The sequence below is a fragment of the Flavobacterium longum genome (genome assembly GCF_965137575.1).
Lineage (GTDB): Bacteria > Bacteroidota > Bacteroidia > Flavobacteriales > Flavobacteriaceae > Flavobacterium > Flavobacterium longum.
On the sequence record NZ_CBCRZJ010000001.1, the window covers coordinates 115,344 to 230,686 of the forward strand.

General features: G+C 45.1%; 103 protein-coding genes and 1 pseudogene (2 of these 104 cut by a window edge). 51 read left to right on the forward strand and 53 right to left on the reverse strand.

Annotated elements, in window-relative coordinates:
• Positions 1 to 87, reverse strand: the beginning of a protein-coding gene (locus ACM9J1_RS00520) for an endonuclease (RefSeq protein WP_415579867.1). 990 nt of this gene lie to the left of the window's left edge; 87 of the gene's 1,077 nt are visible here — the first part of the coding sequence; its start codon is at positions 85 to 87; its stop codon lies off the left edge, out of view.
• Positions 88 to 135: 48 nt separating this feature from the next.
• On the reverse strand, positions 136 to 1,347 hold the full coding sequence (locus ACM9J1_RS00525; RefSeq protein WP_415579868.1) for an RsmB/NOP family class I SAM-dependent RNA methyltransferase: 1,212 nt from the start codon (positions 1,345 to 1,347) through the stop codon (positions 136 to 138).
• 120 nt (positions 1,348 to 1,467) lie between these two features.
• On the opposite strand from ACM9J1_RS00525, the gene ACM9J1_RS00530 reads away from it, so the two are divergent.
• A complete protein-coding gene (locus ACM9J1_RS00530; protein ID WP_415579869.1) occupies positions 1,468 to 2,640 on the forward strand; it encodes a poly(ethylene terephthalate) hydrolase family protein in 1,173 nt (390 codons plus the stop codon).
• Here ACM9J1_RS00530 and ACM9J1_RS00535 read toward each other — a convergent pair.
• Both ACM9J1_RS00535 and ACM9J1_RS00540 read right to left on the reverse strand, forming a co-directional pair.
• Positions 2,637 to 4,634: a KUP/HAK/KT family potassium transporter gene (locus ACM9J1_RS00535; RefSeq protein ID WP_415579870.1), complete on the reverse strand. Its 1,998-nt coding sequence runs from the start codon at positions 4,632 to 4,634 to the stop codon at positions 2,637 to 2,639. The two genes, ACM9J1_RS00530 and ACM9J1_RS00535, sit on opposite strands and share 4 nt — an antisense overlap.
• A 121-nt stretch (positions 4,635 to 4,755) precedes the next feature.
• Positions 4,756 to 5,955 (reverse strand): hypothetical protein, encoded by a 1,200-nt coding sequence (locus ACM9J1_RS00540; protein WP_415579871.1) that lies wholly within the window; start codon positions 5,953 to 5,955, stop codon positions 4,756 to 4,758.
• Between the two features lie 235 nt (positions 5,956 to 6,190).
• On the opposite strand from ACM9J1_RS00540, the gene ACM9J1_RS00545 reads away from it, so the two are divergent.
• Positions 6,191 to 7,123 (forward strand): sialidase family protein, encoded by a 933-nt coding sequence (locus tag ACM9J1_RS00545; RefSeq protein WP_415579872.1) that lies wholly within the window; start codon positions 6,191 to 6,193, stop codon positions 7,121 to 7,123.
• 44 nt (positions 7,124 to 7,167) lie between these two features.
• Here the strand turns inward: ACM9J1_RS00545 and ACM9J1_RS00550 are convergent, their stop codons facing one another.
• From ACM9J1_RS00550 to ACM9J1_RS00565, 4 genes are read right to left on the reverse strand one after another with little or no spacing between them, the layout of a single operon-like run.
• A complete protein-coding gene (locus tag ACM9J1_RS00550; protein WP_415579874.1) occupies positions 7,168 to 7,623 on the reverse strand; it encodes a sensor of ECF-type sigma factor in 456 nt (151 codons plus the stop codon).
• A gap of 2 nt (positions 7,624 to 7,625) precedes the next feature.
• Positions 7,626 to 8,027, reverse strand: coding sequence for a hypothetical protein (locus ACM9J1_RS00555; protein ID WP_415579875.1), 402 nt, complete (start codon positions 8,025 to 8,027; stop codon positions 7,626 to 7,628).
• A gap of 30 nt (positions 8,028 to 8,057) precedes the next feature.
• Positions 8,058 to 8,600, reverse strand: coding sequence for an RNA polymerase sigma factor (locus ACM9J1_RS00560; protein ID WP_415579876.1), 543 nt, complete (start codon positions 8,598 to 8,600; stop codon positions 8,058 to 8,060).
• A gap of 53 nt (positions 8,601 to 8,653) precedes the next feature.
• Entirely contained in the window at positions 8,654 to 9,745 is a 1,092-nt protein-coding gene (locus ACM9J1_RS00565; RefSeq protein WP_415579877.1) for a GyrI-like domain-containing protein, read from the reverse strand.
• Positions 9,746 to 9,960: 215 nt separating this feature from the next.
• On the opposite strand from ACM9J1_RS00565, the gene ACM9J1_RS00570 reads away from it, so the two are divergent.
• Positions 9,961 to 11,991, forward strand: coding sequence for a dipeptidyl-peptidase 3 family protein (locus ACM9J1_RS00570; RefSeq protein ID WP_415579878.1), 2,031 nt, complete (start codon positions 9,961 to 9,963; stop codon positions 11,989 to 11,991).
• 143 nt (positions 11,992 to 12,134) lie between these two features.
• A complete protein-coding gene (locus ACM9J1_RS00575; RefSeq protein WP_415579879.1) occupies positions 12,135 to 12,269 on the forward strand; it encodes a hypothetical protein in 135 nt (44 codons plus the stop codon).
• Here the strand turns inward: ACM9J1_RS00575 and ACM9J1_RS00580 are convergent, their stop codons facing one another.
• Positions 12,270 to 12,458, reverse strand: a complete 189-nt coding sequence (locus ACM9J1_RS00580; RefSeq protein ID WP_415579880.1) for a hypothetical protein — start codon at positions 12,456 to 12,458, stop codon at positions 12,270 to 12,272.
• Positions 12,459 to 12,536: 78 nt separating this feature from the next.
• On the opposite strand from ACM9J1_RS00580, the gene ACM9J1_RS00585 reads away from it, so the two are divergent.
• A complete protein-coding gene (locus ACM9J1_RS00585) occupies positions 12,537 to 12,920 on the forward strand; it encodes a pyrophosphohydrolase domain-containing protein (RefSeq protein ID WP_415579882.1) in 384 nt (127 codons plus the stop codon).
• Between the two features lie 236 nt (positions 12,921 to 13,156).
• Here the strand turns inward: ACM9J1_RS00585 and ACM9J1_RS00590 are convergent, their stop codons facing one another.
• The gene (locus ACM9J1_RS00590) at positions 13,157 to 14,227 is read right to left on the reverse strand and encodes a branched-chain amino acid aminotransferase (RefSeq protein ID WP_415579884.1); all 1,071 of its coding nucleotides are present in this window, start codon (positions 14,225 to 14,227) and stop codon (positions 13,157 to 13,159) included.
• A gap of 278 nt (positions 14,228 to 14,505) precedes the next feature.
• Here ACM9J1_RS00590 and ACM9J1_RS00595 point away from each other — a divergent pair, with 278 nt between their 5' ends.
• The 5 genes from ACM9J1_RS00595 to ACM9J1_RS00615 all read left to right on the forward strand — a co-directional run bounded on the left by ACM9J1_RS00595 (position 14,506) and on the right by ACM9J1_RS00615 (position 16,925).
• Positions 14,506 to 15,096 (forward strand): DUF4920 domain-containing protein, encoded by a 591-nt coding sequence (locus tag ACM9J1_RS00595; protein ID WP_415579885.1) that lies wholly within the window; start codon positions 14,506 to 14,508, stop codon positions 15,094 to 15,096.
• Positions 15,096 to 15,560 carry a hypothetical protein gene (locus ACM9J1_RS00600; RefSeq protein ID WP_415579886.1) on the forward strand — a complete coding sequence of 155 codons (465 nt, stop codon included), beginning with the start codon at positions 15,096 to 15,098 and terminating at the stop codon, positions 15,558 to 15,560. The genes ACM9J1_RS00595 and ACM9J1_RS00600 overlap by 1 nt, the downstream gene beginning before the upstream one ends.
• Positions 15,557 to 16,243: a tRNA (5-methylaminomethyl-2-thiouridine)(34)-methyltransferase MnmC2 gene (gene mnmC2, locus ACM9J1_RS00605; protein ID WP_415579887.1), complete on the forward strand. Its 687-nt coding sequence runs from the start codon at positions 15,557 to 15,559 to the stop codon at positions 16,241 to 16,243. Before ACM9J1_RS00600 ends, mnmC2 begins: the two co-directional genes overlap by 4 nt.
• A gap of 65 nt (positions 16,244 to 16,308) precedes the next feature.
• On the forward strand, positions 16,309 to 16,506 hold the full coding sequence (locus ACM9J1_RS00610; RefSeq protein WP_415579888.1) for a hypothetical protein: 198 nt from the start codon (positions 16,309 to 16,311) through the stop codon (positions 16,504 to 16,506).
• Positions 16,507 to 16,730: 224 nt separating this feature from the next.
• Entirely contained in the window at positions 16,731 to 16,925 is a 195-nt protein-coding gene (locus ACM9J1_RS00615) for a hypothetical protein (protein WP_415579889.1), read from the forward strand.
• Between the two features lie 31 nt (positions 16,926 to 16,956).
• Here ACM9J1_RS00615 and ACM9J1_RS00620 read toward each other — a convergent pair whose 3' ends face one another.
• Positions 16,957 to 17,895, reverse strand: a complete 939-nt coding sequence (locus ACM9J1_RS00620) for a LysR substrate-binding domain-containing protein (RefSeq protein WP_415579890.1) — start codon at positions 17,893 to 17,895, stop codon at positions 16,957 to 16,959.
• Between the two features lie 129 nt (positions 17,896 to 18,024).
• Here ACM9J1_RS00620 and ACM9J1_RS00625 point away from each other — a divergent pair, with 129 nt between their 5' ends.
• The 4 genes from ACM9J1_RS00625 (at position 18,025) to can (ending at position 21,282) form a co-directional block, all read left to right on the forward strand.
• Positions 18,025 to 18,504, forward strand: a complete 480-nt coding sequence (locus ACM9J1_RS00625) for a Dps family protein (protein ID WP_415579891.1) — start codon at positions 18,025 to 18,027, stop codon at positions 18,502 to 18,504.
• Between the two features lie 117 nt (positions 18,505 to 18,621).
• Positions 18,622 to 18,900 (forward strand): hypothetical protein, encoded by a 279-nt coding sequence (locus ACM9J1_RS00630; RefSeq protein WP_415579893.1) that lies wholly within the window; start codon positions 18,622 to 18,624, stop codon positions 18,898 to 18,900.
• A 62-nt stretch (positions 18,901 to 18,962) separates the two neighbouring features.
• Positions 18,963 to 20,609: a SulP family inorganic anion transporter gene (locus tag ACM9J1_RS00635; protein ID WP_415579894.1), complete on the forward strand. Its 1,647-nt coding sequence runs from the start codon at positions 18,963 to 18,965 to the stop codon at positions 20,607 to 20,609.
• A gap of 31 nt (positions 20,610 to 20,640) precedes the next feature.
• The gene (can, locus tag ACM9J1_RS00640; protein WP_415579895.1) at positions 20,641 to 21,282 is read left to right on the forward strand and encodes a carbonate dehydratase; all 642 of its coding nucleotides are present in this window, start codon (positions 20,641 to 20,643) and stop codon (positions 21,280 to 21,282) included.
• 24 nt (positions 21,283 to 21,306) lie between these two features.
• Here the strand turns inward: can and ACM9J1_RS00645 are convergent, their stop codons facing one another.
• Together ACM9J1_RS00645 and ACM9J1_RS00650 are read right to left on the reverse strand one after the other, a co-directional pair.
• Complete coding sequence (locus ACM9J1_RS00645) at positions 21,307 to 22,503, reverse strand: LETM1-related biofilm-associated protein (protein WP_415579896.1); 1,197 nt, start codon at positions 22,501 to 22,503, stop codon at positions 21,307 to 21,309.
• 87 nt (positions 22,504 to 22,590) lie between these two features.
• Entirely contained in the window at positions 22,591 to 23,115 is a 525-nt protein-coding gene (locus ACM9J1_RS00650) for a superoxide dismutase family protein (RefSeq protein WP_415579897.1), read from the reverse strand.
• Positions 23,116 to 23,233: 118 nt separating this feature from the next.
• Here ACM9J1_RS00650 and ACM9J1_RS00655 point away from each other — a divergent pair, with 118 nt between their 5' ends.
• The 3 genes from ACM9J1_RS00655 to ACM9J1_RS00665 all read left to right on the forward strand — a co-directional run bounded on the left by ACM9J1_RS00655 (position 23,234) and on the right by ACM9J1_RS00665 (position 25,315).
• Positions 23,234 to 24,433, forward strand: a complete 1,200-nt coding sequence (locus ACM9J1_RS00655; protein WP_415579898.1) for an NAD(P)/FAD-dependent oxidoreductase — start codon at positions 23,234 to 23,236, stop codon at positions 24,431 to 24,433.
• 110 nt (positions 24,434 to 24,543) lie between these two features.
• A complete protein-coding gene (locus ACM9J1_RS00660; protein ID WP_415579899.1) occupies positions 24,544 to 25,125 on the forward strand; it encodes a DUF4142 domain-containing protein in 582 nt (193 codons plus the stop codon).
• Positions 25,126 to 25,153: 28 nt separating this feature from the next.
• Entirely contained in the window at positions 25,154 to 25,315 is a 162-nt protein-coding gene (locus tag ACM9J1_RS00665; RefSeq protein WP_415579901.1) for a lmo0937 family membrane protein, read from the forward strand.
• A gap of 124 nt (positions 25,316 to 25,439) precedes the next feature.
• Here the strand turns inward: ACM9J1_RS00665 and ACM9J1_RS00670 are convergent, their stop codons facing one another.
• The 7 genes from ACM9J1_RS00670 to ACM9J1_RS00700 all read right to left on the reverse strand — a co-directional run bounded on the left by ACM9J1_RS00670 (position 25,440) and on the right by ACM9J1_RS00700 (position 34,401).
• Positions 25,440 to 27,245 (reverse strand): acyl-CoA dehydrogenase family protein, encoded by a 1,806-nt coding sequence (locus tag ACM9J1_RS00670; protein ID WP_415579902.1) that lies wholly within the window; start codon positions 27,243 to 27,245, stop codon positions 25,440 to 25,442.
• A 51-nt stretch (positions 27,246 to 27,296) separates the two neighbouring features.
• Positions 27,297 to 27,647, reverse strand: coding sequence for a four helix bundle protein (locus tag ACM9J1_RS00675; protein WP_415579903.1), 351 nt, complete (start codon positions 27,645 to 27,647; stop codon positions 27,297 to 27,299).
• Between the two features lie 197 nt (positions 27,648 to 27,844).
• A complete protein-coding gene (locus tag ACM9J1_RS00680; protein ID WP_415579904.1) occupies positions 27,845 to 29,026 on the reverse strand; it encodes an acetyl-CoA C-acyltransferase in 1,182 nt (393 codons plus the stop codon).
• 110 nt (positions 29,027 to 29,136) lie between these two features.
• Positions 29,137 to 31,476, reverse strand: a complete 2,340-nt coding sequence (locus tag ACM9J1_RS00685; RefSeq protein ID WP_415580443.1) for a 3-hydroxyacyl-CoA dehydrogenase/enoyl-CoA hydratase family protein — start codon at positions 31,474 to 31,476, stop codon at positions 29,137 to 29,139.
• Between the two features lie 71 nt (positions 31,477 to 31,547).
• The gene (locus tag ACM9J1_RS00690; protein ID WP_415579905.1) at positions 31,548 to 31,988 is read right to left on the reverse strand and encodes a MarR family winged helix-turn-helix transcriptional regulator; all 441 of its coding nucleotides are present in this window, start codon (positions 31,986 to 31,988) and stop codon (positions 31,548 to 31,550) included.
• Positions 31,989 to 32,100: 112 nt separating this feature from the next.
• Positions 32,101 to 32,493, reverse strand: coding sequence for a hypothetical protein (locus ACM9J1_RS00695; protein ID WP_415579907.1), 393 nt, complete (start codon positions 32,491 to 32,493; stop codon positions 32,101 to 32,103).
• A 135-nt stretch (positions 32,494 to 32,628) separates the two neighbouring features.
• The gene (locus ACM9J1_RS00700; RefSeq protein ID WP_415579909.1) at positions 32,629 to 34,401 is read right to left on the reverse strand and encodes an AMP-dependent synthetase/ligase; all 1,773 of its coding nucleotides are present in this window, start codon (positions 34,399 to 34,401) and stop codon (positions 32,629 to 32,631) included.
• Positions 34,402 to 34,567: 166 nt separating this feature from the next.
• Here ACM9J1_RS00700 and ACM9J1_RS00705 point away from each other — a divergent pair, with 166 nt between their 5' ends.
• On the forward strand, positions 34,568 to 36,508 hold the full coding sequence (locus ACM9J1_RS00705; RefSeq protein ID WP_415579911.1) for an LTA synthase family protein: 1,941 nt from the start codon (positions 34,568 to 34,570) through the stop codon (positions 36,506 to 36,508).
• The gene (locus tag ACM9J1_RS00710) at positions 36,505 to 37,098 is read left to right on the forward strand and encodes a dual specificity protein phosphatase family protein (protein WP_415579912.1); all 594 of its coding nucleotides are present in this window, start codon (positions 36,505 to 36,507) and stop codon (positions 37,096 to 37,098) included. Before ACM9J1_RS00705 ends, ACM9J1_RS00710 begins: the two co-directional genes overlap by 4 nt.
• Here ACM9J1_RS00710 and ACM9J1_RS00715 read toward each other — a convergent pair whose 3' ends face one another.
• From ACM9J1_RS00715 to purL, 5 genes are all read right to left on the reverse strand, one after another.
• Positions 37,099 to 37,863, reverse strand: coding sequence for a DUF3667 domain-containing protein (locus ACM9J1_RS00715; protein ID WP_415579913.1), 765 nt, complete (start codon positions 37,861 to 37,863; stop codon positions 37,099 to 37,101).
• Between the two features lie 23 nt (positions 37,864 to 37,886).
• Complete coding sequence (locus ACM9J1_RS00720; protein ID WP_415579914.1) at positions 37,887 to 39,167, reverse strand: erythromycin esterase family protein; 1,281 nt, start codon at positions 39,165 to 39,167, stop codon at positions 37,887 to 37,889.
• Positions 39,164 to 39,655 (reverse strand): hypothetical protein, encoded by a 492-nt coding sequence (locus tag ACM9J1_RS00725; protein ID WP_415579916.1) that lies wholly within the window; start codon positions 39,653 to 39,655, stop codon positions 39,164 to 39,166. The genes ACM9J1_RS00720 and ACM9J1_RS00725 overlap by 4 nt, the downstream gene beginning before the upstream one ends.
• Before the next feature lie 99 nt (positions 39,656 to 39,754).
• Positions 39,755 to 40,015: a hypothetical protein gene (locus ACM9J1_RS00730; RefSeq protein WP_415579917.1), complete on the reverse strand. Its 261-nt coding sequence runs from the start codon at positions 40,013 to 40,015 to the stop codon at positions 39,755 to 39,757.
• Between the two features lie 17 nt (positions 40,016 to 40,032).
• The gene (gene purL, locus ACM9J1_RS00735) at positions 40,033 to 43,728 is read right to left on the reverse strand and encodes a phosphoribosylformylglycinamidine synthase (protein ID WP_415579918.1); all 3,696 of its coding nucleotides are present in this window, start codon (positions 43,726 to 43,728) and stop codon (positions 40,033 to 40,035) included.
• A 393-nt stretch (positions 43,729 to 44,121) separates the two neighbouring features.
• Here purL and ACM9J1_RS00740 point away from each other — a divergent pair, with 393 nt between their 5' ends.
• The 7 genes from ACM9J1_RS00740 (at position 44,122) to ACM9J1_RS00770 (ending at position 57,995) form a co-directional block, all read left to right on the forward strand.
• A complete protein-coding gene (locus tag ACM9J1_RS00740; RefSeq protein WP_415579919.1) occupies positions 44,122 to 45,435 on the forward strand; it encodes a TolC family protein in 1,314 nt (437 codons plus the stop codon).
• A gap of 2 nt (positions 45,436 to 45,437) precedes the next feature.
• A complete protein-coding gene (locus ACM9J1_RS00745) occupies positions 45,438 to 46,520 on the forward strand; it encodes an efflux RND transporter periplasmic adaptor subunit (RefSeq protein ID WP_415579920.1) in 1,083 nt (360 codons plus the stop codon).
• Between the two features lie 11 nt (positions 46,521 to 46,531).
• Positions 46,532 to 49,738, forward strand: coding sequence for an efflux RND transporter permease subunit (locus ACM9J1_RS00750; protein WP_415579921.1), 3,207 nt, complete (start codon positions 46,532 to 46,534; stop codon positions 49,736 to 49,738).
• Positions 49,735 to 50,046: a hypothetical protein gene (locus ACM9J1_RS00755; protein WP_415579922.1), complete on the forward strand. Its 312-nt coding sequence runs from the start codon at positions 49,735 to 49,737 to the stop codon at positions 50,044 to 50,046. Before ACM9J1_RS00750 ends, ACM9J1_RS00755 begins: the two co-directional genes overlap by 4 nt.
• A gap of 2 nt (positions 50,047 to 50,048) precedes the next feature.
• The gene (locus tag ACM9J1_RS00760) at positions 50,049 to 50,234 is read left to right on the forward strand and encodes a YgaP family membrane protein (protein WP_415579923.1); all 186 of its coding nucleotides are present in this window, start codon (positions 50,049 to 50,051) and stop codon (positions 50,232 to 50,234) included.
• Positions 50,235 to 50,326: 92 nt separating this feature from the next.
• Positions 50,327 to 51,325, forward strand: coding sequence for a tyrosine-type recombinase/integrase (locus tag ACM9J1_RS00765; protein ID WP_415579924.1), 999 nt, complete (start codon positions 50,327 to 50,329; stop codon positions 51,323 to 51,325).
• Positions 51,326 to 51,503: 178 nt separating this feature from the next.
• Positions 51,504 to 57,995: a T9SS type A sorting domain-containing protein gene (locus ACM9J1_RS00770; RefSeq protein ID WP_415579925.1), complete on the forward strand. Its 6,492-nt coding sequence runs from the start codon at positions 51,504 to 51,506 to the stop codon at positions 57,993 to 57,995.
• 134 nt (positions 57,996 to 58,129) lie between these two features.
• Here ACM9J1_RS00770 and ACM9J1_RS00775 read toward each other — a convergent pair whose 3' ends face one another.
• Both ACM9J1_RS00775 and ACM9J1_RS00780 read right to left on the reverse strand, forming a co-directional pair.
• Positions 58,130 to 58,756: an NADPH-dependent F420 reductase gene (locus ACM9J1_RS00775; RefSeq protein WP_415579926.1), complete on the reverse strand. Its 627-nt coding sequence runs from the start codon at positions 58,754 to 58,756 to the stop codon at positions 58,130 to 58,132.
• Positions 58,757 to 58,796: 40 nt separating this feature from the next.
• Positions 58,797 to 59,567: a type 1 glutamine amidotransferase domain-containing protein gene (locus tag ACM9J1_RS00780; protein WP_415579927.1), complete on the reverse strand. Its 771-nt coding sequence runs from the start codon at positions 59,565 to 59,567 to the stop codon at positions 58,797 to 58,799.
• A 93-nt stretch (positions 59,568 to 59,660) separates the two neighbouring features.
• Between ACM9J1_RS00780 and ACM9J1_RS00785 the strand changes: the two genes are divergently transcribed.
• On the forward strand, positions 59,661 to 60,002 hold the full coding sequence (locus ACM9J1_RS00785) for a winged helix-turn-helix transcriptional regulator (RefSeq protein ID WP_415579928.1): 342 nt from the start codon (positions 59,661 to 59,663) through the stop codon (positions 60,000 to 60,002).
• A 770-nt stretch (positions 60,003 to 60,772) separates the two neighbouring features.
• Positions 60,773 to 61,318: pseudogene (locus ACM9J1_RS00790) on the forward strand (type I restriction endonuclease); the annotation flags it as partial.
• A gap of 142 nt (positions 61,319 to 61,460) precedes the next feature.
• On the opposite strand, the gene ACM9J1_RS00795 reads toward ACM9J1_RS00790, so the two are convergent.
• The 5 genes from ACM9J1_RS00795 to ACM9J1_RS00815 all read right to left on the reverse strand — a co-directional run.
• On the reverse strand, positions 61,461 to 62,024 hold the full coding sequence (locus ACM9J1_RS00795) for a hypothetical protein (RefSeq protein WP_415579929.1): 564 nt from the start codon (positions 62,022 to 62,024) through the stop codon (positions 61,461 to 61,463).
• Positions 62,025 to 62,844: 820 nt separating this feature from the next.
• Entirely contained in the window at positions 62,845 to 63,246 is a 402-nt protein-coding gene (locus ACM9J1_RS00800; protein WP_415579930.1) for a VOC family protein, read from the reverse strand.
• Positions 63,247 to 63,305: 59 nt separating this feature from the next.
• On the reverse strand, positions 63,306 to 65,300 hold the full coding sequence (locus ACM9J1_RS00805) for a TonB-dependent receptor plug domain-containing protein (RefSeq protein ID WP_415579931.1): 1,995 nt from the start codon (positions 65,298 to 65,300) through the stop codon (positions 63,306 to 63,308).
• Positions 65,301 to 65,365: 65 nt separating this feature from the next.
• Positions 65,366 to 66,223 (reverse strand): hypothetical protein, encoded by an 858-nt coding sequence (locus tag ACM9J1_RS00810; RefSeq protein WP_415579932.1) that lies wholly within the window; start codon positions 66,221 to 66,223, stop codon positions 65,366 to 65,368.
• Between the two features lie 154 nt (positions 66,224 to 66,377).
• The coding region (locus tag ACM9J1_RS00815) for a hypothetical protein (RefSeq protein ID WP_415579933.1) at positions 66,378 to 66,725 on the reverse strand (348 nt) is incomplete at its 5' end.
• A 172-nt stretch (positions 66,726 to 66,897) separates the two neighbouring features.
• Here ACM9J1_RS00815 and ACM9J1_RS00820 point away from each other — a divergent pair.
• The 5 genes from ACM9J1_RS00820 (at position 66,898) to ACM9J1_RS00840 (ending at position 71,245) form a co-directional block, all read left to right on the forward strand.
• Positions 66,898 to 67,485 carry a Crp/Fnr family transcriptional regulator gene (locus ACM9J1_RS00820; protein ID WP_415579934.1) on the forward strand — a complete coding sequence of 196 codons (588 nt, stop codon included), beginning with the start codon at positions 66,898 to 66,900 and terminating at the stop codon, positions 67,483 to 67,485.
• Entirely contained in the window at positions 67,485 to 68,726 is a 1,242-nt protein-coding gene (locus tag ACM9J1_RS00825) for a hypothetical protein (protein WP_415579936.1), read from the forward strand. The genes ACM9J1_RS00820 and ACM9J1_RS00825 overlap by 1 nt, the downstream gene beginning before the upstream one ends.
• Positions 68,727 to 68,801: 75 nt before the next feature.
• Positions 68,802 to 69,356, forward strand: a complete 555-nt coding sequence (locus ACM9J1_RS00830; protein ID WP_415579937.1) for a fasciclin domain-containing protein — start codon at positions 68,802 to 68,804, stop codon at positions 69,354 to 69,356.
• A 146-nt stretch (positions 69,357 to 69,502) separates the two neighbouring features.
• The gene (locus tag ACM9J1_RS00835) at positions 69,503 to 69,919 is read left to right on the forward strand and encodes a c-type cytochrome (protein WP_415579938.1); all 417 of its coding nucleotides are present in this window, start codon (positions 69,503 to 69,505) and stop codon (positions 69,917 to 69,919) included.
• A 3-nt stretch (positions 69,920 to 69,922) separates the two neighbouring features.
• On the forward strand, positions 69,923 to 71,245 hold the full coding sequence (locus ACM9J1_RS00840) for a cbb3-type cytochrome c oxidase subunit I (protein ID WP_415579939.1): 1,323 nt from the start codon (positions 69,923 to 69,925) through the stop codon (positions 71,243 to 71,245).
• Here ACM9J1_RS00840 and ACM9J1_RS00845 read toward each other — a convergent pair.
• Genes ACM9J1_RS00845 through ric form a run of 4 tightly spaced genes read right to left on the reverse strand, consistent with a single transcriptional unit; the run spans position 71,210 to position 74,916 of the window.
• Entirely contained in the window at positions 71,210 to 71,896 is a 687-nt protein-coding gene (locus ACM9J1_RS00845) for an anaerobic ribonucleoside-triphosphate reductase activating protein (RefSeq protein WP_415579940.1), read from the reverse strand. The two genes, ACM9J1_RS00840 and ACM9J1_RS00845, sit on opposite strands and share 36 nt — an antisense overlap.
• Positions 71,890 to 72,054, reverse strand: a complete 165-nt coding sequence (gene nrdD, locus ACM9J1_RS00850; RefSeq protein WP_415579942.1) for an anaerobic ribonucleoside-triphosphate reductase — start codon at positions 72,052 to 72,054, stop codon at positions 71,890 to 71,892. Before nrdD ends, ACM9J1_RS00845 begins: the two co-directional genes overlap by 7 nt.
• On the reverse strand, positions 72,038 to 74,152 hold the full coding sequence (locus tag ACM9J1_RS00855; protein ID WP_415579944.1) for a ribonucleoside triphosphate reductase: 2,115 nt from the start codon (positions 74,150 to 74,152) through the stop codon (positions 72,038 to 72,040). The genes nrdD and ACM9J1_RS00855 overlap by 17 nt, the downstream gene beginning before the upstream one ends.
• An 11-nt stretch (positions 74,153 to 74,163) precedes the next feature.
• Positions 74,164 to 74,916 carry an iron-sulfur cluster repair di-iron protein gene (ric, locus tag ACM9J1_RS00860; protein ID WP_415579945.1) on the reverse strand — a complete coding sequence of 251 codons (753 nt, stop codon included), beginning with the start codon at positions 74,914 to 74,916 and terminating at the stop codon, positions 74,164 to 74,166.
• Positions 74,917 to 75,077: 161 nt separating this feature from the next.
• Here ric and nadA point away from each other — a divergent pair, with 161 nt between their 5' ends.
• On the forward strand, positions 75,078 to 76,007 hold the full coding sequence (gene nadA, locus ACM9J1_RS00865) for a quinolinate synthase NadA (protein WP_415579946.1): 930 nt from the start codon (positions 75,078 to 75,080) through the stop codon (positions 76,005 to 76,007).
• A gap of 2 nt (positions 76,008 to 76,009) precedes the next feature.
• Positions 76,010 to 77,527, forward strand: a complete 1,518-nt coding sequence (nadB, locus tag ACM9J1_RS00870; protein ID WP_415579947.1) for an L-aspartate oxidase — start codon at positions 76,010 to 76,012, stop codon at positions 77,525 to 77,527.
• 4 nt (positions 77,528 to 77,531) lie between these two features.
• On the opposite strand, the gene ACM9J1_RS00875 is transcribed toward nadB, so the two are convergent.
• The 13 genes from ACM9J1_RS00875 to ACM9J1_RS00935 all read right to left on the reverse strand — a co-directional run bounded on the left by ACM9J1_RS00875 (position 77,532) and on the right by ACM9J1_RS00935 (position 88,782).
• A complete protein-coding gene (locus tag ACM9J1_RS00875) occupies positions 77,532 to 77,975 on the reverse strand; it encodes a CopD family protein (protein WP_415579948.1) in 444 nt (147 codons plus the stop codon).
• Positions 77,972 to 78,346 (reverse strand): group III truncated hemoglobin, encoded by a 375-nt coding sequence (locus tag ACM9J1_RS00880; protein ID WP_415579949.1) that lies wholly within the window; start codon positions 78,344 to 78,346, stop codon positions 77,972 to 77,974. Before ACM9J1_RS00880 ends, ACM9J1_RS00875 begins: the two co-directional genes overlap by 4 nt.
• A gap of 2 nt (positions 78,347 to 78,348) precedes the next feature.
• Positions 78,349 to 79,116: an ABC transporter permease subunit gene (locus ACM9J1_RS00885; RefSeq protein ID WP_415579950.1), complete on the reverse strand. Its 768-nt coding sequence runs from the start codon at positions 79,114 to 79,116 to the stop codon at positions 78,349 to 78,351.
• Between the two features lie 4 nt (positions 79,117 to 79,120).
• Complete coding sequence (locus ACM9J1_RS00890) at positions 79,121 to 79,876, reverse strand: ABC transporter ATP-binding protein (RefSeq protein ID WP_415579951.1); 756 nt, start codon at positions 79,874 to 79,876, stop codon at positions 79,121 to 79,123.
• The gene (locus ACM9J1_RS00895) at positions 79,873 to 81,105 is read right to left on the reverse strand and encodes a nitrous oxide reductase family maturation protein NosD (protein ID WP_415579952.1); all 1,233 of its coding nucleotides are present in this window, start codon (positions 81,103 to 81,105) and stop codon (positions 79,873 to 79,875) included. The genes ACM9J1_RS00890 and ACM9J1_RS00895 overlap by 4 nt, the downstream gene beginning before the upstream one ends.
• Positions 81,106 to 81,531: a nitrous oxide reductase accessory protein NosL gene (locus tag ACM9J1_RS00900; protein WP_415579953.1), complete on the reverse strand. Its 426-nt coding sequence runs from the start codon at positions 81,529 to 81,531 to the stop codon at positions 81,106 to 81,108.
• 11 nt (positions 81,532 to 81,542) lie between these two features.
• Positions 81,543 to 82,130, reverse strand: coding sequence for a hypothetical protein (locus ACM9J1_RS00905; protein ID WP_415579954.1), 588 nt, complete (start codon positions 82,128 to 82,130; stop codon positions 81,543 to 81,545).
• 218 nt (positions 82,131 to 82,348) lie between these two features.
• A complete protein-coding gene (gene nosZ, locus ACM9J1_RS00910) occupies positions 82,349 to 84,325 on the reverse strand; it encodes a Sec-dependent nitrous-oxide reductase (RefSeq protein WP_415579955.1) in 1,977 nt (658 codons plus the stop codon).
• Positions 84,326 to 84,381: 56 nt separating this feature from the next.
• Complete coding sequence (locus tag ACM9J1_RS00915) at positions 84,382 to 84,858, reverse strand: c-type cytochrome (protein ID WP_415579956.1); 477 nt, start codon at positions 84,856 to 84,858, stop codon at positions 84,382 to 84,384.
• A gap of 383 nt (positions 84,859 to 85,241) precedes the next feature.
• The gene (locus ACM9J1_RS00920) at positions 85,242 to 85,859 is read right to left on the reverse strand and encodes an HD domain-containing protein (RefSeq protein ID WP_415579957.1); all 618 of its coding nucleotides are present in this window, start codon (positions 85,857 to 85,859) and stop codon (positions 85,242 to 85,244) included.
• Positions 85,853 to 86,122, reverse strand: coding sequence for an Arm DNA-binding domain-containing protein (locus ACM9J1_RS00925; protein ID WP_415579958.1), 270 nt, complete (start codon positions 86,120 to 86,122; stop codon positions 85,853 to 85,855). The genes ACM9J1_RS00920 and ACM9J1_RS00925 overlap by 7 nt, the downstream gene beginning before the upstream one ends.
• A gap of 470 nt (positions 86,123 to 86,592) precedes the next feature.
• A complete protein-coding gene (locus tag ACM9J1_RS00930) occupies positions 86,593 to 86,952 on the reverse strand; it encodes a hypothetical protein (RefSeq protein ID WP_415579959.1) in 360 nt (119 codons plus the stop codon).
• 618 nt (positions 86,953 to 87,570) lie between these two features.
• A complete protein-coding gene (locus tag ACM9J1_RS00935) occupies positions 87,571 to 88,782 on the reverse strand; it encodes a site-specific integrase (RefSeq protein ID WP_415579960.1) in 1,212 nt (403 codons plus the stop codon).
• A 386-nt stretch (positions 88,783 to 89,168) separates the two neighbouring features.
• Between ACM9J1_RS00935 and ACM9J1_RS00940 the strand changes: the two genes are divergently transcribed.
• From ACM9J1_RS00940 to ACM9J1_RS00985, 10 genes are all read left to right on the forward strand, one after another.
• Positions 89,169 to 90,380, forward strand: coding sequence for a phage integrase SAM-like domain-containing protein (locus ACM9J1_RS00940; RefSeq protein ID WP_415579961.1), 1,212 nt, complete (start codon positions 89,169 to 89,171; stop codon positions 90,378 to 90,380).
• A gap of 172 nt (positions 90,381 to 90,552) precedes the next feature.
• Positions 90,553 to 91,431, forward strand: coding sequence for a hypothetical protein (locus ACM9J1_RS00945; protein ID WP_415579962.1), 879 nt, complete (start codon positions 90,553 to 90,555; stop codon positions 91,429 to 91,431).
• A complete protein-coding gene (locus tag ACM9J1_RS00950) occupies positions 91,428 to 92,123 on the forward strand; it encodes a hypothetical protein (protein ID WP_415579963.1) in 696 nt (231 codons plus the stop codon). Before ACM9J1_RS00945 ends, ACM9J1_RS00950 begins: the two co-directional genes overlap by 4 nt.
• Positions 92,124 to 92,159: 36 nt before the next feature.
• Positions 92,160 to 92,951, forward strand: a complete 792-nt coding sequence (locus tag ACM9J1_RS00955; protein ID WP_415579964.1) for a hypothetical protein — start codon at positions 92,160 to 92,162, stop codon at positions 92,949 to 92,951.
• Between the two features lie 147 nt (positions 92,952 to 93,098).
• Entirely contained in the window at positions 93,099 to 95,717 is a 2,619-nt protein-coding gene (locus ACM9J1_RS00960) for an AAA family ATPase (RefSeq protein WP_415579966.1), read from the forward strand.
• 310 nt (positions 95,718 to 96,027) lie between these two features.
• Entirely contained in the window at positions 96,028 to 96,297 is a 270-nt protein-coding gene (locus ACM9J1_RS00965; protein WP_415579967.1) for a helix-turn-helix domain-containing protein, read from the forward strand.
• 10 nt (positions 96,298 to 96,307) lie between these two features.
• The gene (locus tag ACM9J1_RS00970; protein ID WP_415579968.1) at positions 96,308 to 97,774 is read left to right on the forward strand and encodes a type IV secretory system conjugative DNA transfer family protein; all 1,467 of its coding nucleotides are present in this window, start codon (positions 96,308 to 96,310) and stop codon (positions 97,772 to 97,774) included.
• Positions 97,775 to 97,790: 16 nt separating this feature from the next.
• Entirely contained in the window at positions 97,791 to 98,564 is a 774-nt protein-coding gene (locus tag ACM9J1_RS00975; protein WP_415579969.1) for a hypothetical protein, read from the forward strand.
• A 165-nt stretch (positions 98,565 to 98,729) separates the two neighbouring features.
• Complete coding sequence (mobF, locus tag ACM9J1_RS00980) at positions 98,730 to 101,435, forward strand: MobF family relaxase (protein ID WP_415579970.1); 2,706 nt, start codon at positions 98,730 to 98,732, stop codon at positions 101,433 to 101,435.
• Entirely contained in the window at positions 101,419 to 101,796 is a 378-nt protein-coding gene (locus ACM9J1_RS00985) for a hypothetical protein (protein WP_415579971.1), read from the forward strand. Before mobF ends, ACM9J1_RS00985 begins: the two co-directional genes overlap by 17 nt.
• Positions 101,797 to 101,798: 2 nt before the next feature.
• On the opposite strand, the gene ACM9J1_RS00990 is transcribed toward ACM9J1_RS00985, so the two are convergent.
• Positions 101,799 to 102,386 (reverse strand): DUF4145 domain-containing protein, encoded by a 588-nt coding sequence (locus ACM9J1_RS00990; RefSeq protein WP_415579972.1) that lies wholly within the window; start codon positions 102,384 to 102,386, stop codon positions 101,799 to 101,801.
• Between the two features lie 55 nt (positions 102,387 to 102,441).
• Positions 102,442 to 102,807, reverse strand: a complete 366-nt coding sequence (locus tag ACM9J1_RS00995; protein WP_415579973.1) for a helix-turn-helix domain-containing protein — start codon at positions 102,805 to 102,807, stop codon at positions 102,442 to 102,444.
• Between the two features lie 151 nt (positions 102,808 to 102,958).
• Between ACM9J1_RS00995 and ACM9J1_RS01000 the strand changes: the two genes are divergently transcribed.
• Positions 102,959 to 104,299 (forward strand): T9SS type A sorting domain-containing protein, encoded by a 1,341-nt coding sequence (locus ACM9J1_RS01000; RefSeq protein ID WP_415579975.1) that lies wholly within the window; start codon positions 102,959 to 102,961, stop codon positions 104,297 to 104,299.
• Between the two features lie 43 nt (positions 104,300 to 104,342).
• On the opposite strand, the gene ACM9J1_RS01005 is transcribed toward ACM9J1_RS01000, so the two are convergent.
• Positions 104,343 to 104,816 carry a hypothetical protein gene (locus tag ACM9J1_RS01005; RefSeq protein ID WP_415579976.1) on the reverse strand — a complete coding sequence of 158 codons (474 nt, stop codon included), beginning with the start codon at positions 104,814 to 104,816 and terminating at the stop codon, positions 104,343 to 104,345.
• A 213-nt stretch (positions 104,817 to 105,029) separates the two neighbouring features.
• A complete protein-coding gene (locus ACM9J1_RS01010; RefSeq protein WP_415579977.1) occupies positions 105,030 to 105,791 on the reverse strand; it encodes an XRE family transcriptional regulator in 762 nt (253 codons plus the stop codon).
• A 72-nt stretch (positions 105,792 to 105,863) separates the two neighbouring features.
• Between ACM9J1_RS01010 and dinB the strand changes: the two genes are divergently transcribed.
• The 5 genes from dinB to ACM9J1_RS01035 form a co-directional block, all read left to right on the forward strand.
• A complete protein-coding gene (gene dinB / locus ACM9J1_RS01015) occupies positions 105,864 to 107,018 on the forward strand; it encodes a DNA polymerase IV (protein ID WP_462916984.1) in 1,155 nt (384 codons plus the stop codon).
• A 1-nt stretch (position 107,019) separates the two neighbouring features.
• A complete protein-coding gene (locus tag ACM9J1_RS01020; RefSeq protein WP_415579979.1) occupies positions 107,020 to 110,076 on the forward strand; it encodes a DNA polymerase III subunit alpha in 3,057 nt (1,018 codons plus the stop codon).
• Between the two features lie 189 nt (positions 110,077 to 110,265).
• The gene (locus ACM9J1_RS01025; RefSeq protein ID WP_415579980.1) at positions 110,266 to 111,165 is read left to right on the forward strand and encodes a DNA-methyltransferase; all 900 of its coding nucleotides are present in this window, start codon (positions 110,266 to 110,268) and stop codon (positions 111,163 to 111,165) included.
• The gene (locus ACM9J1_RS01030; RefSeq protein WP_415579981.1) at positions 111,162 to 113,882 is read left to right on the forward strand and encodes an N-6 DNA methylase; all 2,721 of its coding nucleotides are present in this window, start codon (positions 111,162 to 111,164) and stop codon (positions 113,880 to 113,882) included. Before ACM9J1_RS01025 ends, ACM9J1_RS01030 begins: the two co-directional genes overlap by 4 nt.
• Before the next feature lie 329 nt (positions 113,883 to 114,211).
• A protein-coding gene (locus tag ACM9J1_RS01035) for a tyrosine-type recombinase/integrase (RefSeq protein WP_415579982.1) crosses the window boundary here: on the forward strand, positions 114,212 to 115,343 show its 5' portion. It continues 134 nt past the right edge of the window; only the first 1,132 of its 1,266 coding nucleotides appear in the window; the start codon lies at positions 114,212 to 114,214; its stop codon lies beyond the right edge, outside the window.

Genomic DNA, 115,343 nt, shown 5'->3' on the forward strand with positions numbered 1-115,343 from the left:
GTTGTAATACGGCGACGCTGGCGCGCCCGCTTGTCCGAAAACACCAGCCGCCGCAATCAGCGCGATAAAAGAGTAGATTTTTTTCATAGGGTTTTATTTTAACTCGCGATGCCGTCCTACCGGACACGTCCCGATTTATTTCCGTTCCATGAGCGCCATGTAAAATCCGTCGAAGCCGGACGTCGAGGCGAGTAGGGCCGAATCTTTGACAAAGGTAAAGTTTTTTCCTGTTTCGGTGGCGAGGAATTTTTTCACTTGCTCCTGATTTTCAGAAGGCAAGACCGAACACGTTGCGTACACGAGTTTTCCTCCGGGCTTGACCATTTTGGAATAATTCTCCAAGACTTCGGCTTGCACCTTTCGGATGTTTTCCACAAACTCAGGTTGCAGTTTCCACTTGGCGTCCGGATTTCGCTTGAGCACGCCCAACCCTGAACAAGGCGCATCGATCAAGACGCGGTCTGCCTTTTCATGGAGTTTCTTGATGACTTTGGTGGAATCGATGATGCGGTATTCGATGTTGAACGCGCCGTTTCTTTTTGCACGAAGTTTCAGTTGTTTCAACTTGCTTTCATACAAATCCATCGCAATGAGTTGGCCTTTGTTTTCCATAAGCGACGCCAGATGAAGCGTTTTCCCACCGGCGCCCGCACAGGCATCCACGACACGCATGCCCGGTTGTACGTCTAACAACGGCGCCACCAATTGCGAATTGGCATCCTGCACCTCGAACAATCCTTCTTTGAACGCGTCGGTCAAAAAAACGTTGGCGCGTTCCTTCAAGACCAGTGCGTCGGGTTGTTCCTTGAGGAATTCGGTTTCGATATCGAGATCCATCAAAATGGCGCGCAATTTTTCTTTGGTCGTCTTGAGCGTATTGACACGCAAAATGACTTTGGCCTGCTGGTTCTGCGCAGTGATTTCCTGCGCCCAGGTTTTTTCGCCGAGTTCGGCCACGCCCAATTCATCGATCCAATCGGGGATGGATTCCTTGATTTTCCGCGTCTTGGACAATTCGTCAAAACGGCCTTTGATTTTTCTCGCGGGCGTTCCGGCGAGTTGTGGCCAATCCGGAATGGTGTAGCCACGCAGGATGGCCCACGCCCCGAAAATCCGCCACATATTGTCGCGCGTAAACGGTTCCTTGACATCGGCGATTTCAGCATACAGCCTTTTCCAACGCACGATTTCGTAGATGGTTTCGGCTACGAATTTTCGGTCTGCGCTGCCCCAGCGTTTGTCGCGCTTGAGTGCGCGCGCCACGGCTTTGTCTGCATATTCGCCGTCGTTGAAGATGGCGAGTAAGGAATCTATCGTGGCATATACCAGATTTCGGTGTAGTCTCATGGTCAATTTTCTGGGTGCAAAAGTACCACTTTTTGGCGCGTGGGCAAGCGTTGAACAGAAGTTAATTTTTGTTGGAAATCAATAACTTGTGTTACATTTAGTAAGTAAAACCAAAACGTCATGCCAAAAAATACTTTTCAAGGTCTCCGCCGGTTACCGATGGTGTTCCTGCTTTTTTGTGTTCAATCAACCATCGCGCAACCGTTCGCCATCGGGCACCAATCGATCACTTTCAACGATTCGGCGCGCAATCGGAATATTGCCGTAGAGTTGTATTATCCGGCCGACGTCGCCGGTGACAATGTCGCTATAGCGTCAGGGACCGACCAATTCCCGGTCATCGCGTTCGGCCACGGCTTTGTGATGGGCGTTGACGCATACGATTATCTCAAGGATTTGATCGTGCCGGAGGGGTTCATTTTCGTCCTGCCGAAGACGGAAGGCGGCATTTTGCCCTCGCACCTCGAATTCGGGAAGGATTTGGCCTTTTGCATTGAGAAAATCAAAGCGCTTGGGCAGGATGGTTCGTCGTTCCTCAATGGCAGCGTCGCCGGAACGTCTGCGGTGATGGGCCACAGTATGGGCGGTGGCGCGGCTTTTTTGGCCGCTGGATTGAATAGCCAGATTACGGCGCTCGCAACTTTGGCACCGGCCGAAACCAGTCCGTCGGCTGTTGCGGCTGCCGGATCGCTTGCCATACCGTCATTGGTGTTTGCGGGCGCGAATGACTGCGTAACGCCGCCGCCAAATCACCAAATCCCGATGTACGATGCGTTGCAGAGCGCTTGTAAGACCTACATCAGCATCACCGGTGGCAGCCACTGCCAGATGGCCGATAACAATTTTCTGTGTTCGGTCGGGGAAGCGTCGTGTTCGCCTGACCCGGAAATTTCGAGGGAAACGCAACATGCCGTGATCGCCGGATACGTGCTCGATTGGCTCAAGCGGCAATTGTCGGCAGATTGTGAAGCGGGTGCGGCGTTCGATGCCCAAATTCTGATCGACCCGGCCATCACGTACCAGAAGAATTGTACACAATGCGCGCCGCTGGGTCTAACATCGGCGGAAAATGACATCCAGGTTTTTCCGAATCCGGTCAATGATGCATTGCAGGTTATCATCCCGCTAGGCAACAGCCTGTTGGTTTTGTATGATGCGCAAGGTAGGAAAGTGCTCGAACAGACCGTATCGAGCCAGACCGCCATAGACGTCAGCACGCTTTCACAAGGATGTTACTGGTATGTGCTGTCTGCGGATGCACTGGTCAAACGCGGGATGCTCGTCAAAAATTAATGTGGTGCCTGCTCTTTGTCCTTGCTGAAAACGCGTGTGAGAACAAGTTTTTCCGGCGGGTGGAATACCATCGGGAATTTTTCGATTTTCACCGAACTGCTGTCTAGGCCGAACGCTTTTTCCTCGGACAAGCTGAGCTTCTTGATCAGGAAGTACGTGTTCATGATGATTTTCTCGTCGAACCGCACGTCTGAATCATTCGATAGGAATTTCTCCGAAAGGACAAATTTAAAGTCGCCGATGATGTTGTTCTTGTTGAGCGATTCGTAGCGGCTTGTGATGTCAACTTCGCCGTGTTTCACCATGTCGCGCAACACTTCCTTGAACATCAAATTAATTTTCGTCGCTTCACGGAATCCGAGATTAAAGTCGATCCGGATGACATCGTCTTTCACGATTTCGGTTACTTTATAATCCATCCGGTAAGGCTCGTTGAGGATGTTCACGTGTACGAACCAATAGATGTCTGCGCGTTTCGGACGTTTTTGCAGGATGGAATACATTACTTTCTCCTCGATTTCATCCGTGCGGTTGGCGTTGGTCATGTACACCAGGTGTGTCGCATATTTAGGGATAGACAAGTCCACGCTGAGTTCAGCCAAGACTTTTTTGTAATGGTCGATTTTGACGATTTTCGTGTAATTCTTGGAAATTTTCTTGGCTTTCCACCAAGTCGCCATGAGTCCAATCAAACCTACGGCTATAAACAGCGTCACGTAACCGCCGTGGGCAAATTTGTCCAGGTTGGCCACCAGGAAACAGAATTCGATGGCGAGATATACCGTAATTACCGGGATCAGGATGTACAGTTTTACCCGTTTCATGATCATGTAATAATTGAGCAAAATCGTGGTCATGATCATGCACAGAATGATGGACAAGCCGTATGCCGCTTCCATGTTTCCGGATTCTTCGAAATGCAATACGACCATAATACATCCGGCCAATAACAACCAGTTGATGGATGGAATATAGAGTTGCCCTTTGAGTTCTGTTGGGTATTTGATTTTGACTTTCGGCCAAAAGTTCAGGCGCATCGCCTCGTTGATCAACGTAAAGGAGCCACTAATCAATGCTTGGGACGCGATTACAGCAGCCATTGTAGCGACGATGATGCCAATAGGTTGGAACCAATCGGCCATAATCAGGTAAAACGGGTTTCCGAAATCACCGCCCAATTCCTTAAGAGTTTGCCCTTCGTGATGGATCAACCACGCGCCTTGACCGAAATAGTTGAGTACCAACATCGCCTTTACGAAAATCCAGCTAATACGGATGTTTTTACGGCCGCAATGGCCCATGTCGGAATACAACGCTTCCGCTCCGGTCGTACAAAGGAAAACGAAACCGAGTACGTAGAAATGATCTGGATGTTCAGCCAGTAAAAGATAGGCATAGTAAGGGTTTATCGCCTTTAGCACTTCGGCGTGCGATACGATTTGAATGATGCCTAAAGTACCCAACATGACAAACCATATCAACATCATCGGAGCGAAAAATCGTCCCACTAACTTGGTCCCGAATTGCTGGATGGTGAAGAGCAACACCAAAATGGCGATGACAATATATTGGATGGTCTCGCCGGTAATCTGCGGGTAAATTGCCCGGATGCCTTCCACGGCAGAAGAGACCGAAATCGGCGGCGTGATGATACTGTCGGCCAGGAGCGCACTACCGCCAATGATGGCCGGGATGATAAGCCACTTGATTTTCGTTCGGCGCACCAATGCGTAAAGGGCGAAAATACCGCCTTCACCGTTGTTGTCGGCACTCAGTGTGAGGATGACGTATTTGATGGTTGTTTGCAAAGTAAGCGTCCAGAAGATGCAGGAAATCCCGCCCAGCGCGATGTTTGCATTTATGGGATGCTCGCCAATGATGGCTTTCATTACGTACAATGGAGAAGTACCGATGTCGCCGTAGATGATTCCTAGTGTTACCAGCAATCCGGCAAGGGTCAACTTATTGTGAAGTCCCTGATGTTGCGCACTCATAGAAAATCTTTCAAAAAGAGGACAAAGTTACATTAATATACAGACAATTGCCTTTTCAGCTCACTTTTTTGCAAAAAAAAAAGCACTGCCGTAGCAATGCTTTGTTTGTAAAGGTGTGTTTTTATCGTCTTCCGCTGCGGCCTTCATTACGACTCCCGCCTGAGGTTTCCCGCGTTGGCGTCGCTTGTCGTGGCGCGCTGGTGCGAGGGCTTTCGGCTCTCGGCGATTGAACCCTCGGTGCTTCTGCTCTTGGCGTTTGCGCTCGTGGCGAAGGTTCAACCCGTGGGCTTTCCGCTCTCGGTGTGGCCTGACGTGGCGCTTCAGCTCTCGGAGATTGCGTTCTCGGCGCCGACACTGCCCTTGGGGAATCCGTGCGAGGCGAAGCTTGTGTTTGCCTTGGCGTTGCGCTACGCGGACTGTCCATGGTTACGGTTGTGGGTTGCGCTTGTGTACGTGTTCCGGTTGTGGTTGAACGGACGTTTGCGGATGTGTTGCGCGTTCCGCCGCTTCTTGGGTTTTGTACCGTGGCGTTGCTACGTGTTCCGCCGGTGTTGCTTCTCACGTTGCCGTTGCTTCTCGGCGCACGGACGGCCTGCAATTCGTAATTGTTGCGGATATTGTCATTCCTTTCCCGGAACGAACGGCCAGGGTTCCGTACCTCGTATCCGTTGCCCCGGTAGCGCGGTGCCAGTGAATATGTCCTCGGACGCGGATTGTTGACATAGACATAATGGTTATGAACGTTGATGTGTGTATGGATGTGGTTGCGGTAACGGTAAATCGGGTAGGGCGCCCATCCGTAATAATAGGTAGGGTAATAGCCCCAGTACCACATCGACCAGTACGGGCGATAGCCCACAACCCAGAAATGATTGTAAATGATCGGACGGGTCACATATACGGGTTGGTAAACATAGTTGTCTCCGTACATATATACATCTCCAACCACCTGCACCTGTACGACATTGTTATTGTCGCGCTCGACTTCAATCGTGGCTACGTCTTGGAAAACATCTCTTTCAAGTACGGCCTGAACGATGATGATGTGTGCGTTCCCTTCGACCGATTCGATCACCCGAAGGTAATCGACCTGCCGGTCGCCATTGAGGTCGAGGTTAGAGATCTGTGTTTTCGGATCGTTGAGCCTGCGCTCAAAATCCTCAAGGTCTTTCGATTCGCCGAATATGGACGCCACTGCGCGAAGGTCTAGGTTGTCGCTGATGTCGTTGCTGGTTGCCGTAACGGTGGTGCGGTCTTGCGCAGAAACCCATCCGGCAAACAGGATGGCAAAGAACGTGGAGAATAGTTTTGTCGTTTTCATAATGTAAAATTTTGGTGACTGACCCGATTCGGCGAATCGCTCGCGGGCTCTTTTTCGTCGCACCCAATTACTGTGCCAATCGATTTTTACGTTAATTTTATCCGAGCCAATAAAGCCGAAGAGAACCATGAAACATTTCGCTATCATCATTTTAACGTGTTGTATTTCAGTAGTTCATGCGCAAGAAAAGTCGTTGTTCGCTAAAATTGACGTGGATACATTAATTTTTAGAAAAATGAGCATTCGGGCGTTGTATCATGAACCAAACAAGATTTGGTACGCGGCAGACAACGGCCGATTTGGGTTTGTTGATATCGCGGCCAACAACATTTACGAAAAGCGAATTACCTTCGACAGCCTCAAGCCGGAATTCAGGAGTATGGCCGGTACGAAGGATTTCGTCTATGTACTGAGCATCACCAATCCGGCGCTACTGTATCAAATCGACAAGAAGACCAATAAATCCAAGCTGGTATATTCCGAGCGGCATCCAAAAGTGTTCTACGACAGCATGAAATTCTGGAACGAAAAAGAAGGCATCGCACTCGGCGACCCGACCGATGACTGTTTTTCGGTGCTCATTACCCGCGATGGCGGCACCAATTGGCAGAAATTGCCATGCGATTCATTTCCGAAACTTTCCGATGGAGAAGCGGCATTCGCGGCCAGCAATACCAATATCGTCATACAAGGCGACACATGCTGGATGGTTTCCGGAGGCAAAAAAGCGCGCATCTTTTATTCGCCCGACAAAGGCCGCAATTGGCACGTTCACGATACGCCCATCACACAAGGCCATCAAATGAGCGGGATTTATACGGCAGACTTTTACGATGAAAACATCGGATATGTTGCCGGCGGAAATTACGATGAACCAGAAAATAACATCGGCAATAAAGCACTTACGATGGACGGCGGGAAGACTTGGCAACTCGTTTCGGACGACGCGGGTTTCGGATATGCTTCCTGCATTCAATATGTGCCGGGAAGCAACGGCAAAGAACTGGCCTGCGTGGGCGCGACGGGTTTGTGGTATTCAGCAGACGGCGGGATATCTTGGGAGAAATGGCGCGACGACAAATCACTGTATGTCATTGTCTTTGCCGACGAAAAAACCGCTTACGCGGCAGGTAAAGACAAGCTCATCCGGATCAGGTTCAAAAAATAATGGGAAGCGTACACTTCCCATCATTCCACTTAACTTAACTCAATTTATCGCCTCTTCTTTTCCCGGTATTGCTGTAGGAGTTTTCGGTTGAAATCTTCTTCGGCCTTCTTGAGCTTGATGATTTTTGAGGCCGGCAATATGCCCTTGAGCGAGGCAATGAACTTTTTACGCAATTGGTACAACTGTTCTTCGTTGTCTTCCATTTGTGCCAGTATGGCGTTGGCTTCCTTGTCTGTCAGTTTATCGACTTCGGCGTTGTCTCGCCGGTCGACATAGTCATTGATTTTTTGCTTTCGGAGGTCGCGTTGTTTTTCCTCGAAGGCATTGTAAACCGGCCAGAATTTCGCCGATTCTTCAGAAGTAAGGTTCAATTCGCTGGTGATGAACGCCACTTTCAGGGATTTGACCTGCTCCATTTTTTGCCGGAATTTTCCGGGTTGGGCATAAGTCGAAACGGAAATCGTTACAAGCAACAGGATAAAATATTTGAAATTTCTCATAGCTAATCAATTATATAATGTTCAATGGCTGCAGCCGGCAAGGTTTCTTCAATGGCCGCGTCTTCAAGTTGGTAGTCAATCTGTATTTTCTCGATGTCTTCTTTTTCAAGTAATTCCACCAGTTGTTCTTCGGGGATATTGGTGTAGGCGAAGTAACGCTCCAAGGCCGATTCATCCGGTTGATTTTTCGTAGAGGTCAACACACGGACGGCCGGAACGGAAAGCGAAATGGCCAGGACAGCCGCTGCGGCGTACCACCAATACGGTTTTGATTTCAGTTTGATTACTTTCGGCCGGGGTTGAAGCTGTTGCATCACCGACGATTCAAAACCCTCGAAATAATCATCCGGGGTTTTAAAGCCTGTCTTTATCTTGGGTTGTTGGTCTAGTTTAAAAGGTTTCATGGCCTTGAGACGGGTTTGGTTTTACAGGGTTTAATTTTTAGTCATATAAAGTTCGATTTTTTTTACGGCGTGATGGAAACTGGCCTTCAACGCGCCCACCGATGTGCCCAGTATTTCAGACATATCTTCGTATTTCATTTCCTCGAAATATTTCATCTTGAAGACCAATTGCTGTTTTTCAGGCAGCAAAGAAACGGCTTTTTGCAATTTTAGTTGGATTTCGTCGCCGTCAAACCAGGTATCGGTTTTGAGGTTGTCCACCAAACGCGCCTGTTGCTCAAGATTGGTGAATCCGCCGCGGCGGGATTTGCTTTTCAAGAACGTCAAGGCTTCATTGGTCGCAATCCGATACACCCAGGAAAACAATTTGCTTTCGCCCTTAAATCCTTCCAGATGCCGGAGTACTTTTACGAATGTGTTCTGCATGACGTCGTGCGCGTCGTCGTGGTCTATCACGATGTCACGGATCAGGTTGTAAATCGGCCGCTGGTAATCCCGAAGCAACTTGCTGAAAGCCGCATTCTGTGTCTTCGGATCGAGCAACTGTCTTATGAATTCCTGTTCGTCTTGCAAGGGAAAAATTTTCGGCCTTTGAACCGCCGCGTCAAAAAAGGTTTAAACCGGGTTTACAGATTAAACTCATCCGTAGCCGATGCCGGTACTTGAGCTGGAACTGGAGCGGCCGCGGCAGGTTTTGGGGCAACCGGTGCGGGCGCAGCACCAATCGGGACGTAAATCTCCGTCACGTATTTCGACGGGCCTTTCACGTCATCCTTGCCGGTGCGATACACTTCCATGTAATCGGCATCTGCTTCCGTGAGATTGTTGGCACCGATGTAGGCAAAGGTTTTGTCCCAGGCTTCTTTCAGATGCGAATAATCGCCGGTCAGGGTTGTCTTCACCGCGCGGAAGGCGGCAAATTTGCCTGCCACCACATCGCTTCCCGGCGAAGTGAATGCTTCTTCTCGCACCGGAATGCACACGGAGAACTTTGTCAGTCCTTTGTTGGTATCATAATATTCGTAGCGCACGAAAGGCTTTCCGGCCATCGGGATATTGTTCTTCTTGAAAAATCGTTGCATGGTGCCCATCATGATTTTGATGTTCTTGGGCAAATTGTCGATGGTACTGATGATGGTCTGGCCGAGGTAAAAATGCCCCGGTTTCTCCACGATGCCGTCCACTTTCACGGTAAAAGTGTTGATTTCGCGTTCGAGCGTTTTGTCGAGCCGGACGATGCTGTTCTCATACAACGCCGACATGATGCGGTTTGCGCCACCGCGTAGTGTTGCCTTGACTTTCGGCATGAAGCCCAGCCTGCCTTTTACGCGGAGCGTCACTTTGGTCTTTCCGGCAGAATCCTTAAACGTCCAATACATGTCTGCGGGCAGCCCGTTCCAGTCCAGTTGCTGTTTGATGCTGTCGTTTTCCTTTGTCGATAGGGTTTTTACACCGCCCTCGTTGTCGTTGCCTTCCCAGAAAAAATACGCGCCTTTGCCCACGGTGTTTGCAGAAAATTCGGCCTCCATTTCATCGTCGAATGCCGCCCATTGCGTCCAGTTCTTCAGGTCGTTCACGTAAGAGAAAGTCACAGGACGCGGCGTATTCACGAGCCTGGTCACGGTAACGTCGTAGTCGCCTTTCTGGGTAGCGATGAACACCGAAACGCCCACGGCCAGTAAAACAATCAACAGGAAGATGTATTTAAGGATTCGCATGCAGCATAGATTTACGGTAAAGTTAATAATAATTGATAATTGATAATTGATAATTGATAATTGATAATTGATAATTGATANTTGATAATTTGATACCGCTTGACAAATCAGTTGTAACAAATCTTACCAGTCGGCAACTCGTGGTTAATATTCGCCCACGCGCGGCTAAACCTTAAATTTTGTCTAGCTTTGTGTGGCGAACTAAAAACATCAATATGAAAATAAAAACCTTTGCCGCATGTTTCATGACCGCGGCTGCCCTGATTTCCTGCAAAAAGGAAGAGAACGAAAAGAAAACCGCCGATACGTCGGGCGCGCCCTTTGAGTACGTAGCCGAGCAATTTGCCGACATCAAAGTATTGCGATACCAGATTCCGGGCTGGGACAAACTCACGCTCAAGGAAAAGGAACTGGTGTATTACTTGACGCAGGCCGGAACCGCCGGCCGCGACATTTATTGGGACCAAAACTACAAGTATAACCTGAGCATCCGCAAGGCGCTGGAAAATATCTACCTGAATTACAAAGGCGATAAAAATGCCCAGGATTGGAAGCAATTCGAGACCTATCTGAAGCGCGTCTGGTTTTCCAACGGCATCCACCATCATTATTCGATGGACAAATTCAAACCCGAGTTTTCAAAAGATTATCTCAACCAATTGCTGAAAGAAACCAACACGACGCTTGCACCCGAAATCGTCGAAGTGTTGTTCAATGATGCCGATGCCAAGAAAGTCAATCTCGATCCTGCCAAAGGATTGGTGGCCGGTTCGGCCGTAAATTTCTACGACAAAGGCATTTCCGACGCCGAGGTGGAAGCGTTCTACAAATCGATGAAAAGCCCGAACCCGCACGAACCGTTGTCTTTCGGACTCAATTCAAAATTGGTGCGCGGCGCTGATGGGAAACTGACCGAAAAAATCTGGAGAAGCGGCGGCATGTACGGCCCGGCCATCGACAAGATCATCTATTGGCTCGAAAAGGCGAAAGGCGTAGCCGAGAATAAGAAACAGGCCGACGCGCTCGGTTTGCTCATCGAATACTACCGTACCGGCGATCTCAAGAAATGGGATGACTACAACATTGCATGGCTGAATGCCACAGAAGGCAACATCGACTACATCAGCGGTTTCGTGGAAGTTTATAACGATCCGTTCGGGATGCGCGGTTCGTATGAAGGTGTGGTCCAGATCAAAGACTTTGACATGTCGGCCAAGATGGAGAAAATCTCCCAGAATGCGCAATGGTTCGAAGACAATTCGCCGCTCATGCCGGAACACAAAAAGAAGAAAGTGACCGGTGTTTCCTATAAGACGGTCATCGTTGCAGGCGAGTCCGGAGATTCGTCACCGAGTACGCCTATCGGGGTAAACCTCCCGAATGCCGATTGGATCCGTTCTACACACGGTTCGAAATCCGTGTCGCTGGGCAACATCGTCGAGGCTTACAACAATGCCGGCGGCCAAGACCGTCTGAAGGAATTCGCGAATGACGCCGAGGAAATCGCGCTCGAAGAACAATATGGTGAATTCGCCGACAAACTGCACACGGCGTTGCACGAAGTCGTAGGCCACGCCTCGGGCCAAATCAACAAAGGCGTGGGCACACCGGCCGAAACCTTGAAAAGCTACGCGTCCACCATGGAAGAAGGCCGCGCCGATCTGGTTGGGCTTTATTACCTCTACAACCCTAAATTGCAGGAACTCGGCCTCACCGACAATTGGAAGAAAACCGGTATGGCGGCCTATGACGGCTACATCCGCAACGGTTTGATGCAGCAACTCATCCGTCTGGAACCGGGCAAGGACATCGAAGAAGCACACATGCGCAACCGCCAGTGGGTGAGTGCCTGGGTGTTCGAAAAAGGCAAGAAAGACAACGTCATCGAAAAAATCACGCGCAACGGCAAGACGTATTTCAACATCACCAACTACGAGAAATTGCATGAACTTTTCGGGCAATTGCTCCGTGAAACCCAACGCATCAAGTCCGAAGGTGATTACAAAGCCGCAAAAGCGCTCGTGGAAGGTTACGGTGTGAAAGTAGACCAGGCGTTGCACAAGGAAGTGCTCAAACGAAACGAGCAATTCAAGTCGGCACCGTATTCCGGGTTCATCAACCCGATGCTCGTCCCGAAAATGGAAGACGGCAAAATCATCGACATTGAAGTCGTACAACCGAAATCGTTCGCCGAGCAAATGTTGTATTACTCCAAGAATTTCGGTTTCCTGCCGGCTATGAACTAACGCGGTGTTATGTCATGCGGTTAAATAAAAGGCCGCGAATTCACGAGTGGCTAAAGTCAAATTCGTGAATTCGCGGTTTTTTTTTAACAAAAAAATCCAGGTTTCCGGTTTTCCCGTATAGCTTCTTTACCAATCTGCAAACCATGAACCGGAAGTTTAAAATCACGTACTACGCGCTTGTGACGTTGTTCACGGCCATCATCGCTTATCAAATCTATCGTCTGGCCGTACTTGTTTTCCCGAGCAAACCAGATACGTATATCGCGACTGATGAATAATCAGTGCTTCAAATAAGACTTCATCACGAACAGGAACGCGATGAACAACAAGAACACGATCAATACACGGTACGCGCCTTTGTAGTGCTGGCTGTGCAAGGTTTTGTCTTTCCGATAGACGAACACTGCGGCGATGACAAACGCAATGATGAAACACACCGCAAAAATAAGTTGTCCTTGTGTAAACATTTGTGGATATTTTTCCGGCAAAGTTAGCCAAACACTTCCAAAATCCGGCTATTTTGCAACATCATAAAATTTACCGTCATGAAAAAGCAACTCAACGCCGTCAAGGAATTCCACGCCGCGTTCGGCCTGTTGGTCAATGAAGATCCGCAAGGCTGCCTGGGCGAACAAATCAATACGCTCCGCTACAATCTGATGAAAGAGGAAAACGAGGAATACCTCGAAGCGGTCATGAACAACGACAAAGTCGAAATTGCCGATGCGCTCGGCGACATGCTCTACATCCTTTGCGGCACCATCATTTCGCACGGGTTGCAACACAAGATCGAGGAAGTTTTCGATGAAATCCAGCGCTCCAACATGAGCAAACTGGGTGAGGACGGCAAACCTATATACCGCGAAGACGGCAAGGTCATGAAAGGCCCGAACTATTTCAAGCCCGATTTCACAGCGATATTATCATAGCTTTTGATTGGGGCGCTGCCTCCGGCCCGGGCTGTCCACTCTATCTTTTGCTCGTGGCCTCGCAAAAGGATGCCGTTTCCATCCCTAGCGCATACGCGTCACCATGAGAAAAGAATCCACCACGAATACCCCGAATTCCCACGAATACGTAAAATCTCTACATAAAAAATCCCGGAGTTTCGTCCGGGATTTTTTATTTATTCACAATTCACAATTCACAATTCACAATTCATTGACTAACCTATTTTCACCGTCCAACCAAACGGGTCGTCTTCAAGCTTGTATTGGATGTTCGTAAGTTTCTCCTTCAGTTTCAAGGCAAATGAATCATCCTGAACCGGAAGTTCGTATGTCGTATCCTGATAACAAAACGCCCTGATGACGCTCACTACCGCGGCTGTTCCGGCGCCGAAGATTTCCTTGAGCGTGCCATCTTTCATGCCTTGGATCAGCTCTTCCACCAACACTGAACGCTCTTCCACGGCGATGCCCATGCTTTTCGCCAGTGCGATGATGCTTTTGCGCGTAACGCCGTCGAGGATGCGTTCGCTCACGGGCGCGGTCATCAATTTATCTCCAATACGGAAGAACACGTTCATCGTGCCGGCTTCCTCCAATTTGGTATGCGTGGCGTCGTCGGTCCAGATGATTTGCTGGAAACCTTGTTCATTGGCCAATTTCTGCGGATAAAACTGCGCCGAGTAATTCCCGGCGGCTTTCGCAGCCCCGATGCCGCCATTGGCTGCGCGGCTGTAGTGTTCGGCGATGATGACTTTCACTTCGCCTGAATAATACGCTTTGGCCGGCGACAAGATAATCATGAACCGGTATTGCGTAGATGGCGCGGCCACAACGCCCGTACCGAACGCAATCATGAACGGCCTGATGTAAAGCGAATTGCCCATGCCTTTCTTCACCCAGTCTTTTTCCAGCTTCAGGATTTCGTTCAATCCGCCAAGGAAAATATCTTCCGGGACTTCGGGCATGGCCATGCGTACCGCCGATTTGTTGAAGCGTTCCAGGTTTTGATCCGGACGGAACAGCCACACATCGTCGCTTTCATCCTTGTAAGCTTTCATGCCTTCAAAAATCGCCTGCCCGTAATGGAATACCTTGGCCGACGGATCGATCAAAAATGGTTCGTACGGTTTGATGAGCGGTTTTCCCCAAGCGCCATCCTTAAAATCGCAAACCAGCATATGATCGGTAAAGGTGTTTCCGAAAATAAGGTTGTCAAAATCAACGGAAGCGATCTTGGAATGCGGTGCTTTTACGATATCGATTTCGTGAATGGTCTTCAACGACATGTATTTTTAACTTTTACGGCGACGATAATGACGACTTAAACTACTGATTTACAGTTTAGCGAACACTAAAATCACCCGATTGATACTCGGTTTGTGTTTCGGCAAAAGTAAGTAAAAATCCAGTCGTAACAGGAGCCGGTCGGTTTTTTATTGCCCCGTTTCCCGACGGGCGCCGCGCCGTGTAGGGTTATCGCCATAAAACAACCGGAAAAAAGTGCGCATCGTCAAACCTTGTTGTTGCAAAATCAGTTATTTTTGCCAGCGTTAAACGATACAACATGAAAAAAATAATCACATTGGGTGTTGTCCTGCTTGCCATGGCCGCCTGCAAAAAAAATGACGCACCAACGGCGCCGGAGGCCGAAACCGCCAAAGATGCTGTCGCCAAGACCGATACCGTGGCCATGACCGTAAAAGAGGTCAAGGAATTTGTGGCCGAAGGCAATGTTGCACAAACCGAGCAAGTCAACGGGTATACTGTTTTCGGGCAAAAGTTCACGCCGAAAAACGTATTGACGTCAGACCAGATGATCAAGAAATACAAGTCGCTCAAGAAAGGCGATACGGTTGTGGTCCAATTCAAATCGAAAGTAAAAGAAGTCTGCAAGAAGAAAGGCTGTTGGATGTCGATGATCTTGCCCGGCGAAAAAGAGTCATTCGTCCGTTTCAAGGATTACGGATTTTTCGTCCCTAAGAATGGCGACGGATCAGAAGCCATCGTCCACGGCAAAGCTTATCTCGATGTCGTGTCGGTGTCTGAACTGAAGCACTACGCCAAAGACGGCGGGAAATCACAGGCCGAAATCGACAAAATCACCCAGCCTAAAATCACGTACGCATTCCTGGCCGACGGCGTGCTCATGAAATAATGGACAGGAAATTACTTTATATATTGACGGTTTGCGTGGTGCTTTCCTGCCAGAAGAAGGAAGAGAAAGAAGCCTGCGCGAAAGACGGAGATAAGGAATCCTGCGAACAACCTGCCGGGAGAAAGAAGTTCGACATGTACGAAATGTCGGAAATGTCGCTTCTCATGGAGCAAATGTACGTAGACAACCAACGGCTCAAAGAACGCATCAAGAAAGGCGATACGATCGGGAAATTTCCGGATCACTTCCTGAAGATACACAAAGCCGTCATGACCGACGACAAAGAGAACGATGCTTTCTTTAAGGAACAGGCCGCGAAATTCATCAAGGCGCAACAACTTATCTATTCCGATCCAAAGAATGCGAAACAACATTTCAACAATGGTGTCGATGCCTGCCTGAAATGCCATGAAGTGAAGTGCGGCGGCCCAATCCCGAGGATCAAGAAGTTGTACATCGAGTGAAACGCGAGATTATCCGTACCGAAGACGGTTCAACCACAATCAGGATTCCCGATTGGGATGAATGTTACCACTCTAAACACGGCGCCATCCAGGAAGCCTATCATGTATTCATCAAAAACGGCTTGTCTTTGTTCAAAGGCAGGCCGCTTTCTATTCTGGAGATCGGGTTCGGGACAGGCTTAAATGCTTTCATCACCGCGATAGAGTCTGTGCATCACGGTTCCGTTGATTACGTCGGCGTGGAAGCTTATCCCGTGTCGGCCGAAGAAATCAAGGCGATGAACTATGCACAGGCCATCGGTTCGGGTCGGTTTCAGGACTTATTCGACGCGATACACGAATCGGGCTGGGAAAAGCCCGTGGCGATATCTGGCCATTTTACGCTTACCAAAAGGCAACAATTCTTCCACGAAATTTCAGATGAGTCGCGGTTCGACCTGATTTACTTCGATGCGTTCGGCTACCGCGTCCAACCCGAATTGTGGACCGAAGACATTTTCGGGAGGATGTTTCGCGCCTTAAAAGACGAAGGAGTGCTCGTGACCTATGCGGCGCGCGGCGTGGTAAAACGCAACTTGCAGACCGTAGGGTTCCGTGTGGAGAAATGCCCAGGGCCGCCGGGCAAACGCGAGATGATGCGGGGTTTTAAAGAACATTTTAACGGTTCGCCCGAGGTTAATTAACACACCTACATCGTTTGCGGAATTTATTTTTTTCTACATTTGGGTAACCAATCTAAAGGTCATTTATGAAAAGAACCATGTTTGACTACACAAAAACGATCTTGGAAAGAGTGAGTTTTGACCCGATGCTGTTCTGCAAAGAATTAGAGAAGGCACTTAAGATGTTGTTGCCCTATGAAGTGGAACAACTAACCGACTGGCTGTTGGGTTACACGAAAGAAAAACCCGAACTCAGACAATGTCTAGTATTAATCAACAAGTAAAACTAAAAGGAGCTTAAACGGCTCCTTTTTTTTTTGGGGACGATTTTGCGTCGACCTACACTATTATTGTAAGATTAATAATACATATTTAACATAAAATTGCTTTTAATCGTATATTTTATGCATTTCGTCGATAAAAAATTTGGTTTTTTGGTTTTGTTTAACTTATTTTACTCCTGCGTTCTTACCATAAATAAAAAGATTAACCCCTAAATCTTAATGCTATGCCCAGAATGATCTACGATTACACCAAATCGGTGCTGGAAAGGGTGAGTTTTGACCCGAACCTTTTCCGGAAAGAACTTAGGAAAGCACTCAAGGCGTTACTGCCTTACGAATTGGAACAGCTCAAAAAGTGGCTGGACTATTTCACGAACAACCGACCAGATTTAAAAGCCTGCGTCTCAGTGCTTGACTAAAAAACAAAGGAGCCAATTGCGGCTCCTTTTTTTATTTCTTTTGGTTCGGGCTCACGATCGCCACATTCTGGAACACTACCGCGCCGCGAATCACCCCGGCAATCGTACTTCGCAACGCCTCGATGATGTGCATCTTGAGTTCGCTTTTCGGGAAAATCAGGCTGACTTCCCGCGAGGGTTTCGGATCCTGGAAATGCCGCAGTTTCTGTTGGTCTTTTTCTTTCAGATCGAGCGTATGCAAATAGGGCAGTAGTGTCGTGCCCAAGCCTTCGTCGGCCAACTTGATCAGTGTTTCGAAACTGCCGCTTTCAATCTGGAACTTGCTGTTCTTAGGCGTGCTGATGTTGCAAAGGTTGAGCACACTGTCGCGGAAACAGTGACCGTCACGCAACAGCAGGATTTCGTCCGGGTTCAGGTCGTCCACCAAAATCTCCTTTTTGTTGAAGTTGCTGTGATTCTCCGGCACATATGCCACGAACGGCTCGTAATACAAAACAATCTCCTTGATTTTTTCTTCGTCCAGCGGCGTGGCGGCAATCGCGGCATCCAGGTGTCCGTTATTGAGCCGCGTGATGATTTCCTGCGTGTTCAATTCCTCGATGAGCAAACGCACTTTCGGGTATTTCCTGGTGAAGTTGGTCAGGAACATCGGCAGGAGCGTTGGCATGACCGTCGGGATGATGCCCAGACGGAATTCGCCACCGATGAACCCTTTTTCCTGATCGACGATGTCTTTGATGCGGCCCGCTTCGTTGACGATGCTTTTGGCCTGCGCCACTATTTTATGGCCGATATCGGTAAGTTGGATCGGTTTCTTGCTTCGGTCGAAAATCAAAATGCCCAATTCCTCTTCTACTTTCTGGATTTGCATGCTCAGCGTGGGTTGTGTAACGAACGATTTTTCGGCGGCCAGCGTGAAATTGCGGTATTCGGCCACGGCCAGTACGTATTGGAGTTGGGTAATGGTCATCTTGTTTTGGGTTAAGGTGCGACAATAGTCTGACGCGGTGTAAAATTATGAAAACAATAGGTTTTTATTATTGTGATTTCGAACCAAAAATGTTAAATTTATACATCACGAGAATCAAACAGCCATTACATGAAAACCAATAAGTTAGGGCTTCCGGTGAAAGAATCGGAAGCGATCGTCAAGGAACTGAACGTGCTTCTGTCTAATTATCAGGTGTTTTACCAGAATTTGCGTGGCCTGCATTGGAACATCCGCGGCAAGCGTTTCTTCAACCTTCATGTGAAGTTTGAGGAAATGTACAACGATGCCCAGCTCAAGATTGACATGATTGCCGAACGTGTGCTTACCATCGGTGGCGTTCCGATGCATACCTTCGAAGACTACATCAAGAACAACAAACTCGCCGTGGGGAAGAACATCTCGAAAGATGAGGAAGCCGTCAACCTGATTGCCGATTCATTGGCGAATCTGCTCAAGATCGAGCGTAAAATCCTAGATGCTAGCGCTAATATCAACGATGAAGGCACCAACAGCATGATGAGCGATTTCATTAAGGAACAGGAAAAGGAAATCTGGATGATGAACGCCTACCTCGACGAAAGTTTGTGATTATCGAATAGCGCTACAAGCCAAGGCTACAACACCTTGGCTTTTTCGGTGTTAAATTTTTTTTAAAATGATTGCGGACAGATGTTAAAGTCTCGTCTAAAACGATATTTTAGCCGAATGAAACTGGCTTCGAAACTTGTCTTGCTGTTGTTCGTGCTTTTCATTGCGACGCCTACCATCGTGAGCGTCATTGAAAAGACCACAGACACGTCTTATTTCTTCAGTATGTCTGAGGAAGAGCAGACGCACAAGGAAGTCAAAGCCGACGTCAAGGAACAACACTATCATTTTACGGACTGGCCCGTGAAGCGTTCCAGCATCATCGTGTTCGAAAACTTATCGAAACACGACAACGTATCGGGTACCATTTTCATCCCGCCTCCAGAATTGGTTTAATATTCCGGTTTTTTCTTACTCACTGCTTGCGGTGAAAATCGTTGTATTAAATCAAATCTAAAATGACAAAAAAAATTAATCTTTTTGCCAACCTCAAGTCTGATTTTGCCTCGGGTTTGGTGGTTTTTCTTGTGGCACTTCCGCTGTGTCTCGGCATCGCGATGGCGTCTGGCGCGCCGTTGTTTTCCGGCATCATCGCCGGTGTTGTGGGCGGCATCGTGGTAGGCTTTCTCAGCACGTCGCACCTGAGTGTATCGGGTCCGGCGGCTGGGCTTACGGCTATTGTGCTCACGGCCATAAACGACCTGGGCGCATTCAACATTTTCCTGCTGGCGGTGTTTCTTGCCGGCGTCCTGCAATTGGTCCTTGGCTTTATTAGGGCTGGGAGCATTTCTAACTATTTCCCGACGAATGTCATCGAAGGTATGTTGGCCGGTATCGGCATCATCATCATCCTCAAACAATTGCCGCACGCCGTTGGGTATGACCGCGATTATGAAGGCGATGAAGCATTTTTGCAGGAATCGGGCAACACCATTTCCAATTTGTTTGATGCCGTCAATTATATGCACGCGGGCTCTATCCTGATTGCATTGGTGTCTTTGGCGATATTGATTGCCTGGGACAAAGTGCCGTTGCTGAAAAAACTCAAGATCGTTCCGGGCGCGTTGGTGGCCGTAATATTGGGCGTCGTCCTCAACGAAATCTTCATCAGAAACGGCAGCAGTCTGGCCATCGGCGGCACGCACTTGGTGACTTTGCCGGTTCCGGAATCACTGGCCGAAATGCAAGACATCATCCTGACGCCGGATTTCAACGCGTTTCTCAACCCGAAGGTCTGGGTTACTGCTGTGACGATTGCCGTGGTGGCGTCCATTGAAACCTTGCTCTGTATCGAAGCTGCCGACCGTATGGATGTGCAAAAGCGCTACACCAATACGAATATGGAACTCAAAGCGCAAGGCGTGGGCAACATGCTGAGTTCGTTGATTGGCGGTTTGCCGATGACTTCCGTTGTAGTGCGTACGTCTGCCAACGCGAATGCCGGCGCCAAATCTAAGATGTCGACCATTATTCACGGCGTGTTGCTGTTGATCTGCGTGGTTTCGATTCCAGCTGTCCTCAACAAAATTCCTTTGGCTACGTTGGCCGCGGTGCTTTTGATGGTCGGTTACAAACTGGCAAAGCCATCCACGTTCATCCATTTCTTCAAGAAAGGAAAATACCAGTTCGTACCGTTCATCGCAACGTTATTGGCTGTGGTATTTACTGATTTGCTGAAAGGTGTCGCCTTGGGCATCGCCATCAGCATCATCTTCGTTTTGAAGGGCAACCTCAAGCGAGCCTACAATTTCCGGAAGGAAGAATATGAAGATGGTGATGAAATCCACATCGATCTGGCGCAGGAAGTTTCGTTCCTGAACAAAGCGGCCATAAAAGAAACCTTGGCGAGCATTCCGGAGAATTCACGCGTGGTGATCAATGCGCACGATACCGTTTACATTGCCCACGACATCCTGGACTTGATCCGGGAATTCAAGACCACGCGCGCCATCGATGAGAACATCAAAGTCAAGCTAAAAGGTTTCAAGGAAGCCTATCACCTAGAGAATACCGATGAGATTCCGAACCATGTCACATTTTCGCACAAACAAGGCAAATCGGGGAAGAAGCCGGCAGATGAGTTTACAGAAGAAACAAAAAATTAATCACTAAATTTAAACACAAAACCATAAAGATATGAGTACCGACTTTTATAAACAGATACTGGAGAACAACAAGGAATGGGTAGAGCGCACGCTCGAGAAAGATCCAGAATATTTCAAAGACTTGGCGAAAGGCCAGCAGCCGCCGTTGTTGTGGATCGGTTGTTCAGACAGCCGCGTACCGGCCAACGAAATCATCGGGGCCAAACCGGGTGAAGTATTCGTACACCGGAACATCGCCAACATGGTCATCCATTCAGATATGAACATGCTCAGCGTGCTCGATTACGCAGTGAATGTCCTGAAAGTAAAACACGTCATCGTTTGCGGCCACTACGGCTGCGGCGGTGTGAAAGCGGCCATGGGCAACGCATCCATCGGGATTATCGACAACTGGATCAGGCACATCAAGGACATTTACAGATTGCACCACTCGTATCTGGATTCCATCATGGACGAAACGGAGCGTTTCAATAAGTTCGTGGAATTGAACGTCAAGGAACAGGTATTCGATCTGGCCAAAACGTCCATCGTGCAAGGCGCTTGGAAAGCCGGCCAACAACTCACGCTGCATGGCTGGGTGTACGGTTTGAACTCGGGTTATGTGACTGATCTGGACGTCAACTTGAGTTCAGAAAAAGATTTGAACTTGGTAGACCAACTGGCATTAGATTAGTCAAGCCGCCTTCGGGCGGTTTTTTTATTCCTCCAGATTTTCGTTGAATGCTGAAGGAAGCATTTTCGGGATGAATTTAATCAAGATCGGCAACAAAAGCGTGCCGCCGGGCAAGAGGAAAATCGTCATGGCCGGGATGCTTTTACAGATGTCCAGCAATTGGGTTTTTACTTTTTTCTTTTCCTTGTCGTCCAGGTCGCGCTGTGTGGATTGCGCCAAAAGCACCATCAACTCCTTGCTTTGTGAGATTTCCTTGACCAGCCGGTTGCGGTTTCGTGTAATGAGCGTGACAACACTCTGCGTGATATGGTCATAGAAATTCTTGACCGGATTCGGGTTGCTGAAATAGGCGATTTCCTTGCGATGTTGATCGATGAATGCACGGACTTCGGCCATGCTTTCGGTAACCAGCGTTTCGGGTACGTGTAAGCTTTCGCCCAATTTGTGCATGAAGAACGCTTCCTCATTTTCGACTTTTCCATCGGTCCAAAGCGTCATGCTGGCCAAATCGATGACGTAATATTTTTCAAGATCGTCCTGAAAAGCATCCAGTTTAAACATTTCGGTATGCTTGAGGTTGCCTTTCGAAAGTTTGTTGTAGCGCACGGAAGCTTCCAATAGTTTGATCAGCAGGTCGTCGTGTGGCGAAATGACTGTTTTAGCCTTCAAAGCATACGAAACCACGCCGAGAATGGCTTCTTCCAATGTCTTGAGGTATTTGTCGCCGATGTTGTGATGCTTCAGATAATGCTGAAAAGCCAACACGTCCATAAACAGCAGCGCGTTGGTCACGAAGTGCGAGAAGTTCTTGCTGACGATGTCGTGGTTGGTCTGCACGCGGTCATCGATCATGCTTTCCAAGGTTTGCGACGCCGGTGCCTTTGCAAAAACCTTCTTGAAGAAATTTAGTCCGCCTGGGTGCATCGCATTGTAGAATGCGACCGTTTTCACGACGAATTTTGCCGGTTGATCTTCGCCTGTGGTGGCACAATAAATCCCGTAAAGGCTGTTGAGCAGCGCGACTTTGGACCATTCGTCCGGCAACCAACCTTCGGTGGCCACTTTGTGTGGCGTATCGAGCGAGATGACATGGCCGTATACAAAACCGGTCTTGCGGGTATTTCGGTAGAAATCAATCGCAGAAATGACATTCGCACCCGAAGCAGCTTGCCGTTCGAGAAAGAACTTGTCAATCCAACCGTGTGCGGACGGGTTTATCATGCCGCAAAGCTACGGAGAAAATAAAATGAAAATCCAAACACGGCCGTTTAAAACCGTATTTGGATGCTATGGAAAAGTAAGATGGGTTTATTTGATGATGCCCGCGCAGGCTTGTCGTCCGCCGGCGTTCCCGGTAGGCTGCGTGGTGAAATCGTCCGCTTTTTCATGGACAATCAAACCTTTCCCGAGAATATCTTTTGTTTCATCACCACACCCGATACACCATTCTTCGGTGGTCATGCTCAGTTTCGCGTTGCCCGAAGGATCTGCTGTTACGTTTCCGATGTCGCCTTTATGGTAGTCGCCTTCGCCCCATTTGCCGTGTTTCTTGAAGGTCGGGTTCCAGTGCCCGCCTGCCGACGAGCCATCGGCAGACGAACAATCCGCTTTTTCATGGATGTGTATGGCATGTACGCCGGGTTTCAATCCTGACAATTTCACGTCTAAAGTAACGCGGCCGTTGTGTTCTGAAAATGTGGCCGTACCGGAAACCGTGCTGCCACTTTTGGGTTCGAGGTCAACCTTTACGGTATTTTTGGCGGCGTCGGTCTTGTTGCATTTGCATCCTATGGCGAATGCGATTACAGCAACCGAGAGCAGTATTTTCTTCATGATCGGAATTTATTTTTGGTTTTCTCAAAGTTAGCGATGCTGCCGGGAACATTAGCGAAATAAACGTTAAAACTAAATTTTACACAAGCGCCGCGACGTAACTTTAAGAAAAAAAGACATGAAATTACGCGCCGGTTATCCGTTTTGGCTCATCAAGGATGGGCTTCCCTTTTCTTACCCGAAGTTGCAACAAGACATCGAAACCGAAGTAGTGATCGTGGGCGGCGGCATTTCCGGCGCGCTCATGCGCTACTATTTAGTGGAAGCCGGGATTGACTGCATTGTGGTCGACGGCAGGACGGTTGGGCTCGGCAGTACCTGCGCCAGCACGGCGTTGCTTCAGTACGAAATCGACACGCCGCTTGTTGATCTTACCAAAATCTATGGCCGCGAAAAGGCGGAACGCGCGTACCATCTGTGCAATGAAGCCATCGAAAAACTCGGGAAAATTGCGAAAAAAATTAAGTTTAACGAATTTAAGATGCGCGACAGTGTGTATTTCGCCGCCTACAAAAAAGACGTGCGGTTCCTGAAAGAGGAATTCGAAGCCAGAAAGGCTGCCGGATTCGACGTCGAATTCCTCGACGGGCCAACCGTCGCGCAGCATTACGGTTTTTCATCCCCGGCGGCCATCCTGTCGCACCACGGCGCTGAAACCAATGCCTATAGTTTTACACATGCGCTGTTGCGCTACAGGAAAAAGCAATGGCCCGATGTGTTCGACCGTACCAAAATCGTTAGTACGAAGCGCCACAAAGATGGCGTTGCGCTTCAGACCGAAGAAGGCCATAGCATAAAGGCGCATCATGTCGTTTACGCGACGGGTTACGAAGTTACCGAAATGCTTGACAAATCCATCGTCAAATTGCTGTCCACGTATGCCATCGTCAGCGAACAGTTCAACCAACCCGATTATTGGAAAAATCGGGCCTTGTTGTGGAATACCGCCGATCCGTACCTGTATTTGCGTACCACCGCGGACGGCCGCATACTTATTGGTGGCCGCGACGAGGATTTCTTCGACCCGAACCGCCGCGACAAACTCATCCCAACCAAAGCGAAACAACTCGAAAAGGATTTCCTGAAATTGTTCCCGCACGTGGCGTTTAAGACAGAGTTCAGTTGGGCGGGCACATTTGGCAGCACCAAGGATGGACTGCCTTACATCGGCGCCTACAAAAAACTGCCACATAGTTATTTTGCGCTCGGCTTCGGCGGAAATGGCATCACGTTCAGCCAAATTGCAGGAGAAATCATCACCGACTTACTACAGGGTAAACCCAACAAAGACGCCGGATTGTTCGCCTTTAATCGTTAACGGGCGGTGAACCTACTTCAAAAAATCGTATAACATATCGGGCGAATTCTGTAACGGAAGCCACGGCCGTCGTGGGTAATTTTGGAAAATAAACCATAAAAACCCACGACATGAAAAAGATTGAAATCGTCATACGAAGCCTTTTCTTGGCATCTGCAATCGTGTTTTTCGCGGCTTGCAAAGACAACAAAGAGACGGACACTAAAGAAATCGCAACTGAGCAAAATGAAGAGAAGTTCGACGAGAACGACAGCAAGGAAGATGATTCTGAGTTTTTAGTTGCCGCCGCAGAAACCGATTTGATGGAAATCGAAATCGGGAAACTCGCGCAATCCAAAGGCACGGCGCAGGGCGTGAAAGACTTCGGTAAGATGCTCGTGGACGAACACACCAAGTCAGCGGCAGACACCAAACCTTTCGCCGACAAACTCAACGTGAGCCTGCCTTTGTCCATCACCGAGAAAGGCCAGGAGCGATATAACGAGCTAAGCAAAGAAGCCAAAGGCAAGGATTTCGACCGCAAGTTCGCCGACATGATGGTGAAGGGGCATGAAGATGCACTGGAAAAAATGAAAAAAGCCGCGGACGATGCCAATGATCCAGATGTCCGCGCATGGGCCGCCGGAATGGTTCCGACCTTGGCGGCGCACCTCGAACAGGCCAAAATCCTCCACGATCAAATAAACCAATAATCAAATACTAACTAAAACCTTTTAAACCATGGGAAATTTATTGTACACCATAGCGGTAATCCTCATTATCATTTGGGCCATCGGGTTTTTCGCGTTCCCGACCACCGGCAGTTTGATCCACATTTTGTTGGTCATCGCGATTGTCGTAGTGCTCTTGCGGATTATCCAAGGTAAGAAACCTATCGAATAACGCGTCCAGATTAATGGATCAGTTATGGGCCGTTGTGGGAAATCTGCAGCGGCTTTTTTTATGGGAAAAGCCCGCTCTATTTAAGAAACGGGCTTTTCGTAGGGATTAACTTAACTACTTAACTTCAGAAACAATAGTGGTTTTCTTCCACCAGTTTGCTGGCGATGGTCTCGCGCAATTCGACGACGTTCGGCATATTGGTGTATTTCGTGTATCGGCGCAATCCCATGAGCAACATGCGTTGTTCGTCGCCGGTAGCGAATGACGCAATGCCTTCCTTGCCCTTAGCGATGACCACGTCCGTGGCGTTGTACAAATAGAGTTGCGCCATGGCGATTTGCTCCTTGATCTGGTCTGCGCCTTTTGTTTTTGCCATTTTCTCCGTGCGCAAAATCGCAGATTCCGCCAGATAAATCTCAATCATCATGTCGGCGGCGGCCATGAGCAATTGCTGGTGTGATTCCAGGTCCGGGCCGTATTTCTGGACGGCTGACCCGGCCACCATCAAGAATGCTTTCTTCAATTTGCCGATGAGCTCTTTTTCCTCTGCGAACAATTCGCTGTAATCTGGGATTTCAAAATCCGGGATGCCCATCAATTCCTCGGCGACCTTCATGGCCGGTCCCAGCAAATCCACGTGGCCTTTCATCGCTTTCTTCACGAGCATGCCCACGCACAGCATACGGTTGATTTCGTTCGTGCCTTCGTAAATCCGGGCAATCCGGGCATCGCGCCAAGCGCTTTCCATCGGCGTGTCTTCGGAAAAGCCCATGCCGCCCAAGATCTGGATGCCTTCGTCCGAACAATTCTGGATGTCTTCGGACACGGCCACTTTCAAGATGGAACACTCGATGGCAAATTCCTCCACACCTTTCAGCTCCGCTTCCTGATGGCTTGCGCCCTCGGCTTCACGGGCTTTAATGCGGTCTTCGATACTTTTCGCAGCACGGTAGCACGCACTTTCACCAGCGTACGCACTCGTGGCCATTTCGGCCAATTTCGCACGGATAGCGCCAAAGGACGAAATAGGAACATTAAACTGGAAACGTTCATTCGCATATTTCACGGCACCTGATGTAACGCGTCGCTGGGCGTCCAAACACGCACCAGCCAATTTGATTCGGCCTACATTGAGCGCATTCATCGCAATCTTAAACCCTTCGCCACGTCCGGCCAGCATATTTTCGACGGGCACTTTCGTGTCGGAGAAGAAAACCTGTCGGGTAGAAGAGGCGCGGATGCCCAGTTTGTGTTCTTCCTCGTTCATCGAAATGCCGTTGCTGGGGTCGTTCTCGACAATGAATCCGGTGATGTTCTTGTCGTCTTCAATCCTGGCGAAAACGATGAACAACGAACAGAATCCGGCGTTGGAAATCCACATTTTTTGCCCGGTAATCTTGTAATGCGTACCGTCCTCAGACAAAACGGCTTTTGTTTTTCCTGAATTCGCATCAGATCCGGCACCCGGTTCGGTTAAACAATATGCGCCAAACCATTCACCTGAAGCCAGTTTTGGGACGTATTTTTTCTTTTGTTCCTCGGTGCCGTACAACGTGATGGGCATCGTACCGATTCCGGTGTGCGCACCAAACGCAGTGGAGAAAGAACCCGTAGCGCCCGAAATGTAATCGCAAACCAGCATCGTGTCAACGAATCCCATTCCAAGCCCGCCGTAGGCTTCGGGAACGGCAACGCCCAACAATCCTAATTCACCGACTTTGCGCATGCAGGCTTCGGTAAACGCATAATCTTTGTTTTCAAACCGGTCTTTGTTTGGCCAGATTTCCTTGTCCACGAATTCACGGACAGTGTCACGCATCATGATTTGCTCCTCGGAGAAATCCTCGGGCGTGAATACGTCTTCGCATTTGGTCTCCTTGACGAGGAATTGCCCGCCGCGGGTAATGTCTTTTTCTGTGATTGTTTCCATAATTTTTTTTTGAAGAAAGAGGAAAGACCGCTACGCTGAAGGAAGAAAGACTTAATTCAGTTTACCGATTAATCCAGCGATCATTTTTTGAAGTTCTATTATCTTGTTTTCTAGTTCCGTTGTTTTTTCGATTGAAACATATTTATGCATTTGTGCAATTAGAAGTTGCGTTTGTAGTTCAAAAGAAGAACCAAGGCTGATATTTAAATAATGAGCAAAATGCTTATTGGTTCTGTTTGACCCTTCTGCAATGTTCGAAGGAATTGAAATCGAAGCACGATTCATTTGGCTACCTAGACCATACATCTCTTTTTTTGGAAAGTTCATGCAGATACGATGTATATCAGAAGTGATTTCCATTGATAGTGTCCAAATTTTCAGATTCTTGAAATTGTGATTCATGGCGTATAATTATTTTGAGTGGTGTATATTTTTCTTCTTTCGGCGCAGCGTTCTTTCCTGTTTCAGTGAAACGGTCTTTCTTCTTTCAGCATAGCGTTCTTTCCTCTTTCAGTGAAACGGTCTTTCTTCTTTCAGCGTAGCGGTCTTTCTTCTTTCAGTGAAACGGTCTTTTCTCTTTCAGCGCAGCGTTCTTTCTTTTACAATAACTCATAAATCCCCGCCGCGCCCTGTCCGGTTCCGACGCACATGGTGACCATGCCGTATTTGTTGCCGCGACGTTTCATTTCGTCGAACAATTGAACCGATAGTTTTGCGCCAGTGCAACCCAGCGGATGACCGAGTGCGATGGCGCCGCCGTTCACGTTGACGATGTCCGGATTGATTCCTAATTCTCGGACAACAGCCAATGATTGCGAAGCAAAAGCTTCGTTGAGTTCGATCAATTCGATTTGATTGAGTTGCATTCCGGCTTGCTTCAAGGCTTTCGGGATGGCTTTCACCGGGCCAATACCCATAATGCGCGGTTCCACTCCGGCGGATGCGAAGTTCACCAGTCGCGCAATAGGAGTGAGGTTAAGCTCTTTCACCATTTCTTCGCTCATGATCATCACGAACGCGGCACCGTCGCTCATTTGCGATGAGTTTCCGGCCGTTACGCTTCCGTCGGCGGCAAAAACAGGTTTCAGTTTCGCGAGTGCCTCAACAGTCGTATCGGCGCGCGGGCCTTCGTCTTTGCTCACCGTATAGGATTTCGTGGCTTTTTTACCGTTCTCGTCCAAGAAGGTTTGCTCGACCGTGATTGGAACAATCTGCGAATCGAATTTCCCTTCGGCCTGTGCTTTCAAGGCTTTTTGGTGCGAATTGAAGGCAAACGCATCCTGATCTTCGCGCGATACGTTGAATTGCTTGGCGACGGCTTCGGCGGTCAATCCCATGCCCCAATAGTAATCTTCGTGGCCTTCTTTTGCCACGCCGTAATCGGGCGTTGGCTTGTAGCCGCCCATCGGGATGAAACTCATGCTCTCGGCACCGCCTGCGATGATGCAATCGGCCATTCCCGCTTGAATCCGCGCTGTTGCCATTCCGATCGTTTCCAATCCGGAAGCGCAATAGCGGTTAACCGTTACGCCCGGAACGTCGGTTACTTTCAATCCCATTAATGAGATCAATCGGCCCACATTCAAACCTTGTTCGGCTTCCGGCATGGCGTTTCCAACCATGACGTCGTCAATGCGCGTCTTGTCGAAATCGGGCAATTGTGCCATCAAATATTGGATGGTTTCTGCGGCCAGTTCGTCCGGCCTTTTGAATCGGAACACGCCACGCGGCGCTTTGCCTACGGCGGTGCGGAATCCTTTTACGATATATGCTGTTTTCATAATTTATTTTTTTATTTTGGAAGAAAGACCGCTTCGCTGGGAGCCGCGCTGAAAGAGGAAAGACCGCTTCGCTGCAAGGCTAAATTTCTACTCTTTCTTCTTTCTTCTCTCTAATTTCTCAACGGTTTTCCTTTGGTCAACATAAACTGGATGCGTTCCAGCGTTTTCCTTTCGGTGCAAAGCGATAAAAAGGCTTCGCGCTCGATATCCAAAAGGTATTGTTCGGTGACCAATGTTGGTTCGGAAAGATCGCCGCCGGCCATGACGTAGGCCAATTTGTTTGCGATTTTCTTGTCGTGGTCGGAAATGAATTTTCCGGCTTCCATCGAGTCTGTTCCAACGAGGAACATGCCGAGCGCTTGTTTTCCGAGCACTTTCACGTCTTTCCGCCGCACAGGTTGCGTGTAACCGGCTTCGGCCATAATCAAGGCGTGTTTCTTGGCTTCCGCGATTTGCCTGTCGCGGTTCACGACGATGACATCTTTTTGTTGCAAAATGCCCAAATCGTAGGCTTCATGAGCTGAAGTCGATACTTTCGCCATCGCCACGGTAAGGAAATATTCCTGCAGGACATTTAATTCAACATCGTTTTTATGGAATTGATCGGCCGCCCGCAAAGCCATTTCCTTGGAACCGCCGCCGCCCGGAATGACGCCAACGCCGAATTCGACCAGCCCGATATATGTTTCCGCCGCAGCAACTATTTTATCGGCGTGCAAACTCATTTCGCAACCGCCGCCAAGTGTCATGCCGTGTGGCGCCACGACGACCGGAACCGCCGAATACCGGCAGCGCATCATCGTGTCCTGGAAGAGTTTGATGGCCATGTTGAGTTCATCGTATTCTTGCTCCACGGCCATCATGAAAATCATCCCGATGTTGGCACCCACGGAAAAGTTCGCACCCTGGTTGCCAATGACCAATCCGTTGTATTCTTTTTCGGCCAGGTCGATGGCTTTGTTGATGCCTTGCAAAACGCCGCCGCCGATGGTGTTCATCTTTGAGCGGAATTCGAGGTTCAGGATGCCGTCGCCCAAATGCTGGATGACCGCGTCTGAATTGCTCCAGATTTTCTTGCTCTCGCGGATGTTGTCGAGTATGACGAATGCGTCCTGTCCGGGTTTTTTCACGGCCGATTTCGACGCGATGTCATAGAAGTATGTTGCGCCGTCCTTTACCGAATAAAAGTTGTTTCCCGACGCGATCATGTCGTCTATCCAAGACGCATAACTGAGGTTTTCGGACTTGATGAGTTCGATGCCTTTTGCAACGCCCACGGCATCCCATATTTCGAATGGCCCGTTTTCCCAGCCGAAGCCCGCTTTCATGGCATCGTCGATCTTGTAGAGTTCGTCGGAGATTTCTGGGATTCGGTTCGATACGTAAGCAAACATGCCCGCGAGGTTGCGGCGGTAGAATTCGCCGGCTTTGTCCTTGCCCGTGATCAAAACCTTGAAGCGGTCTATGGGTTTGTCTATGGTTTTGGTGAGTTCAAGCGTTGCGAAAGACGCTTTCTTGCCCGGACGATATTGCATCGTGTCAAGGTCGAGCGTCAGGATTTCCTTTCCTTCTTTCTTGTAGAAGCCGGAACCGGTTTTAGAGCCGAGCCATTTGTTTTCGGTCATTTGCCCGATGTAGTCCGGCAATTTGAACAGTTCGCGCATTTCGTCCTGCGGCACGTTTTCGTACAAACCGTTGGCGACATGAACCAGCGTGTCAAGGCCAACAACGTCAACCGTACGGAACGTAGCCGATTTTGGGCGGCCAATTACCGGGCCGGTGAGTTTGTCGACTTCTTCCACCGTCAACCCCATTTCCTTTACGAGATGGAACAACGCCTGGATGCCGTAAACCCCGATCCGGTTGCCGATGAATGCAGGCGTATCCTTGGCAACGACGGACGTTTTGCCGAGGTATTTCTCGCCGTAATGGGTCAGGAAATCCAACACTTCCGGTGATGTTTTCGGGCCTGGGATGATTTCAAATAACTTGAGGTAACGCGCCGGGTTGAAGAAATGCGTGCCGCAGAAATGCTGTTGGAAATCTTCGCTGCGGCCATCGCTCATGAAATGGATCGGAATGCCCGATGTGTTGGAGGTAACCAGCGTGCCCGGTTTCCGGAATTGCTCGATCTGGGCAAAAACCTGTTGTTTGATGTCGAGCCTTTCCACGACGACTTCGATGATCCAATCCACGCTGTTGATTTTTGCCATGTCGTCGGTGGTGTTTCCGGTCGTGATGCGGCTGGCGAATTTCTGGTGGTAAATAGGCGAGGGCTTTGATTTGAGCGCGTTGGCCAAATGGTCATTGGCGATGCGGTTTCGGACGGCTTTGTGTTCTAAAGTCAGTCCTTTTTTCTGTTCGGCTTCTGTCAACTCACGTGGCAGGATGTCGAGCAGCAAAACTTCCACACCGACGTTGGCGAAATGGCACGCAATGCCCGAACCCATGATTCCGGATCCGATGACGGCCACTTTCTTGATGATTCTTTTATTGTTCACGGTCAATGTTTTTTGTTCGTTTATTTCTCTGGAAATATTTTCTTTTCTGAGATGAGTTCGCTGATGGTTTCTGTGACTTCCATAAAATGCCGGATTTTTTCCTCTGAGAGGTTGGCCTTGATGATGTCGTTGAATTTCAGGACGGTTTCGCGCGATAAATCCCGTTTCTCTTTCCCGAAGTCGGTCAGGTAAATCAGTACGCCGCGTCCGTCGTTCGGGTTGGGCCGACGCGCTATCAATCCTTTGTCTTCCATGGATTTCAACGTGCGCGTCAAGCTGGTGGCTTCCATGCCCATTTTCGGCCCGAGCATGGTCGATGGCGTTCCTTCGTCTCGGTCAATGCTCAACAAAGCGAAGCCCGTGGCCATCGTGGCGCCGTATTTCGACGCTTCTTCGTTATACATCCGCGAAACCGCCTGCCAGGTAGCGCGCAGGGCATAATCGATGGTTTTGTCTTTCATGGTTTGTCCGGAAAGTTCAAATATAATAAAAAATACTATGCATGCATAATAAATTGTAAAAAAATGAAAAACTCCCATATTTCAGGGAGTTCGTTCTAGGGAAAGTACTAAATTATGCTTCGGATGTCTTGGAAAGCTTGCCGTTTACCGCGCCAACCACGCCGCCAACAAGCGCGCCGATGATGACACAAATGATAAGATCGACCCCGAATTGTTGCCAGTTCGGCTCGGCTTCCATGCCTCGCATGAAGAAGTTGCTCATCAGGCCTGTAAGGATACCAATCCCGACGCCCGCACGCGCGCCTTTGGCGAAACTGGTAATGCCCGCCAGACCAACGAGGATGTACGACATCAGGAAACCGAAGCTGAAACAGCCTCCGGTAATCATGGCCATGTTGGGCTCGCCGCCGCCGAAGAAGTCATAGAAAACGATTCCGTACAATACCCAACCCAATAAAAAGTCGGTAATGCCGCCGGCGATACCGGCCAATACGAAGTTCTTCATGTTCATAGTTTTCGTTTTTAATTGGTTATCGATATAAAATTAGCAAAACGACACGCTGCATTAAACAGTTGTTAAATCGGTTGCTAACATATTTATAAACAATTAATTGCAAAAAAAATCCCCCGGATTGGAGGATTACTGGCCATAAATTTTTCGGTATAGGTCGTCGTATTTTTCGCGGACGATTTTGCGCTTGAGTTTCATCGTCGGGGTCAGGTGGCCGGAATCTACAGACCAGACTTCGGGCGTCAATTCGAAGCGCTTGATCTTTTCCCAGTTGCCGAATTTCTCGTTTAGCTGGTCAATTTCGGCTTCGATGCGTTCGATTATTTTCGGGTTCGATGCGATGTCCGCATTGCTTTCGCCAAGGTTGACGTCATGCAACTTCGCCCATTCGCGGCAGAACTGGAAATTGGGCTGGATGAGCGCGGCAGGCATTTTCTCGCCATCGCCGATCACCATGATCTGCTCGATGAACCGTGATTGTTTCATGGCGTTTTCGAGCAATTGCGGGGCAATGTATTTGCCGCCGGAAGTCTTGAACATTTCCTTTTTGCGATCGGTGATCTTCAGGAAACCGTCTGTGTCAAATTCGCCGATATCGCCCGTATGGAAATAGCCGTCCTGTATGGCTTCGGCCGTTTTCTCCGGGTCTTTGTAATAGCCCATCATGACGTTCGGTCCTTTGCACAGGATTTCGCCGTCCGGGGCAATTTTTACTTCAACTTCATCGATGACCTTGCCGACCGTCCCCAACCTGAAACCGTTGTTGCGCATATCGTTCACGGCGATGACCGGCGAGGTTTCGGTAAGCCCGTAGCCTTCCACAACCGGGATTCCGGCGGCCGCGAAAATGCGTGTCAATCTGGGCTGTAAAGCGGCGCTGCCCGATACCAGCAGGTCAAGATGCCCGCCCAGACCTTCTTTCCATTTGCTGAAAATAAGTTTGCGTGCGATGCCGAGTTGCAGGTCAAACCAAAGCCCGTTATTTTCGTTGGGTTTGTATCGGAAACCGAGGTCAATCGCCCAAAAAAACAGTTTTTTCTTGATGCCCGTAAGCGCCGAACCTTTGGCGTAAATACTTTCATACACTTTCTCCAACAGCCGTGGCACTACGGTCATGACGTTGGGTTTGGCTTCCTTGACGTTTTCGGATATTTTCTCGATGGATTCGGCGAAGTAAATCGATACACCGTAATATTGGTACAGGTACGCGACCATGCGCTCGAAGATGTGGCAAATCGGGAGGAAACTCAAGGCGCGCGTTTTCCCCGCGTTGAATGGGATTTTCTTTTCGCTGCCCAATACGTTCGAGACGATGTTGTGGTGCGAGAGCATGACGCCTTTTGGCCGTCCGGTCGTACCCGAGGTGTAGATGATCGTGGCCAATTCTTCGGGCCTGACGTCGTTTTTACGCGCTTCGACCTCGGCTTGGTTGCTTTCGTCCTGGCCCAATTCCACCAGTTCCCGCCAATTCTTGCAGCCTTCGATGTCATTGAAACTGTAAATCTCTATTAAGTTCGGGAGTTTGTTGCGGATGGAACTTATCTTCCTGAGCAAGTCGGCATCGGAAACAAAACAATAAATGGCGCCGGAATGGTTCAAGATGTACTCGTAGTCTTCTTCGGAAATCGTTGGGTAAATGGGTACGTTCTGTGCGCCGGTTTGCAAAATCCCGACGTCCATGATGTGCCATTCGGTGCGGTTGTTCGATGAAATCACGGCAATCTTGTCATTTTTCTTCACGCCCATCCGCAACAGCGCCCGCGAAATGGCATTGGCGCGCGCGACGTATTGCTGGGTCGAAGTCGGAATCCATTCCCCGGCGTACTTCGTGACAAGCGCATCGGGCTTCGGGTAGTGTTCCAATTGGTGATAAGCAAAATCGAATAATCTGGTGATGGCCATCGGGACAATTTTCCCGCAAAATAGCATTTTAATTGGTAATTGACAATTGATAGTCGATAATTGGTGCCAGACCCGAGCGCGCCAGTGCGGCTTTTCCGTTGCGCCAAAAGTTAAACGTGTATAAACCAACCGACTTTATCCTTAAATTTGCCGCACAACGCCCATTATGCCGATCCAGAGACTGAAGAAAATCCCGAGATTGCAAGAATACAAGCTGCTGTTCGTGCGCATCGGTTTGGCGTATGTGTTCTATTTCTTGGCGCGCGCGCTGTTTTATCTGTACAACAGGGATTTGATCGAAGTGAATTCATTATTTGAATTCCTCAAATTGGCTTGGCATGGGCTGGCGTTTGACACGACGGCGATTTTATACATCAATTCGCTGTTCATCATTTTGTCTTTGTTGCCGCTGTACATAAACACGCGAAAAGGTTTCCAGACATTTTTGCTCTGGCTGTATTTCGTCACGAACCTCTTGGCGTACGCGACCAATTTCATCGATTTCATCTACTACCGTTTCAACTTCGGGCGTTCCACGATTGCGGCTTCGGAGTCCATCGCCCATGAAGAGAACAAATGGTTGTTGTTGGGCAATTTCATCGTCGGGTATTGGCATGTGTTCTTGTTGTTCTTCGGACTTGCGTATTTGTGGGTTTACCTCTACAAAAAGCGTTCGCTGAAAGTCGAGAAAGTCACCAACCACGTCAAATACTGGACGACTTCCGTGTTTGCATTCGTCGTCATCGTCGTGATGGCTGTCGGCGGCATCCGCGGCGATTTCAAGAAAAGTACGCGCCCGATCAATCTGGTGGATGCCAACCGTTTCGTCAATCACATTTCGCAGGCCGATGTCGTGCTCAACACGCCGTTTGCCATCATCCGCACGATCAACATGCGCAGCATCAAGAAATTGAATTACGTTACGCCGGAAGTCATTGCGCGAGAGGTGAAACCCATCAAACAGTATAGCAACAATTCGCCTACCAAGCCGAACATCGTCATCTTCATCTTGGAGAGCTATGGCAGGGAATACATCTCGAGTTTCAATAAGAACAAGAACATTCCGGGTTACAAAGGATATTCACCGTTCGTGGATTCGCTGGCGCAGCACAGTTTGATTTTTACCAATGCCTACGCCAACGGGTACAAATCCATCCATGGCATGTCGTCGGTCATCGCCGGGATTCCGTCATTCAAGGACGCGTTCACTTCGACGCCATACGCCAAACAGGACATTCAGTCGCTGGTGTCGGTGCTCAAGGGCGAAGGTTATACGACGTCGTTCTACCACGGCGCCCCGAACGGTTCAATGGGTTTCCTGGGCTTCGGGAATATTCTGGGCTACGACCATTATTACGGCAAGACCGAATACAACAACGACGCGGATTTTGACGGCGTCTGGGGCATTTGGGACGAACCGTTCTTCCAGTATTTCAACCGGAATCTAAGTAAGGAAAAGCAGCCGTTCTTCGCAACGCTGTTCTCGGTGTCGTCGCACGAGCCGTACAAAGTGCCCGAAAAGTATAAGGATAAGTTCCCGAAGGGCGACGTCAACATCCACCAGCCGATTGGCTACACCGATTATGCCTTGCGCCGTTTCTTCGATGAAGCCAAAAAGCAGCCTTGGTTCAACAACACGATTTTCGTTTTGGTGGCCGACCACGGCAACACGATTTTCTACGACGAATACAAGAAGATCTTCAACAAGAATACGGTGCCCATCTTATTCTATTCGCCTTCCGGAAGATACATCGGCGTAAACGACGATTGGGCGCAGCAGATCGACATTTATCCGACGTTGCTCGACATGATCGGGTACGAGAAGCCTTTCCGGAGCTGGGGCAGGAGTTTGATTGGGGAAAAAGACGTGAAGCCTTTCGTGATGCGGTATTCGGCCAATATGTATCAATTCATGGGCGGTCACTATATTTGTACATTCGATGGCAATAAAGTCACCGGATTTTACGACAAGGATGACAAGGGCATGACCAAGAACTTGATTGGGCAACGAAATGCTGAAATGGATAGCCTGGAACTCAGGATGAAGGCGTTTTTACAGGATTACATGGAACGCATCATCGACAAAAAACTAAACCCACAACAATGAAAAAGAAAATCATCATCGCCGTTGCCATCATTGCCGTTGCGGCCGGCGCCTACAAGATTTATGACGTGTATTTCAATTACCGTTTCATGACGATCACCGAAGGGAAAGTCTACAAATCGGGCGTGATTCCGCCGGAGAAGATCGAGGATTATGTCGAAAAATACAAGATCAAGTCCATCGTAGATCTGCGCGGTCCGGTCACGCAGGATAAGATCAACAATCCTGAAAGCTGGACCGAGATCAACGCCGAGAAAGAAGCGACGTCTCAAATTCCGGGATTGAACTACTACAACATCCCGTCTGAGCAAGTCCCGAAAAAACACAACCTGGACAAATTCTACAAAGTCATCGACAACCCGGACAATTACCCGATCTTGATCCATTGTTACCACGGCATCGGTAGGGCACAGATGTATTCAGCCATTTACCGCATCGAAAAAGAAGGCTTCAGCAACGAAGATGCGCGCGGCAAGGCGGCTTTCCCGGTCATCTTCAGTTCTTTTGACGACGGCACGCCGAAGGGCGAATTCCTGAAGTCTTACGTGTCGCGGAAAGATTCGGTAGCCCTCGGGAAGACGTCCGCTGAATAATTACAAGCTGAAACTTACCGCCGTGTCTTTGGTGACGAGGTAGAAAATACCCATCAGCAACAACATCATTTCCACGAAAATCACCAGCAGGAATAACGCCAGGCGCCACATCGTGCCCAGGAAAGTGTGGTATTTGATGGCAGCATTGCCATACGTCCAGGCCGGATAAATGAACAGCGCAAAAAATGAAAGGACTTCCATCCAGCCTATAAATAACGATACTTTGCTGCCCAATTCGTTCAGGAAGTTGAAGAAAACGAAGAACAACCCGACCAGCAACATGCCCAGCAGGTTGATGCCGCTCAGGATGAAATGCTCGGCGAGGTTGAGTTTCATTTTCGGGAACATCAGCCACGCATCGATGGCGACAATCGGGACGATGCCCAAAAGCAACACCTTCATGTATCGGGTGAAAAAGTCGGTCACCTCGACGTTGTTTTCATTGTAGGACAACCGCTCCGGATGGATATAGTCGTACACATGCACCAACACAATGTGCAACCCGATGACCAGCAAACACAAATAGAAAATGTTGTAATACCTGATGCGTTTCCCGCCGATGTAATCCAGCGCCGCGCGCCCCGGACGGACCAAAGTTTCCTTTACGGTGAACAGAATGCCGCGGTCCATGTGCCACATGCCATGCAACAAATCGTGTAAAAGGAAGTGTTTGATCGTGATGCGGTGCGTATCAGTCTTCTGGCCGCAGTTGGCGCAGAATTTCCCGTTTACAGTCGCGTTGCAATTCAGGCAGTTGTGTTCCACTGAAATTCGTTTTCGCTAAAATACTAAAGTTTGGGTTTGGGCCAGTACGTCATCGGCGAAATGGTGTCCACGAAAATCAGCCCGTCATACGCCTTGGTGTAACGTCGGGAAAGGAACCACAATTTCTCAGGGTCGAAACCCGGGCCGCCCAAAAACAACTGCCTGTTTTTCTTGCCGAAGAAGTTGCCCGGTGCATTTTTGGCCCCGGCCATGTCCAGGAAATAAATATCGGGTGTCGCGGCCATCATCGTCGCCGCGAACGTATTTTCATAGGGCGCGTCCATCGTGCGGTAGGTTGCGGCCTTGACTTTCCCGTTTTCGAAGAGGTAGCCTTTGAGTTCGCCTTTCCCGAAATCGAAACCCACGCTGTAATAGGCGTCGCGGTATTTGTCTTTCAGGTAGGATCCGGTGCTTTTTGCGCCGCGGCTGTAGTCGTCATTGATGATGTGTTCGTTGTGCGCCCAGATGAAAGCCTTTTCGCCGGACGTTTCCTTTTCTAGGATGTCGACGACGTTTTCATACATGTTTTGATCGCGCACGCCGCCGTAAGGTGTTTCCAGGTACGCGATGAATTGCGAAAGGTAACGCAAACCGCGCTGCATGTCCTTGTATTCCGGATTGCCCGACGCCTTGCGTTTGACTACGTCTTCCCGGATAATGGCAGACACTTGGTCGATGGCCAGCAACTTGTCTTTCGACCAGCCTTTGGGCACTTTGGTTCCGAGTGCTGTGGCAGAACATTCCGCGACGATGGCCAGCAGTTTTCCATCGACTTCCATTTGATTAACCTTTAAGTATTGTTCCAGTCGTGCGGCGATGTCTTGTCCGAACTGGTTTTCCATACCGTAAAAACGGATTTGCTTTTCGACGGGCTTTCCCGCATTGTAGTCGCGCATCCATTGCAACAGCGCCGACACTTCTTTGCAGCGCCAAATGCCTTGCCCGAAGTTTTCCAGTACGGATTGCGCATCGCCTGCGCCGCCCGTGATGAAGGCATTGACACCGCGTTCGGCTTGGTAGCTTTCTTCCATGATAAAAACCTTCACGCCGTGATATAGTACGAGGTATTTGAAGAATTTAGCCTTGAGGTCGAAGAATTCCTTGCCGTGGTGCGATGCTTCGCCGAAACCGAAGATGCGCGCGTTCTTGAAACCGTCCGGCGCGTTTTGGCTGAACAGGGTCAACTCCGAATCGGGATTCGCGTCTTCTATCACGACGGCATGCCCATCGATCCAAGACACGATTTCTTGCTGCTGCGCCGAACCAATCGAAAAAACAAACAGTAAAAAAAGCAGTTTCCTCACGGCTTGCGCTCGGCCTCGCCGCCGTAGGTTTTGGAACGTTCGCCCTGGATGAACATTTTCTGCGAATTGAAATGGATGGTGAAACTGACGGGTTTCCAGACCAATCCTTCCGCGTCGTCCAAATCTGACGCAGACGTGTATTGGAACCAAAGCGTGTAGGCCGCATTGTCAAACCCTTTCTTGAAAATCGGCGTACCGGCTTCGTCACATTCGATGCCCCAAACCATCGCGCGTTTGGGTTGTTCGTGCAACTGGTAAAAGCCGTTGCCGCCGCCGTTGAGTTCCACGGTTGGTTCTTCGCCCTTGAAATAGTACGTGCCCGTAATAGGATAATTGATGTTCGTGGTGATGTAATGCACGCCGTCTTTGGCTTCGATGCGGCTTACTTGCGCTAGGCCAATCGATGTAAACAAACACAAAACGAAAAGGAATTTTACGTGACGCACGCGGTTGGAATTTTTCTGTCGGTTTTGGATTTTCGGTGTCATGGCATCGGTGTTTAGCGCTAAAATTAGCAACAATCGAAAACCGCTTGCCGGGTAGAATCTATTAGTTATAAACAGAGTTTTTAAAAATTGGCGCCCGTGTCAGGGAATGTTCCGGGATTTGAGTTCCTTTTCGATTTCGGCCTCGAGGGTTTTTTCGTGTTTGGAATTCCGGACCAACAAATAGCCGATAGCCAATGGAAAAAAGGTGAATAATCCAAAGCCGTTGTTGGCCGCGCTGTACACAAAAATACCGACGGTAAAGCCAACAATCACGGCATTCACCAGCTTGCCGTTTTTGATCGCCTTCCGCTTCCGCAGTAGTTCGGCGTCAGTCAACCTGCGCAGTTCATTTTCAAGCATTAGACATTCACTGATAATTACTGACTATTAATTGCTTCCAACCATTTCCGCGCATTCACGAACGCTTCCAGCCACGGCGAGACTTCGTCTTTCCGTCCGTCCGGGTAATGCGCCCAGTTCCATTGGAAGGTCGAGCGCTCAATATGCGGCATCGTCACCAAATGGCGCCCGGTCTTGTCGCACATCATGGCGATGTCGAAATGCGAACCGTTCGGATTGGCCGGATAACCTTCGTAGGCGTACTTGGCCACGACGTGGTAACGGTCTTCGGAATAGGGCAAATCGAATCGGCCTTCACCGTGCGAAATCCAGACGCCCAACGTCGTTCCGGCCAATGATGAGAGCATCACGGAATTGTTCTCCTGCACTTTCACCAATGTAAATCCGCTTTCGTGCTTGTGCGACGTATTGTGTTTCATCTTGCCGTGAACCTCGTGCTCGGGGTTGATGAGTTCCAGTTCCATGAACAATTGGCAGCCGTTGCAGATACCCACAGACAAAGTGTCTTCACGCTTGATAAAGTTTTCCAGCGCCGTTTTCGCTTTTTCGTTGTACAAGAATGCGCCGGCCCAGCCTTTCGCGGAACCCAGTACATCCGAATTCGAGAACCCGCCGACGGCACCAATGAATTGGATGTCTTCGAGTGTTTCACGACCTGAAATCAAATCTGTCATGTGGACATCTTTCACATCGAAGCCTGCCAGATACATCGCATTGGCCATTTCGCGTTCCGAGTTCGATCCTTTTTCCCGGATGATGGCGGCTTTTGGGCGCGGCTTGCCGGTATCGATGGCGGGTTTCTTTCCGTCGAAATGCGCCGGGAATGTATATTTAAGCGGTTGGTTTTTGTAGTTGTCGAAGCGTTGACGGGCATTTTTCTCGCCAGATTGTTTGCGGTCGAGCAGGTAAGAAGTCTTGAACCAAACGTCGCGGAGTGCCGCCACATCCAGCCGCCAGTAGGAACCGCCGATGGTGAGCACCGCTTTTTTCGACACCGTGCCGATTTTGAAATATTCTATGTTTTGTTGGGCGAGGGCAAATTCAACGGCCGTATCGTCTTTCGCCTGGAACACGATACCCGCATTTTCGGCGAACAACACTTCGGCGATGCCTTGGTTTTCGAACAAGGCGTCCAAATCGAGGTCGGCGCCCAGATACGTATCGGCGAAACACATTTCCAGTAAGGTCGTGATTAGTCCGCCGCTGCCGATGTCGTGTCCGGCCAGGATTTGCCCGTCTAAGATGAGTTGTTGTACGGCATTGAAGGCTTTCTTGACGAATGCCGCGTCCTGAATGGTTGGCGCGTCGCTGCCGACTTTGTTGTACACCTGCGCGAAGGACGAACCGCCCAGTTTGTGTTTGTCTTGTGAGAAGTTGATGTAGTAGATGGAGCCACCGTCTTTTTTCAGCACCGGTTCTACCACTTTATTGATGTCGGTACAATGGGCCGCCGCCGAAATGATGACCGTTCCCGGCGCAATCACGTCGCCGTCCGGATATTTCTGTTTCATGGAAAGCGAATCCTTGCCCGTTGGGATGTTAATCCCGAGTGCAATCGCAAAATCCGAACAGCCTTGCACGGCCTGGTACAAGCGCGCGTCTTCGCCTTCGTTCTTGCACGGCCACATCCAGTTTGCCGACAATGACACGCCCGACAAGCCATTTTTGACCGGCGCCCAAATGATGTTGGTAAGCGCTTCGGCGATGGCATTGCGGCTACCAGCGACCGGATCAATCAATGCGGCCACCGGCGCGTGCCCGATGGATGTCGCGATGCCTTCTTTCCCGACGAAATCCAGCGCCATCACGCCCACGTTATTGAGCGGCAATTGCAACGGCCCGACGCATTGCTGTTTGGCCACGCGGCCGCCTACACAACGGTCAACCTTATTGGTCAGCCAATCTTTACAGGCCACGGCTTCCAGTTGCAGCACTTTTTCCAGCGCCGGGAATACGGTAAATCCGTTTTCGTCGGTATCGATGGACGTATGGTAATCAATGTTCTGGTAGTTCCTTTCAATGGTCTTGTCGGCCATGATGGTCTTGGGCGAACTGCCGAACATATCGGCCAATTCCAGATCCATCGGCTTTTCACCTATGGTTTTCGAGGCGAATGTAAATCGTCCGCTGCCGGTAACGTCGCCTACGGTGTACATCGGCGAACGTTCACGCTCGGCAATCTGCTTCAGGATGTCGAGGTCGTTTTCTCCGATGACCAAGCCCATGCGTTCCTGCGATTCGTTCCCGATGATTTCCTTTGCCGAAAGCGTCGGGTCGCCCACCGGAAGTTGATCGAGATCAATGGTACCGCCGGTTTCCTCGACAAGTTCTGACAAACAATTCAAATGCCCGCCTGCGCCGTGATCATGGATGGACACGATCGGGTTGTGATCTGATTCCACCAAGCCGCGAATGGCGTTGGCCGCACGTTTCTGCATTTCGGGGTTCGAACGTTGGATGGCGTTGAGTTCGATGCCCGAGGAGAAAGCGCCCGTATCTGCCGACGAAACCGCCGCGCCGCCCATGCCGATGCGGTAATTCTCGCCGCCCAGAATCACAATCTTATCGCCGGTCTTTGGGTGTTGCTTGATGGCTTGATCGGCTTTTCCGTACCCGATGCCGCCGGCCAGCATGATCACTTTGTCGTAACCGAGTTTGCGGTTTTGTTCTTCGTGTTCAAAGGTCAGCAACGATCCGGTAATGAGTGGTTGGCCGAATTTGTTCCCGAAATCAGAAGCACCGTTCGAGGCTTTGATCAAGATGTCCAGCGGTGTTTGGTATAACCATTTGCGTTCGGGCATGCCTTTTTCCCAATCGCGCCCCGGTTCTAGCCGCGAATACGCCGTCATGTAAACGGCCGTTCCCGCCAGAGGCAGCGAACCTTGTCCGCCGGCCAGCCTGTCGCGGATTTCCCCTCCCGAACCTGTGGCCGCGCCGTTGAACGGTTCAACCGTAGTCGGGAAATTATGGGTTTCGGCCTTCAATGAAATCACCGAGTCAAATTCTTTGGTATCGTAAAAATCAGGCTGGTGTGCACTTTTCGGGGCGAATTGTTGCACGCGCGGGCCTTTGATGAATGCGACGTTGTCTTTATAAGCCGATATGATATCGCCAGGGTTTTCGGCCGAAGTCTTCTTGATAAGCTTGAATAGGGAAGAAGGCATTTCTTTTCCGTCGATGACAAACGTGCCGTTGAAGATTTTGTGGCGGCAGTGTTCGGAATTGACCTGCGAAAACCCGAATACTTCAGAATCGGTGAGTTTGCGTCCGATTTTTTTAGACAAATCATTCAAGTATTGCACTTCGTCGGCACTGAGCGCCAAACCTTCTTTTTCATTGTAGGCGGCGATGTCATCAATTTCCAATACCGGTTCTGGCTTGATGTTGATGGTGTAAATATCTTGATCCAAGCCTTGGTATTTCTGGAATAACATCGGGTCGAAATCATTGAAATTTTCATCGACTTTGTGGAATTCCTCAATCCGGATAATGCCGTGGATGCCCATGTTCTGGGTAATTTCTACGGCGTTGGTGCTCCAAGGCGTAACCATCGCGGCGCGTGGGCCAACAAAAAAATCCGGCAGTGCGGATTTCTCTATCTTTTGTGTGTCGCCAAAAAGCCAATTGAGTTTTGAAACGGTGTCGTCCGAAAGCCCGTTTTGCATCTGTACGGCAAATACGGTATGGCTTTCGTTCCCGAAGAAATGAATCATTGTACTGTAAGTTGTGTTGTTGCGCAAATTTAGGCTTTAAAAACGGCTTTTGCAACGCGCCACAAAATAGTTTTTGAAATGATTTCAACATTTCCGATCCTGTGTGACATCGGTCACCGACGGTCAAGGAACGACGCGTTAATTTTACAGTAGTTTTAAGCTTTGTTGGTGATGAACTATATTTTTTTCGGCATCGTTTTATTGCATCTGGTCGTGGGTTTCGGATGGCTGGTCTACAAGTTGGAAGGCCCGAAGAAGCCAGACGACGACCAGCAGCCACAATCCTGAACCTGCCTCAAAATGCCCGCCCTATAGGGCATTTTTCTTTGTGTAACAATTGTTACAGACCAGCGTGTTTCGCCGCTTTAATTTTGCCCATCATTAGTTAATCGTATGAGACACAAACTTCAAAAAATCTTCCTGATCGCGATGGCACTGCCCGCAACGGTCTTTGGCCAGGACACCATCCCGATTTCGCGTAATGAATTGTTGCAGAAAGCGGCCGATGCCAACCTGCAACTCAAGATCGCCAACGCCGACATCAATGCCGCGCGCGCAGACTACCGCCAGAGCAATGCGATTTTCCTGCCGTCCATTTCGGCTTCGGCAACGGCAATGGCTACGACCAATCCGCTGATGGCGTTCGGGTCAAAATTGAACCAAGAAGTTCTGACCGCGTCCGATTTTAACCCGGCGCTGTTGAACGATCCGGACCGGACACAGAATTTCGCGACCCGCGTAGAAGTGCAACAACCATTGATCAATATGGACGGTTTTTACGGTAGGCAGGCAGCGAAAGCCAAAATGCAGGCGTATGGATTCCAGGCCGAGCGTACCAAAGCCTACCTTGAGTTGGAATTGGCAAAGGCATACATGCAATTGCAATTGGCTTATAAGGCCGTTGCGGTGATCGAGAAAGCGGCAGCCACGACAAACGCCAACCTGAAACTCGTCGAGAATTATTACAAACAAGGCATCTTGCAGAAGACCGACCTGCTGTCTATGCAACTCCGCATGAACGAAGTCAACAACCAAAAGCAATACGCCTTGAGCAACGTGCAAAACGCGTCAGATTATCTGGCTTTCCTGCTCAATCAGGACAATGCTGGCAAGGTTTATAAACCGGTCGATAAGTTGGAAGCCGAGAACGGCGGAACTACTGTGGTGGTGACTTTGCCCGACGGCCGCGCCGATTTGCAGGCGATCGACCAAACCGTAGCGGCGTACAGGAAAATGTACCAATCGGCCAATATGAAATTTCTGCCCAGGCTCAATGCGTTCGGGACGTATGAGTTGTACGACCGAAACCTCTTCGGTACGTCGGCCAGCGGTTACACCATTGGGGCGCAATTGTCCTGGGCGTTGTTCGACGGGTTTGGTTCGGTCGGGAAAATGCAACGCGCCAAGGCCGACTATCAAAAGTCGGAAATCGAGCGCGACCAATACAAGGCACAAAGCCAATTGGAACTCAACAAGACCAACCGGCAACTCACCGATGCGGCCAATAATGTAAATCTCGCCCGGCTGGCGCTGGACCAATCAAAAGAGGCGTACCGCATCAGGAGCAACCGTTTCGGGCAAGGGCTTGAAAAAACCACCGACCTGTTGCAGGCCGAAACCCAACAATCACAAAAAGAGCTCGAATTGTCACAGGCCATTTTCGAATATAATTCCACGGCCGCCTATCTTCATTTTTTAACCCAATGATCATGAGAAAAATATATATTCTTTTTACCGTTGCCGCTTTGATGACATCGTTTTCGTGTGGCAAAAGCGAAACCGAAACCAAAGACAACAGCCCTGTTATTTCGGTGAAACTCGGCGGCGAAAGCCATTCGGCTACCGGAAGTTTCGTCACGGCCAGCGGCAAGATCGAAGCCGAGAACAGCGCCAATGTCTCGACCCGCATGATGGGCTACATCACCAAAATTCACGTAAAGACTGGGCAGAAAGTCTCGGCAGGACAACTGCTGGTGAGCATCAACAACACCGACCTGCAGGCCAAGAAGGCGCAAGTGGACGCTGGCATCCAGCAGGCGACCGCCGCGTATAACAGCGCCAAGAAAGATCATGACCGTTTCGTGGCGTTGTTTGCCCAACAGAGCGCGTCGCAGAAAGAACTCGACGACATGACCGCGCGTTTCGAAATGGCAAAAGCTGCACTGGAAAGCGCACGCCAGATGCGCAACGAAGTGCAGGCGCAATTCAGTTATGCAAACCTCACCGCACCGTTTTCGGGCACCGTAACCGGCACATTCCTCAAGGAAGGCGACATGGCCACACCGGGCACGCCGATCGTGAGTGTCGAAGGCGCGTCCCGGTTGCAGGTGACGGCCATGGTTGCGGAGCATAACATCAACGCGATTAAAATGGGTATGCTGGTAAAAGTGCTGGTGAAATCAAGCGGCCGGACCCTTGGCGGGAACGTTTCCGAAGTGAGCGCATCGGCCAAGAATACGGGTGGGCAATACCTGGTGAAAATCAATCTCGATAAACCCGACGCACAGGTGTTGGCGGGCATGTTCGTGAATGTGCAATTTGCGGTGTCGTCTGCCAAGGAAACGGTTGCTGGAGAGAAAGTGCTGGTGCCTGAAGGCGTGTTGGTGAAACAAGGACAACTCACTGGGATTTACACCGTAGGCCACGGCAATACAGCGATCCTGCGTTGGGTCCGCACCGGAAAAATGTTCGGCGACCAGGTAGAAATCCTCTCCGGACTTTCAGCGGGCGAACCGTATATCGCGTCGGCCGAAGGCAAGTTGTACAACGGTGCTAAAATCAGTATCCAATAACATCCCGTATCATGAAAGAAGGCATTTCAGGAAAAATAGCGGGCTTGTTCATCCATTCGAAACTCACCGTTTTATTGATGGTGGCGCTGATGATCATTGGCGTTTATAGTTCGTTTCTGATCCCGCGCGAGGAAGAACCGCAAATCAATGTGCCGATGGCCGACATCATGGTGGGCTATCCGGGCGCGAGCCCTGCCGAAGTGGAAAGCCGCGTGGTGAAACCACTCGAGAAAATCATTTCAAACATCAAAGGCGTCGAACATGTGCATGCCATGGCCATGAACGGCAAGGCGATGCTGATTGTACAATTCTACGTGGGGCAGGATGTGGAACGCTCGTATGTGAAATTGTACGACGAACTGGCCAAACACGAAGATTTGTTCCCGCAAGGCGTGTACAAGCCGATGGTGAAAACCCGTACCATCGATGATGTCCCGATGCTCGGCCTGACGCTGTGGAGCGACAAGATGGACGATTACCAACTCAGGCAATTGGCCGAAGAAGTCACCTCGGAAATAGAGAAAGTAAAAGACGTGGCCATTACCCGCGAAATCGGAGGCCGTACCAGACAGCTCAAAGCGATCCTCGACAAGGACAAAATGGCCGAGAACGGCATAGACCCGTTGGGCGTCATGCAAATGATCCAGGCCAACAACGGCAGTTCGCAGTCGGGCGCCATAGTGAATAACGACAAGGAATATTTGCTGACGACGGGCCAATTCCTGACCTCGGCGGAAGATGTGGAAAACCTCGTCGTGGGCGCCAATGCCAACCTGCCGGTATACCTCAGGCAAGTCGCTACCGTGACCGATGGCCCGGCCACCGCCGGCAGTTACGTCTCGTTCGGGTACGGAAAATCCCATGCGGCGTTTGCGAAGAATCCGTCGGAATATCCGGCCGTCACCATTTCAATCGGCAAGGTTAAAGGCGCCGACGCGATGAAAATCTCCGAGAAAATCCTCGGGCGCATCGATCATTTAAAGAAAACCCTGATCCCGGATGACGTGCATGTTGAAGTATCGAGAAACTATGGCGAAACCGCATCGGATAAAGTAGGCGAGTTGTTGCTGCATTTGGGCATCGCCATCATCGCCGTCACGCTTCTGGTCATGCTGGCCATGGGCTGGCGCGGCGGGCTTGTTGTGTTCTTCTCGGTGCCGTTGACTTTCGCCCTGACCCTTTTTGCCTATTATTTGTTGGGCTACACGCTCAACAGGATTACCCTTTTTGCCCTGGTGTTCGTGGTGGGCATCGTCGTGGACGACAGCATCATCATCGCCGAGAACATGCACCGCCATTTCAAGATGAAGCGTTTGCCGTTCAAACAAGCCGCGATTTACGCCATCAACGAAGTCGGAAACCCCACGATCCTTGCGACGTTCACCGTGATTGCGGCCATTCTGCCGATGGCATTCGTGTCGGGGATGATGGGGCCGTACATGAGCCCGATGCCGATCGGCGCATCCATCGCCATGATCCTGTCATTATTCGTGGCACTTACCGTAACGCCTTATCTGGGTTTCCGCTTCCTGCAGGAGAAAGAAAGTAGACAGGAGAAAGAATCGCGTGGATTGGAAACCGGTTGGATATATAAAATGTATAACAAGTTCGAGCGGCCGTTGCTGGAAAGCAGCTTCAAGCGTCGGACGCTGGTAGGCGTAACGGTGTTGTTGCTCATCGGGTCTGTGCTGACGTTCTTTACCAAGACCGTGGCCGTGAAAATGCTTCCGTTTGACAACAAGAACGAAATCCAGGTTGTGGTTGACATGCCCGAAGGCACTACGCTGGAGCGAACGGCGGCGGTCACCAAGGAAATCGCGCAATATCTGTCGACAAGGCCGGAAGTGGTGAATTACCAGAACTACATCGGGACGTCGGCGCCGATCACTTTTAACGGACTGGTGCGCCATTACGACATGCGCGGCGGCAGCAATATGGCCGATATCCAGGTGAATTTGCTGCACAAGGAAGACCGCATTCCGCAAAGCCATGACATCGCCAAGATGATGCGTCCGGAAATCCAGAAAATCGCCAGACGCTACGGCGCGAATGTGAAAGTGGTGGAAGTGCCGCCCGGACCGCCGGTGTTGTCAACGCTCGTTGCCGAAGTCTATGGCCCGGATTACGACCAACAGATTGCCGTGGCGCGTCAGGTGAAACACATCCTGGAAACCACGCCCGATGTGGTGGATACGGACTGGATGGTCGAAGACCAACAAACGGAGTACAAACTGGAAGTGGATCGCGAAAAAGCCATGCTTAACGGCATTGCGCCACAGCAGGTCGTGGGCAACCTCACGTATCTGCTCAAGGAATATCCAGTGTCTAACCTCTACGACGCGCGCGCCGCAGACAATGTGGGCATCGTTTTGTCGCTTGATGACAAAGACAAGACCGATTTGGACGATGTGCTCTCCCTGAAGATCAAGGGCAGCCGCGGGCAAATGGTACCGGCGTCGGACCTGGTGACGGTCAAGAAAGATTCGTTGCAGAAATCAATTTACCGCAAAGACCAGAAACGCGTCGTGTATGTGCTGGCCGATATGGCCGGTGCGCTGGAAAGCCCGGTGTATGCGATTCTGGGCATGGATGAAAAACTCGCAAAACTCAAGCTTCCGAAAGGCTACAAGGTCAATGAATTGTACATGGACCAACCGTCGGACGAAAGCGATTTCACCGTGAAATGGGATGGCGAATGGCAGATTACCTTAGAAGTGTTCCGCGATTTGGGCGTGGCGTTCCTGGTCGTGATCGTCATCATCTACATGCTCATCGTGGGCTGGTTCCAGAATTTCAAGACGCCGATGGTGATGATGATCGCCATTCCGCTGTCGCTCATCGGGATTGTGCTCGGGCATTGGCTGTTGGGCGCCTTCTTCACTGCGACGTCATTCATCGGAATGATTGCGCTGGCGGGCGTCATGGTGCGCAACTCGGTGTTGCTCATCGACTTCATCGAAATCAGGCTGAATGACGGCATCCCGATCAAACAGGCCATCATCGAGGCCGGTGCCGTACGTACCACACCGATCTTGCTCACGACCGGCGCTGTGGTCATTGGCGCGTCCATCATCCTGTTCGACCCGATTTTCCAAGGACTGGCCATTTCGCTGGTGTTTGGCTCGATCGTATCGACTGTATTGACGCTGCTCGTCGTGCCGATCATCTATTACGTTTCGGAAAGAAAGAAGTGGGAAAACAAAAACAACGCATCATGAAACTCCTTATCATCACAGCCATCATCGCATTTGGCGAAGACATCAAAAAAATACTTGACCGGGCTGCGGTCAGGAACTTTTCCTTCCGGGAAGTGACAGGCTACAGCGATACGTCGGCGCAGACGTATGCAGACAATTGGTTCGCCTCGGAGGTCAACGAAACCGAATCCGTATTGTACTACGCATTCACGCAACCGGAACATGCGGACGCCGTGGTCCGGCTGGCGTCGGCATTTAACCGAGACAGCGGGCAGTCGCACATCCATGTGGCGGTCCTGAACATCGAAAATTCAAATCTAAATCCCTGACCATGTTGAACCGAATCATCCGCGCGATTGCCGGAACTTTTATCTTGATTAGTGTGCTGTTGGCCATTTATGTCAACCAGAACTGGCTGTGGTTTACCGCATTCGTTGGCGCGAACCTATTGCAATCGTCCTTTACGAAATGGTGTTTAATGGAAGATATCCTGAGGAAATTTGGGGTGAAGGACTGACTTCGGGAAACCTATTTGCGGTCGTCCGAGTGTCCGGGACAAATTGTTTGGATTTGATGTAAGCATATTGCAAATCAATAATCCGATATACCATGAGCCACAACGTTATCGATCGGGCACGTGATTCCGTACAAGGTTTCGCCCGGTTCCACGACCTGATTACCCAGAAATTATCCATTGCCGGACGAAGTGAAAGCGCACACCAAGCCTATGGCCGACAACTGGCCCAGATGGCGCTGCATTTCGGGAAAGTCCCGACTGAAATTTCGATTGAAGATGTTGACAGCTATCTCTATTTTGTCAAGCAAAAATACCCGATGCCGTCGGAGGCGTATTTTAAACACACGGTCTATAGCCTGCGGTTTGCCTACCGGATTTTCGGATTGCGAGACCGTTATGTCTGCATGCCGAGCATACCGAAATCGGGCAAGCTTCCAACGGTATTGAGCAAGGAAGAAGTCAAGCGGTTGCTGGATGCATCGCACAACATTCGGTACAAGGTGCTGATTCTTTTATTGTATGGTTGTGGCTTGCGGTCTTTCGAGGCGAGAAACCTCAAACGCAGCGACTTGGATTTCGACAGAAAAATGATCCATGTGCGTGGCGGAAAATGCAGGAAAGACCGTTACGTACCCATGAGTACGTTGCATATCGCCCCGTTGAAACAGTTGTTGAAAAGCACGCCCAGGTCGACATTTCTCTTTTATGGTTTCGACCATAATTTCAAGGCTAATTTCGAGAAAGGTTACTCCAAGCGCAGCATCCATTGGGCGGTCCGGCGGGTGGCGACACTTGCGGGCATCGAAAAACACGTCAGTCCGCACACGCTTCGCCACACTTTTGCGACACACCTGCTGGAAGACGGCCTGGACATCGTCAGCATCAAGAACCTCTTAGGCCATGTCAAGATTGAGACAACGCTTATTTACCTCCATATTGCACGTACCAGCCAAGGCGTGGGCTATAGTCCGCTGGACACCCTTTTCGGCTTACGTGAGACGCTATTCAAACCCGGGTTGTGCCCGTATTATATGAATAGTTTGAAAACAAGTGAAACTCCAGATACTTCTGTTTCGCTCATTGAAATGTAGTGGTGTTGAAAAGTATTTGACTAAGAATCAATAAAATGACGGGTGTCAATACTGTTAAAATTATATTTTTTTTTAACTTACCGCCGCAAAGTAAAATATCTCATTTATGACTAATCCCTACACGCTGAGAAAGTTCGGCCTTTGCCTGGTTTTCGGACTTTTTTTATGTTTAAACGTTTTGGCGCAGCAGCGCGATTACACCATCCGGACCAGTGCCGGTGTATTTGAATTCAGCCCCTCGGCGAAACCCGAACTGAAGACATGGTCCGGGCCGTCATTCGGCGGAAAATACTTCAGGCTGATCCAGTTTTACGATCTGCCGTCGGACGACCAGAAGAAATCTTGGAGCGAGGCCGGTTTGAAACTCGTAGATTACCTACCGCCGAACACGTATTTCGCGGTGGTGAACGATAACTTCAACCTGCAGCAGATTGGTGCCCAAATCAGGACCGTACTTCCGGTTGGGCGTGCCTTCAAGATGGAAACGCCATTGCAGACAGAAGGCATTCCCAGCTATTGCATAGTGGGCGACAAAGCGAAACTTACCCTGAGTTATTACCGGACACTTGACGGCGCGGCAGTGATTGCCGATCTGAAAAGCAAAGGCTACAACATTACGGCGCACCGGGATTATTCCGGGCAGGTTGATGCCGACATTCCGTTGCAAGATTTGGAAACCATCGTGGCCTTGCCTTACATCCAGTTCGTCGGCGCACAGCCCGAGCCGGTCCGGAACGAGAATTACAACTATACCAACACCACTGGTCGCGCCAACTATCTTAATTCAGGCTACAATGGCTTGAACTACACCGGTTCAGGCGTTGTCATCGCGATTGGGGAAGGTGACTTGGTGGCCAATCAAATCGACTTTAAAGGAAGGCTTTTTGAGGTTGGCTCCAGCGGAACGGCCGATCCCGAAAACCACAAAACCGGCGTGGCAGAAAATGCAGGCGGTGCCGGCGCCATTGACCCGACGCGCCAGAACAATGCCTGGGGCGCGACAATCCTGAGTGTCAGCGGCGGACCAAATTATTCTTCGCTGTATTCCAGCCACAATTTGCGCATCACCAACCACTCATACGGGTATTCCATCGCGCCGGGGTATGACTCTGAGGCGCGTAACCACGACTTGCGCATCGCGGCTTTACCGAACCATTTGGTGTCCTATTCAGCGGGAAATTCCGGGACGGACATCGGTTTTGCACCATACGCGTTCGCCGGATGGAGCAACATCACTGGGCAAGTCAAGCAAAACAAGAACATGGTGGCAATCGGAGCTCTGTCGCCCGATGATGTCATCACTGGCTTCAGTAGCCGCGGGCCAATGTACGACGGTCGTATTGCGCCGCAATTGGCCATTGAAGGTTCAGAAGGAACATCTTTCGCCTCGCCGAAATTCGTGGGCGACATGGCTATCCTGACGCAAGTCTATAAAGAAAAGAACGGCGGCACGGAACCCACATCGTCGCTGATGCGCGCCATCATGATGAATACCGCCGACGATCTTGGCAACGCAGGCCCGGACTTCGTGTATGGTTTCGGATGCCCAAACCTTCGCCGTTCGTACAACACCATCAATGAAGTAAGATATGTCACTTCGAGCGTCTCTAACGGCGGGACGAACAACCATACCGTGACCGTTCCGGCCGGGACAAAGCAAATCCGCGCCATGATCGTATGGCCGGACGTAGCGGCGGCGGTAAATGCCAGCACCGCAATCGTCAACAACTTGAATCTGGTGGCAAAAGATCCATCGAACGTGAGTTACAACCCGTGGGTATTGAACAGCGCAGCCAATGCAGCCACTTTGGACGATCCGGCCACGCGCGGGATAGACAACCTCAACACCATCGAACAGGTCACCGTGGACAACCCGCAGGCCGGCATCTGGACGCTTCAGGTGAGCGGTGCGAGTGTGCCGTCTGGGCCGCAGACGTATTATTTGGTTTATGAATTTTTACAGGATGAACTGACCATTACGTATCCGTTGGCCAATGACAAGCTCATCTCCGGCGATACCTATTACATCCGTTGGGACAGTTATGGCGGTTCGGATGCGTTCAACCTTTATTATGAGTTGAATGCATCGGGTACTTGGGTTCCGATTGCCACAAATTACGACGCCACGAAACGCGTCTATACTTGGGTAGCGCCGAATACCAATGGCATCAACAGCATCCGCTTCAGGGTAACACGCGGCGCGTTGACGTCCACGAGCGGGACAAACTTCATCGGAAATGTGCCGGACAACTTCCGGATTACAAAAGTCTGTAACGACGTCGTGACCTTGAAATGGTCTGCGGTACCAAACGCAACCGGTTACCAAGTCTACAAATTGGGTGCGATGTATATGGAACCGGTAACGACCAACATCACCTACAATGGCGCCAGCGCGGTGCTTACAGGACAAAGTACCACCGCTTCCGAATATTATGCGGTGGCTGCGCTTACCGGCGGCAATGAAGGCCAAAGAACTGGCGCTACAGAAAAAGTCGCCGGTGACTATGCCTGTGTGGGTCTGAATTGGACCGGTACCGTTTCGACCGATTGGTTCAACACGGGCAACTGGGCGAGTGGCGCCATCCCGACAGCGTCAGACAATGTCATCATCCCGTCTTCCGCACCAAACCAACCAAACATCGGCGCGGCGGGAGCGGTTTGCGGCAACATCAATATCGATTCAGGCGCAAGTCTCTCGATGAGTTCCGGCACCAATTACACCTTGTCGGTGGCAGGTGATTGGATCAACGATGGTACGTTTAACCGCGGAATCGGAACAGTATTATTCAATGGTGCAATCAGCTATCAGGAAATCGGCGGCGCTTCCACGACGGCGTTCAACCTGTTGACGATCAATAAATCTTTGGTGAACCACACCGTTGAGGCGACCGCTGTCATTACTTTGAACAACGTCACGACGCCATTGACGTTGACCTCCGGCACGTTTAAGTTGTCGGGCGCGTCTACCGTGACACTTTTTCCGGGCGGCGGCACCATTGGGACAAATGCCAGATTGTGGAACAACGGGGCGACCATCAATATGGGCAACGCCAACTATTTTTTGAATTCCGGAATCCTTAAAATTACCGCGGGAACGGTGAACGTAGGCAGCGGCGGCTCGGCGAACATGATTTATCTCAACGGCGGAACACTTGACATGCAAGGCGGAACGTTGAACATTACCGGCCGGTTTTCCTCCAATAGCGGAACTTCTTACGGCACCTATAGCCAAAGCGGCGGTGTCGTAAACGTGGCGACTTTTGCATCCACCTCAACTTCGCGCGGCGCATTCGATCTTGCCAGCGGCACCACGTTTAATCAAACCGGCGGCCGCCTCGTGATTTCAAGGGCAAGCAGCTACAGTTTGGACTATGTCAATATCTCCGCCACTCATTCTGTGTCGGGCGGCTCGATTGAAGCGGGCAATAGTTTTACGCCGGCAAACCAGACCATCAGGTTCGCTTCATCGGTACCTTACTATGATTTTGTCGTCAATACCAACAACAATCCGAAAGCACAAGCACAATCTGTTGCGATGACCATCAACAACAACGTAGCAGTTTTAGGCGGCACGTTCGATGCCAACGGACTGGATGTTACCGTGGGCGGCAACTGGATCAACAACGGTACGTTTACCCCGGGCGCGTCCACGGTGGCTTTCTCCGGCGGCACACCTCAGACTGTCTCGGGAAGTACCGGCACGACATTCAATAACCTCACCTTGAGTAATGCATCAGGACTCACGCTTTCCGGCGGGTCGAATATAAGCGTGAACGGAAACCTGATGCTCGCCAGCGGCATCCTTACAACCGGATCGAACAAAGTCATCATGGGTACATCGGCCACCGTCGCCAGGACTTCAGGACACGTTTTCGGGCAGTTCCAGAAGGCATTCTCAGGCGCCAAACTGACAGACACTTTTGAAGTCGGGGACGCGTCGGTCTATGCACCGGTCAGCGTTTCCTTTGGTGCCATAACTACAGGCGGTTCGGTGACAGTTGCCACGGTTTCCGGCGACCATCCGCAAATCGCGTCGTCGTCGCTTCAGGTGTCGAAAAGCGTCAACCGCAACTGGACTTTGTCCAACAATGGCGTGGCGTTTAACCAATATTCCGCGACGTTCCAGTACGATGCTGCCGATCTGGATGGCGCGGCCAATCCGCTCAATTTGGGCGCGGGCCTGTACGCTTCCGGATGGACGTACCCAACCGTTGGGACACGCACCGCGACATCGGCCAGTTTTACTGGAATCACGACATTCGGGGCGTTCCAGCTTGCCGAGAATTGCACCGACCAATTTGAAACCGAAACCATCACTTCCTGCGGGCCATATTTTTGGACAGCCAACGGGCAAACCTATTCGGCGTCGGGAAGTTATCAGCATGTGAGTGTATTGCCATCGGGTTGCAACCTGACGCAAACCCTCGAATTGACCATCCAGACCGCGCAGACGTTTTATGCAGACGCAGACAATGATGGTTTCGGTAACGCATCGGTAACCACATCGGCTTGTACGGCACCGACGGGTTATGTTGCAGACAATACGGACTGCGATGATGCAGACAACACCAAACACCAATCGTATCCTTTTTATACAGATGGCGACGGCGATGGTTTCGGCACCGGAACGTCTACATCGGTCTGCGCCGTGGACGCCAACACGCCGCCGACGGGTTATTCGGTGAACAATACCGACTGCGATGATGCAGACAACACCAAACACCAACCGTATCCGTTTTACACAGATGCGGACGGCGATGGTTTCGGCACCGGAACATCTACAGCGATTTGCGCCGTGGATGCCAACACGCCGCCAACGGGCTATTCGGTGAACAATACCGACTGCGATGATGCAGACAACACCAAACACCAATTGTATCCGTTTTACACAGATGCGGACGGCGATGGTTTCGGCACCGGAACATCTACATCGGTCTGCGCCGTGGATGCCAACACGCCGCCAACAGGCTATTCGGTGAACAATACCGATTGCGATGATGCAGACAACACCAAACACCAATCGTATCCATTTTACACAGATGCGGACGGCGATGGTTTCGGTACCGGAACATCTACAGCGATTTGCGCCGTGGATGCCAACACGCCACCAACGGGCTATTCGGTGAACAATACCGATTGTAACGACAGTGATGGCGTATTGACGCAGACTTATCCGTTCTACACAGACAATGACGATGACGGTTTCGGCGCGGGCGCAGCAGTAAACGTGTGCGCGGCCAATGCGTTGGCAACACCGGATGGTTATGCCGCCAACAACACCGATTGTAATGACGACGATGCCAATCTGTACCAACTGCTTTCGTACTATCTTGACGGAGACAACGACGGGTACGGTGCGGGTGTGGTGACGGATGCGTGCTCAGGTGCGAGTACGGTGCCGGCGGGCTATTCGGCCAACAATGCCGATTGTGACGACACCAAAGCTTCGGTGCATCCGGGCGCTACAGAAATCGGGTACAACCTTCTTGACGATGATTGCGACGGGCTGATTGACGAAGGCTTTGCGCCGAAAGTCACCGTCTTGCAAGGTGCGATGTGCAACGCGAACCTTCCTACGATTGACGCGCAAATTGTGGCCAACCTCGTGGCTGGTGCGCAAGGCTACCGCTGGCGGATCACGACCATGGCCGGCCCGAACTTAGGCCAAGTCCAATTCCTGGATACGGCGTTGCGCGTGATGCGGTTGACGCAACTCACCAATTATGCATTCGCCGCCCAATACAAAGTGGAAGTGGCGGTATATTTTGCGGGTTACCTGCAGCCGTTCACGTTGTCGAATTGTACCGTGACCACGCCATCGGCCACAACATCGCTCGCCTACTGCGCGCAACAGCTCACCAACCTTAATGCTCCGGTCTATGCGAACGCAGTACCGTTTGCGGCAGGTTATCGTTTCAGGGTTTCCGACCCGGTGAATCCGGGTAATTTCCAGGTGATTGACCGCAATGTCCGTGAATTCAGGATGAACCAGATTACGAATTTCGTGGTGCAATACGGCAAGACCTACAACGTGGAAATTGCGCTGAAAAACACCGACGGTAATTACTTGCCATACGGATCCATCTGTCAGGTCACGACACCGATTTTCCCGACAACTTCCCTGCAGGATTCGCAGTGCGACAATTATCTGGTGCCGAGTAATGCCACGCCAATCATGGCTATTTCCTATCCGGGTGCCATCGCGTATGTGTTCGAACTCAGCGGCAGCGGTTTGGCTTCGCCGGTGGAAGTCACCAAGAGTACGAGAACCTTTACGCTCAACGATTTTGCAGGGCAGTTGTTGCCGGGCGCCACGTACAACGTCAGGGTTCGACTGATTTTCAATTTCGCCGATCCGGTCGGGCCTTACGGTAAGATTTGTACGGTGACCACGCCGGGCACTTCGAGGGCTTCGGTTGCCGACGATGTATTTGCCGTGGTGGCGCACCCGAACCCGTTTGCAGACAGTGTCACCTTGGACATCACTTCTGCAGCGGCGCGGGACAGCTACGTAAAGGTCTACGATATGGCGGGCCGACTGCTCGAGACGCGCGTCGTCAGCCATCGCGAAAACAACATCACTTTGGGCGCGGCCTATCCGGCTGGCGTCTATGTGGTGACCGTTTCACAAGGCGATAGCAACCGCATCTTGCGCATCATCAAGAAGTAAGTATTTATTTTTGGATAGAAAGCCCCGGAATACGGGGCTTTTTTTATGGATGAAATCTAAGGGCATTACTTCAGCGTGCGGTAGTCAACAACAGCGCTCAAGTTCCCGTATTAATAAAGTGAAGCAAGACGGTCCTATCGCTCCAGCTTCGCCCAGACTAACCCCGGATGATGCTTGTCGCGGCGTACCATTTTGACCCAGAGCAAAGTCATGTGTTCCAGATGAAGTGCTTGGTCCAGCGCGCCGGTGTTGAGTGGTTCATACCCCAGATCGGTGACAAGCGAGGCCACGGTGTCTTTGGCAGCACGGTCGTTTCCGGCCATCATCATCACCGGTTTCACATTGTAACCCGGAAAAGTGCTGTCCGCGAAATTCTCGAAGCCATAGATTGTAAAGGCTTTCACGACCAGGGCATCCGGCGCCCATTCCTGCACTTTCTCACTCCCGGATATGGTGCTCATGAGGCCATGCGAAATGCCTGGACCTACTGGGTTGGTACAGTCCACCAAAATCTTACCGTTGAACCGCAGCGACTGCAGAAGCATTTCGTTGGCTTGAAATGGCGTGGCAAGGAATACTACTTCGGCGCGGTCAATGGCTTCCTGCAAAGGTTTGGCCTCGAAATTGGCGTTTTGCGACAATGCTTTTGAGACTGTTTCCGAAGGCCGATCGACGGCTACGATGATGTGGTGTCCTTTCTGTTGTAGTGCATGGGCAAGTGCAAAGCCTACTTGGCCGATGCCGATGAAGGCGAGTATCATACTTTTCTTAGTTAATGTTTCACGGTATTTTTTGAATTTATCACTCTCCCAAGGCTGCAATTACTGCGCGCGCCGTTTCCGCGCCGCTGAAATTCTGCTGGCCGGTGACAAGATTGCCATCCCGCACGGCAAAGCCCTTCCACATCCCCGCTTGGATGTAGTTCGCACCGATTTCCTTGAGCGCATCCTCGATACGCCACGGCATGATGTGCTGGCCTTGAGGCAACATCCCATATTCCCAAACGGCTTGGTCGGCAAAATCTTCTTCGACGTTTGCGAATCCGGTTACGGTTTTGTTTTTCACCAGATAATCGCCATTGGACAATTTGGCGTATTTCAGGATGGCGGCGCCGTGGCATAGCGCAGCAGCGACTTTTCCAGACTCGTAAAAGGCCACGAACTTTTCTTGAAGTTCAAGTGCATGTTCGAAACTGAACATCGGGGATTGCCCGCCGGCCACTACAATGGCGTCGAATTGGGCGACGTCGATCTCCGAAACCCTTCGAGTGTGTTCTACCAACGCGCGGAGGCTTGGCGTATGGATAAACCCTTGTGACACTAAGTCTGTGGCGGAGTATCCGCTCGAATCGTTAGGGTCGCTCATGGCGTCGGGCTCGCAGCGGCCACCATTGGGCGAGAAGATTTCAACTTCGTAACCTTTTTCGGTGAATTCGTAGTACGGATGAGTCAGTTCACTCCACCAAAAACCGACCGGCCACTGGGTCGTTGTAGATGTGGTGGCGTTGGCGATGACAATGGCAATGCGTTTTCTTTTTGCCGGGTTCACGGCGTTTGTATTTTTTAAGCTCATGGCAAATCATTTTAGTGTATCGCAAATCTACCAACGGATAGGTGGATTGGGATTGCCTGCCTATCTTTGTAAGTAACTAACAAAAGTGTAAGTATGCCAGATTTCATTAAAGACAACCATTTGTTCCACAACCCCGTTGAATTTGCCATGAGTAAGATTGGCGGGACTTACAAAATGCCTATACTTTGGCGTCTCAAAGACAAGTCGTGGCGCTTTACGGAGTTGCGAAAAAGCCTGCCGCACGCCTCAGACCGTATGTTGTCCAAAGCGCTCAAAGAACTCGCGGCAGATGGCTTTGTCGCCAAGGAGGTTTTTCCGGAAGTGCCGCCGCGCGCCGAATACACCATTACAGAACGCGGCCGGAAGTCTATACCTGTTATCGAAACACTACGCAGCTATGGGCTTGAATTGATGGAGGAGACCAAGATAAAATAGAGGGGACCAGACAGAACCCGAAGTGTTTGCTTTGTAGTTAAAATGAAATACGACAGGCTTGCTTTCGACGCGCCATTAAAAAATAAAAAAAACCGAAGCTTTCACTTCGGTTTTTCTCTGCGGAGGAAGAGGCTCCGGAACCTTTTAAATTTTCTCTTTAAATTCAGAGGTTTCCGTCATCGATTAATCGTGGGGTAACCGATAGGGTAACTTTGAATTTGATGTAAATTTAGAGAAAAAAATGGATTCAGCGCTCGTAAAGAATAATTGTTTACTATGTCACTTGGCGTCAATTTCTCCAAAAACGATAATGCAAAACTTGTAGTAATATACATTTTAGCTTCTCAAAGTATCGGTGTAACTCTTCTGATGGAGGCAATGTAACTAATTAGTATGCGTCGCCGCGACAACTTCTGACCTTTTATTACGCCCTCAAAACGCTGTCGAATACTTTTCCGCGTGATGTTTGCGGCGGTGTTGCCAAACTTACTCCCTAAAAAAAATAGGCAAATGCAATTTCTTATATGTGAAAAGGTAATATCGCTAAGAAAATGGTGTTCGTACAAATAACTTTACTCCAACAATTGAAAGTTCTATCGTCGCAACGTGATTTGTTTATGCTTAGGCATCAATTTTATTTCAACAAGCTTCATGTCGTGGCACTGAGACAGGCAAGAAATACAACATTTTTTTGGGAGTGAGACTGAAATGTTCATTAAATTCACAGCCTGTAGTCTAATAGTGAAGCGACATATAAACCTATTTTTGATATGAGCAAATCTTTTCTTTCTGAAAGAGATGTGTGCACGAAGTATATCACGCCCGCGTTAGAAAGGGCAGGGTGGGATAAAATGACTCAGCTCTTAGAAGAAGTAACGTTTACTGACGGGAAAATTTATGTTCGTGGTAAACTGGCCGCAAGAGGAGCAAGAAAAAGAGCGGACTATATTCTTTATTATAAACCCAATATTCCCATTGCTATTATTGAAGCAAAAGACAACAAACATTCAGTAAGAGCTGGAATCCAACAAGCATTGGAATATGCCAATATTCTGGACATCCCTTTTGTTTTTAGCAGCAACGGAGATGGCTTTATATTCCATGACAAAACTAGTAATTCTGAAAACATTGAAACTGAGTTAGATTTAAACAGTTTTCCTTCTCCTGACTTTTTATGGAGTAAGTTCAATAAATACAGGGGAATCGTAACAGAAGAATCTGAAAAAGTAGTTGGGCAAGACTATTACTTTGACGGAAGCGGAAGAAGCCCAAGATACTACCAACAAATTGCTGTGAACCGCTTGGCCCAGTCAGTACAACTAAGTTTGGAATGTCTTTCTAAATTATATTTTCAATTTATTTATATCTATCTATATATTCCGGAGATTTTAAAATCTATAATACACATTTTAAAATTTGATAGCTTCCTGATGGTGCTTAAAACTACGCAGATTAATTTCAGAGTAGTTTTTTTATATGGTCAACTTCCCAAGTTGATTTAAGCTTTTCCTCTTCGCTTGCAAAGGTTTTACGATCTATCTCAGTCCATTTAGTTTCTCCCCACTTCTTACTGTATAATATAATGGTTTGTGGATACTTGCTACTTTCGAAACCTTTTGAAATAGTTATATCGTCACTTTCTCCGTCATATACGGGAGTTAAGTAAGCCTTGTCAGTATAAAAACATAACTTATTATAGTCGTTTGTCATTTCATAATTTTCGGAAAGTTTTTCAGCTGCATGCTCATAGCCATAGTTTTTGCCATTTACTATATCAGCATATTCTTTATTTGCCCATTCAAGCCATTTTTTCCAACCGTCCTTATGGATCATATAAATCGTGGCATTGCCACATTCGTTCCCGTACTCTGAAGAAATATCACTATATGAGCTATCAAAACGCAAAATCCCGTTAGCTTCATCGATAAGTATAGTTCGAATCATGTTTTTTTTGCCTTCCAATTCGCATGGAGGTGTTGCTAGTGTGGTAAGGGCAGTAATTAATATAAATAGGATTTTCATAGTAAGTTATCTGCAAAAGACAGAAATGATTTATTAAGTTTTATAAATTCGTTATAGTTAGATACGTTTTTTTTTAGTTTGTTTACTGGATTTAAATAACTTACAGTCTATCAAAAAATAATTTGAAACTTCTACAACTTTAAGTCTCTTTTTAACTAGACAAAATATGAAATTTAGTTGTGGATAAGAAAGGGAAACTATAACAATTGGCTTCCAGATTCACTTGTGGGTTTGGAAGCGATTTTTTTTCAATAGGGAAACCAAAATTGAATAAATAAGGTGATAATAAACCGAATCCTTGCCGAGCGTGATTTTCAAAAACCTTTTTTATGTCCTATGAATGAGTGTTTTGGCGCGTTGGTTTTAATAAGCTATTAGAATAAGCGATAACTACTGAAGAAAAACATAGGTTTTAAGTAAGACAATGTTTGTTGCGCGGCATGATATGGGCGACGCGAAGTGCTCTTTTTTTTGGACAGGATCCATTTTTCGATACATTGTGCAGGTCAATAGTCAAAAAAGTTGCCCTAGTGCGACGCTCTACGTTCTCGTGATCGAGATTTGCGGGGCTGTTTCGCATACTGCGATATAGGTGCTGACAAAACATTATTAGAAACTACAATCGCCAATAGCGCCTATGATGCAACATTATGTAACACAACTTGGGGAAAAATTACTGGCACAAGTCACGCTAGTGTACGTGTTTTTGTTTAAAAACTGTGACAGTAATTTTTTAGGAGCGATGGGAAGGAGTGCAATTGAATTGTGAATAGTCATTGATTGCGCATTAAAGATGCGATTGCTGTTGGATGGATTCTGTCTATTTATCAATTATTTTTTTTGCAAAAGCTATGACGTGCCCATCTAAGTCGGCAAAATAGCATACTTGGTCACCCCAGTTTCTATCTTCAATTGGGCTGATTAGCCTTGCGCCACTTTTTTTAGCATTCTCAAATTCGAGTTCAATATTTTCGACATGGAAGTAGAGTTCACAGCGCGGTATTCCATTTCCGTTATCTGGATGCGGCAATTGGTCATCGATTATTTTTGCGATTCCATCGTTGGGCATTAAACCTAATTTGCAGTTTTCTGCTAATATAAATTCGGTCATTCCCGGAACGTTCAAGTCGGCAGTTTTTCTTAAAATGTTCTGGTAAAACGCAGTGCTTGATGTCTGGTCCTTTACGTATAGAATGGTTTCTATTAGTTGAATATGCTTCATTTCTCTTTGGTGTATTTTCAGTTTTTGCAGTCGTTAAATCTTGGCAAAATACGCTTTAATCAAAAATCTACCGATATATTCACAAAAAAGTTTCTTCCTGATCGCGGGAAATTATTCCAATCGGAGTAAGTTGAATAATAAGTATCTAGCATGTTTTCGACACCGCATTTTGTATGTATTTTACTTTTATTGAGGTTGAATTTATAGCCCATGTTCATATTGATAATCGCATAATCAGGGGTTTCATCTTCTCCGTAAATCGGGCTAAAATTAGTTTGTTTTGCGTTGCCTTGAAGGATTATCTCTGCGGAAATTTTTTCTTTTGTATAAAGTAATGATGTTGCATACCGCAGCGGACTAATAAATGGCAAGTTTACATTTTCATGGTCTTTCCCTTGGCTGTAAACACATTGTATATTCCATTTTAATAGTTTTGAAAATTGATATTCAGCAGTAAAACTTACATTAAAAATAGTAGCGTAATCGAGTACCGTGTAAATCTTTACTCCGTTTGCGCCAATGGTCATCGGAACGAGACTAGCATCAGGTTTCCCTATAATGTAATCTGCAATATGAAAATAGGAAGCTGCAATTTTCATATTCACTTTTTCTTTCATGAACCCTAAATAAGCATTTCCTTCGAATGACTTTTCATTTTTTAAATTGGGATTGCCGATGTTATCAAAATTTTCAAAACTGTTGAACAAATAAAACCCATAAGCTTCCGTAACCGATGGTGCTCTTTCGCCATAAGCGGCACCAAACCCGTAGGCTACACAGTGCTTTGCATAATTGTAATTGGAAGAAATGCTTTTTAAGAATCGGTTTTTTTGCGCCTTCATATTGGGATAAAAAATCTGCAAACTGTTCAATCCAAATTCGCTTTCAATTTTGTTAGTATGACTACCCATAGCAGCCGTAAATTTTAGGGATGAATGACAATTCAAACTGTATTGATCTTCTAAAAACACACCATTATAAAAAGTTCTTACGTCGGGCCAAGTCAGCATAAACATCAGATTTTCATCAGGGTTTTCAGGATACATCGTCATCTCAGCCAATGATTTATTATAGAATGAGTTTAGGTTTACTAAAAAATGATGGCTTCCTCTAATGGCTGTAATTTTTGAATAATAACCGTAGGTTTTACTCCAACCCGGCATATCCATATGCACTGGAACAAGGGGGCGTTTGGTGTCATCCATTTTGTGCATGATGGTGTTGAAATATGCTTTGGTTTCCCAATGGGTAATTATAGATTCTAGCGGAGCATATTCATACTTTAAGGAAGCAATAATCGCTTCAGCTATCGAAACATCCATCGGTAAAGCCGGATAGCCTACATCGGTGGCTTTGTCGTAAATTAATGAACCTTCAACGAGTTTGTTTTTTCCTAATTTAAAACCTGAAGTCGCTGAAAAGTTTCTTTTTTTGAATTGAGAAAACAACACTTCTTTGTTATTTCCGGCTTTATAATTTTCGGCATCGCGGTACATAAAATCGACATCAACATACACCAAACTATCGGCATAATTAATCGCTGAGCCCAGAATTTTTTGTTGGTTATTGGTTTCAAAACCAGTAGTGAAGTTGGTATTCCATTTTTGGGTTTTAAAATTAGTTCTGGTTCTTTTCAAATCTATTGAACCTCCAATAGTGCTACCATAACAAGCACCTTCTTGCCCCGAACTGATAGTGGCTTCGGATAGATTGGAAACTTCAACATACGAGGTAATCGGATCCATTTTATCGGTACAAGCACCAAAAATACGCATGCCATCAATCGTAATTAAAGTACGTTCGGTGGGCATCGAATTGATCAGCGGTTCCCAAGCATAAGCACCACGTTTAATCAAATCAACTTTTGTGGATTTTTGCAAATAGTCGTCAATAGACGTAAGTATTTTAGATTGTTTGCTCGCGAGTTGTGCTTTGTTTCCAATAACAATAACCTCTTGCATTTGTATGGGTTGCAGGCTGTCTTTTTTAGTTTCTTGTGCTAAGAGAAAAGAAGTCAGCAGCAGTAGTAACAAGGTAAAATGTTTTTTTTTCATGATCTATTCATTTAAAAAGGTCAAAAACCAAAATTGAATTTGACCTTTTTATACTTCCTCGGAATTTAAAATTCTATTTCAAAAAAGATACTGCTTTCTGTAACTGCATCAGCGATGGGTTCGCCTTTTACGATCGTTCCGTCGGGTTTTGCCAATTGCAGACTGATTTTCCAATAGCCTGTCATCGTCAAGGATAGTTTGCCATTGTATAAATCGCCTGATGTAGCTTGTATCGCGTTGACATTATTTGGTGAACTATGGTTTCCCATACTAGGCATTCTAGGATCAATTTTTACAGTGTAGCCGTCAACCACCGAAAATGTCATCATGTCAACCATTTTCCAAACGCCTACCACCATATCGTTGACCGCCACTTTGGGATGCTCGGGCGCAACATAAGCCACTAGATACTTTACACCATCCGAACCTGTAAAGGTGTTGACCTTTCTTTTGCTAGAAGCTGGAACATCAATGATTGAAGTCGCTGTATACGCCATACTATCAATAGTATAATCGATTTTTAAATCCCAATACTCGGTTGCATTTTGTGCCATTTGAAACATGATGTAACCTTCATACAAGGTTCCGTCGGCTGTGATTTTTTTTACTTCTGAATACGGACAAGAATGCGTCATCATGGCCATGTGCATTTTTGGCATCCAAGAAACTGTAGCGTTTTTTAGGTATTGATTGGTTGTTTTGTCTTTTATTCTTAATTTAATTTCATTATACCCTTGTTGCGTTGCGCCCATGTGCGAGAATAATTCGATGGTATGGGTATCGTTACTAATTTCTTTGAATTTGGTTAGGCCTTCTAGTTCATTAGCCGCTGGAGTTATCGCATTGTCATCATCATTAGAACATGAACTGAATGCTAAAGTCATGAATACAATGGCGAATATTTTGTTTAAATATGTTTTCATTTTTATTGATTAAAGTTTTTAGAAAGGTGTCTGAAAAGATTGCTTTTCAAAACGATTGGGATGTAGGAATCCTGTCAACTCTTTTTAAGAATTGAAAAATTGATTTAGGACTGAGAAAGAATGGCTTGCAAGAAATGTTCTTTGCCCAAATAGTTTAGGCTATTTTTGCAGGTGGATGAAAAACGGAGCAACTTACCGTGTGAAAGTATAAGTTGGCATAGTTGTCTCCAATAGTAGTTTTACTATGAAAAAAAAATTGTGTCGCAACTAATGTTATGAGGTCTTGAAAGAATAAAATCTCAACTTCTTGTTTCGAATTGTCTTTTTTGTTAGAATGAATTGGCTTTTCGCTTTCTGATGCTTTGGCTAATTCTTTCATCAAATGGCATTTCCCATTGCAATGTAATTTGGGCTTATCCTTATTGATACAAAGCACTTTAGTGATATAATTGTAGTTAGTAGCATATTCTATCACCGGAAAAACGGGCTTTAGCATTATGGCNAAAACTATTATGAGAATCACTTTTTTCATACGACAAATTTACAATCGAAAACAGGGCTTGTTTTATGATTTTGGTCATGGTTTTAGTAACTTTAGAAAAATTAATTTTGTAACCATAAGTACCAAGGTCTTTTAAACAAAGACTTTTCAGCTTAAAAACACTTCATTCACGATGCAAATAGATTTAGATTTACTCTTTTCTTGGGGAGCCATTGCTAAAGAATACAAGAAAAACGAAGTGATTTTTGTTGAAGACGATGCCGCCAATTTTTATTATCAAATTATCGATGGTTGTGTCAGAATGTTTAATTCTAATGATGATGGGAAAGAATTTACACAAGGCTATTTTGCCATGGGACAAAGTTTTGGGGAACCACCTTTATTTATAGATGAAAAATATCCTTCCACAGCAACAGCATTTCAAGATTCTAAAATCATCAAGCTCTCTAAAGATAAATTTTTAAAAATAATCGATGAATATCCGAGCATTCAAAAACAATTTCTGCAGCTCATGGCCAAGAGAATTCATGGGAAAGCCAAAACATCTAAAGACATCATCAACCAAAAACCCGAATTTAGGATTCTGGCTTTTTTAAATGCACACAAGAAAGGAGTTGGTGATTGCAAAGAATTGGTTCCATTCACCCGACAAGAAATTGCCAATTTTACTGGCTTGAGAGTCGAAACCGTGATCAGGGCATTTACCAAAATGAAAGCCACACACAAAATCGAAATTATTAATCATAAAATATATTTCTAATGCCTTTGAAAAGTAAGTTTTGGTTGCAATTTTCTTTAGTAAATTTATTGATAGTAGCTTTATTAGGACTTTTAATGCGCTACAAAATTGGTTTCGAATTTCCGTTCTTAGATCAAAAACACTTACAACATTCGCATTCGCATTTTGCCTTTACAGGTTGGATTAGCCATACTTTAATGGTCTTGATGATGCTGTTTTTAGAAAATAAAACAAAGCAAACCCCAAATACAATTTCGAATAAATACAACAAAATCCTAACCGCCAATTTGATCTGTGCTTACGGCATGTTGGTGTTCTTTATCATTCAGGGTTACGGGTTGTTTTCTATAATTTTTGCTACAGCCTCAATATTTGTAGCTTGTATTTTTACTTATTTTTATTTCCAAGATTTGCATCAAATAGCCAAGGATGATTTGTCTAAAAGCTGGTTTAAAGCCGCTTTGTTTTTTAATGTAATTTCTTCAGTGGGCACTTTTGCTTTGGCGTATATGATGGTGACTAAAAACATCCATCAAAACGAATATTTGGCTTCCATCTATTATTACTTGCATTTTCAATACAATGGATGGTTTTTCTTTGCTTGCATGGGATTGTTGTTTTCGATGTTACAACTCAAACCGTCTGACAACCCTTTTTATGAAAAGGTTTTCAAATTGTTTTTTATAGCGTGTTTTCCAGCGTATTTTTTATCAACGCTGTGGTGGGATTTACCCGTTTTTGTTTATGTGTTGAGTGTCATAGCCGCTGTTATTCAAGTGTATGCTTGGTTTAGATTTTTAGCCATCATCATCAAAATCAAACAGGAGTTTCTAGAAAATTTGCCTTACTTTTTAAAGTATATTTTGCATTTTGTAGGTTTTGCTGTGAGCCTTAAATTGCTCCTTCAATTGGGTTCAACGGTTCCAGCTTTAAGTCAGTTGGCTTTCGGATTCAGACCCATTGTCATTGCCTATTTGCACTTGGTTTTATTGGCTGTTATCTCTTTGTTTTTGCTATTTTATATTTACGCGAATCACTTGATACATTACAATAAACAAATAAAAATGGGCATCATCATTTTCTCGGTTGGGGTTTTATTGAATGAAGTTATTTTAGCCATTCAAGGCATCGCATCGTTTAGTTACACCGTGATTCCATTGGTAAATGAAATGCTTTTTGGCGCAGCCATAGTTTTGGTTTCAGGAATTGGAATCATGGCTATTTATGCTATAAAAAAAGTTAAAAAACAGCCCCTTTTATGATTGCACTCATAAAACATCTGTTTCATAATCAGGTACTTTGTATGTATAATTTGAAAGTATATAAAAGTATTTATTATGAAAAAATCAATTCAAACTTTGTTATTGGCAAGCTTATTTTTTGCCATGAGTTGCAAGCAAACTGATCAAGCCGCAACCGAATCAACAGCTGAAACTACAGCCGCAACCACTGGCGGACAAGAAAATGTTGTCGACGAAACTTCTGTTCCCAACATTGTGCAAACCGCCGTTGGAAGTAAAGACCACACCACTTTAGTAACCGCCGTTAAAGCAGCAGGTTTGGTTACTTCGTTAAGCAATGCCGGACCGTTTACAGTTTTTGCACCCACCAACGCTGCCTTCGACAAATTGCCAGCCGGTACCGTTGAAGGTTTATTAAAACCAGAGAAAAAAGGGGATTTGGAAAATATTTTAGGCTATCACACTTATGTCGGAACGCTCAAAACAGAGTACATGCAAGACGGACAAGAGTTTGATATGGTTTTTGGCGGTAAAGTAAAAATCACTAAAAAAGGCGATAAAACCTTTGTAAATGGCTCCGAAATAGTAGCATCTATACCAACAGGAAACGGGATTATTCACGTCATTGGCGATGTGCTACTTCCAAAATAAAGTTACTTATTAATTCAAATGTTGCTTTCCTATTTTTAAAGTTGAAAAGCGTGAATTGTCGTAATTCACGCTTTTTTGATATGATTAAAATCATAAGGGAAGAACCCAATAATGCTTCTCTTTGCCTATTGCTTTTTTAAACGATTATGAAACCATTCAAAAAGTACTTACTCCTTTTTTTGTTGCTGCTTTCGACTTTTTCTGTTTACAATTTTATGATATACACTTCAAAACCAGATTACGGCAATATTCATTTATCTGAAAAAGCCATCTGTGGTGAAAATCTGTGGCTAAAAAACAATTGCAATTCGTGCCATCAACTCTACGGACTTGGCGGTTATCTAGGTCCAGATTTGACGAATGTTTATGCTCATCGAAACGAAGATTATCTAAAAGCCATGCTTAACAGTGGTGTCAAAGCCATGCCGAAATTTAATTTTAATCCCACAGAAAAAGAAGCACTCGTTCAGTTTTTTAAGGAAGTCAATCAAACAGGGTTTTATCCCAATATTGAATCCGAATTAGAAACAGATGGTTGGGTTTCAATTAAAAGAAAAGAGTAGATTATGAAAGCCAATAAGTATCCTTTTTATTTTATTGCAGCAGGATTAATTTCATTGCTATTCGGACTGCTATGCGGGTTATTAGCCGGTTTTCAATATGTCATTCCTGATTTCATTAAAGAAATTTTACCTTTCAGTGCCATCCGACCTTTGCATACACTTTTTGTAGTATCTTGGATTATACTTTCAGCTATTGGTGGTATTTATTATTACATTAAACCTTCAGGTGACAAACTAATTGAAATCCATTTTGGGTTATTTATTGCCACTGGAATTGGAATCATTTTTTCTTACCTAACAAAAAATTTTGCAGGGAAAGAATATCTAGAATTTCCGAGTTATTATTATTTTCCAATTGTTTTGGGTTGGATTTTATTTGGAATCAATTATAGCAAAACAATGTTGCCAAGTTTCAAAAATTGGCCCGTTTATTATTGGATGTGGGGCACCGGAATTGTTTTTATGATTTATCATTTTACTGAAGCGCATTTGTGGATGTTGCCTTATTTCAGAGCAAATTTCATTCAAAATATTGCATTACAATGGAAATCTGGTGGTTCTTATGTAGGCTCGTGGAATATGCTGGTGTATGGAACAGCCCTTTTTGTAATGTCCAAAATTAGTGGTAATGCAAGTTATGCGGTTTCAAAAAAAGCATTTTTCTTTTATTTTCTGGGTTTAACCAATTTAATGTTCGGTTGGGCGCACCACATTTACATTGTTCCGACAGCAGCTTGGATGCGCTATTTGGCTTACGGAATCAGCATGACCGAATGGGTTATTCTGTTCTCCATCATAAATGATTGGAGGAAAAGTCTTTCCAAAGAAAAGAAATCCGAATTTTCACTTGCTTACCAATTGATGCTCTTGGCTGATTTTTGGGTCTTCTTAAACATTGTTTTGGCCTTGCTACTATCTATTCCAGCAATCAATTTATTTACACACGGAACGCACATTACCGTGGCACATTCGATGGGAACCACTATCGGAATCAACACTTTAATTCTTTTATCATCGATTGCTTATATTTTAGAAATAGCGCATCCATTTTCTAAGCAATCGCAACGAATAATTCGAATGGGAATCAAAATATTTCACATTTCGTTCCTGCTTTTTTGGATTACACTGCTTATTTTGGGACTAAAAAAAGCCTATTGGACTTATTTCAACAATACCCTCACATTTGGTAAATTTCAAGAATCCTTACATTGTATTTATGCCATATTCACGCTATTTGGGATTGGCGTTTTAGTAGGATTATATTTAATCGTCTTTGAATTTCTTAAAAAGCTACGATTCGTTTCTAAAAACAGTATTGAAGTATAGTGCTGGTAATAATGATGCTGCTTTTATTCTTGCAGAAGAAGGCAAATTTTCGAGCGTTTTGACATGGTTTCTGAAAAATTGGATGTAATAATTTCCGGTGTATTTTTTGGCATCAAGATAACCAACCATGGCATTTATTTCTTCGGTTGATATCAATTCAGAATGATATGTGGTTCTAACTTCAAATCTGATGTTGCTTTGTAAAAGAATATCCAAGGATTGTTCAAATTCTGCAAACAATTCAGATTGTGTGATTTGCTGAAATTTACTTTGAATCGCTTTAAAATCTAATGCCACATAATCGATTAGATTTTCTTCGATTAGTTGTTTTAAAACACCTGGCTGAGATCCATTGGTGTCAATCTTGATTAAATAACCCAAAGCTTTGACGTCTTTTATTTGCACAGCGATTTTTTTATGAATCAAACATTCTCCACCACTAAAAACGACAGCATCAAGCAAGCCTTGTCGGGTTTTTAAAAAAGAAATGGCTTCAGAAAAAGGTATGGTTCCTTTTCCTAAAACAATTTCGGGATTATAACAGTAGGAACAGCGCATATTGCAGCCTGCATACCAAAATATGCAGGCTGCATGATTGGGGTAATCGAGTAGGGTAAAGGGCGTAATATTGTAAATCGGTTTGCTTAACACTGATTTTCTTTAAAATGAACACGCTGTTTGTGTTCGCCTTTTTTACCAATATTAAAACTTTCTACCGGGCGATGATAACCCATTACTCGCGTGTAAACCAAGCATTTGGTTCGCAAATGTTGGTTGTGCTCTAAAATTTCATTAGTGTTGGTTTTCATGTTGTACTTCTTTTTGAGATTCGATTATTAATGCGTCACATTTTGGGCAATATTCGTGTTCGCCATTGAGATAACCGTGAACGGGACAAACGCTAAAAACAGGTGTCACGGTAATATAAGGCAGTTTGAAATTCGACAATACGGTTTTGACAAAGTTTTTGCAAGCCTCTGAAGAACTAATTCGTTCATTCATGTATAAATGCAAAACTGTGCCGCCGGTATACTTGCATTGCAATTCATCTTGCATGAGCAAAGCTTCAAACGGATCTTGTGTGAAGTCGACCGGTATTTGCGAGCTGTTTGTATAATAAATATTTTCGCCCATGCCTGCTTGCAGAATATTAGAAAACCTTTTTTTGTCTTCTTTGGCAAAACGATAGGTAGTGCCTTCTGCGGGTGTGGCTTCGAGGTTGTATAAATTTCCTGTAACTTCCTGAAATTCTCGCATTCTGTTTCGGATATGGTCTAATATTTCCATGCAAAAATCGTTGCCAAAAGAAGTTGTAATATCATCGGCATCATCAGTAAAATTGCGAACCATTTCATTCATTCCGTTGACACCAATGGTTGAAAAATGATTGCGAAAATGGGGCAAATACCTTTTGGTATAAGGAAATAAACCGCGATCATACATGTCTTGAATAAAGACTCTTTTCTTTTCCAGTGTCGACATTGAAATCGTCATTAATTTATCTAACTGACTATAAAGAGCTGTTTTATTTCCTTTAAATAAATAGCCCAAACGCGCCATATTGATCGTGACCACTCCAATGCTTCCAGTCATTTCTGCGCTACCGAAAAGTCCGTTGCCGCGTTTGAGCAATTCTCTTAAATCGAGCTGCAAACGACAGCACATACTGCGAACAGCATTGGGCTTGTAGGCATTTTCATTTTCTATTTTATGGCCATTTTCATCTAACTTATATTGACTTCCAATAAAATTTTGGAAATAAGAGGAGCCAATCTTTGCAGTATTTTCGAAAAGAATGGCTGTGTTTTCACCATCCCAATCAAAATCTTCGGTAATATTTACGGTTGGAATCGGAAACGTAAACGGCTGTCCATTCGCATCGCCTTCAGTCATGACCGTATAATACGCTTTATTGATTAGATTCATTTCTTGCTGAAAATGTTCGTATCGCAAGTCGGTTGGCTTGGCAACACCCCGATTTTGTGCTTTAACTAAAAGATCATGACTGAAATTACCTTCAAAAAAGTGGTGGTTGTTTTTGGTCGGAATTTGAGCTTTCAAATCTTCGGGAACGACCCAATCGAGCGTGATGTTGGTAAACGGTGATTGCCCCCAACGCGCCGGAACATTCAAATTGTAAACAAAACTGCGAATGGCTTTCAACACATCATCAAAAGATAGATTGTCTTTAAAAACATAAGGTGCTAAGTACGTATCGAACGAGCTGAAGGCTTGTGCTCCAGCCCATTCACTTTGTAAAATCCCTAGAAAATTAGCCATCTGACCCAATGCTTCTCTAAAGTGTGATGGCGGTTTGCTTTCAACGCGACCTCTGACGCCATTGAATCCGTCGTTAAGCAAAACCCGCAAACTCCAACCCGCGCAATATCCCGTTAAGCAATCTAAATCGTGAATGTGAATATCACCATTTCTGTGGGCATAACCTTCTTCTCTAGAGTAGACTTTATCCAGCCAATAATTGGCAATAATTTTCCCTGCTACATTGTTGACCAAACCTGCATTGGAATAGGAAGTATTGGCATTGGCATTGATTCTCCAATCGGTTTGCGAAATATACTCTTCTATGGTTTGTGAACTGTCTACATAAGTCGTATCATCATTTAATCCGTCAACATGTTCGCGCTGTAATTTTCGGGTATGCCGATACAAAATAAAAGACCGCATTACGGTGAAATAGTGCTTATCGAACAGTGTTTTTTCTATGATGTCCTGGATTTCTTCAACGGCCCATGTGTCTTTGATAGCAATAGCGTCAATTACATTCGTGTAAACAGATTCATCAAACGGCACAGAAACGCTTTCAAAACTCTTCAGTATAGCATCCTTTATTTTATAAGATGTGAATGCTTTATAATCACCATTTCTTTTGATAACATATTTTTCCATAAGCTTAAGATTTACAGTAACGAATTGGATAATTTATCCAGTATAGTAAACTTTTTTTCCAATATCTGCGCTCCTGGAAAAAGGATATTGTTTTCCAAATGGATATGCTTGTGTAAATCTTCTTCAAACTCCTGCAACATGGCGAAAGTTACCTTATAGGTTTCGCAAGCATCTGCGGGTGGTGTATAATTATTGGTCAATTCAGCAATTTTGGCGAATCGTTCCCCTTCTATAGTGTGCTCATCCTTCATCATGGCTATGGGATTATCGACTGACCCAAAATGAGGCATTGTTATGGACTCACTTTTAGATTTTGTTTCGACCATTCTTTTAATAAACGGAAATAAAATCAGTTCTTCTTTTATCATATGCTTTGCCAGCTCACCAGCACCTGCAATAAATAAGTTGTTGATTTCTAATAATTCAGGATGGCGGCCACCATGTACCTTACACAGTTTGTCTAAAAATCTATAAAGCACAGCAGATTTTTCTAGAACATAACGATGGTGTGTTTTTTCAATATATTCAACCAATAAGTCTAATGGCCAGGATTTAAAATCAATCCTTTCCTTGTTTTTAGTATCCAAGACGGTATTGATTTCCTCTTCCAGGATTGCTGAATTTATTTGTTTTTTTTCACATGCTTCCGCTAAAGTCCGGTTGCCTTTACAACAAAAATCGATACCGTATTTTGAAAAGATCGCGGCAGTTCTAAAATCGTCTGCTACGTATTGTCCGATTGTTTTTTCTACTAATGTTTCCATTTTTTTATGATTTAATTTATCTTCAATATTACCCACTAATTACTATTCGCTAATATGACTTAAGTCATACAAAACCTTGTTTTTCAATACTTAATTTGCATGGCATTCAATTTCTTGTTTTGTGTTATGAATTTCACGCAATTACCTAATAAAAAGTTACCATGGAAAAACTTAAAGAGTGCATACTCGATTTGAAAAAACAAAAAAATGCAGTAATCTTAGCGCACTATTATCAAGCACCTGAGATTCAAGAAATAGCTGATTATGTTGGTGATAGCTTGGGTTTGTCGCAAAAGGCGGCTCAAGTTGATGCGGCGATCATTCTCTTTGCTGGGGTGCATTTCATGGCAGAAACCGCTAAAATTTTAAATCCCAATAAGAAAGTAATTTTACCAGATTTAAATGCCGGATGCTCGTTGGCTGATTCTTGTCCGCCGCTTATTTTTAAAAAATTTATTGAAGCGCATCCCAATCATATCGTAATTACTTACATCAATTGTTCCGCAGAAATTAAAGCATTGAGTCACCTTGTTTGTACTTCGTCCAATGCTGAAAAAATTGTAAATTCTGTACCGACAAATATTCCGATTATTTTTGCTCCCGATAAAAATTTGGGCAACTATATCAATCAAAAAACAGGAAGAAAAATGGTGCTTTGGGATGGTTCCTGTGTGGTTCATGAAGCCTTTTCGTTAGACAAACTGATTGCGCTTCATCGATTGCATCCTGATGCAAAAATCATTGCACATCCCGAATCAGAAACCCACATTCTGGAAACAGCCAGCTATATTGGTTCGACCTCAGGAATGATTGCATATGTCAAAACAAGTCCGTTTGCCAAGTTTATTGTTGCTACCGAAGCTGGAATTTTATACAAAATGCAACAAGCGGTTCCTGAAAAAATATTAATTCCAGCACCATCGCAAGAGGATAATACCTGTGCTTGCAGCGAATGTGGCTTTATGAAAATGAATACATTACAAAAAGTGTATGATTGTTTGCAAAACGAAAGTCCGGAAGTCACAGTTTCTATAGGCATTAGAGAAAAAGCACTAATCCCAATCGAGCGCATGCTTGAATTATCCAAATGAGGATGCATACCGATTATTTGATTATAGGTTCCGGCATTGCAGGATTGACTTTTGCCATCAAAATCTCAGCGTTTTTTCCTGACAAAATCATCACCATTGTAACCAAATCTACAGCGGAAGAAACCAATACTAAGTATGCACAAGGAGGAATCGCGGTCGTGCAAAACCGCACCGAAGACCATTTTAAAAAACACATCGAAGACACACTCATTTGTGGTGACGGGTTGTGCAATGTTGAAGTCGTTGAAATGGTTATTAAGCAAGGACCAAAACGATTGCAAGAGCTAATAGATTGGGGTGCCAAATTCGACATGAATGCAAAAGGTCATTTGGATTTAGGACGCGAAGGCGGACATTCCAAAAACCGTGTAGTGCATCATAAAGATCAAACTGGTTTTGAAATCGAGCGTGCCATTTTAGCACAAGCGAATAGCAGAAACAATATTCAGATTCTTGACTTTCATTTTGCATTGGAATTAATTTCAGAAAAAAAACAATGCTTTGGTGCTTATGTTTTGAACGAGAAAACCAATGAAATATTGACTTTGCAATCCGATATTACGCTTTTGGCTACTGGCGGAATAGGCCAAGTTTATGGTCACACCACCAATCCGGCTGTAGCAACTGGCGATGGTATCGCAATGGCAAAAAGAGCTGGTGCTGTGGTTAGAGACATGGAGTTCATACAATTTCATCCCACGGCTTTGTATGATAAAAATGCGACTTCAACTTTTTTAATTTCGGAAGCTGTTCGCGGTTTCGGAGCTTACTTGCGTACTAAAAAAGGGAATCGATTTATGTTGGATTATGACGAAAGAGCCGACTTGGCTTCTCGCGATATCGTTTCACAAAGCATTGAAACCGAGTTAAAAAAATCGGGTGAATCGTGTGTTTATTTGGATTGCACGCATTTGAACCCAGATGATTTTATAAAGCATTTCCCCATGATTTACAGGCGATGTAAAGATTTGGGTATTGCTATCGAAAAAGATTGGATACCTGTACTTCCTGCGCAGCATTATGTTTGTGGTGGTATTGCTGTGGATAGGAATGGGAAAACTACCATTGATAATTTATTTGCTTGTGGCGAGAGTTCGCGAACTGGCTTGCATGGCGCCAATCGATTGGCATCGAATTCGTTGTTGGAAGCTTTGGTGTATGCTCACAACATCTATGAATTCCTGATAAAGTCAATTCCAAAAAACGGCGTTAATGGTGCTGAAATTATGGATTGGAAGTTAAATGAGGATTGTAAAATTAACCCACAATACATTTTAAAAACAAAAGCAGCTTTGCAACATTTAATGCAAAATAAGGTTGGTATTGTTAGGCATGATAAGGATTTATTAGTTGCAAAGAGCAAACTTCAAAGTTGGAAAAATGAAGTGGCAGCAATGCAAGAACAGCATCAAATCAATAAGGATTTTTATGAATTGAAAAATATGATTGATACAGGAATTTTGATTGTCGATCAATCTATTGCACGTACCGAGAATCGCGGTGGTTTTTTGAAAACATAGCCTTTTATACGCCACCCAATCGAAAGAAGCTGCCTAAAATTAGCATTGTGACTCCAACCATGGTAACCGCAATAATCTGAAAAGCTACCGGATTTAGTTTGTCGGAAGTAAGTTTTGGAAAAACAAAAAGTTGCGCGTTGATGGCTAAGATAAAAGTCAGTAACAGCAAGCTTAGTTTTAGCGAAACCAATCGTTCAATCGGGCTTCCAAACGAAAACCAATCGGAAACAGGAACACCAAAATCGTAGGCCATTATTATTCCGGTTAGTAATAAAATTACCAAAGCGGGCATTCCAACCGGTTCAAATTTGTTTTTGAAGTTGATGATGATCGATGCCTCTTTCTTTTTTAATGCTTCGGGCAGCAACCTAAAACTAAGGAATAAGTGCCCGCCAACCCAAACGGAAGCGGCTAAAAGATGTATTATTAAAACGAACTGATGCTTCATGAAGACAATGTTTTATACATCATGGCGGTAGCAATATTCATGGCCCTGTTTTTTATTTCTTCGGCTTTCGGTCCTTCAAAATGATAGTTGACCGTTTTGTTAAACAAATCTATCCAATGCTGAAAATGTGCTTTGGTCATGGTGCTTTTATCATGTAATTCTTTGTGTTTGGCCATGGGATTGCCATCATAATTTCCGGTATAAAAAAGAATGTTTTCCCAAAAATCATACATTTTAGGCAAATGCAATTCCCAATTCACGTGCGCTACATCGTTAAATAAATAGCCAATGGTTGCATCGTTTTTGACAATATCGTAAAAAGCATTGACCAATTTTTCGATGTCTTTTCTATTTCTAATGTCGGTTTTCATGGTTACAAATCTTTGGTTTTAAATTTCTTTAATGAAATAAAAAAAGGTAGTATTGCCCACAAAGCCAACAATACAAAAGAAGCAATTAATCCGATAGCAGTGCCAAAAAAGTCTTTAAAAATAGCACCTGTATAACCCATCATCGCTGACACATCAAGATGCAGTAAGATTTGAATACGTGCTAAGTCAATCGGACTCAAAGCCGTAATCGCCACCATCGCGTTTTCTATTGGGTAATCTTGAAATTGAAACAATAAGAACAAAACCAATCCATCAAAAAGCAAAGCAAAAAACAACCAAGTCATGATGGCAATGCCGATTCCCTTCGCTTTATCTCTAGTGATAATCGAACTCAAAAATGCCAAAGCGGTAAAAATAACCGTAATCAAACAGCCATTAATCAGCATCATCATGCCTATGCTGTCAGGCGCGTTGATCAATAGTGGGATTCCAGCACCAACGAAAAAAGCCAAAATCATCGAAAAAGAAAGACCAAGAAATAAGCTGATCCAAATTTTTCCGCGTTTGATGGGTTGGCTCAACAGCAGTTCGATAAACTCGGCGCTGTTATACAAATAAATCGTCGCGAAAAGTATCGAAACCAATGGCACTGTAAATAAAATAACATTCAAAATGGTCAGGATTCCTTTGGCTGAATTGTCTTCTAAGGCAAACGAACTCCATGATAGAATCGCTAAAATTAGGGTATATGCCAATACAATTTTGCTTTTGAGAATGTCGAGTAATATGATTTTTATGATTCGGTTCATGATTTTAAAGGATTGCTTTTAAAACTTTGTGAGATTCCTGATGATTCTGATTGACCGATTGTTGTTTTAAAATACTGGCAATAGCTTTCGAGATTTTATTTTCGTTGGTTTCTGCTTTTAAAATGGCTACTTTTTTATGAAAACAAACGGCTCCGTCTTGCATAAAAATAATTTCGGTAATTAAATCGTCGAGTTCACTGAGCAAATGCGACGTAATAAAAATAAGTTTCCCTTTGTCTTTTTCTTGGATGATTTTTTCTTTCAAGATCTCAGAAGCCAACGGATCTAAACCTGCGGTTGGTTCGTCTAAGATTAACACATCTGGATTGAATAAAAAAGCCAATACGGCGCTTACCTTTTGCGTGGTTCCGCCCGATAAGGTTCGCATTTGTTTGTCGAACATGCTTTCGAGTTTGAATGCTTTGAGCAAATCTTCATCTAAAGCTTGATTGGTGTTTCTGATTTTTTTGATCATCTCGATAATTTGACCAATGGTCATATTGTCGGGATAGCGCCCAATTTGCGGCATATAGCCAATATTTTCACGGTATAAATGTGCTCCTAAAACTGATTTTCCATTGAATTCTATGGCGCCTTGATCGGGCAAAACCATTCCCAAAATCGACTTGATAAGCGTGGTTTTTCCGCAACCATTAGGACCAATTAAGGCAATACATTCTCCTTTTTTACAAGAAAGATTGATATTTTTCAGCACTTCTAATTTGCCGAATTTTTTGCTGATATTTTTAATCTCAATCATAGTGGCAGCGATTTCATTAAGGGCGTTTTGTCTATAAAATTATCCGGAGTTATACTGGGCAGAATCTTCTCAGATTTGTCTAAAAGTGTTATCATGAAACTTCGGTAGAGCAACATTGCTGAAGGTGTATTTTCAATTAAAATGGCAAACAAACTTAACGGGTGATACGGTACATCACCTAATCCGTTTTTATCCAAATCATAGCCTTCGTATTTGTCCCAATAGTTCGCATTGAAAGTGTTTAAAACCAAGCTGCCGTTGGTGCTAATATCGAAAGTGTTTTTTAAATAATTATTGTTTACAATTTCATTTTCCATACAACTGGCTTGAATTTTCATGCCCCAACCATTCGATTCAAAAACATTCTTTTCAACTTTAATACGCGAGGTGCCTTCCATGTAAATTCCAGACGTATTGCGTGCAAATTTGTTATTAAAAATATAGCTGTCGGCAATTTCTTTAAGCAGTAAACCGTAAGCTGAATCGCCCCAATTTTCTTCAAAATAGTTGTTGTACATTTTGACATTTTTGGTAAACATCACTGCTACACCGGCACCGTTATTTTTGAAAACATTGGTGATGTAAGCATCGTCGTTAGAGAACATAAAATGCAAACCATAACGAATATTTTTATTGGAAATATTTCTCCAAATGATGGATTGTGTCACAAATTCAAAATAAATACCGTCGCGATGGCCTGAAATTTTGTTGGCTATGATTTGAAGATTGTCGCTTTTCCAGCAGTGAATACCGTTGCCAATGAGTTGTTCCTGTTTGCCGTAAGCGGTTATTGTATTGTTTTTGACGAGACAGTTTTTACAATTTTGCAGGTAAATTCCGAAGAAATTATTATCGAGGATATTGTTTTCGATTTTGACAAAGGTGCGATCGTAGACTTTAATTCCACAAGGATCATCAAGTGATGCATAGCCTGAATTGATAATTCTAAATCCTTTGACAATCACGCTATCGGCACTGATAGAAACAACTTCATATTTTTGTTGACCGTCGAGTGTCGGGAAATTTTTGCCAATGAAAACGACTTTTTTATTGATTAGAATATTGCCCTCTTTGTAAATTCCTTTATACACCAAAATCGTATCGCCATCAACCGCCAACAGTAGCGCTTGTTTGATTTTCTTACACGGAAATTGGTTGCCCACAGCAATGGTTTTCGCATTTACTATGGAAAAAAATAAGGCGCATATTATCAATAGCAAGTTTTTCATTTAATAGGAATTATACACTTGTTCCCAAGTCATGGCTTCCGCATGCAATTGGGTTTGAAATTCTTTTTGTTCGTTGGCTGTTGCAAAAGCAGCGCAATTGCCACGCATCGGAGAATTGATTGTGCCGCCTTTCAACAGGAAACTTTTCTCTACAGGAATAAAGGAATTGTCTTTTAGATAGTCATTTACAAAAAAAGCTTCATACGGAACAACGGTATTCGATTTTGCAAATTGAATCATGCATGCTATATCGTCAAACTTGTAATGTCTACCTTTTTGCGTAATCAATTGTGCGGCAAACTTACCGTTTGAAATCGTCATTTTACAGAAGTCGCAGTCATCAGCATTGAGCTTGATTGGTTTCGGTTCTTTGGCGCCACAGGACATCAAAAAACAAGTAGTCAATAAGGTGAGGAATATTTTCATAAGGGTACAATTTATTTCTTTTTAGGGAATAATTGGTATTCTTTGAGCACAATAAAAAGCAAGAGTAGTCCGCAAGCAGTCAAAAACCATCCACCTGTATCTGGAATAGAATAGGCTCCGAAGTTTAATAATTGTTTGTAACCGATTAGTGGCGGTTGATAAGCCATTCCGGGTACTTTTATGGCTGCGTTTGGATCGAGGTTGTGTCCGTATTCATAATTCCATCTGTAAAAATCGATGGCTGCTAATACTACGAAAAGGATGTAGAAAATTAAGAATCCTAAAACTGCTTTTCTTTTCGCAATGACCATTAAGAGTATTGAGATTAATGCAAAACCACTAAAGATATATGGCAAAACCGCGAATTCAAAAAAGTTTTCGGTATGCAAGGTTGCCATACCGATGTAGTGATTCAGTCCGTTGATAATATCTACGTCGCCACCGATTTTGTTAGCATGGAGTCGGAGTACTAAACCTTCTGGATATTGTGGTGCTTCGAGTTGGATTTGCCAAAGAGGAACAAAAAGTGAACCTACAAATAAGGCAGCAATTATCAATAATATCACTTTGGATAGTATTGAAATAGTTGGTTTTTTCATTACTTTTTTTGTTAGTATTGGGATGTCTAGCCCAGATAGCAGTGGAAAGCCTTTTGAAGAAGAAAACCAATTTTTGTTGCTTTTAAAGAGCGACCAACGGAAGCTTTTTAAAAGCGTACAAAAATGGTTTGATGCAAAAAAGCTTGGAACGTATAGCTGGATTAGCTTCTTGAAAAAGAAACCTACAAGGTTATAAAAACCTTGCAGGTTTTGGTTATTTATTTGGTTGCTTTAGGCAGATTGGTTCCTACGCTGAAGGTAAGAGGAACGCTGCTTCCGGCTGGAGAAACGCGAACGTAGCCTTGCATTTCTTGGTGTAAAGCACTACAGAAATCGGTGCAATACATTGGGAAAATGCCGACTCTATTGGGAACCCATTTAAGAGTTGTTGTTTCACCTGGCATGATTAAAAGTTCGCCGTTGTCGACACCTTTGATGGCAAAACCGTGTGGAACATCCCAATCTTGTTCGAGGTTGGTTACGTGGAAGTATACTTCGTCGCCCACTTTGATTCCTTCGATATTATCGGGAGCAAAGTGTGAACGAATGGAAGTCATGTAGACGTGAACTTGATTTCCTTGACGTACTACTTTGGCTTCTTTTTCGCCTTTGGCTACGTATGGATGTTGGTTATCGGCAATTTTATAAAATTTGTACTGACCGTTGTTTCGGATTAAATCGGCTGGTGCAGCTTGCGCGTAATGCGGTTCACCGATGGTTGGAAAATCGAGTACCATTTCCATTTTATCGCCACTGATGTCGAATATTTGAGCTGATTGCGCTAATTCTGGACCAGTTGGTAAATATCTGTCTTTAGTAATTTTGTTGTAAGCAACTAGGTATTTTCCGAAAGGTTTTTTAGAATCACCACCAGGAATACACAAGTGACCTACAGAATAATAAGTAGCGACTCTATCGAGTACTTTAAGCGATTTGATGTCCCATTTTACTACTTCTGAAGACACGAAGAATGTGGTGTAGGCGTTTCCTTTTCCGTCGAATTCGGTGTGTAATGGACCTAAACCTGGTTTTTGAACTTCACCGTGAAGTGCTGCTTCGTATTTTACAACGTTGATTCCGCCGTAATTTCCGTCGAATTTTTTGCTTTGGATGGCTGACATTAATTTATCGAAACTAAAAACTGGAATTAAAGCAGCTAATTTTCCTGAACCCACAATGTATTCACCTGTTGGATCAACGTCGCAACCGTGAGGTGATTTCGGACATGGAATCATGTAACAAATGTCTTTCAGCGCGGCTGCATCAAGTACGAGAACCTCCGTTTTGATTTCAGAAGTGGCTGAATGTGTTTTTTCGTTCCATTTGTTGTGCGCATATTTTACAGCTTGTTTTTTTCCTTTTCCAGCTTTGATGTATTCTTCTGCTTTTTTCCAATTTACTGCCATAATAAAATCTTTGTCTTTTTGAGACGCATTGACTTCTAGCAAAGTATTGGCTTGTTCTGTATTGTAACAAGAGAAGAAGAACCAACCGTGTGATTTTCCTTTACCTGCATGCGAAAGGTCGAAGTTGACACCTGGCGTTACGATTTGAAAAGCCAAATCCATTTCGCCCTCTTTGCCCACTTTCACAAAACTGATATGTCCTTTAAAATTTTGTTTGTAAGTATTGATGGCCACATCACCGTCGGAATAATCTGCGGGTACGCTAAAACGCGTTCCGGCTACGACATATTCTGTATTTTCAGTGATGAAAGGTGAAGAGTGGTTACCGCCGCTGTTAGGCAATTCGATAATCTCTGCGGTTTTAAATGTTTTTAAGTCGATACGCGCAATACGAGGGGTATTGTTGGCATTACCAAAAACCCAGCGTCCATCCACTTCACCATTAGTTTGCGACATTTCGGTGTGGTGCAAATCATCCCAAGGCACGAATCCGTGCGAGGTGTTTAACATGGGTTTGGTTTCTTCGCTATAGCCCCAACCTTTTTCAGGATCTACAGAAAAAACAGGGATGACTCTGAATAATCTTCCACTCGGAAGTCCATATACGCTTAACTGACCACTAAAACCTCCAGAAACGAAGTTGTAGAATTCGTCATATTTTCCGGGTGCTACGTATGCTTTTTCAGCATCACCTACGGTGGCATCACTTGAATTTTTGGGTTTACAAGAAGTGAATAATGCACTTCCTAAAACCAGAATTACCATTGCTTTTACAAATTTATTTTTCATACTATTGAAATTAAAACCATCCTGTTGCTTTCACCCAACAAGACCGTTTGTTGTTTTTATTTTACGCCGTCATTTTTACGCATATATTCTAAAATACTTCTGGCTTCGGCATCAGCCAATCCTTGGTTTGGCATACGAACTAAGCAAATTTCGAGTTGTGCTTGCACTTCTGGATCTTTGTCAATCATTGGGTCAGGGTTCGTGATGAAGTTCATAATCCATTCTGGTTTTCTTCTTTCTGTGACTCCTTTCCATCCTGGACCGACTAATTTTTCGTCTGTAGTTTTGTGACATGAGGTGCATTTCACTCCAGCAACTTCTTCTCCTTTGGTTGCCATGGCTTGGTCAAGATTAGCCCCTAAATCAACGTTGTCAAATTTGCCTTCACCTCTTTTTGGATCGTAAGAAGAAGGATCCGCTGTGGTTGCTGCTTCTTCTGTTGCTGGTCTAGAGAAATCATTTTCTGATTTTTCTTTTTTACCGCATGAAGTAAATAAAGCCATCGCGGTAATTAATACTAGTAGTTTGTTCATGATGTATATGTTTAGAATTATACTTCAAAGGTCTGTATAGAATAAACTTATGTTTTATGACCGTAATCATAAAACAGCTTGTTTTTTTTAAAATTATATCAGAATCCCTCTAAAACAGGTAGGTTTGGTAATGACAAGAAATACATTTTAGGAAGTAAATGGCTGCATTTCAAAATTTTGAGATATTGAGGACAAAGGACGAAGGAAATCGACTTTCATCAAACAATAGTTAAAGCAAAAGTATTCTTTTAAAGCCGTTAGCGGAGTGTATCATTATTGTATCAAGAATTGTGACCTTTCGACTGCGCTCTGGGCAAGCTCATTTATTTTTCGGATCATGGGAATAATAGATGACTTTGTTATGAAGAAGAGCATTAGATATATTAATTCAGACTATCAAGTTCATTAGTAATATTCATTCTTGCTTGTTTTTCGTATTTTTTTCGGAAATGGTCTGTTTTGAATATGGCTTCCATTTGAAGGAAATTTTGCAATGCTTTTTTTCTACCTGAATTGTACATGAAATCTGCATAAAGCGTATATTCTTCTCTAATTTGCTCGGAATATTTTTGATATTCCTCGGAGGGTTGTCCGAAGATGGCTAGATCTGCATCGAGTAGGTAATTGGTGTCATCGTCGTCCGAAAGTGTATGATGTTTGGTTGCCAGAATCATGTTGGCACATTTTGCGATTTTCGGAGCTGGATAGCCTAAATCAGAAAGTCTTTGCATGGCCAGTTTGGCGCTGTCGCTTTCGTTGCTATTGCTGTAGGCTTTGTAGACGATATCATGATAGAAAACTGCAAATAGGATGGTGTCCCAATCTTCAATTTTGTCTTTTACTTCATTTAAATCCCTAAGCATGTTTTTAAGGTGATCGATGGTATGATAATGCCTTTTGGGCTCAGAATATTTGGTGAATATTTCCAACCACAGGTTATTTGACAACTCATGGTTGTTGGTGTATTTTTTGACGAGTTGTAAAAAAATGTCTGTTAGCATAAGATGTTATTTACCATGTCTTTTTCAATGTCATATACTTTGCTTTTTAAAATATCTAGGTAGCTATTAATTGTTCTGGCTTCTTCAGTAGTACCTTTCATTTTACCTGCAACTTTGTTCCATTTGGCAAGTTCAATATATTTAGAAGTGCTTATTTCAATACGTACGCCATTGATCGTGATTCTGAGATAAATTGGAACAGTGCCTTTTTTTGTGGCTTTAGAGCTCTTAGTGTAAAAAAGCATTGACAGTTTGTGTTTCATTTTGCTGGCTTTTAGAAGTTATTTAAATTACTAATTATTTGCAAATGGTGCAAGATGTTCATTTTGTGAACACCTTATTTTACTGGTGTTGTCACGAAATTCGGTGATCTGAATTTTCAATCTTTTCGGGTCACCGAATTGGACACCTTTTTTTTGCGATTTGTTATGTAATTTGAATAGTGGTTAAAAACAAAAAAGCCTGTAAATCATACGATTTACAGGCTTTTGAACTAAAATGAAGTTCTTTTTGTGGAGTCGGGGACGCCAAACCTCGGTATAGTATTTAGCTTTGCACCAAGCTTTTTTCCTTATCTCGTCTGAAATTGTAGTAAGCAATCGTCAATGCAATTCCCAAGCATACCGCTGTAATTGCAAATGCCCGAATTCCTTTTAGTTGGCCACGTATTTGCTCATTTTCTCTATACAGTTCAGAAACTGAAACAACCGACATAGGTTCTAAATCTATTATACTAGTCATATCTGATAAATTTCAACTTCTCTTTATTGATTTTGACAATCATAAACTGATATATGCAGGGATAAGAAATGTCGCCTACAGTGCGAAAATGCGTGAATACACCAAAATTATATTTGGCCCCGCGTAAATAGTCTACAGGAAACTCTTTTTCTTTATCGTTACCCAACTCTTCTTTCAAAAAATGAAAATTCTTCCTTAATGGTTCTTGGACGTATTTAATTTCTTCGCGCCGTTCCTTGGCTTTTAGGTTATTGTACTTAATTGCATTTTCACGAGTTGCGAACTTTTGCGAACTTCTTTTCGGGATAAATTCGTCGCCTGTCAACAAGTCATATTTTTTTTCTGAACCCATTACTTAATGTGATTGGCTGTTCTGTAGAATTGCGTCGATCACTTCAATATCGTACAAATAGACGTCTCCAAATTTTTTAAATGGTAGAATCCCTTGATCACGATACTTAATAATTGTGTTGTTGGAAAAACCAAACAACTCTTTCAGGTCTTTGTTTCTGTAATAGCCTTTTTTTGTTGCGGATGATATTTTTTCTTTACTGAGCTTCATGTCAATCTGATCGAGCCGTTGATATAACGGATCAAGCAGCTTTTTGATGCTGGCAAGAGATGGAATTACAATATCGTCTGATTGTCTAAGCATTTTGATATTACATTAAGCCGAAACTAAAACAGTAAACTTAAATGGGTAACTTTTTGATGAAAAAACTGATTTAATTTTGTATCATAAATAGTACTATACCATTGCGAATCTAAAACACATCAATTTAACGGGCGTCNATTTTTCTTAAAAAAAAGATTTATTTTTCGTGACCTTTTTTTGAAGAAAAAATCGATTAGATTTTCAGCTTTAAAAAACCCTTATACTATTTGTGGTGACCAAACTATGTCAAAAAGTTTTGACTACGATAAAATTATCTACTATTAAAAAAAATATTTTTTTGTTTAAATATTTTAATTAGCTGTACAATGCAAAAAGCTTTTTCATATCCGACATCACATTGTGGTCGAGGATCTTTGCGTAGTGTTGCGTTTGCTTGATATTGGTGTGACCCATCATGGCCGAAACGTTTTCCAGCCTGACGCCATTGCCGAGTGTCACCGTAGTTGCGAATGTGTGCCTTGCGACATACCAGGTCAAGTTCTTATCAATCTCGCACAAGTCGGCAATTTCTTTCAAATACGAATTCATTTTCTGATTTGAAATTGTGGGGAGCAATTTTCCTGTAGCCTTATATTGGTCAATAATCACCTTGACAGGCGGCAATACGGGTACATTTTCTTTAATGTGCGTTTTCGTTCGATTGGCTTTCAACCAAAGGTCTCCATTGCCGTCAACCACAAGATTCGATTCGGTCAGCTTCATTGCGTCAATTGGCGGATAGCCCGTGTAGCAACCAAAGAGGAAAATATCCCGGACTTTGTTTAATCTCGATATTTTGAAGTTCTTGCTGGTGATTCGAGACAGTTCATCAGCGGTGAGGAACACGGTTTCTTTGATTGAGAGCTTCCCATTAAAGAGGTCGAATGGGTTCTTCGGAATCAATTCAAGTCTTATGGCGTAATTAAAAGCGGTCTTAAACATTTTGAAGTATTTGACGACCGAGTTATTCTTGATGCCAATTTTGCCTTTGTAGTCGCTCTCATAGCGTAAAAAGGATTCGAGGTTGGCGATGAAGGCAGAATTGATTTTTTCGACTTCATAGTCGTTGTTGTTGTAGTACTTCTTTACAAATTGTAGCAGGAGTTCTTTTGCACGCTCATACTTTTGGTACGAGGCATCTGCACGTTCACCTGCTTGCACCTTTTTCAAGAAGAATAAATTATGTGCATCGAATACGGCTTTTACTGACGTTTTCGGCTTATCAACTTTTCCGGTAACCTCTTCTTTTAAACGCTGGATCTCGAACCCTGGCTCATTTTGACTCAGCCAGTTATACTTCTTTTCAACATTAAGGCGAAACAATTCAAGTGAGTGTTTAATCACTTTTTCCTTGTCAATCTTAAGCAGGCCGCGGAGTTTGTCGGTTTCTTTCCATCTGCCCGGTTCTATGTATTTACCGGTCGCGATGGTGGTCCGTTGATTAGGTAACTCAACACGTGCAAAAATTGGGCATTCGCCGTTGGTTTTTGCTTTGTCAATCTTGAGGTAGAAAATCACTTTGAGCATAGGTATAGTCTTAAAAGTTACACAATCTGTCAAAATTTAGTTACCCTATTTTTTCGAAAATCGATAGGGTAACCAATAGGGTAACTTTCCTTTGACCTTTGATGTGTTTTTTGACACCAAGCACAAAATGAAAAAACCCTTTAAATCCTAAAATTTAAAGGGTTTTGAGCCTGCGGGTGTTCTTTAGAACACCGTTCCAGCGGAGGAAGAGGGATTCGAACCCTCTTTTTATGGTTTTATATGAATCTATTTATATTAAAACTCCTTATTTTACAGGGTGTTTAGACTCATTCCAAATTTTACTAAAGCATATAAATAGTTAAANNGTTGTACCTATGTTGTACCAAAATTCATTATCTTTACGATGAATCAAAACCATATAGACAATGGCAACAATTAAAGTCGTTCTTCGCAAGAAAGCAAATAAAGACGGAACATTCCCGCTCGCTATCAGAATAACCAAAGATAGAAAAACTTCTTATATCTATCTCGGCCACAACTTGAAGGCTGACGAATGGGTGGAGAATGAACAGCGTGTAAAATCGTCGCATCCTAATTCCAAGCGTTTGAACAACCTTATTCTTGCCAAGAAAGCATCTGCAAGCGACATCAGCATTGAAGCTGAAACGTTGAAGGATGAAATTTCATCGCGTGCTATTAAACAGAAAATCAAACCGAAAGGCGGCGCGACTTTCTTTGCGCAGGCGCAAATTTATCTTCAAAGGTTGCAGGACACGGGAAATTTTAACTGCTATAACGCTGACAAAGCCCGCGTCAAATATTTCAAAGAATTTCTTGACGGCAGCGATGTTGCCTTTACCGATATTACCTATGGTGTTTTGGAACAATTCAAGGTCTATCTTAAATCTCAAAGAAAACTTGGTGAACGTACCATTATGAATTATTTGATGGTCATTCGCGCTATCTTTAATCAGGCCATTAAAGAAGGCGTGCTGGATCAGAAGTATTATCCGTTCGGTGCTGAAAAAATCTCAATCAAACTTCCGCAATCAAACAAAGTTGGCATAAGCGCGTCGGATGTTTCCAAGCTGGAAGCTGTGGAACTGGCAAACCCAAAGTATGATGATGTCAGAAATAAATGGCTTATCTCCTATTACTTTGCTGGGATGCGTATTTCAGACGTTTTACGTCTGCGTTGGTCAGACTTTCAAAATGGTCGTTTGCATTATACAATGGAAAAAAATAATAAGTCCGGTTCTTTGGCTGTACCTGAAAAAGCATTGGCTATTTTGCAAAAATACGAGCATTTGAAAACTTCACCTGACGACTTTGTGTTCGCTAATCTTAAAGGCATGGACTTAAAGAATGAATTTGATGTGAAGAGAAGAATTTATCTCGATGTAAATTTTTCGGACAAATTGCTTACTAGGTACGTTTCCCCTCTCGCCAAAATTGAAGGTAAGCTTTCAATGCATATTGCTAGACATACCTTTGCAACGTTAGCAGGTGACAAAGTTCCTGTGCAAATGCTTCAGAAGCTTTACAGACATAGCGACGTTAGAACCACAATAGGTTACCAAGCAAATTTTATCTATAAAGATGCTGATGAAGCACTGGCATCGGTAATTGGAAATTAAATTCATTTATCTGAAAATGAGCAGTTTGTCGGTTTATTTTAGTGCTTCATCGAAATAATTAATTATTCAAAATACTTTTTTTTATCTTCAATTTTCTTTAGGCAATACCATTTCAGCCTAGAGATCTTTTTTATAGGCATAATTATTTACATGTCATTTAAATAGGTAATAGATGAAGAATATTTTTACAATATTATTTCTGTGCCTCGTTTATACTGTTCAATCGCAAAAAGCCAAGAAAGATGTCTTCGTTAAGGACAGCGTTTCTTTTAAGACCAAGTATAAGGGCAAGGAGATGTATAATACATGTGCATCTAACTTATGGAGCGAAGAAGGCTCTTTTAAGAACGTTAACTTCGAAGATGCAATAGACAATCTTCAATTATCTGACGATGTCGGCTTTACAAATAAAATTCAAAAGACGCAAGAAGCAAAAATTTTGGGAAAGGACGAGCTGACAGTCGTCCTAAATTTAATCAAATTATATTCAGCAGATTTATTTGAAGCCAAACTGCGCGAGCAGTCAGGTAATAAGCCATTTGGACATGTAAGTCGCATTAGCAACAAGGAAAAGATATTTAAGCTAGATAATACTAATACAGTGGAATTCAGATTTTGGTATGATGAAATCGAAGATCTACTTTATCAGCCAGTATTTAGTGATTGCGATTGTGAAGTGGTGGCATCACTTATCATGAGAATGACAGTTCAGGATGATAAAAAACTTGCGTTGAACTTCTCTATATACCCGGGTGGCATTGGCATAAATTGTGGGTCATGTCCCTTGCATCAATTTGTGATTAACTTTGTGCAGCTTTTTGCAATCTTGAAAGATTGGGGTGGATTTAAATTGCTCGACCAATCATATACGTTACTTGATCAAGCCAGCGTAAATACTAGAATAAATAATTTGATAAATGATGTCTCTAAGTCCACAAACATTAAGAATGATTTTGTCACCTCGCAGATGCTAAGTTTTAAAATAGTTTCTGCAAGATTTAGCGACGATGGTCTTTTTATCACCTACAATTACGAAGTTGGAGTAAAATGAAACATATACATTCAATATTATTCTTGCTTTTAACATTGCAATTTAATGCGGGCGAAGTATTTGCGCAAAATACATTAAGGTTAACCAAAAATGTAAAACTTGAACTGATAAAAGATAAGGCGGAATTTGTTTCGCGTGAAATATTAATGCAGAGTTGCTTGGACGAAGCGTTGATTGATGGCCTAATAAATGCGGCAAATAATGATCCTTTCGGCTCTTATGACGACACCAAAATTTTATTTAAACTTCCTTTACTGCGCAATACGAACCAAATTGAATATAAGCGAATATTTGAGGTTAATAGATTGATTGGAATAAAATATTTTTTTGATTGCAAAGGATTGCTAGTCACCGAAAACAAATATAATTTTAAGGTCGATAGCGATATCGTTAAATTACAAAAATACTACAACGCAAATATTGAGTATAGAAGTGTATGTTTAGCTTCTAGGGATAAAAAAGAAAAGCTCGATGCGGCTATTCAACAACTTTTACAATCAGAATCTTGTTCGGATGAAATATTGGCCTTTGTAGCCTCAAAATATGATCAAGTTCTAGCCCCATTGAAAAACATCGCTGACAATAGCAGCCAATATTTAAACTTTAATTTGGTATCTATACAGTTAAATTCAATACAACAGTCTGGTCATTCTATTATACTGGATGTAAGTTACACACTCGATATTAATTAAAGACTTAAATACTCTTTTATATTTTCTCTACTTTATATGAATGATAACAACAATTTAGTCTGGTATGCAGCCTATGGCTCAAATCTTTTGCAAGAGAGATTTATTTGTTACATAGAAGGTGGCAAACCGGAAGGAGCTGCTAATGAATATCCACCCTGCGCCGACACGTCCGCGCCACGTGAAGCAAGAAATTTCGATTTACAGCATGAATTGATTTTTGCAAAGAATTCAAGAAACTGGCAAATGGGCGGTGTCGCATTCGTCAAGAGAGAACATGATCCCGAATGCGCCACCTTTGCGAGAATATATTTAATTACGCGGGAGCAATTTCATCATGTTGCCCAATGGGAAACGGGCGGCAATCCAATAGACGACATCAATATCGACGAGGCGATTGCAGAAGGAAGCACGGTCTTTAAACGACCATCTTGGTACGGATTGGTTGTCTATTTGGGAGAAGTGGATAATATTCCGGTTTTCACTTTAACGGACGAAGCGGCAATAACTGCTTATTCAAAACCTAGTCCTCAATATCTCACGCAGATAGTGAACGGATTGCGTGAAACTTATAACTATACGAATAACGAAATCTATCAATACCTGAAAACAAAAAACGGTGTTGTCGGCAACTATAAAGACTTTGAATTATTTGATGTAGCTGCCGGATTGCTGAACCCAAAGCGAGATTTAACGAAGAAATTGTTGAGTGACTTTGCTAAAGAATACGATGGTATGCCGGAAGGTGAAGCCAAGCAGCAAATGAAGCCTGCAATGGACGAGTTTATGCGCAAGTATTATGACGGTTTCAATTTCGACTATTTAGAATAAGATAAAGCAAAATATTCAAAATTTTCACAAAACTGTAACAAATTCTTCTGTTAAAAATGTTAAATTTGCAATGAACTTATTATCGATGTTCTTTCTTATTGTGGTGGGGATAATGAAGGTGGATTGATGATGCAAATTACTAACACAATGGATGAATATGAAGAACAATTACAAGAAGAAGTACAAGAACAAGCTGTAGAAAGTTTAGAAATTGAAGTAAAGCGTTTTGCCGACGCGCTGCCCTATTGGGCGAAGTATCTCGGCGCAAAAATTTTGGATGGCCACGAGATTAACGATGAAGTGATTGAAGCCTCTTATAAATTTCTCCTTGAAGAACTCGACCTGCTTGACAAGTCACCAAGAGCGGATATTGAAATCAATTACAGTCCTTCGGATGATGCGTCGGCTTACAAAGCTGACCTTGTATTGAAGGAACTAAAAAACGTTGAAGGTGTAAATGCCCTAATTGAAGGGCAAGCCATCGAGTTCTCACAATTCCTGACAATTATTTACGGTGCAAACGGTTCGGGTAAATCCGGCTACATTCGTTTGCTGAAGCGAATCTTTTATTCAAAATCTCCTGAAGAAATTCTGCCGAATGTGCATATTGAACACGGGCATAAGGAAATCAAGGCTGAATTGGTTTTCTCTGCTGCTGGTTCTGACATTCCTCTTGAATATACTATTAACCAAGATGCTGCCGAGTTCGGGCAGTTTTCGGTTTTTGATGGCAAAAGCGTAATCAAGCATTTGGAGCAAAAAAACGAATTTGAATTTCGTCCTGCGGGATTGAGTTTCTTTGCTGAATATTCTGCGGCAATCGTACAGTTGGAGCAAAGACTGCAAGTGGACGTTGCTGCCAAATCAACGCTAAATCAATATGGATTGTGGTTTGACGGCGATAGCGAGATCAAGACTTTCGTTGAAGGATTGTCTGCGAATACGACGGCCGCTGATTTAAAAAAATACACTCCTTACAGCGAAGAAGACAAAACGCAGCACGCAGCTTTACAAAAAAGCTATGATGAACTTTTAATTGCATCTGCGGGCAAGGATAAGGAAATTGGTAATCTGCAAACGTATAACAGGCTTCTTGGTGAAAACAAGTTGTCTGTCGAGGCGTTAAACAAATTCTTTACGGCTGAAAACATTAAGGCCATCAACGACAAAATAAATGATGTTGTTGCTAAAGAGGCAACAGCCAAAGCAGAAGGCATCGAGAATTTCCAAACGGATAAAATAGAAGGCATCGGTACAGAGGAATGGAAAAAATTCATTGTTGCTGCTGATGTTTTTGCAAAGAAGCAAAACGAAAATCCTAACGCATATCCCGAAGACGGAGATAATTGCCTTTTGTGCCATCAGCCGCTATCGGAAGATGCCCAGCAACTCATTGAAAACTGCTTTTCGTTTATCAAAAGTGTTGCGGAGCAACAGGCCAAAACTGCCCGTGAAGAATTGACAGCATTAAAGGAACAAATGGAGAAGCTTTCATTCGACCTGTTTCCTGCTGACGGAATCCTGACAAGCTGGCTGTCAACAACGCATGCTACGGAACTGGCAGCGATTAAGAAGTCGTTGACTGACCAAAAAGCACTTGCTGCTTCTCTTGTCGCGGACATGACGGCAAAGAAAGCTGCTGAACGCAGCCCTATTCAAACATCTGTTGAATCCCATACGACCATTTCAGGTAAAATCGAGAGAGGTATCAAGATTTTACAGGACGGTACGGAGAAAACCGAATTGGCGAAGCTTCACGCTTCCAAAACGCTGCTGGAACATAAAGAGAAATACAATACCCATTTCCCGACGCTTGAAGCGTTTGTTAATACGTTGGTATGGGTAAAGAAAGCAGGAAAGGCAAAGTTCGAGAAACGCCAAATTACCGACACGGAAAAAATTCTGTCCAACAAATACTTCAATCAAAAGTATGTAGATACTTTTAATGCCGAGTGTCAAAAGCTGAACGGAAACTTTGGCATCGAAATCAGCCATACAGGAACGGCAGGAAAATCATATCGCCAGTTACGCCTGAAAGGTCGTAACCCGAATGCGGTTTTAAGTGAAGGGGAGCAAAAGGTCATTGCGATTGCTGACTTCCTTGCTGAAATGCAAATGTCTGACATCAATCGCGGCATCGTGTTTGACGATCCCGTGACATCACTTGACGACTACCGTAAAAGCGAAATCGCGTTCCGCGTTGTTGAGATAGCACAAGACAAACAAGTCACGGTCTTTACTCACGACCTTGCGTTCGTAGCTGCCCTAATCTCACATAGCAATACACTTAGTATCGGTCACGATTGCCATTGGATTGAAAATGAAGACGGCAAAACGCCGGGCAGAATTTACCTCAAAAACACGCCGTCTTACGAGAAAGAATATAAAACCTCGCACAAGGCGGGAGAATATTTAAAAGCGGCAAGAGCGGCTGGTCCTGAAAAGAGAGAAGAAAACATTAAAAATGGTTTCGCTGCTCTTAGAACCAGCTACGAGGCGATGGTTGTCTTTACATTGTTTAACGGCGTTGTTCAAAGATTTGAAGAGCGCGTGAGCGTTGACAGTCTTGCACGGATTAAGTTTGACGATGCAATACGTGAAGAACTGGTGGACAGTTTTTACCAATGCTGCCGTTACATGGAAGGACACTTGCACAGCAACAAATACCAGTATGTCAAACCAACCGCTGATAATCTGCAAGAGGAAATCACGCGGTTTAACGACTTGAACGCAAAAGTAAAGAAATTGCGAATCCAGCAAAACTGACAAAATCGTTATTAAGATGCATTTCAGCCGATATAAGTAACATTATATCGGCTTTTTCGTTGGTCGTTTAAATAGTAAATCGTCCTCACGCCTTACGTGAAGGGCGATTTCGCATTTTTAGGCTTTTGCAATATTTACCAAATGACGCAAAATTTCCTTTTAAACAAGTTTCTGTGTCGCTGGTAGATTTCTTAATTGGCATCACTTGAACCCGTATTAGTTTTACATCGAAATCAAGGCGCAACTAGAAGCTTCAACGCCTGTTCAGATTCAAAACAAGTTCATTCACTCATTCTAAAAAAACATTCCTATGGACGTAATATGTTTAGAGGACAAGGCATTTTTTGCCCTTGTCGAAGCGGTTGTCGGTAGGCTTAAACCTGAAAACGACACAACTGGATTCAAGTGGATTTCCGATGTTGATGCGATGCATTGCCTCAATATCAAATCCAAGACAACGCTGCAAAAACTGCGTGATGAAGGGAAAATCAGATTTTCCCAGCCGCAGAAGAAAATTATCGTGTACGACCGCGATTCCATCGAGGCGTATTTGGAGAAACACGCTAAAGAAACTTTTTAAATTTTTAAAAATGAAAACATTTAATCTTAATGAAACGATACTGAACCTTCCTGCAGAAAATACGCTGTGGACGATTGGCGATGCTGTCGAAGGTGTTCAAATCTTCGGCGGTATCGGTTCAGGTAAAACATCAGGTTCAGGACGCACGCTAGCCTTGAAGTATCTCGACGCTGGGTTTGGCGGTCTTGTGCTGACTGTAAAACCTGACGAGAAAGCATTCTGGGAAGGATATGCCGCAATGACGGGGCGTACAAATGACCTTATTATTGTCGAGCCTAGAGGCGAAAATTTCTTCAACTTCCTGCACTATATAAGTGAAGGTGACGGAAATACTGAAAACATCGTCGATGTCCTTAAAACCGTTATTCGCGCAAGCGAAGAAAAGGCAGGCAAAAGCGATGATGCCTTTTGGGAAAGTGCTTTGGATATGTTGATGTTCAATGTTATCGACCTTTGCAAATTGGCCTACGGTCAGGTTTCGATTAAGCGCATGTTTGACATTGTGCAGACACTTCCGAAGCCGGATGTTGCAGATGAGGAAAAGACAAGCCCGTTTTACGAAGCTTTTCTGCTGGCACAAGAAACCGTAATGGCAAAAGTAAGTGATTGGGAAAATGCACAATCACCGAACGCCTTAATGAAGCTTAAAAGCCGCGCCGATTATGACGACGTTCTTTGTGATGCGATTGCAGATGCACGGATTTTGAGATTCCTCGATCAATTCTTCTTGGATAGTCTTTTGCATTTGAGCGACAAGACACGCTCCATCATTGACTTTTCTTTTTCGGGGTTTCTGTTCCGATTATTACGCGAACCTGTTTATTCATTGTTCTGTAATAGCGTGTCAAATTTCACGCCGGAACAATGCTCGGACGGCAAGATAATTATCATTCATCTGCCCGTAAAGCTTTACCACAAAATAGGCCGCGATTCCCAAATTATGTTCAAATACATTTGGCAGCGGGCAATGGAAAAGCGCAGTATTGACGAAAACAGCCGACCTGTTTTCCTATGGGCTGATGAGGCACAAAACTTCCTGCACGAGCATGACGCAGAATATCAGGCAACCGCAAGAAGTAGCAAGATTGCGACGGTTTATATTTCTCAAAACCTACCGAACTACTACGCTAATATGGGTGGTGCAAAATCGGAGTTTCGCGTTAAAAGCTTTCTCGGCACGCTGAATACAAAGGTTTTCCACGCCAACGCAGATATTGAAACAAACCGCTATGCATCGGAATTAATCGGCGATGCAGCGTTTGAAGAAACTTCACAAACGGCCACAGCCGCAGGCCACTTTTCCAGCTCTAAAACAAAATCACTCAAGTACGACCGACTTGTCAGAGCGGAGGCTTTTCAAAGCCTAAAGACAGGCGGCAAACAAAATGCCCATTTGACAGAATGCTATATGCTGTCACAGAAGCGCAGCGGCAAAGCGCATATAAAAATCGAGTTCAACCAAAATTTTACTGTTTAATTTAAATTCAATTCTCATGAAAACAAATTCTTACTACCGTTCAACTCTCCGCAGGGAAAACATTTTTGTAACATACATTTTGTCATTCTTTGACATGTTCGCTTCATACGGGCGTATGCCGATTGAAGTATTTACCCGCAAGGGATTCGGGCAACGCTATTTCCGTTTGTCCACTGCCTTGACTGTGGCTTCGATACTGGCCTTATTTCCATTATCGACCAAATTACTAGGCTACCTGTTTCCATTTATTAGCAAAGTGGGTGCTGCCATTTTTCCAAGCTTTACGTTGTGGTATATATTCCTTGCCGTCTTTATCTACTTCAGTGTGCGTCACTATTTCGACATAAAAAAGGACGCTTCTATTACAAACTTCAAGCGTTTCAGTTTGTCCAGCGGTGTGCCTGACAAGATTTTTGACACAATCAAAATTCCTGGCATTTCAACCAACATCAGAACAATAGAATGTTTGTTCGAACCTTTACCTTTCTTTTTAGGCGGTCTTCTTCTTTGGATTATCGGGCAACAGCTTGGCTTACTTCTCGTGCTTTCGAGCATAATTTATTCACTTAGTTATCTCAACGCTTACCGTCGCGGTGACAACTTCATTCTCGATAAAATCGATGAAATAATTTGCAACGAACAGCTTGAAACTATCTTCTCTGAAGCTGGAAAAACGCAACAGGACAAGAGCGGATTTGAGTTTCGCGGACTTGTACCAACCGATGGTGCATTTCGCAAAACAATCCTTCCAAACCTGTACGACGACACAAATTCGTCATCCGTTTTGTAACCTAAGCGAAGCTTAGGGAAGATGTCTGATGTTCTCATGTTAATGAGTCCGCATAGGGATGGGTACAGCCACGCTGTACTAAGGGGTGGGTCTGCGGGTCATTCATATTCATTTACAGGACGCGAAACGTCCGTTCATTTTTCAAAAACGTAATACACTTTAAGTATGATAAGAATGGTTCAAAGTCAGTCTGCGGGTCATGCGAAAGCGTATTTTAATGATGCGCTTTCCAAGTCCGATTACTACGTGAACGACCAAGAACTTGCCGGACAATGGCAGGGACGATTGGCCGATAGATTGGGCGTTGATGGTGTGATAAGCAAAGAAGCATTTTTTGCGCTTTGCGAAAACAAGCATCCTGCGACGGGTGAAAGCTTAACGCCGCGAAATGTCGAAAACCGCACAACGGGGTATGACATTAATTTCCATTGCCCAAAGTCGGTGTCGGTCATGCATGCCATGACGAACGACGGCGAGATTTTGGAAGCATTCGAGAAAAGCGTTTACGCGACGATGCAACTGATTGAAGCGGATAGCAAGACGCGGGTGCGAAAAGACGGCGCGGATTCTGACCGAGAAACGAAGGAGTTGGCTTGGGCGAACTTTGTCCATCAGACGGCGCGGCCTGTCGATGGCTCTTTGCCTGACCCGCATCTGCATAGTCATTGCTTTGTTTTTAATGCGACTTGGGATGAGCAGGAAAAGGTTGTAAAGGCGGCGCAGTTCCGCGACATCAAACGGGACATGCCCTATTATCAGTCCGTGTTTCAGAAGACGCTGGCGGACAATCTTGCGGATCTCGGCTACGGAATCCGAAAGACGGCAAAGTCTTTTGAAATCGAGAACGTGCCGCAACAGGTTCTTGACCTTTTTTCCAAGCGCACGGATGAAATTGGGCGCGTTGCCAAAGACAAGGGTATCACGGACGCAAAGGAGCTTTCGGAGCTTGGCGCACGCACGCGTGCGAAGAAGCAAAAAGGCCATACGATGGACGAACTTAAAGACGAGTGGCGTTCCCAAATAGAAAAGCTGGGCGACAACGGGCATGCAGGGATTGTTAGGCACGCGCCAGCCCGCAACTTGGAAAAGGTTTCTGCTATTGAGTGTGTGGACTATGCCTTACTACATTGCTTCGAGCGGTCTTCAGTGATGTCGGAGCGTCGATTGCTGGAGTCGGCTTATCGGTACAGCATGGGCAAATCGGGTGCTACGTCCGAAGACATTAAACTGGCTTTTGAAAACGACGACCGGATTGTCAAGGTTGTCGAGAAAGACCGGACAGTTTGTACGACACGGGAAGTTCTGACCGAAGAAAAAAAGATGATTGACCTTGCAATCGAAGGTTTTGGCCAGATGAAACCGCTCTACGACGCAGCGCCTGAACTCAATTTGGACGGCCAGCAAAAATCCGCAGTTGACCACATTTTGACAACGAGGGACAGAGTTTCAATTATTCGCGGTGCAGCCGGCACGGGTAAAACTACGCTTATGAAAGAGGCTGTCGCAAAAATTAAGGACGCGGGAAAGGATGTTTTTGTCGTTGCGCCGACTGCACAGGCGGCACGAGGCATTTTGAAGGAGCAGGAAAAATTTGACAATGCGCAGACGGTCGCCAAACTGCTGACCGATCACGCCTTGCAAACGCAATTGAAGGGTCAGGTTCTTTGGGTGGATGAAGCTGGGATGCTTGGCACAAAGGATATGTTGGGGCTGCTCTCTCTGGCTAAAATGCATAATGCGCAGCTTATTCTTGGCGGTGATACACGCCAGCATGCAAGCGTTGTGCGTGGTGATGCAATGCGTGTTCTAAGCACGGTTAGCGGTATTCGCTCGGCAGAAGTGACAAAGATTTATCGCCAGCAAACGGAAGGCTATCGTTCGGCGGTTGAAGATTTGTCCAATGGGCATGTTTTGGAAGGCTTTCAGAAACTCGACGAATTGAAATTTATTAAAACCGTCGATGCGATGAACCCGAACGGGCAAATTGTCAAAGACTACTTGCAGGCTATCACATCAGGCAAAAAGTGCCTGATTGTTTCACCAACGCATGCGCAGGGCGATGCTGTGACAGCCGCAGTTCGTCAGGAACTACAAGCGGCAGGGCTGATAGGCAATAAAGAGATTAAGGCAGAACGTTTAAGAAGTGTCGGATTTACAGAAGCGGAAAAAGGCGACACGCGTAATTTTCAGAGCGGCCAGTTCGTAAAGTTCTCGCAGAATGTGGCGGGTTTTGGCATTGGGAGTTTGTGGGAAATAAAATGTCCAAATCACAAGGATATTTTGCTGGTCAATTCTCAAGGTGAAAGCAAACCATTTCCGGTTGTCGATGCCAAGAAGTATGAGGTTTACGAAAAAGGCACAATCCTATTGGCAAAAGGCGACAAGGTTTTAGTGAATACGGGTATGACTGACCTCGATAACAAAAGGATGGAAAATGGGACGATGCTTGAAGTGATTTCTCTTGCTGAAAAGGGCGTTATCAAGCTTCGCAATCCGATGAGCAAACGCACGCACAGAGTTTCGACACATTTGAGTTATATCGATAACGGTCATTGTGTGACCTCTCAAGCCTCACAAGGTAAAACGGTTGAAGAAGTTTTTATCTACCAGCCTGCCGCGACATTTCCTGCAACGGATAGCAAACAGTTTTATGTTTCGGTGTCGCGTGCAAAGCATCAAGCGCATATTTATACGGATGATAAAGAATTGCTATTGGAATACGCGCAGGATTTGGGAGAACGTCAATCCGCTATTGAAATGCTATTGGACAATAAAATGCATCAGGAAGTTGTGATGCTAATGCAGAGGGAAAAAGAGCAGGAACAGGAAATAGAAATCAAAACAGGAAAAGACCATGAGCCTGACAGGTAAATTTGACGCTCATAACCGTCGAAAGAGCGGCAAGATTGGCAGCGACCAAAAGGACGAAGCCGTGATTGAGCGTTTTAAAAACGCAAGCAATGCACGTAACCTTTGCCTTATCTTGCAGGACGGCAAACGGTTTTTTCTGAACTACGCATATTTGATTTCCGGTGAATACTCGCCAAAGGATGGTGTCATTACGTTGACGTTTACGACGCATACAATCGTAATGAAAGGTAACAAGCTTGAAGTTCTCTACGAAAATTTAATGTTCCACTTGCCAAAGGTCATTAACCAAGTAAATAAAAGGTATGAGAGTTTGGAAAGTGACACGGCTGTTCATGAGATAATCATAAGCCCCAATAGATAAAGCTACTTTCCTTTTGATCGCAGTTTTGTGAGTTTGCTTTCAGCAAGTGCAGCCAAATACGGCGCACTATAAAGATATTCCAAAAGTGCGGTTGCTAATGCCGAAACAATAGGCAATTCTTGCTCTCCCAATTCACCTGAACCCGCATGTGCGCCAATGTTTCCGAAATTTTTAATCCCGTTTGCGACTTTGACAAGATTTTGAGGAATTGCACCGTTGTCGGCCAATTCCTTTAACATGCTGGCGAGTTGAGTTGATTTTGCCCCATGCTCTATACAAACGGTTTCCAGCATCCGACGGGTTAATATGGCGTAAGCGTTTGCATTACGAAGCTTAATATCTTCCGAAGCTTTATACGCGGCTAATATGTTATCCGGCAAGCCGAGCGGATAAGCTTTTTCAGGTGGGTATAGGAATTCATATTCGATTTCGTTCCTCTCCATATCCTCATGCCAAAAGTATGTAACGATGTTGATTTTCAAGCATGCAGGGCATTTCAGGACATCGTAAGATGTCCCCATATTTGGGCCATATCCCATTTGGGAATCGCCCCAAGTTTCGTCAACTTCTGCCGAGGCTGAAATTTCCATTTTGGAAATGTTGCCACAATGTCTGCATGTAAGAATGTTTGAATCTGCCATAGGGTTATGCTTCTCCGGCAAGTTTTTTCAATCGCGCAATTTCATTCTCCATCATCTTAATATATTTTTCTTTATACTCGTCAGGGTGGTTGTGGTTTTCAACCTTAGAATGCATTCCTTGAATGACTTCGTTGTGAGTAATATTAAAAACCTGTGAGGCATCAAAATTCAGGGTTTGAGCCAAATCCACTTCCAGTATTTCCGCGATTTGTTGGATGCGGGAAACGGTTAAATCGGTCTTGTTGCGCTCGATATTACCGTATGCACTTACGCTTAAATTCAAGTAGTCAGCCATTTGCTCACGCGTAAAGCCTTTTAGCTCGCGGAACTTTTTTACATTGTCGCCAATGTTGAGTTGTTTTGCTTCCATATATTTTAACTGTATTAGAACGCGTTAAAGTAACGAAAAAATAGTTAAACTAACAAATTGTCTGCAATAGATTCTTTTATTTGTTAAAATTTTTCTCACTTTGTCCTGTCGGTTTTCACCGCAAACCACGGATAATTTTAAATTCCTATATATGAGAAAAATTTTGACCGCCGCATTAATTGCGGTTACGGGCATTACGCATGCCCAATGTTTTGAGAAAGTTTCGGCATCAGCATTTCACTTTGTAGCAATCGCCCAGAACGGCACGCTTTGGGCATGGGGCGCAAATAACTTAGGCCAGCTCGGTGATGGTACAATTATAGACAAGCCCACACCCGTGCAAATTGGTACGGCAAATAACTGGCTTATCGTTTCAGCGGGTGAGTCGCATACAATGGCGATCAAAACCGATGGAACACTTTGGGCATGGGGAAATGACAATTACCAAAGGCTGGGCAACGGAAATGCAGACGATAGTTTAATTCCCGTACAGATTGGCACGGATAACAACTGGAAAGAAGTTTCTGCGGGAGAGCGTGGCACGGTCGCCGTCAAGACAAACGGCACACTTTGGACATGGGGAACAAATACAGGCGGTTATTTGGGCAACGGGGCTGCGGCTGGCTTCGCAAGTAACGTGCCGTTACAAATAGGCTCGGCGACCGATTGGCAAACCGTGTCAGGAAATGGCCGTCATTGCCTTGCTATCAAAACGAACGGGACTTTATGGGCTTGGGGCTTGAATGGCGACGGACAGCTTGGAAACGCGACAACTACCAATTCCACAACACCTTTGCAAGTTGGCACGGCGACGGACTGGAAATGGATAGATGCGAGTTCGCGGGTATCTTTTGCATTAAAAACGAATAATAGTCTTTGGGGCTGGGGATATTTGGCAGGAATGACATTTGATTTTTCTTCTCCACAACAAATTGGGACGGCAACGGACTGGAAAACGGTTTCGATTAAAAAACAGGCACAATCACAATATCTATTAATGACCAAAACAAACGGCACGCTTTGGGCTTGGGGTAACGATGCCAGCGAACAGCTTGGCAACGGTTCGGTAACGGGCAATTTTACAAATCCTGCACAAGTGGGACTTGCCACTGATTGGGCAAATGCTACAGCTGGATATTTTCAGTCAAGCGCAGTTAAAACTACTGGTACATTTTGGGTTTGGGGCGATACCCAACTTGTCGTAAGCGGTGGTAGCTTTGTGTCACAACCGACACAATATGCCTGTACTTCTTTAGGTATCGAAAATCCCGAAAATATTAAAATTGCTCTTTATCCAAATCCAGTTAGGGATTTGCTCAACCTGTCCGGCGCAAACGTCGTGAACGCAGTTGCCTATGATTTAAGCGGTAAAAAATACCACCTTGTACCGCAAGGCAACACACTCGACGTTTCTGCGCTGGCATCGGGTTTATATATGCTGTCATTGGAAACAGAGCAGGGAAATTTCAATGTGAAGTTTCTAAAAAAATAACTCGCTTGAATGTGATAGCCGCCCCGAAGGGCGGCTTTTTTATTTATCTGTATAGATAGGAAGCTTTTTTAAAATCAATCGTCGAATAATCCATTTCCAGTTCTTTGGCTGCTTGCTTCCAGTCGATGCAGTTATTCGGCCAAGCGGCATTTCTATCTACTGCCCCGATGTCTTCTGCAAGTTGTTGGGCGTAATCTTCGAAATAATCGTCACGTATTAAAGTAATAGGATACCAATCACCGCGCCATTGTTCATCACCGCCGTAGCCTTTAAGGTTTTCAAGCAATGAAAGTATAAGTTCAAAATCTGCGGCTTCTTCATCGTCATTGCTGATTTCGGAAAGCCAGGCTTTAAACAAGTCGTTGTCGCTTTCGGCTATTGCGTCGTTAGGCTCGTGTTGCTCGTTGAAGCGATTTACAAAGTCTGTTTCTGTTTCTTCAAATTGTTCGATGATGTCGCGAATATCGACGATGTCATTATCCATTAAATTTGCGAATAAAAGATTTTTGGTTTCCATGATTTGCTCCTTTTAAGTTAATGCCTCCACCGTTGGAGTGCGGGGCAAAAAAGGAGAAAAGCCATAGGCCGAAAGTCAACACCAACACGGGAGCGCAGCGAACGGAGCGGGCAGCGTGATTGACTGCCGGACGGCTTTTACTCAACTTGCGCCGATACTCAAGACGAGGGGGAAATTGACAGGAGTGAATATGATCTAAAAATATTCGCCGAATTAATTCAGCTTTTTTTTGACAAGTCGCATATCGTTACGAAGTTCCTTGACGATGTCTTCAAGAGTTTCAGACTTTAATGCGGCAGTCGCTTCTTTGGTATTAAGACTACAAGCAAATTCCCAAATTTCGAGAATGTCGGAAAGTTTAATGTCGTATGGGTCGTAATAAGTGTTGTCGGATTTGACAAGCAGCGATTTTGTCTTTTTCTCACCAAGCCTTTTATAGACAATATCGTCAGGCAGAACAAAGATGTAGGTTTTGCCTTTACGAACGTCGCTTAGATTTTCAACGTATTTGCCGACAATGAATGCTGTATCATCGTGGGGCGGCATGGAATCGCCCTCGATCGGAAATGCACGATGTTTTCCTGCGCCAAGAAATGGCAATGCGATTTGTGGCAAGTCTTGAATAAACGTCGGGTCGCCAAATCCTCGGATATAACCAGCTTTCGCTTTGAGCGGTACAATTTCAATTAGATTGTTTCCTTGCTTGTCCATCATGATAGGAAGCAGGATGCGGTTGTCGTCCAATTTCAGAAGGTTTTCGACCGACACTTTCCGCACGTCCACAGATAGCAGTAAATCGATGCTTAGATGGTGATAATGCGATATGCGCTGCAAGATGTCGTAGGGCGGCTCGGTCGTTCCGTCTTCATATTTTACATAGCGCCCACGCGTGATTTTAAGCGCGGCTGCGACGCTTTCTTGCGAAATCCGCTTTTGAGAACGTAAGTACCTGATATTATCCGAGAATAACGACATAATTGCTTTTTGTTACGATTAGCAACAACAAATATAACACATTTTGTTCTCATCTGTACTAATTTTGTTCTCATGGTAACAAGGTCAATCGTACACATGGATTTGGACACGTTTTTTGTGTCCTGCGCACAGCTTCAGAACTCGAAGCTGCTGGGCATCCCGCTAATTGTAGGCGGCGGTGACAGAGGCGTTGTGGCCTCTTGCTCCTACGAGGCAAGGGCTTTTGGTGTACGTTCTGCAATGCCTATTAAAATGGCTTTACGTCTATGCCCACAAGCGCGGATTGTGCGCGGTGACATGGAGTATTTTTCCCGTATGTCAAACACAGTTACTGAAATCATTGAGGAACGTGCGCCCGTTGTCGAGAAAGCCAGTATTGACGAATTTTATCTTGATGTCAGCGGCATGGATAAGGTTTTCGGCTGCTACAAGTGGACGAATGAATTGGCGCAAACCGTAACAAAGGAAACGGGATTGCCCATCAGTTTTGCGCTGTCCGTGAATAAGACTGTTGCAAAGATTGGTACAGGCGAAGGCAAGCCGCGTGGCAATCTGAATATTCCTGAACTTGACGTGCGCCCTTTTCTCAATCCTTTATCTGTACAAAAAATCCCTATGGTTGGCGAAGTGACTTTCAGGGATTTATCACGAATGGGCTTGCGTACCATTCAGACGGTGGCCGAAACGTCGCCGGAAGTCATGCAGCAATTACTTGGCAAGAACGGACTGGAAATTTGGAGAAAAGCAAACGGTATTGATAACAATCCAGTTGAGCCTTACAAGGAAAGAAAATCTATCAGCACCGAAGACACGTTTTCGGAAGATACGATTGATATTGCTTGGCTGAAAGCGCGTCTTAGCGGAATGGTTGAAAAGCTGGCGTTTCAATTAAGGGATGAAGGCTGGTTGACTTCCACCGTTTCGGTGAAGGTTCGGTATGCAAATTTTGATACAGAACCCAAACAGCGTAAAATCACTTACACTTCCTGCGACCATACTTTAACGCGGCACATTCTCGACCTCTTTGATATTTTATATCAGCGTCGGATGCGTGTACGGATGGTCGGAGTTAAATTCAGCGGCCTTGTACGCGGAACATATCAGATTGATATGTTTGAGGACACGCAGGAAATGATGTCGCTCTATCAAGCTATGGACAAAATCAAGCGACGATTTGGGCAAGATGCGATTGCACGCGGCGCATGGAATAAACTTAAAAACAAATAAAATGTATCTCAACTGCCATTCATATCATAGCCTGCGATACGGCACGATACCGCTTGACGATCTCGTGGCGTTGGGTGTGTCCTGCGGTGCAAATGCTATGGCGTTGACAGATATTCAAACGGTCACAGGAATATATGATTTTATAAAAGCTTGCAAAGCGGTTTCTATCAAGCCGCTGGTTGGGATGGAATTTCGCGGCGAAGCTGGATTGCTTTATATCGGGCTTGCCAAGAACCGTGAAGGCTTGGGCGAATTGTGCCGATTTCTGACGCAACACAATTTTAAGGGACAACCGTTACCGACCACAGCACCACAATTTGAAAATGTTGCTGTTATTTATCCGCTGGAAAATATACCGCAGGAATTAAGAGCGTTTGAATATATCGGTTTGCGTCCCGAACAGATAAGTCTTCTCTATCAAAAGACTTGGTTAGAACAGCTTCATAAAATTGTCGTCCTGCAATCCGTTACACATCGGGGCGGCAAGGAATATGAATTGCATCGGGTCTTACGCGCTATCGACAATAACGTCATTTTATCAAAGCTGACAGAAACCGATTATTGCCAGCCGTCGGAAGTCATGTTGCCGCTCGATCATTTGCTTGCAAAGTATATCCATTATCCGCAAGTGTTAACCAATACCGAGAAGCTAATAGACGATTGCAATTTTGAATATGATTTTTCGACACCTAAAAATAAAAAGCACTATTCCGGAAGCAAGGAAAGCGACCTCGCACTTTTAACCAAACTTGCGAAAGAAGGTTTATTGAAGCGGTACGGCTCAAGCCATGCTGCCGCCACTGAACGGGTGGCACGAGAACTGAAGGTTATCGATGCCTTAAACTTTAGTGCATATTTCCTGATTACTTGGGACATTGTGCAATACAGCAAAAGTCGTGGTCTTATGCATGTAGGACGCGGAAGCGGTGCAAATAGTATTGTCAGCTATTGCCTCGGCATAACGGATATTTGCCCGCTGGAACTGGATTTGTATTTCGAGCGATTTTTGAACTTGAATCGTAAAAGCCCGCCGGATTTTGATATTGATTGGAGCTGGCAAAACCGCGACGAAATTCTTGAGTATATTTTTGACCGCTTCGGGCGCGAGCATGTGGCTTTCTGCGGTACGATTGCAGAATTCAAATACAGGTCAATCTTTCGGGAACTTGGCAAAGTTTTCGGGCTTCCAAAAGAAGAACTGGATGCGCTTTCAAAGCAAAGACCTGACAAGCACGACCATAATGCGGTGGTCAAGGAAATCTACGGGTTTGCAAATATGCTGACGAAGTTTCCCAATATGCGCAGTATGCACTCGTGCGGGATTTTAATTTCTGAAGAACCGCTCACCAACTACACGGCATTGGAAATGCCGCCAAAGGGCTTTCCGATTGTCCAATTTGACATGCATATAGCAGAAGACATTGGCTTTGACAAATTTGACATCCTAAGTCAGCGAGGGCTTGGAAGCATTCGCGATGCTGTTGATATTATCGAGCAAAACGCGGGCGTTCGTGTGGATATTGAAGATGTGACTATTTCTAAAAATGAAACAGCCGCAAATGGTTTTTTGAGCAAAGGAAAAACGATTGGTTGTTTCTATATCGAAAGCCCCGCCATGCGGGGACTGCTGCGCCGCTTGAACTGCAATAACTACTTAACGCTGGTTGCAGCATCTTCCGTAATTCGCCCAGGTGTTGCCATGTCGGGAATGATGGCCGAATATATTTTCAGGCATAACAATCCCGATAAGTTTGAATACTTCCATGATGTTTTTAAACAGCATTTGGGTGAAACCTACGGGGTCATGGTTTATCAGGAAGATGTTATCAAGATTGCGCTTCACTACGGCGGGCTTGACGCTGCCGATGGTGACGTACTTCGGCGTGCCATTAGCGGGAAGGGACGGTCAAAAGACGCGTTGCAAAAAGTAAAAGACAACTTCTTTTTATCCTGTGAAAAGAAAGGACATCCGCTAGAATTGAGCCAAGAAGTGTATCGTCAGATTGAATCCTTTGCGGGGTATTCTTTTTGCAAAGCGCATTCCGCATCGTATGCAGTCGAGAGTTACCAAAGTCTTTATCTGAAGGTTTATTATCCGCTCGAATTTATGGTCGCGGTTATTAACAATCAGGGCGGGTTTTATCGTACGGAAGTTTATGTACATGAGGCGCGAATGTCCGGTGCGGACATTAACAATCCGTGTGTAAATAAGAGTGAATACCAAACGAATATTTACGGAAGTGACATTTATCTTGGGTTCATGCATTTGCAAGGTCTTGAAGCAAAAATCGGATTATTGATTGCAGAAGAACGCAATCAGTACGGCGATTATCTTTCGCTTGACGATTTTATCCGTCGCATACCTATCGGCATAGAAGGTGTGCAAATCTTGATTTGGATTGGCGCGTTTCGCTTTACTGGAAAGGAAAAGGGCGAATTACTTATCGCGGCGCGGCTGTTGCTGGTTAACTTCAAGCCGCAACATCGTGAACCTATGCTGCTTCAAGAACCGACGAAGGACTACAAACTGCCCAAAGTGGAGCGTGCGGATTTTGAAGACGCTTTCGACGAAATCGAATTGTTAAGCTTTCCTGTTTCCTGTTCGCCTTTTGATCTGTTGCAAACGAAGTACAGAGGCGGCGCGAGAGCGAAAGAACTTGTAAATTTTCATCATCAGGAAGTGCGCATATTGGCTTACTTGATTTCTACAAAGCAAGTGCCTACCAAAAGGGGTGATATGTATTTCGGGACATGGATTGACTTGGACGGCGAATATTTTGACACAGCACATTTTGCAGACAGCCTACAACGGTATGGCTTTCAAGGTGGTGGGGTTTACCTATTGCTTGGCAAGGTTCAAATTGATTATCATTTTCCGACGATTGTTGTATCGAAAATGGCGAAGATGCCGTTTATTCCTGACCCGCGATATTCGCATAGTAAAAGGCATCAATTTGAGGTTCAGAAGAATTTGCAGCAGGATATTAGTGCAACAAATCGCTTTCCTTATCCACAGCCGCATGAAATTGGTTTGCCTAGAAAGGCTATGGGAGATTGAGCACGCATTTGATTAAATATTATTCTAAACAATTGCATTAAGTTTCATATTTTTGCAAAATTAGGGTAATATTAAGGCCAGAAATGCGTATTTTTCAACGTTCTTAACTAGAGCACTCATTTGCCCAAGAATAAAAAAAATAATAATAACAAAACCCGTGCAGGCAAACGTCTCACGAAACAAATACATATGAGATATTTAGGCGGGGAACTACACCAAGGCGATTGTCTGCAAGTTATGAAAAACATCGCAGACCAATCTGTAGATATGATTCTATGCGATTTGCCTTACGGCACGACTCGCAACAAATGGGATAGTGTTATTCCATTAGAAGAACTTTGGGCAGAATATAAAAGAATCATAAAGCCCAATGGTGTAATTGCATTGACTTCGCAAGGCATTTTTACAGCAAAACTGATACTTAGTAACGAAGCTTGGTTCAGATACAAATTTGTTTGGGTAAAAAGTAAACCAACAAACTTTCTAAATGCACGCCGTCAACCACTAAGACAGCATGAAGACATTTGTATCTTCTACGGCAGCCAGCCTGAATACAGACCTGTAATGTCGCCGGGAGAACCCTACAATAAAGGAACTCGAAAGGCACAATACACGGGAAGTTATAATGACTTTAAACCTGTTCAGGTTAAGAGTGATGGTGAAAGATTTCCAACAGATACGGTTTATTGCAAAACAGCGGAGAGTGAAGCAGGCGGAAGAGTTTGGCATCCAACACAAAAACCCATAGCCTTAGGTAGATATTTAATTCGTATGTTTACTGGCGAAGGCGATGTTGTACTAGATAATGCCTTTGGAAGTGGAAGCTTTTTAGTTGCAGCAGCCCAAGAAGGAAGAAAATTTATTGGAATAGAGAAAAACGAAGAGGTGCATCTCTTTAAAGAAAGTCAAATTGACTATATGCAAGTTGCAAAAGAGCGTCTTCAAGAAGTTGAAAAAGCACTTAAAGAAAACCAACCAGCCCCAGCACTTTTTTCCGCATTACAACCCTCTCCGCGCGCAGGCGAGCCTAACCGCAAAGGAATGGTAGATATTGATGCAATTATTTACGAGAACAAAAAAGCGATATGAGTATAATTCACGCCGCGTACAATGAGCGATCTTGGGCAATTGATTTAATTGGACATCTTAAACATCTTTCTAATCAACAAAATCGATCAATAAAAGACGCAGGAGGCGAGCAAACAGTTCGCGTTGACGGCGGTAATCTTTTTCCCGACGTTCTGTTATTTGGTGACCGAGCCACAGCAAGAATTTTGCAAGGCTGGGAACTTAAAATGCCGGACACTCCAATTGATAATTTAGAATTTAAACGTAACGCCGAATTAAAAGCCAATGCTCTTGGTCTTGACAGTTACGTGCTTTGGAACGTTACCACTGCTAGACTGTATGTGCGTCAAGCAAACGGCAGATTTATTCTCGAAAGTGAATGGAACGAACTTAACGACCTTACTACTAGAGCGGTTGTTGCTGGTAATCGCGCTCGCTGGGAAGCATTAGCAACCGAAATCTTCAATTACTTAAATGATTTATTTGACAACAATATAATAAACGGCCGTCAATTTATCGATGCGTACCGGAGCGGTGGCGTAACCCAGCTGATAATGGAAAATTCAGGTCAAGTCGCTGATGCGATTAGAGCTGCTTCTGTTGCAAATGCAGGCTTTCGCGCTCAAATGATTTTGTGGTGGGATGCTTCTAAAGCAGAGTATGGCGGCACTGTGATGGAAGATGTGCTAGCACAGGCGGTTATATCAAACTGGATAGGAAAACTATTATTTGCGCACATACTTAGAGAAACAGATAATAGAGCGCAGCAAGTCGCCAATATAACCGATACAACAACTCCTGCCGAAGCACTTGAGATATTCCGAATTCTTTCCGAGGATTGTAATTTCTATACAATATTCTCCGACAGTATCGGATTAGTATATATATCGGACGACGCTTGGGATCAGTTAAAGCAATTTAATAACCTACTGAACGACTTAAGATTAGGGTCAGTAGACCAAGCACAATTATCAAATATTTTAGAATCTACGGTACTCGTAGCGACGAGAAAACTAAGAGGTCAATATCCTACTCCAATAGAATTGGCTCGTTTGTTGGTCTATCTTACTGTAGGTGACATATCACAAGATAAAATTATAGACCCATGCTGCGGAAGCGGCACAATCCCTAGAGCAGCAATGGAGCAAAAGATTGCTGCGGGAATAAGCGGGCAACAAATTTCAAGGACAGTGTATGCGGGCGATCAAGACCCTCAAGCTGTCCAGATTGCGACTTTTGCATTAGCAAAGCCTGCATTAATGCATCAGCCAATCAGATTATTTAAGCGCGATGCCTTTACACTGACACCTGAAACGCAAATTGATTTTCGTGACCCATCAAATGGGGTGTTATTCACAGAGGAACTAGGAACATTTAACGCGATTGTAAGCAATTTGCCATTTGTGGCTCAAGAAGGAAGAGCACAGTATGGTAACGCCCTACATAATATAGCGGCTGGTTTTGGTGAAGCAGGTGAAAGGTTTACGGGGAGAGCAGATGTTGCAGCTTACTTACCATTTTCCTTTCTACCATTACTCCAAGATGGCGGTAAGCTTGGAATCATAATTACAAATTCATGGTTAGGCACCGATTGGGGTGACGATTTTTTAAGATTGTTATCCCAAAATTATCATTTGGAAAGCGTAGTCACTTCGGGTGCGGGTCGATGGTTTCAAAATAGCAAGGTCGTAACAAATATTTTAATTTTGAAGAAAAAGGTAGCTGCTGACGAAGTACCGCTACCGACAAAATTCGTTGTCTTAACTAGGCCACTTACAGAATTGGCCGACGCACATTCCGCTTCATTAGCTGCCGCTCAAATAGAAATAGGGCAGACACAAAATGAGACCATGACTATCAGAGCGATTCCACAAGAACAGCTAAGTCTATTTAGACCTCTTGGATTGGCTGGTAATGCACAGTTTGTAAATTGCGATTGGATATTAGAATTGCCTCTAGTTCCAATGCATGAAATTTTTCAATTTAAGCGTGGCGAAAGACGAGGAGATAATGATTTCTTCTATCCACCAGTAGATAGTGGCATTGAGGAAGAGTATTTAGAAACTCTTGCTAAAAGCCCGATGGATTTTAAAAGGCTTTCGTCGCCAGCCGTCAAATTGGCTTTCTCATGTTCGCGTTCAATCGAAGAATTAGAAGCGCTCGGACATACCGGAGCTTTGAATTGGATTCGTCACCATGAATCACCAGCAAGAATAGCAAAACTACAAACAAGTCGATTGCGTTGGTACGAAATGCGTGCTGACACTCTTACCGATCTCGTGATGTTTATAAACTACGGTCAACGTCTATTCATTGGCCGAGTTAATCCTCCAGCTTTCGCCGACCAAAGGTTGATAAGGTTAGTGCCTATAAATGAAATTGATGTAGACCTTGCTCACGCATTGCTAAATTCTACTATATCGATGTTTATCATTGAAGGCATGGGCTTCGGCAGAGGCGAAGGCGCATTAGACTTAAGTAAAGATAGAGTTGAATCATACATGCACATGCTAAATCCTGCGGCATTATCTCAAGTTCAATCAGACGCAATAAAAGAAGCATTTGCACCATTACTAGAGCGAGATATTCAAACTAATATTGCAGATGAACTGGAACAGGCTGACCGCAAAGCATTTGACCAAGTAGTAATGGAATCTTTCGGATTAAATTTGGATGTGAACCTACTCTACGATTCATTGCTCCATTTAGTGGAAATCCGCCTTACAGCTACAGAGTAAGAGCGTCTGCTTAATTGAACCAACGCATAGAGTAAAACTGCAACAAACTCGGTGAAGGTCGCTTTAATGTAGACCCAGCGTAGACCCAGCTAAATACGATAGCAGGTTTATTTTCAGAATAAGCTGGTAAGTGTTTGAAAAGATTGGTAGCGAGGGAGGGATTTGAACCCCCGACCAAAGGATTATGATTTTGAAAATACGTCATTTATGGAATTTTACGGACATTCATTTTCACTGTAATATCAACAATTTATAGCCTTTTTTGTTTTTTGGTATATGATGGATTTTGACATCAAATGTAGACCCAGCGTAGACCCAGAAATCAAATCATGGACAAATTCAATTTTACACAAGCTTCCTTAGAAGCAATTTCACCGCCGCAAAAAGGCAAACGTTTGTACCTTAAAGACACCCAAGTCTTGGGACTTCAGTGCCGCGTTACGGATAATGGCATTAAGACCTTTAGTGTTTATCGCCGTATTAAAAATGGCCAGTCCGAGCGCATAACGCTTGGGAGATTTGGCGACATTTCCGTTAAGGCAGCCCGCGATGAAGCAAAATTGATTATAGCTGCGATTGCGCAGGGGATGAATCCCGCACAAGTAAAACGTGTGACCAAAGCAGAGAAGAATTTTGACGAGCTTTTCAGCGACTATATTGAATTGCATTCCAAAGTAAAAAAAGGAACTTGGAAGCAGGATTTGGGTAAATACGAAATGTATTTAAAGAAACCGTTGGGCAAAACGAAAGTTTCGCAAATCTCACGGACTGATATTGTTAATTTACATTCAGCAATATCAAGTCAGCCTAAAAAGCGGAAAATAAAAAAGGACGGAGAAATAAAACTCATAAGCGGCGGTACAGCTAACAGAGTCTTGGCACTAATTTCTTCCGTATTTAATTGGGGGATATATACAGGTCGATGCGAAAACAATCCCGCTAAAGGTGTCAGAAAAAATACTGAGCGTAGCAGAGACAGATTTTTGCAAGCCGACGAGATCCCACGCTTCTTTATGTCTTTAGCGCAAGAAGAAAACGCCACAATCAGGGATTTTCTACTGATTGCGCTTTTGACGGGTGCAAGACGGGCGAATGTGATGTCTATGCGTTGGGAAGAAATATCATTCCCGCGCAAAGAATGGCGCATACCCAAAACCAAGAACGGAGAATCACAAGTTATTCCACTCGGTGATGAAGCTTTGCAGATTCTCACTGAACGGGCGCAGAATATGGTGTCTGAATATGTTTTTCCCAGCGAAGGAAAAGCGGGGCATCTGATAGAGCCAAAGAAAGGCTGGGAACGCATTTTAAAGCGTGCAAATATCAAGGAATTGCGTATTCATGACCTCCGACGCACATTAGGTAGTTGGCAAGCGAGAACGGGCGCAAGTCTGATTATCGTAGGGAAATCGCTCGGACACAAATCTCCGCAATCAACGGCCATTTATTCCCGACTTGATC

What these genes read in the sequence shown, in the direction of transcription:
- ACM9J1_RS00900 (WP_415579953.1), bottom strand. Translation starts at nt 81,531, where the DNA reads ATGAAAATATTCCTCACCTTATTGACTACTTGTTTTTTGATGTCCTGT.
- ACM9J1_RS00895 (WP_415579952.1), bottom strand. Translation starts at nt 81,105, where the DNA reads ATGAAAAACTTGCTATTGATAATATGCGCCTTATTTTTTTCCATAGTA.
- ACM9J1_RS00620 (WP_415579890.1), bottom strand. Translation starts at nt 17,895, where the DNA reads ATGACCATTACCCAACTCCAATACGTACTGGCCGTGGCCGAATACCGC.
- ACM9J1_RS00765 (WP_415579924.1), top strand. Translation starts at nt 50,327, where the DNA reads ATGAGCCACAACGTTATCGATCGGGCACGTGATTCCGTACAAGGTTTC.
- ACM9J1_RS00535 (WP_415579870.1), bottom strand. Translation starts at nt 4,634, where the DNA reads ATGAGTGCGCAACATCAGGGACTTCACAATAAGTTGACCCTTGCCGGA.
- ACM9J1_RS00685 (WP_415580443.1), bottom strand. Translation starts at nt 31,476, where the DNA reads ATGGGTTCGGGCATTGCGTGCCATTTCGCCAACGTCGGTGTGGAAGTT.
- ACM9J1_RS00760 (WP_415579923.1), top strand. Translation starts at nt 50,049, where the DNA reads ATGTTGAACCGAATCATCCGCGCGATTGCCGGAACTTTTATCTTGATT.
- nosZ (WP_415579955.1), bottom strand. Translation starts at nt 84,325, where the DNA reads ATGAAAAATAAATTTGTAAAAGCAATGGTAATTCTGGTTTTAGGAAGT.
- ACM9J1_RS00545 (WP_415579872.1), top strand. Translation starts at nt 6,191, where the DNA reads ATGAGCATTCGGGCGTTGTATCATGAACCAAACAAGATTTGGTACGCG.
- can (WP_415579895.1), top strand. Translation starts at nt 20,641, where the DNA reads ATGAGTACCGACTTTTATAAACAGATACTGGAGAACAACAAGGAATGG.
- ACM9J1_RS00635 (WP_415579894.1), top strand. Translation starts at nt 18,963, where the DNA reads ATGACAAAAAAAATTAATCTTTTTGCCAACCTCAAGTCTGATTTTGCC.
- ACM9J1_RS00985 (WP_415579971.1), top strand. Translation starts at nt 101,419, where the DNA reads ATGAGCCTGACAGGTAAATTTGACGCTCATAACCGTCGAAAGAGCGGC.
- ACM9J1_RS00625 (WP_415579891.1), top strand. Translation starts at nt 18,025, where the DNA reads ATGAAAACCAATAAGTTAGGGCTTCCGGTGAAAGAATCGGAAGCGATC.
- mobF (WP_415579970.1), top strand. Translation starts at nt 98,730, where the DNA reads ATGATAAGAATGGTTCAAAGTCAGTCTGCGGGTCATGCGAAAGCGTAT.
- ACM9J1_RS00690 (WP_415579905.1), bottom strand. Translation starts at nt 31,988, where the DNA reads ATGAAAGACAAAACCATCGATTATGCCCTGCGCGCTACCTGGCAGGCG.
- ACM9J1_RS00925 (WP_415579958.1), bottom strand. Translation starts at nt 86,122, where the DNA reads ATGAAACACAAACTGTCAATGCTTTTTTACACTAAGAGCTCTAAAGCC.
- ACM9J1_RS01000 (WP_415579975.1), top strand. Translation starts at nt 102,959, where the DNA reads ATGAGAAAAATTTTGACCGCCGCATTAATTGCGGTTACGGGCATTACG.
- ACM9J1_RS00950 (WP_415579963.1), top strand. Translation starts at nt 91,428, where the DNA reads ATGAAACATATACATTCAATATTATTCTTGCTTTTAACATTGCAATTT.
- ACM9J1_RS00935 (WP_415579960.1), bottom strand. Translation starts at nt 88,782, where the DNA reads ATGCTCAAAGTGATTTTCTACCTCAAGATTGACAAAGCAAAAACCAAC.
- ACM9J1_RS00825 (WP_415579936.1), top strand. Translation starts at nt 67,485, where the DNA reads ATGCCTTTGAAAAGTAAGTTTTGGTTGCAATTTTCTTTAGTAAATTTA.
- ACM9J1_RS00960 (WP_415579966.1), top strand. Translation starts at nt 93,099, where the DNA reads ATGGATGAATATGAAGAACAATTACAAGAAGAAGTACAAGAACAAGCT.
- ACM9J1_RS00750 (WP_415579921.1), top strand. Translation starts at nt 46,532, where the DNA reads ATGAAAGAAGGCATTTCAGGAAAAATAGCGGGCTTGTTCATCCATTCG.
- ACM9J1_RS00945 (WP_415579962.1), top strand. Translation starts at nt 90,553, where the DNA reads ATGAAGAATATTTTTACAATATTATTTCTGTGCCTCGTTTATACTGTT.
- ACM9J1_RS00550 (WP_415579874.1), bottom strand. Translation starts at nt 7,623, where the DNA reads ATGAGAAATTTCAAATATTTTATCCTGTTGCTTGTAACGATTTCCGTT.
- ACM9J1_RS00780 (WP_415579927.1), bottom strand. Translation starts at nt 59,567, where the DNA reads ATGAGCTTAAAAAATACAAACGCCGTGAACCCGGCAAAAAGAAAACGC.
- ACM9J1_RS00610 (WP_415579888.1), top strand. Translation starts at nt 16,309, where the DNA reads ATGAAAAGAACCATGTTTGACTACACAAAAACGATCTTGGAAAGAGTG.
- ACM9J1_RS00655 (WP_415579898.1), top strand. Translation starts at nt 23,234, where the DNA reads ATGAAATTACGCGCCGGTTATCCGTTTTGGCTCATCAAGGATGGGCTT.
- ACM9J1_RS00555 (WP_415579875.1), bottom strand. Translation starts at nt 8,027, where the DNA reads ATGAAACCTTTTAAACTAGACCAACAACCCAAGATAAAGACAGGCTTT.
- ACM9J1_RS01020 (WP_415579979.1), top strand. Translation starts at nt 107,020, where the DNA reads ATGTATCTCAACTGCCATTCATATCATAGCCTGCGATACGGCACGATA.
- nadB (WP_415579947.1), top strand. Translation starts at nt 76,010, where the DNA reads ATGCATACCGATTATTTGATTATAGGTTCCGGCATTGCAGGATTGACT.
- ACM9J1_RS01010 (WP_415579977.1), bottom strand. Translation starts at nt 105,791, where the DNA reads ATGTCGTTATTCTCGGATAATATCAGGTACTTACGTTCTCAAAAGCGG.
- ACM9J1_RS00590 (WP_415579884.1), bottom strand. Translation starts at nt 14,227, where the DNA reads ATGTCGTTGAAGACCATTCACGAAATCGATATCGTAAAAGCACCGCAT.
- ACM9J1_RS00630 (WP_415579893.1), top strand. Translation starts at nt 18,622, where the DNA reads ATGAAACTGGCTTCGAAACTTGTCTTGCTGTTGTTCGTGCTTTTCATT.
- ACM9J1_RS00920 (WP_415579957.1), bottom strand. Translation starts at nt 85,859, where the DNA reads ATGCTAACAGACATTTTTTTACAACTCGTCAAAAAATACACCAACAAC.
- ACM9J1_RS00745 (WP_415579920.1), top strand. Translation starts at nt 45,438, where the DNA reads ATGAGAAAAATATATATTCTTTTTACCGTTGCCGCTTTGATGACATCG.
- ACM9J1_RS00890 (WP_415579951.1), bottom strand. Translation starts at nt 79,876, where the DNA reads ATGATTGAGATTAAAAATATCAGCAAAAAATTCGGCAAATTAGAAGTG.
- ACM9J1_RS00575 (WP_415579879.1), top strand. Translation starts at nt 12,135, where the DNA reads ATGAACCGGAAGTTTAAAATCACGTACTACGCGCTTGTGACGTTGTTC.
- ACM9J1_RS00695 (WP_415579907.1), bottom strand. Translation starts at nt 32,493, where the DNA reads ATGAAGAACTTCGTATTGGCCGGTATCGCCGGCGGCATTACCGACTTT.
- ACM9J1_RS00670 (WP_415579902.1), bottom strand. Translation starts at nt 27,245, where the DNA reads ATGGAAACAATCACAGAAAAAGACATTACCCGCGGCGGGCAATTCCTC.
- ACM9J1_RS00955 (WP_415579964.1), top strand. Translation starts at nt 92,160, where the DNA reads ATGAATGATAACAACAATTTAGTCTGGTATGCAGCCTATGGCTCAAAT.
- ACM9J1_RS00800 (WP_415579930.1), bottom strand. Translation starts at nt 63,246, where the DNA reads ATGAAGCATATTCAACTAATAGAAACCATTCTATACGTAAAGGACCAG.
- dinB (WP_462916984.1), top strand. Translation starts at nt 105,864, where the DNA reads ATGGTAACAAGGTCAATCGTACACATGGATTTGGACACGTTTTTTGTG.
- ACM9J1_RS01030 (WP_415579981.1), top strand. Translation starts at nt 111,162, where the DNA reads ATGAGTATAATTCACGCCGCGTACAATGAGCGATCTTGGGCAATTGAT.
- ACM9J1_RS00645 (WP_415579896.1), bottom strand. Translation starts at nt 22,503, where the DNA reads ATGATAAACCCGTCCGCACACGGTTGGATTGACAAGTTCTTTCTCGAA.
- ACM9J1_RS00755 (WP_415579922.1), top strand. Translation starts at nt 49,735, where the DNA reads ATGAAACTCCTTATCATCACAGCCATCATCGCATTTGGCGAAGACATC.
- ACM9J1_RS00795 (WP_415579929.1), bottom strand. Translation starts at nt 62,024, where the DNA reads ATGAAAATCCTATTTATATTAATTACTGCCCTTACCACACTAGCAACA.
- ACM9J1_RS00650 (WP_415579897.1), bottom strand. Translation starts at nt 23,115, where the DNA reads ATGAAGAAAATACTGCTCTCGGTTGCTGTAATCGCATTCGCCATAGGA.
- ACM9J1_RS00675 (WP_415579903.1), bottom strand. Translation starts at nt 27,647, where the DNA reads ATGAATCACAATTTCAAGAATCTGAAAATTTGGACACTATCAATGGAA.
- ACM9J1_RS00530 (WP_415579869.1), top strand. Translation starts at nt 1,468, where the DNA reads ATGCCAAAAAATACTTTTCAAGGTCTCCGCCGGTTACCGATGGTGTTC.
- nrdD (WP_415579942.1), bottom strand. Translation starts at nt 72,054, where the DNA reads ATGAAAACCAACACTAATGAAATTTTAGAGCACAACCAACATTTGCGA.
- ACM9J1_RS00810 (WP_415579932.1), bottom strand. Translation starts at nt 66,223, where the DNA reads ATGAAAACATATTTAAACAAAATATTCGCCATTGTATTCATGACTTTA.
- ACM9J1_RS00805 (WP_415579931.1), bottom strand. Translation starts at nt 65,300, where the DNA reads ATGAAAAAAAAACATTTTACCTTGTTACTACTGCTGCTGACTTCTTTT.
- ACM9J1_RS00775 (WP_415579926.1), bottom strand. Translation starts at nt 58,756, where the DNA reads ATGATACTCGCCTTCATCGGCATCGGCCAAGTAGGCTTTGCACTTGCC.
- ACM9J1_RS00525 (WP_415579868.1), bottom strand. Translation starts at nt 1,347, where the DNA reads ATGAGACTACACCGAAATCTGGTATATGCCACGATAGATTCCTTACTC.
- nadA (WP_415579946.1), top strand. Translation starts at nt 75,078, where the DNA reads ATGGAAAAACTTAAAGAGTGCATACTCGATTTGAAAAAACAAAAAAAT.
- ACM9J1_RS00665 (WP_415579901.1), top strand. Translation starts at nt 25,154, where the DNA reads ATGGGAAATTTATTGTACACCATAGCGGTAATCCTCATTATCATTTGG.
- ACM9J1_RS00995 (WP_415579973.1), bottom strand. Translation starts at nt 102,807, where the DNA reads ATGGAAGCAAAACAACTCAACATTGGCGACAATGTAAAAAAGTTCCGC.
- ACM9J1_RS00990 (WP_415579972.1), bottom strand. Translation starts at nt 102,386, where the DNA reads ATGGAAATTTCAGCCTCGGCAGAAGTTGACGAAACTTGGGGCGATTCC.
- ACM9J1_RS01005 (WP_415579976.1), bottom strand. Translation starts at nt 104,816, where the DNA reads ATGGAAACCAAAAATCTTTTATTCGCAAATTTAATGGATAATGACATC.
- ACM9J1_RS00855 (WP_415579944.1), bottom strand. Translation starts at nt 74,152, where the DNA reads ATGGAAAAATATGTTATCAAAAGAAATGGTGATTATAAAGCATTCACA.
- ACM9J1_RS00785 (WP_415579928.1), top strand. Translation starts at nt 59,661, where the DNA reads ATGCCAGATTTCATTAAAGACAACCATTTGTTCCACAACCCCGTTGAA.
- ACM9J1_RS00975 (WP_415579969.1), top strand. Translation starts at nt 97,791, where the DNA reads ATGAAAACAAATTCTTACTACCGTTCAACTCTCCGCAGGGAAAACATT.
- ACM9J1_RS00885 (WP_415579950.1), bottom strand. Translation starts at nt 79,116, where the DNA reads ATGAACCGAATCATAAAAATCATATTACTCGACATTCTCAAAAGCAAA.
- ACM9J1_RS00965 (WP_415579967.1), top strand. Translation starts at nt 96,028, where the DNA reads ATGGACGTAATATGTTTAGAGGACAAGGCATTTTTTGCCCTTGTCGAA.
- ACM9J1_RS00595 (WP_415579885.1), top strand. Translation starts at nt 14,506, where the DNA reads ATGAAAAAAATAATCACATTGGGTGTTGTCCTGCTTGCCATGGCCGCC.
- ric (WP_415579945.1), bottom strand. Translation starts at nt 74,916, where the DNA reads ATGGAAACATTAGTAGAAAAAACAATCGGACAATACGTAGCAGACGAT.
- ACM9J1_RS00710 (WP_415579912.1), top strand. Translation starts at nt 36,505, where the DNA reads ATGAAAAAGAAAATCATCATCGCCGTTGCCATCATTGCCGTTGCGGCC.
- ACM9J1_RS00600 (WP_415579886.1), top strand. Translation starts at nt 15,096, where the DNA reads ATGGACAGGAAATTACTTTATATATTGACGGTTTGCGTGGTGCTTTCC.
- ACM9J1_RS00835 (WP_415579938.1), top strand. Translation starts at nt 69,503, where the DNA reads ATGAAACCATTCAAAAAGTACTTACTCCTTTTTTTGTTGCTGCTTTCG.
- ACM9J1_RS00580 (WP_415579880.1), bottom strand. Translation starts at nt 12,458, where the DNA reads ATGTTTACACAAGGACAACTTATTTTTGCGGTGTGTTTCATCATTGCG.
- ACM9J1_RS00875 (WP_415579948.1), bottom strand. Translation starts at nt 77,975, where the DNA reads ATGAAGCATCAGTTCGTTTTAATAATACATCTTTTAGCCGCTTCCGTT.
- ACM9J1_RS00570 (WP_415579878.1), top strand. Translation starts at nt 9,961, where the DNA reads ATGAAAATAAAAACCTTTGCCGCATGTTTCATGACCGCGGCTGCCCTG.
- ACM9J1_RS00830 (WP_415579937.1), top strand. Translation starts at nt 68,802, where the DNA reads ATGAAAAAATCAATTCAAACTTTGTTATTGGCAAGCTTATTTTTTGCC.
- ACM9J1_RS00970 (WP_415579968.1), top strand. Translation starts at nt 96,308, where the DNA reads ATGAAAACATTTAATCTTAATGAAACGATACTGAACCTTCCTGCAGAA.
- ACM9J1_RS00680 (WP_415579904.1), bottom strand. Translation starts at nt 29,026, where the DNA reads ATGAAAACAGCATATATCGTAAAAGGATTCCGCACCGCCGTAGGCAAA.
- ACM9J1_RS00940 (WP_415579961.1), top strand. Translation starts at nt 89,169, where the DNA reads ATGGCAACAATTAAAGTCGTTCTTCGCAAGAAAGCAAATAAAGACGGA.
- ACM9J1_RS00615 (WP_415579889.1), top strand. Translation starts at nt 16,731, where the DNA reads ATGCCCAGAATGATCTACGATTACACCAAATCGGTGCTGGAAAGGGTG.
- ACM9J1_RS00705 (WP_415579911.1), top strand. Translation starts at nt 34,568, where the DNA reads ATGCCGATCCAGAGACTGAAGAAAATCCCGAGATTGCAAGAATACAAG.
- ACM9J1_RS00565 (WP_415579877.1), bottom strand. Translation starts at nt 9,745, where the DNA reads ATGCGAATCCTTAAATACATCTTCCTGTTGATTGTTTTACTGGCCGTG.
- purL (WP_415579918.1), bottom strand. Translation starts at nt 43,728, where the DNA reads ATGATTCATTTCTTCGGGAACGAAAGCCATACCGTATTTGCCGTACAG.
- ACM9J1_RS00725 (WP_415579916.1), bottom strand. Translation starts at nt 39,655, where the DNA reads ATGACACCGAAAATCCAAAACCGACAGAAAAATTCCAACCGCGTGCGT.
- ACM9J1_RS00880 (WP_415579949.1), bottom strand. Translation starts at nt 78,346, where the DNA reads ATGAAAACCGACATTAGAAATAGAAAAGACATCGAAAAATTGGTCAAT.
- ACM9J1_RS00740 (WP_415579919.1), top strand. Translation starts at nt 44,122, where the DNA reads ATGAGACACAAACTTCAAAAAATCTTCCTGATCGCGATGGCACTGCCC.
- ACM9J1_RS00905 (WP_415579954.1), bottom strand. Translation starts at nt 82,130, where the DNA reads ATGAAAAAACCAACTATTTCAATACTATCCAAAGTGATATTATTGATA.
- ACM9J1_RS00840 (WP_415579939.1), top strand. Translation starts at nt 69,923, where the DNA reads ATGAAAGCCAATAAGTATCCTTTTTATTTTATTGCAGCAGGATTAATT.
- ACM9J1_RS00915 (WP_415579956.1), bottom strand. Translation starts at nt 84,858, where the DNA reads ATGAACAAACTACTAGTATTAATTACCGCGATGGCTTTATTTACTTCA.
- ACM9J1_RS00585 (WP_415579882.1), top strand. Translation starts at nt 12,537, where the DNA reads ATGAAAAAGCAACTCAACGCCGTCAAGGAATTCCACGCCGCGTTCGGC.
- ACM9J1_RS00930 (WP_415579959.1), bottom strand. Translation starts at nt 86,952, where the DNA reads ATGGGTTCAGAAAAAAAATATGACTTGTTGACAGGCGACGAATTTATC.
- ACM9J1_RS00700 (WP_415579909.1), bottom strand. Translation starts at nt 34,401, where the DNA reads ATGGCCATCACCAGATTATTCGATTTTGCTTATCACCAATTGGAACAC.
- ACM9J1_RS01025 (WP_415579980.1), top strand. Translation starts at nt 110,266, where the DNA reads ATGAGATATTTAGGCGGGGAACTACACCAAGGCGATTGTCTGCAAGTT.
- ACM9J1_RS00540 (WP_415579871.1), bottom strand. Translation starts at nt 5,955, where the DNA reads ATGAAAACGACAAAACTATTCTCCACGTTCTTTGCCATCCTGTTTGCC.
- ACM9J1_RS00730 (WP_415579917.1), bottom strand. Translation starts at nt 40,015, where the DNA reads ATGCTTGAAAATGAACTGCGCAGGTTGACTGACGCCGAACTACTGCGG.
- ACM9J1_RS00820 (WP_415579934.1), top strand. Translation starts at nt 66,898, where the DNA reads ATGCAAATAGATTTAGATTTACTCTTTTCTTGGGGAGCCATTGCTAAA.
- ACM9J1_RS00660 (WP_415579899.1), top strand. Translation starts at nt 24,544, where the DNA reads ATGAAAAAGATTGAAATCGTCATACGAAGCCTTTTCTTGGCATCTGCA.